The sequence below is a fragment of the Blastopirellula marina genome, assembly GCF_002967715.1.
GTDB classification, from domain to species: Bacteria; Planctomycetota; Planctomycetia; order Pirellulales; family Pirellulaceae; genus Bremerella; species Bremerella marina_B.
The window spans coordinates 230,686-346,028 of sequence record NZ_PUIA01000017.1 but is presented as its reverse complement, the minus strand read 5'-3'; the positions used below and the strand labels follow the sequence as shown (position 1 = coordinate 346,028).

Genomic DNA, 115,343 nt, shown 5'->3' with positions numbered 1-115,343 from the left:
ATCCCTCTCTTGGGCCCAGCGGCAGGGCGTTCCCCGGCATGCGCTTGGACGAAAAACGCTCTCGGCGTATATGATGAAAGAAAGACGTCTTTCTTTCTAGATTCGCTGGGGTATTTGTGCCGCCGATTCGTACTTGGGTAATTCGATCGCTTCTGTTCTCGACGTGCGCATTGGGGACCCACCTAGTCGTGCGCGCGGAGAAGCCAAAGGTCGACTTCGCTCGCGACGTACAGCCAATCCTGGCACAGCACTGCTTCGCTTGCCACGGCCCCGACGCGGCGACACGGAAGGCCGACTTGCGGCTCGACCAACGCGATAGCGCCTTGGAGCAGATCTCGCCAGGGCATTCCGGCGATAGCGAACTGTATCGCCGCCTGGTGGCCAGCGATCCGGATGTCCGCATGCCCCCGCCCAGCGAGCAGCATCAGCCGAGCCTGGAAGAGATTGCAACGCTTAAGCGTTGGATCGAAGCTGGTGCCCCTTGGCAAGAGCTGTGGAGCCTGCAGCCGATCATTCGTCCGGAGCTGCCGGCGGTAGAGAACAAAGATTGGCCAACCAATGCGATCGATTACTTCACGCTGGCCAAGATGGAAGCCAACAACCTTGAGCCAGCGAAGCCTGCTTCTCGTTATGCCTGGCTGCGGCGTGTTACCTTCGATCTGACCGGTTTGCCTCCCACGCTCGAGGAAATTCAGAACTTCGATTCTGACACGTCCCCTCAGGCCGATCAGAAGGTTATCGATCGTCTGTTGGCTTCACCTGCTTACGGCGAGAACTTTGCCCGACGCTGGCTCGATTTAGCTCGGTACGCTGACACGCATGGTTACAACGTCGACAGTCATCGCGACATGTGGCGTTACCGCGAATGGGTGATTGAGTCGCTGAACAAGAACATGCCTTTCGATCAATTCACGATTGAGCAGCTTGCTGGTGATCTTCTGCCTGTTCCGACAATCGATGAACTGACTGCCACTGGATTTCACCGGAACTTGCCGGTGAACGACGAGAATGGAGCATTCGCCGAAGAGTACCGTCATGCGTATGTCGTCGATCGTGTGAACACGACCGGCACTGTCTGGCTGGGGATGACGCTCGGTTGTGCTCAATGCCATGATCACAAGTACGATCCCGTCTCGCAGCTTGACTTCTACCGTCTGGCAGCTTTTTTCGACAACATCGACGAGAAAGGTCTCGACGGGCAAAACGGAAACGCCGGGCCTGTCATCAAGAGTCCCACACGCAAACAGCAACAGCAGCTCCAGCAACTAGAAACCAAGCTGGAAAATCTTCGCCAGTCATACGCCGATTATCTGACGACTGATGATCCCTTGATGGCTGCCTGGGAAGCGAAAGCCCAGGAGGAAGGGCGGGCCGAAGTTGTTTCGCAGGAGAAACTAATCGCAAAAGTCGATTTCGATACGTCATCTTCCTTTCCCGCTGTGATTGGCCTGGTAGGTGATGGTACTTATGTGACCGGCAAGCAAGGGCAAGCTTTACTGGCTGGGGGCAACGTTCGCTTGAATCTGCTTCGCGATGCCAAAGGGGCACTTTCGGTGGCCGCCTGGCTGTATCCGACCGTAACTCGCCCGCAAACCCTCTATCAGTTGAACTACGAAAACCACGACCAACTGCGGTTGGTGCAGGCCGACGATAAGTTCATGCTTTCCCTGAATAAGGACGATGGTACGGCGGTCGCTTGGGAAACGGAGGCCGACGCATGGGAAACCAACACATGGCAGCATCTGGCGTTTGCGATCGATCCAGCATCGCCAGAGAACTCGCGCGTCTGGGTGAACGGCATACGCCTTGCTTGGCGAGCGGCTACACCCGCCGCGATGGATGACCAGGAGGATGATACGACAGAGGAATGGATCTTGGCCGTTCGAGGTCTATTGGATGAAGTACGGATCGATGCACGGATTTGGATCGATACCGAGGCAAGGATTCTAGCCGAAGACGACCCGATTTCCGCGCTGCTTGCCAAGCCTCTCAAAGAGCGAACGGAAGAGCAATCGCTGCGACTGAAAAAGTTCTATCTACGTGAAACGAATGAAGACTTTGTGCGTCTGGAACTGCAGATGGAGGACCTGCGGCGACAGATGGAATTGCTGCAGCGAGAGTTTCCTGAAACGATGGTGATGCGCGAACGAGAAGAACCACGTACCACGCACGTGCGTATTCGCGGACAGTGGGATCAACTGGGTGAGGTCGTGCAGCCTGGCCTGCCAGGTCAGCTATACGATGGCGTCGCCGAAGGGGGGGGTGATCGTTTGCAATTGGCGCGTTGGCTCGTTTCGCCTGGCAATCCGTTAACAGCACGCGTCGTTGTGAATCGCACTTGGCAGCATTACTTTGGGACGGGGCTCGTCAAAACGACCGATGACTTCGGAACGCGTGGTGAACTGCCGTCCCATCCAGGGCTGCTCGACTTTCTCGCCTGCGAATTGATCGACAGTGGATGGGATATGAAGCACCTGCATCGTTTGATTGTCTCCAGCAATACGTATAGGCAGACGAGCTCAGTAGCCAGGCAGTGTTACGAAGCCGATCCCGAGAATCGCCTACTCGCACGTGGTCCTCGGCTGCGTCTCTCCGGTGAAGAGATCCGAGATCAGGCGCTCGCAGCCAGTGGTCTTCTGGTGCGGGAAATTGGTGGCGTGAGCGTCAAGCCATATCAGCCACCAGGCTTGTGGGAAGAGCTTTCTAAGGGAAGCGAGTTCACGGCGCAGCGGTTCGTACAGGGCCACGGTGATCGGCTTTATCGTCGGAGTTTGTACACCTATTGGAAGCGATCGAGTCCGCCACCCAACATGACGGCCTTCGATGCCACGAACCGCGAAGTCTGTGTCGCCCAGCGAAGCCGCACCAATACGCCGATGCAAGCGCTGGTGATGTTGAATGATGTGACCTTCGTGGAGGCGGCCAAGGTTCTGGCAGTGGATTTGAATGAGCGGCACAAAGACCATAGCGATCGTGCAATCGCCGAGGCGTTTCTAAGGATTCTCTCTCGTCTTATTCGTGAGGACGAGCTTGCAATGCTCCAGATCCTGTATCGGCAAGAGTTTTGGAGGTTCACAGAGGATCCTGAGGCCGCCAGGCAATTGCTCGGCGAAGGTGAAACGGTCGTCGATGCAAGTCCCCAGCTGGCAGCGATGACAGTCGTGTGTCATACGATCCTCAATCTTGATGAAGCGGTAATGACTCCTTAGATGCGTGACGATTATCGACAACTCGCGGACCGTCAAACACGGCGATCGTTCCTGGGATCGGCCGGCATCTCGCTTGGCGCGCTGGCGATGCACGCGCTGACCACCAAGGACACTCATGGAGCCGAGCTGTCACTGCCCCATTTTTCTCCGAAGGTGAAACGCGTTATTTATCTCTGCCAGTCGGGGGCCCCTTCGCAGCATGATCTATTCGACTACAAGCCGGAGCTCGAGCGGCTAGCTGGCCAGGAATTGCCGGCGTTGATCCGCATGGGGCAACGTCTTACGACGATGACTTCCGAACAGGATTCGTTGCCGCTGACTCCGAGTAAGTTCGCGTTTTCGCAGCATGGCGAGAGCCAGATGTGGTTCAGCGAACTTGTGCCGTATCAGGCCAAGATTGCGGATCATATGTGCCGAATACGCTCGATGCATACTGATGCAATCAATCACGATCCTGGGATGACTTTGCTAGTTAGCGGGCACACCCTGCCAGGCAGGCCGAGCCTGGGAAGCTGGCTCAGCTATGGGCTAGGAAGCGAAAACGAGGAGCTGCCGGCGTTTGTGGTGCTCGTTTCTCAGGGAAGTGCCACGCTGAATAATCAGCCAATCTTCGATCGATTGTGGTCGAGCGGTTTTCTGCCGTCGCGTTACCAAGGCGTTCGCTTTCGCAGCAGCGGGGACCCTGTTCTGTATTTGAATAACCCGGCTGGCATCTCGATGGCTGATCGCCGCCGCGTGCTGCAGACCTTGGCGGCAATGAACGAGCGTCAGGCTGCCGAGGTAGGTGACCCAGAAATCGAGAATCGTACCGCGCAGTACGAGATGGCGTACCGCATGCAGATGTCGATACCCACGCTGACAGATTTTTCAAATGAGCCAGAGTCGGTGTTTACGGCCTATGGAGAAGATGCCAGGAAGCCTGGCACTTATGCCGCTAATTGCCTTTTGGCACGCCGGATGGCCGAACGGGGCGTTCGTTTCATTCAGCTGTTTCATCGCGGCTGGGATCAGCATCGCAGCATCAATACAGAACTTCCGCGACAGTGCCGCGACACCGATCAGGCTTCGGCGGCACTGGTTAACGATCTGGCTCGGCTTGGACTACTGGAAGATACGCTAGTGGTCTGGGGAGGGGAGTTTGGTCGAACGGCTTACGCTCAAGGATCGATCTTGGCCAATGATTACGGACGCGATCATCACAGCCGCTGCTTTACGATGTGGCTGGCCGGGGCAGGGGTGAAGTCTGGTTTCGAGTTAGGGGCGACTGATGAGCTGGGCTACAACGTCACCGAGGATCCCGTTCATGTACACGACTTGAACGCGACCCTTTTACATTTGCTAGGTATCGACCACAAAAAATTCACATATCGCTTCCAAAGCCGCGATTACCGACTGACCGATGTGCATGGTAATGTTGTCGAAAAGATGCTTGTCTAAAGGCCAGTCGGTATCTCTTGCCGTGAAATGCATGAGCCCACCACGTCGTTGGTGCTCTGACGGTTAGGTCGCCCAAACCATCCACCAAGGCCGTTTGACGGCCTGCGGTTTGGGCTTGAAAGGTTTATGTTTGGTGCACGCATTGATCGCGCGTTCCAGGTAGCAGCCTTCCAAGTGAGCATCGGTCATCGTGGCGTCAGTAAAGTCGGCTTCATCCACTTTGGCCCCGGTCAGGTTGGCACCGGTGAGATTGGCACCACGTAGATCGGCACGCGTCAGGTTCGCCCCTGGCATATCGCAGCGCAGATCGCACATGCTGATATCGGCTTCCACCAGTCGGGCACCGGTGAGATCGCAATTGTGAAGCTTCGCGTAGCGGAGATTGGCTTTGGTAAGGTTGACCTCTTTGAGCGAAGACTCGTTGAGTATCGCATCGGTCATCGTCACGCCAACCATGTTGGCACCATCGAAGCAGGCATGCTTCACACTGGCCCCCATAAAACTGGCTCCTTCAAGATCTGAATTCTTGAAGCAAACTTCGTCCAGGTTGTCGCTATCAAAAACGCAATTACGAAGAACAAGCGAAGAAAGGTCGGCCCCGGCGAGGTTCTTGCCGACGAGCTTGGCACCTGCCAACGCGTCTGCATCAACCTCGTACAGGACTTCGCCCGTATCGCGGTGTTTAATCTGAATCATGGCGTCACTCCCAGGTTAACTGGCCAAGGATTGGGGGTGTGACATCGCCGGGGAACTCCCCCAAGGCGATGCAATGGACGCCTCGACAATTTGTTCCGTTAGATGAAGAGCAGTCGAACGTTTCTTTCGTCGAGAGCTATTCTGGTTGAACCAAGGTTGGCAGTAAGAGTTTTGCGTGAAGTCGGAAAATCTTTTCGCTTCACGGATATCCACTCTACCTGATTGGTACTTCGGTACAAAGCACAATTTATGAGAGAACGCCGATATTTGGCTGTTCGTGCCTAGTAGACTTAATGTTTGTGTATATCAAGATGGGTGCCGTAGCACCTAATGGAGTGGTGTTTTCCAGCTCTTTGGCAGGCATTCTGCTCAAAGCAGCTCCACGCAAATGGTATCAGCGAGTAATAGTCCTTCACGCGTTAACCGTAAGCGCTCATAACTATGATTTAGTAGGCCTAGTTCCATAAACTGGTCAATCTTGGTCCCGCACAACTCCCAGGGAGTCATCCCGGTATCCTTCTTAAAGGTGGGAATGTGAACGCCAGCGAGCATTCGTAGTCCAAACACTAGAAGCTCTGTGGCTTTCATCTGCGATGTGAGCTCTTCATGTTCTGCCACGGGAGAGGTGCCTTGTTGCATCCTGCGGATGTAGGCGGTGGTGCTGCGATGGTTGGTCTCGCGAATCATACCCACATGACGCGATGCCCCGGGCCCTGCAGCAAAATACCGTTTGCCCAGCCAGTACTGCATATTGTGACGGCTTTCATATCCCCGTCGAGCGAAGTTGGAAACTTCGTAGTGCTCGAAGCCTGCTGCGGTGAGATAATCGATCGCGGCCAGGTACATCTCGCGCTGTAGTTCCTCGTCGACTTCGTGCAGTTGATCGTGATGAAGTCGATTCCAGAAGGTTGTTCCTTTTTCGAACGTCAGGCCATAAGTCGAGATGTGCGTGGTTCCGAGTGCGATGGCCGATCTAAGATCCTCTTCCCACTGGGTCAGCGTTTCACCAGGAGCGGCGAAGATCAGATCGAAGCTGAGATTGGGAATGCGAGGCAGCAGTAACTCAGCGGCGGCTTCGACCTGTCGTCGGTCATGATCCCGCTCGAGCAGTTTCAGCTTATCGCTTCGAAACGACTGGACGCCCAGGCTCACGCGATTGACCCCGCCAGATTGAAGCACATCGACTTTTTCAGGGACGATGTCGATCGGGTTGGCTTCCACACTGAGCTCGGCACCTGCCGCTAAGGGGAACCACTTGGTCGTCAGTGTAAGTAGCCGCTCGAGCTCTTGCGGCGAAAGATGCGTCGGGGTGCCACCACCCAGAAAAAGCGTGTCGACCTCGTACGGCTGGCGGAGTTGCTCCAGTTCCGTCTCGAGTGCTTCCAAGTAGGCCCCAGTCAGATCGTCACGGCCGGCGATGACCGTGAAGTTGCAGTAACCGCAGCGGTGCGTACAGAAAGGGACATGGACGTACGCACTGCGCGGAGACTCGTTCGTACCGGAAGGGGCGCTCATAGCCACAAGTTCAGCCGACCGTCGAGCATGTTTGGCAACTTCGCTTTGACGTGCTCTTGGATCTGGCGATTGTTGTATCGCGTACTGAAGTGCGAGGCGATGATCATCTTGTTCTGAAAACGATCTTGCCGCGCCACAACGTCATCCAAGTGAATGTGACCCATCTTGTGAATCTTCTCCTTGCGATGCTCTGGCGAGACAAATGTCATCTCCATGATCAAGATGTCGGCTTCGTAAAACTGCGGGTTGTTGTCCATGGCCTCGGCCCGACTGTCTCCCAAATAAGCCAGCATGGGATGACGATGCTCTTCGGTGACCTCGGTGCCGCCAAGGCGGAGATCGCGAATCTGATCCCCTGGAAGCTCTTGGTATTCTGCTTTCAGTTTGCGACGTCGCTGCGAAACGACATATCCAACCGAAGGGACGGTATGCTTGGTTTCGTAGGCGTTGACGATCAACTCGCGCGAGAGTTCAATTTCAGCCCCAGGCAGCACGGGATGGATTGTGCAGGGCATCTTGCCGCGATCCAACCGGCTAAATGCTTTGAGTACCTGCAGGGCAGGGCCAACCGCGACCTCTGGCATGTAGATCACCGGCGGGGGCATCTTCATTAGCCGTCGACGCGACACATAGACCGGCAACGCAGCAATGTGATCGAGATGGGCATGAGAAACAAACCAGGTCGCCGTGCCCATGAAGTCCCACGGCTGCAAGCCCAGATCGAAGCCGAGCTTCATTTCGGGGATGCGCCAATAAGTTTGTACGGCCGCGCGGGAATAGCCCTCGATCGTCAGTCCGTTGAATTCAATTTTTCGCAGCGGTGCGTTGTCGAGCATGATCGTGAAAGTCTGAGTTGCGTATCTCTGGGGATTCCATCGTGGCCCTCGATCAGGCAGATGGGGTGTGATCAGGAGCCGAAGCGTCGTTTACGCCGATCGCTCCCATTCGAGTTGCCATGGATCGAGGAAGGGAAGGACGTTCCATCGCAAAGTCAGGTTCACTCCGTCGATGCTTTTCCCGATTCGTATTCGTCGACATCTTCGAAATGAACTTCGGCCGTGAATCCTTCGCCGGCGGTAATCCAGATCTCGCTTTCTCCCTCGTCCTGATGTGCCAGCGTATTATAGTGCCGGATCAGCTCTAGTAGGGCGAGGAAGATGCCAATGATGCGTGTCTTGGCGGCATCTGGAGGAAAAAGAGTATGAAAGCGCACCTTTCCCTCTTGAACAATCCGCGCATGCACGGCTTTCATGTGCACACGGATCGGGGTGTCGTCGTAAACGATATTGGTCGGTTGTTGGGCTTTGCTATCTTTCAGCAGGCGGTTAAGCGCACTGACCAGGTCCCACAGTTCGACCTCGTTGATCGGCTGATCGGCCATATCGACCTTCCGCGGGGGAAGGTCATCAGCAATGCGGGTAAAACGCCGCTGCCAGTTGCGTCCTTGATCTTCCAGCAAGCTGGCTGCGTCTTTGAATCGCTTGTATTCCAATAGGCGTTCGACGAGTTGCTCGCGTGGATCGTCGATGGTTTCTTCGTCCGTGTCTTCTACTTGCGGTAGGACCAGCTTCGATTTGATCTCGATAAGCGTGCTGGCCATCTCCAGGAAGTCGGCCACGCTGTTGACGTCCATCGCCTTGAGAATATCGAGATAGGCCAGGTACTGCTGGGTTACCTGGGCGATAGGGATGTCGACGATATCGAGCTCGTGCTTACGAACCAGGTACAGCAAAAGATCGAGCGGCCCACGATAGATGGGGATTTCAACTCGAAAGTTCATGGTTGCGTACCTGTAGATTTACGACATCTGGTCCCCTCTGCACCGTCAGCGGGGGAGAGGATTAGGGTGAGGGGGCGACCCATGTACCCGCTTCAGCCCCTTACCCTAGCCCTCTCCCCAAAGGGGCGAGGGGACAAGCGCTGAGGGGACTGTTCCATTATTCCTCTTCGTCGTCTCCACCGGAAGGGAAATGGGTCGTCCAGCTGTCGATTTGATCGTGAACTTCTTCCAGCGAAAGTTTCCTGAGCGGAATCGCTTCGCCAGGTTGCCAGGCTTCGTTTTCGGTCGAGAAGCTAGCTTCGAGTTCGACTTTGGTCACTTCTTCGTCCAAGGCCTTGAGCCAGGCCGGGATATCGAGCCCCACGCCGCTGGGCTCTTCAACTAAAGCTTCTGCCTCGTCGACCAGCAGTTTGAAGGCCGTGTTGGCGTCTTCGCTTCCCATGTCGGTCATTGCCTGTTCGACCAGCGAGCAGATACGATCGACGGCCAATGGCCTGACGAAGCGTTCCTTGATGCGGTCGGCAACCGTGGGCATTTGCATGGCGTACTCGCGCTGCAGCTCACGCAGTTTCTTCACGTACTTGTCGGCTTCGTCCTCGATGCGGTCGGCCAAGGCCTTGCGCCACATCTGGGCGGCTTCGGCGTGGCCAGTGCGGACCAGGACTTCGTGCGTCATGACAATCGGTTTGAGGTTCCACGAGACCCGATCGTACGCGGTCCGTAGGCGCAGGAAGTCGAGGAACATGTATAAGTACTCGCCGCGGTCACTCTGCGTGGTCGTGCTGTTGTAGTCGCGGTACTCGGCAAAGTTCTCTAGCACGGCTTCCAGTACCATGCTGAAACAGGCAATCGCTTCGGTGCGATTGATATTCGTGCCCATGGCCTGAATGAACAAAGGCCAGTTGTCTTCAGGCCACTGCTGGCGAACCTTTTCGATCCAGGTTTCCACGCCGCCATGCAAAATGCTGCGGATGTTGCCGCGATTGAAGAAGTGTTGTGTGAACAGGTCGGCCCCGTACCGCTGAATGAAAGCTTGCACAAGTTTCCATTGGCCAGGGTCGGAAAACTTCTCGACCGCCGACAACCGCAGTGTGCGGCTATGATTAAGCCACACAATCAACAGGTTTTGCGTGACATGTTCCAGGCATTCGACCAGAGCGTTGTCGAGTTCCGAGGTACCTTCCTTGGCGACTTCCCAGCTTTCCGACGAAGCCACGACCGCATCGATGATCGCCAGGAAGCCGGTTTCAAACAACGCGTCGAACTCGGTAATGGCTCCGGGCCCGATCGGGTTGTCGTTTTCCATCTTTCGCGCCGTGTCGAGCATCTGACGCGAGAAGTCGTATTGTCCAATTCGTGGTAGCCAGTGCAGCAGCTCTCGGATGGTCGATTGGCGGACGCGTGTCGAGACAATCCGTAGTGGGCCACCTCTCTTCGAGATCGGCACATAGAGCAGCGGCTTATCTTTCAACGTATTGAGCATCGGTGGAAAGTGCTGCTGGACTGCTTCGGCATCGCCTGCCAGGATTGCAGCCAACAGATCGACGGCCAGTGTTTGCTCGGCACCAATCTCCTTTTCAAGATTATCAAGCGACTGCTTGTGCTCTGGGGCAACGGCCGCCACAACCGACGAGAGGATTCGAGCTGCCGAAGCAGTGCTCACCGTCGTCATAATAATCCGCTCGAGCATAAACTCTTTGACGGCCCGCTGACGATCGTATTCGACCATCTCTTGGTGGTCACCGCTGATATCGCTTAGCTGGTGTTGATTCACGACTAGCAGCAGTTCCAGCAATTCACGATAGTTGGTGATCGCCTGCTCACGCCACTGAAGCAGTTTCTCGATGACGACCGGCTCGCCATTGGTGCGCAGGGCTTGGAATGCGGCCATCTGCCACTGCTGGGCGATACAGCTCAGAAAGGAGATGTGCATGTTGACGCGGCGTGATTCGGCTTGCAGGTCTTCGCTCGACTCGGTCGAACTCGATCCTCCTTCGAAGATCGCGCCTTCGTTGCCATCGTCGGTACTGTCGGTGAAGGTGACGTCTTCGTAGGCAGCCTGAAAGATGTCGTCCTCTTCGCTTGGCTCTTCCCCTTGGAACAACGCGTCGAGTTCCTCGTCGAACTGGCCTTTCTTGGCTTGTTTCGAGAACCAGCCGGGGACTCGGTTGTAGATGCCGGCGTTCGCTTCTTGGAAGTCCATGAACCGCTGCAGCATCTGCCACGTTTCGGCCTGATTCTCAGGTGTATCGGACAATGACTCGCGATGTTTCTGGAGGGTCAGAATCCACTGTGTCGCAATGCTGAAGTACGACGTATCGAGATGATGCAGGGGGATCTCATCGGCCTGCTCCAACCAGTTCATCAAAAGTGCCATCGTCGTGACGAAGTCGTTTCGTTCGAGCAGCGCTTGAACCACCAGGCCGTACGCCTTGGGGGAATCGAACATTTCGACGTGCGGCGACCAGAACGCGATGTCGCCAGCTTCCGCCCCGGCCTTGTGCCACAGACGCAGGGCGTCGGCCACACGTCGTGCGGCTGCGAACGCCTCGTCGCCACTGGGGCTGTCGACGCTGGAAAGCTCGTGCGTGGCGAATTGATGCCACCACATGCTGAACTCTTCGAATGCCCAGGCCGTTTTCGAGCGAACGGCTTCGTCATCGCGAACGGCCGCTTCGCTGAGTGCCTGGGACATGAGGTCGAAGATCTGTTCGATCATCCGGGCCAAGTCGTCGACGCGATGATCGCGGACACTGTTTTCATACGCGGGGAACAAACTGAACTGGCCATCGAAGCCCAGGATGTTCCAGGGGTCGACGATCGCTCCGCATTCGATCGCCCGGTGCAGACGATCGACAATCCGGTGAATGTACTCGATCGTTTCGTTCAGCTCGCCGCGACGCATGGCTTGATGGGCCAGCGTGATGAAGCACTCGATCCGGCACTGCATCCGAGCGGATGCAGTAGGGACGATATCGACCTGCTTGCCTGCCGCGTCGGGATAACCCATCCGCGAGAAGATCAGTGCCAGACGAACGTGCGCGAGCTGCTTTGCTCGGCGATTGCTCAGGTAAGCATTCAAGTGCTGGCGAGCGGCCCCGAATGGTTGACGCCGCTGGATCGATTCTTCGTTGAGCCTCTGAGTCATTGACTCGGGGCAGTTGTCGAGCAGTTGGTTGTAGAAACGGTCACGGTAGTTCGCGATGACGGGAACCAGCTTCGATAGAGTGGTTTCCGAAGAGTATGCACCAGGTCCGCTACCGCTGATACCGGCCCCCATGAGGATGACACCTGCCAGAACGGCTGCCGCTTCGTAAACGAGCTCGTCGTGGCTCAGGTTTTCCGGAGGGTTGCGATCAACACGATCCGTCAATGCTTCCAACGTGACTTGCTGCACGACAAAGCGATTGTAATGTCCGCTCATGTCGATGCTGTCGGGGTCCCACTGACCAAACTGATAGTTTGGCCGCTTGTTAACGGGATGCTCGAAGTCGTAGGCTCGTGGGTCGATTGCCAGTTCGACGAGCTTGGCGGGGTCGAATCCCGCATCTTGCAAGATATCGGGAGCCGTATTGGCGAGCAGTTCCAGTGTCTTCTCGACGATCTCTTGATGTCGACTCTGGCATGCGCCGGCCCCTTTCAGCCAAATCGGGATGGGACGGCAATACTCGTGAGCGTACGGTTCAGTCTTGCGGGTCTCGAGCGCCGGGACGGGACGATGTCCGATGTAGTCGTTTAGTTGATCCAGGCAGTTCTTGAGAACGCGGGGCTCGTTTTCCCACTCGGAGGATTGTGTCAGAACAACCTGGGCTACTCGCACCACGAAGTAAGGAGAGAACAGACTCTCGCCGCTCTGGTGAAACAGCAGATCGTGGTGGAACTCCAGGTATCCTGGCAGGACGACGTCAAAGATATAATGGAGAGCCGTCTCGGCCTGCGAGCTTTGGTTAAGCGCCGCGGAACTGGTCTTCAGCCGAGTGAGTCCCTCTTTCAGGGTTTGCCCAATCCTCGACCATTGCCAGATAGGGACGTCTGGCTCAGATTTCGCATCGTGGCGAAACAGATGGTCCATCGCTGTGGCGAAGCGTGCATCGAAGTCTCCGGAAGAGAAATTGAGGTAGCCGAGTATTTTCTCGAGCAAAACATTCTCTTCAGTTCGATCGCCCATGAACCGTCCACTATGATTGAATGCGAGCCCCTAACAGGAGGGGGCTGGTTTGTTACTCGTGCGATAAGCGTTGCTTTCCCCTCACGAGAGTGGCTGATTCTCCCGCAGAAGTTCATGGTAGAGCCCAGTGACGATGGGGTCTAGGCGATGCGGAACCTCTAGAAACGAGGAAAAACAAGGTTTTGGCGAAATCCTGGGGGAAAACGTGACGCTTCCGGGGATCTGAATTAAGATGAAAAAACTCGGCAAGGTATTTCCTAATCGAGTGTTATGCTTGAAGAGGACGCATTGTCGGCGTTCTCCTCGACCTAAAAATCTAAAATCCATCCTCGCTGCTATTTCCGGTAGTGAAGGATCTTATCTGGCAGTAGTTTCCACAAAGAAAGTCGGACCAACTCAGGCCGGCCCAAGGAAGCAAGACGATTATGCACATTCAGAAATGCGTTACGCGGCTGATCCTATTTGCCATGCTCGTGATGGCTGCGAGTCCTGCGATGGCTCAACTTGGTCCGCGAAACTTCTCTCCTTTGGAGCTAGAGCGACTGGGACTCGAGAAGATGTGGACCGGCCAATTGCCGATCGATCCGCATCGTTCGGAGATCGAAACTTTCCGCCAGGTGGTCAGCCTGAAGAACCCACTGGTCGTTTTCGAGGTGACTCACAACGGGCGGACTGCAACGTTTGCCTCGAATGAATTGAGCATCCTCGGTCAACCTCTGGGTGAAGAAGGTGCCAAAGCCAAGGCCGATCAGTATGTCGCGCGCCTCGATCAAAGCAAAGAAAAGCCAGTCGTCGATCGCCTGGAGATTCCGGAAGTAACGTTCCTGGCTCAAAGCGACGCCGGCATGCTGATGGCTATCAACGGACGCACCGGTCGTACGGAATGGTCGAAGGTCTATGGGCATCGTGGGTATCCTCAGCCGATGGCGGATGCCAACGACGAGTTTGTCTTTACCATCAATGACTTCGCCCTTAGTTGCCTGCTTCGCAGCAACGGCGAGTTGGTCTGGACCCGAAAGCTGGAAGGAGTTCCGATTGCTGGGCCGGTCGTCGGTAACGAATTTGCATACGTACCGCTGCTTGATGGTACGGTCGTAGCCTATGACTTCAAAGGTGGTCCACGTTTGACACCTCGCTACAAGTCTTTGGGTAGAATTCATAAGCCAATGATCGCTTCCAGGAATTCGGTTGCCTGGGCTACCGATCGCGACTATTTCTACGTGGGTTACGCTGATCGCCCAGTGGTTCGCTATCGCATCGAATCGAGCGGCCAGATCCTCGCACCTCCGAGCGCGGAAGGTCCGCTGCGTTTGTTCTTCACCACCGAGACCGGCTACGTTTACTGCATCTATGCTCCCGATGGTAGCGTGCAGTGGCGGTTCTCGTGTGGGCAGCCAATCGATACATCGGCAATTGCCATCGGCGATTCCGTGTTCGTGGCTCTGCAACGAGGTGGTCTCTACAAGCTGGGAATCGAAGACGGTGGCGTGAAGTGGTTCGTTCCACGTGTCGAAAAATTCCTGGCGGCAAACGACCAATACGTTTATGCCCTGGATCATGCCAACAACATGATCATGTTGGATATCAACTCAGGTGCTCAGATCGGAACGCTCGACTTATCCGGCTACGATTTCTTCTACACCAATGGTGAGACCGATCGGATTATTATCGGATCGAAGACAGGTCGTCTCGTTGTCCTGCGATCGGCTGCCCATCCTTATCCGATGGTGCACGTCAACGTGAAAGCACCGGTCAGTGGACAAGAGGCCGCCCCAGGCGACACGAAGGAAGAAGGGGACACCGGGACCGACAAACCGGTTGTCGATCCATTCGCAGCCCCAGGTGGTGGCGCTCCGGCTGCCGATCCATTCGCCGCTCCGGGTGGCGGTACACCTGCCGCCGATCCATTTGGTGGTAGCGGTGGTGGAAACGCCAATCCATTTGGTCCACCTAGTGGCGGCGGAAACAATGATCCGTTTGGAAGCGGCAGTTCCGATCCGTTCGGCGGTGGTAACTCGGGAAGTGGTTCCAACGACCCGTTTGGCGGTGGTGGTGCCAGCTCCGATCCGTTCGGCAGTTCAGGCAGCGGAGCCGGCATGAACGATCCGTTTGGTAACTAAGCAATTCGTTCACGTGAATCAGTAGCATAGAAAGACTCGCGCACCGTTTCGGTGGCGAGTCTTTTTTATTGCCAAGTAGGGAAGCGTATCGCCCCTTAGGCACTGAAAGCTGGCGGGCATTTTTCAAAATGGGGGCAGAAATAGGCACGATCTAGTGCATTTCTCGCTTCTTCCCCGCTAAACTAGCATTTGTCCAGCCGCACGTTCGTTCCTCGGAAGGGTTGCACTGATCGCACACTTTCCTCCAACCTGGCGAACGCACCCCACATTCGCAAACTTCTCATCAGCCGCGCGCGGCTGTCGACACGCACCCGATTACCTCATGAATGCAGGAGACCACACTCTCATGATTAAGCATCTGGCATGGCTCTTGGTCGGCTTTATGGTGACCGCCGCCGCGAATATCGCATCGGCGGACGAAGCCGGTTTCAAGCCTATTTTTGATGGCAAGACGCTCAACGGTTGGAGCGGCATCGATACATTCTGGAGCGTCGAAGAAGGCGCAATCACCGGGACGACGACTCCGGAAAACCCTACCAAGGGAAACACGTTCATTATTTGGGATCAGGGTAAAGTCGATGACTTCGAACTGAAACTGAAGTACCGTATCGTCGGTGGTAACTCCGGTATTCAGTATCGTTCGACCGACCTGGGTAACCACGTCGTCAAAGGGTATCAGGCTGACATCGATAGCGGCACGACCTACAGCGGCATCAACTACGAAGAACGGGGGCGCGGTATTCTTGCCCAGCGCGGTGAAAAGACCGTCGTTCATGACGGCAACAAAGATCCTAAGAAGGAACGATTCGCTGAATCGGCTGACCTGCAAGACAAGATCAAGCAGGAAGACTGGAACGACTACCACATCATCGCCAAAGGAAATCACCTGATCCACAAGATCAACGGCGAAGTCTTCAGCGAAGTGATCGACGAAGGCGAAAAGGATTCGCGCACCAGCGGTATTCTGGCCCTGCAACTGCACGCCGGTCCTCCAATGAAGGTCCAGTTCAAAGACATCATGCTCAAGCGTCTTCCGTTGCAGGAAGGCAAGAAGAAGGTCGTCTTCGTTCCTGGAACTCCCAGTCATGCCTGGGGCGATCACGAACACGTCGCTGGTTGCCGACTGCTGATGCTGGCACTGACCGAGAACATGCCACAGTTTGAGGCTTCGATCTACAAAGGTGGCTGGCCCGACGACCCGACCGCATTCGACAACGCCGACGCGGTGGTTGTCTATTGCGATGGCGGCGAACGCCACCTGTTGAATCCTCACCTGGCAGAGTTCCAGAAGCTTATGGATCAAGGTGTTGGCCTGGCCTGCATCCACTACGGCGTGGAAACTCCGAAGGGGGAGCCAGGCGACAAGTTTGTCGACTGGATCGGCGGCTACTTTGAAACCTGGTGGAGCGTTAACCCGCACTGGACCGCTTCGTTCGCGAAGCTGCCCGATCACCCCATTGCCAACGGTGTCGAGCCATTCGAGATCAACGACGAGTGGTACTACAACATGCGATTTCGAAACGACATGAAAGGGGTCACCCCAATTCTGACCGCCATTCCACCTGAAAGCACGCTCAGCCGACCCGATGGTCCGCACAGCGGCAATCAGCATGTTCGCGCGATGAAAGGTCAGCCGCAGCATGTTGCCTGGGCTTCCGAACGTGAAAATGGTGGCCGTGGTTTTGGTTTCACGGGTGGTCACTTCCACTGGAATTGGGCCGATCCTAACTTCCGCAAAGTGGCGCTTAACGCCATCGTGTGGATCAGTCACGAAGAGGTTCCTAAGAACGGTGTCGAGTCGCACTCGTTGTCGCGTGACGACATGGAAGGGCTCATTCCCGGTCCGAAACCACAACCGAAGAAGCAGGAAGCCAAGAAGCCAACGGCGAAAAAGGTTTCTAAGAACAACGTGAAACCCCTGTTTCAAAGCCCCGTCGTCACCACCGCGACCCCGGGGCATCAGGTCGACATTAAGGTCGACCTGAAAGGGGCCAAGAAGCTGTTTCTCGTCGTTAGCGACGGCGGGAACGGCTATAGTTGCGACTGGGCCGATTGGATCGAACCGAAGCTGGTTGGTCCCAGTGGCGAAAAGAAGCTGACCGATCTTAACTGGAAACGCGCGACTTCCGACTGGCGCGAAGTCAATAAGAACCGCAACGTCGACGGCACACCGTTGATGGTGAACGGCAAGCTCCAAGAGAACGGCATCGGCACGCACGCCAATTCGGTGATCGAATACGATCTGCCCGAAGGCTACACATCTTTCGTCGCCAAGGGGGCGCTCGACAACGGCGGGACCAATCAGAATGGCGGGTCGCATACGTCGGTTCAGTTTGCCGTCTACACCGAAAACCCGGGCAACATTTCCGAACAAGCTGCCAGCGCAGGACGCGATCCTGAAAGTGCTGTTGCGAATCTCGATGTCTATCCAGGATTGGAAGCGACACTAGCAGCCTCTGAGCCAGACCTGAAGAGCTTGACGAACATCGATATCGATCACCGCGGACGCATCTGGGTCTGCGACGTGATGAACTACCGCGGCAACAACGGTAGCCGCCCTGAAGGAGATCGGATTCTCATTCTGGAAGATGAAGATGGGGACGGAGTGGCCGAGAAGTCCAAGGTGTATTACCAAGGCCGCGACATCGATTCGGCGATGGGGATTTGCGTGTTGGGGAACAAGGTCATTGTTTCCGTGGCACCTAATGTCTTCGTCTTTACCGATGAAAATGGCGACGATAAGCCCGAGAAGAAAGAACTTCTCTTTACCAACACCGGCCAGCCTCAGCACGACCACTCCGCCCACAGCTTTCTCTTTGGACCTGACGGCAAGCTTTACTGGAACGTCGGTAACACCGGCAAACATGTCTACGACGCCAATGGCAAGATCGTCGTCGATCTGGCCGGCAACGAAGTGGTTGATAATGGCAAGCCTTATTTCGGCGGGATGCCGTTTCGCTGCAATATGGACGGAAGTGAATTCGAAGTCCTCGGGCACAACTTCCGCAACAACTATGAAGTCACCGTCGACTCGCTGGGCAACCTGTGGCAAAGCGACAACGACGACGACGGCAACCGCGGCGTACGTATCAACTATGTGATGGAGTACGGTAACTTTGGTTATCGCGACGAAATGACCGGTGCCGGCTGGCGCGATCCTCGTACCAACATGGAAACCGAGGTTCCGCTGCAGCACTGGCACTTGAACGACCCAGGCGTCGTGCCGAACCTTCTGCAAACGGGTGCCGGTTCACCTACCGGGATTTGTGTTTACGAAGGCAATCTACTGCCCAAGGTCTTTCACAACCAGGTAATCCACTGCGATGCCGGTCCAAGTGTCGTTCGTGCTTACCCGGTGAAGAAGGACGGAGCAGGCTTCTCGGCCGAATCGGTTGATATCTTGCAAGGTGCCCGCGACAACTGGTTCCGCCCCGCCGACGTCTGTGTGGCCCCGGATGGATCGATCTTCGTCAGCGACTGGTACGATCCAGGCGTCGGTGGTCATGGGCAGCGCGACCTCGATCGTGGTCGCTTGTTCCGCGTTGCTCCGGAAGGTTCCAAGTACATCGTGCCGAAGTTCGACTTCACCACGGTGGAAGGTTGTATCAAGGCCCTCAACAATCCATGTCTTTCGGTCCGTTACATGGCTTGGACCAACTTGCACCAGCGAGGTGCTCAGGCCGAAGCCGCTTTGAAAGCCGCTTTTGACTCGGCGAAAGATACGCGGGAAAAAGCTCGCCTGCTATGGCTGCTGGGCAAGATCGAAGGGAAGGGGAGCCAGTACGTCGACGTAGCGTTGGCTTCCGACCACCCCGACCTGCGGATTGTGGGTTTACGCCTGGCACACCAGTTGAAGATTCCAGCGACCGATGTCGTCGCGAAGGTCCTGAATGACAAGAATCCTCAGGTGCTTCGCAGTGCCGCCATCGAACTCCGCTTCGACGGCAGCGACAAGGCTTCGCAGCAATGGGCCGAACTGGCCAAACAGTACGATGGCAAAGACCGTTGGTATCTCGAAGCTCTCGGCATTGGTGCTGATCTGCACTGGGATAGCCGCTTGGCCGCGTACCTGACGGCCATCGGCGGCAACATTGATACCGACGCCGAGAAAGATGTCGTCTGGCGAAGCCGTGCGACGCAAACACCGAAGATGCTGGCTTCGATCATCGAAGATGAAAAGAACTCGGCTGAAAAGCTGCCTCGTTACTTCCGAGCTCTCGACTTCCAGCCGAACAAGGAAGGCGTCGATAGCGCCGTCGCTGCGTTGGCTTTCGCTGGCACGCGACACGATGCTGCCGAAACAATGATCATCTCGGAGTCGGTCAAGCGTTTGAAGAACTACGACGCCAGCAACCCCGAGTCGGCTGCCGCCATGGAGAAGGCACTGGCCAAGCTGGCTGGTACGTCGATGTTTGTCGAATTGGTCGATCGCTTTCAGCTCAAGCAGCACTACGGCCAGCTCCGTGAGATGGCTATCGCTCAGCCTGAATCGGCTGTTGGTGTCGCTGCCGCCGATGTACTTCTGCGACGCGGCCAGAACGACTTGCTCGCCGATATTTTGACTTCTGGTACGCCAGAACAAAAGCTTGCACTCACGACGGCGATTTCCAATAGCAGCAGTGGTCAAGCGAATGCCTGGCTTCGCAAGACTCTGGACGACTCAAAGGCCGATCTGCAAGTTCGCCGCGCTGCGGTGAAGGGGTTGGCCAATAACGAGAAGTCCGCCAAGCAACTGCTGGAACTGGCCAAGAGCGGCAAGCTCGATCCCGAACTGATGCAGGCCGCGGCCGCTCCGCTGAAGATCGCCGTGTGGAATGATGTTCGCAGTCAAGCCGCCGAGATCTTCCCGCAGCCGCCATCCAAGGACAACAAGCCTTTGCCTCCGATGGATCAGCTGGTCAAGATGAAAGGGTCGGTCGATAACGGCAAGAAGGTCTTTACCACCGAAGGAACTTGCAATAAGTGCCATGTCGTTAACAAAGAAGGAAAGGAAGTCGGACCTGACCTGAGCGAAATCGGCTCGAAGCTGAGCCGCGAAGCGATGTTCGAGGCCATTCTTTATCCAAGTGCCGGTATCAGCCACAACTACGAAAACTGGGCGGTGCTGACCGATAGCGGGACGGCGATCGCCGGTTTGAAGACCAGTGAGACGGCCGATTCGATCACGATCACCAATGCCGAAGGGCTTGCCCGTACCATCCCCAAGGATGAAGTGGAAGAGATCCGCAAGCTTCCTATCTCTGTCATGCCGAACGATTTGCAGAAGCTGATGACGGTTCAGGAACTGGTGGATGTGGTCGATTACATCTCGACCCTGAAGAAGAAATAACGTCCCACGCACACAAGTGCGGGTCGATTGATTCCTTAAAGGCCGCGTGAACATCGCCGTTCACGCGGCCTTTTTGTTGGGTTTCTATCGATTCTGCGGAATTTTCTACATTCAGCACCTTCGCCCCAGGGTGACTTACGACCTAGAATAGAGGGTTTGCGTAGAATATGCGGCTCTCGCTGCATCCTCTCTCGACCTGCGATCATCCTTCAACCCAAGCCAGCCATGATTCGTTTCTGCTTTGCCGTTGTTTTGTTGGTCTCTTGCTGTGCCCCTGCATTGGCTCAAGACGCGTTTTTCCCGACAGCCGACTTGCTGCCCAAGAAGGAAATCGGCGCGACCCGCTATCTGAAACAGCACCGCAAGTTTGATGGCCGCGATGTGATTGTCGCCGTCTTCGATACCGGCTGCGATCCGGCCGCGCCAGGCCTGCAGGTCACTTCCGATGGCAAGCCTAAGATCATTGACATGATCGATGCCACCGGCAGTGGAGACGTCCGTACGACGACCATCCGCAAAGTGGAAGAAGGGCAGATCGAAGGACTCACGGGGCGCAAGCTGACCATTCCCGAGAAATGGGAAAACCCCAGTGGTGATTTTCGCGTCGGCATGAAGCCGGCCTATGAGCTCTTTCCAAAAAGTCTTATTCCGCGTTTGAGGTCTGAAAACCGTAAGCCGTGGGACGAAGCCGTTCGCGCAAAGATCGAACAGCTAACTCGCGAGCTGGAAGTATTCAACAAGGCCAATCCCAAGCCCAAGGGAGAGAAGCTGAAGCAGAAGAAGGAACTCGAAGCTCGGATCAAAGAATTGACCAAGCTGGGCGAGAACTGGAACGACCCAGGTCCCATCTACGACTGCGTGGTCTTCAACGATGGCAAGCAGTGGCAGGCCGCGATCGACACCGACGAAGACGGCGACCTGAGCGACGAGAAGCTGATGACCAACTACAAGGTCAAGCGTCAGTACTCAACCTTTGGCGAAGTCGACTTGGTAACGTTTGCCGTAAATATCTACCAGGACGGCGACGTGCTAAGCATCGTTTGCGATGCTGGCACGCACGGTACGCACGTCGGCGGGATCATCGCCGCCAACTATCCCGAATCGCCGGAACTCAACGGCGTGGCCCCAGGGGCACAGATTGTTTCCGTGAAGATCGGCGACACGCGTCTCGGGTCGAACTCGACTGGTATTGGTGAAGACCGAGGCCTGATTGCTGTGCTGGAAAACAAGTGCGACCTGATCAACATGAGCTACGGTGGTCCTTCGCCAGAATGGAGCACTGGGCGAACGGCTCGTTTGTTCTCCGAAATCGTGAATCGCTACGGCGTGATCTTCGTGGCCAGCGCCGGCAATAGCGGCCCTGCGTTAAGCACCGTCGGCGGCCCAGGCGGAACGACCTCAGCCATTCTCGGTGTCGGGGCGTATGTCTCGCCGGAACTGATGTCCACGGCATTTTCGGTACGTGAAGAGTTGGCGGAGAAACCTTTCACGTGGAGCTCACGCGGGCCAACGATGGATGGAGATCTGGGTGTCGATATCACAGCCCCCGGTGCGGCGGTTTCGCCTGTTTCTCGCTGGTCCCTCTCACCAGGCAGCCTGATGAACGGGACGTCGATGTCCTCTCCCAACGCGTGTGGCGGTGTCGCGCTGATCCTCAGTGGATTGAAGCAAGAGAAGATCGCCTACACTCCGGAATCGGTCAAACTGGCCATCAAAAACACCGCTCGCAAGCTAGAAACTGGTTCCGTCTGGGCCAACGGACACGGTCTGATCCAGGTCGATGCAGCCTTCGACTGGCTGGAAAATCACGGCAATGATGTCGAACCAGAAGTTCGCTATGAAGTTACTTTGCCAGGCATGCGTACCAGACGGGGTGTCTACCTCCGCGAAGCAGAGGAAGTCAAACGCGTCCAGGAGGTAACCGTCGAGGTCGATCCGCAGTTCAACGAAGACGCGAAGTTCGGCCCCCGCGCGGACTATCGCGCCGAGTTCTTCCTCAAGTGCGACGCCGATTGGGTGAAGATCCCTGAGCACTTTTACGTGAACCATGGTGGTCGCACTTTCAAGATGGAAGTCGATCCCCGAAACCTGAAACCGGGTGCGCACTTTGCATCGGTCGAAGGTTACTTTGCCGATCGGCCTGAAATGGGACCGCGTTTCCGCGTGCCAATTACCGTGTTGGTTCCTTCGCCAAAGAAGACGCCGACCCAGTTTCAAACGACATTGCACCTTCAGCCAGGTCAAATCGACCGCACGTTTATCGAAGTCCCTATGGGAGCAACTTGGGTGAACGTTCGTATGAAGCCCACCAAGGCAGACGATACCAAGCTGTACGTGTTTCATGCATTGCAGCGTCTGGAAGACCGGGCTTTCCCGACGATCGAAAAGCAAAGCTTCCTGCGGGTCGAGCCGGATGAGGTCACCGAAATAAGTTTCGCCGTGGCTGAAGGGAAAACCTTGGAAATGACCCTGGCCCAGTACTGGTCGACGCTAGGTCAAACCGAAGTTCAGCTGGATGCGACCTTCTATGGCATCATCCCTAGCCCAGCCGAATTGACCTGGGATGGTACGAACCCGATTCATCGGATCGATGTTCAGTCGAGCCTGTCGCCGGTGCAGATCAAGCCCAGCGCCAAGTTCGAGAAGCTGCGCAAGACGCTGCTTCCAGTAAAGAGTGAAGTCGTAGCCCTCGATCCCGAGCGAGATGAGTTTCCTCGCAAGCGTTTGAACTACGGCATCACACTGACCTACGAATTCACGCTAAGCGAAAAGTCGACCGTTACGCCAGAGCCGATCATTTGGGCCAACGGCTATGATCGCTATTCCGGCGGTGTGTATGTGATTTACGATGCCAACAAACGGGTCATAAAGACCGGATCGGGCGGACGCGATGCGACACTCGATAAGGGGAAGTACACCCTGACGTTCTTCTTCCGCCAAGAGGATCGCAAAAAAGTCCTGGAACTGGAAAGCATGCCGATCTGGCTCGATTACAAGATCAGCGGGCCAGGGATTCGCACGTTCGATACGCATGCCGATGCCGTGGAACAGTCCGGTAGTTTCAGTTCGACATGGTTACGTCCCGGACAACTGCTTCCGGTGTTCCTGACGACCAATCCGAAAGACTTGCCCAAGCAGGCCTCGCCAGGAGATTTGCTGCTTGGGGAAATTCAGTTTGGCGATCCCGACGCCAAGTTGGGTGGCGATGCCCGACGACCTGGCGGTTTTCCACTTCAGTACGTGGTTGCCGCGCAGCCGACACCCAAGCTGGAAACACCTGACCAGCCAAAGGAGGATGAGCCAACCCTGGAAGACAAGCTCTTCAATACCAAGCTGGCATACCTGAAAACGCTGAAAGATAAGAAGCAGAAGAAGGAATTCGATAAGCTGTTCAGCCAACTGAACAAGGAAAAGAAAAAACATGTCCCCCTGCTGCAGGCCAAGTTGATCTTGCTGGACGAGAACGATCGCAAGGATCATCTGCCGGAAGTGGTGGAGTCAGCCGACGAACTGCTCAAGGCGATCCCGGTTAGCAAGGTCCGAAGCTACTTCGCCCAGCGCCGCGATCCCGAGACCGACAAAGAAAAGCAGCAGATGAAGGAGATGACCGAGCTAAAGGAAACGATCATCGATGCGCTTTACCGCAAGGCCCGGGCCATTGCCTATATGGATTTGCCGATGGATGATCCAGAACATCCCGAGAACAAAGACATCCGCAAAGAACCGAAAGACGACAAAGAGCGAGCCGAGTTGTTCGAGAAAGCGTATGGTGATCTTGAGAGCTGGGTCGATACCACCGATAAGAAGTACGCTCTTCTTCACTTGCGGCGATTACGTCGCCTCGATCGTCAGGCCGAAGCACTGCAACTGCTCAACAAGCTGATCGCCGACGATCCGACGAACCTGTTGCTGTACAAGAAACGCAGCGACATCTACGCTGAATTAGGCTGGGACTTCGCCGAGAAGTACGAGGAAAAGTGGCGAAAACTCCGCAAACGAGAGGCGTACCTCCCAAACTGAGAGTCGAGATCAACGAGGGGGTTAAGGGGAATTATTCGCTATTAAAACGAATTCTCCCCGCTGTGGGGTGATCGAATCTTGCCGTTTTGCCCGAATTGAGAAATAATGCACTTGGGTTGAGATAAGACTCCCTGCCTGCCTACATAGCCTCCTTCTGGTGATCTATGAAATCGGTTTTCTGCGCCTACATGGCTTTAATCTCCTTGGCATTGCTGACAACCACAGCGGTGGCCGACGAGAACGATATTGATTTTGGTCGCGATATTCGACCAATCCTCTCTGGCAAGTGTTTTCATTGCCACGGCCCCGATCCTGAATCGCGCGAGGCCGGGCTGCGCCTCGATCTGGAAGCGGATGCCAAGGTCGAACTTGATAGTGGCCTGATAGCGATCGTCCCTGGCAAGGCAGACGAAAGCGAATTGCTGGCTCGGATCATCACCGACGACGAGTCGATTCGCATGCCTCCTCCCGAGATCGGCAAGCAATTGTCAGATCGGGAAGTGAAGCTCATTCGCAAGTGGATCGAGCAGGGGGCCCCCTATGCGCCACACTGGTCTTTTACCGCTCCCAAGAAGCACACGCCACCTAAAGTCGAAAAAGCAGACTGGGTAAAGAACGACATCGACGCGTTCATTCTCAAACGACTCGAAGAAGAAGGGCTCACGCCCAACGACGAAGCGGATAAGTACGCCCTGGCACGCCGCGTTTCCTTTGCCCTGACAGGTCTCCCCTTGTCGATCGAAGAAACCGAAGCGTTCGTCAACGACAACTCCCCCGAAGCTTACGAAAAGCTGGTCGATCGGTTGCTGGCCGATCCTGCCTACGGTGAACGCTGGGCCCGCGTCTGGTTGGACATTGCCCGATACGCAGATTCAATGGGTTATGAAAAAGATAGCCCTCGCACGATCTGGCCCTATCGCGACTGGGTGATCAAAGCCATCAACGAGAACAAGCCGTTCGATCAATTCAGTATCGAGCAACTTGCCGGTGACCTGCTAACTGATCCAACCCAAGAGCAGATTATTGCCACAGCGTTTCATCGCAACACGATGACCAACACCGAAGGGGGGACCAACGACGAAGAGTTCCGCAACGCGGCTGTGGTCGATCGCGTGAACACGACGATGCAGGCCTGGATGGGGCTGACGATGGAGTGTGCCCAGTGCCACACGCACAAGTACGACCCCATCACCCAGAAGGAATACTTCGAGTTCTTCGCGATCTTCAATCAAACCGAAGACGCCGACCGCGGCGACGAGGCTCCGTTGCATTCGTGGTTTACTGAAGAGCAGAAAGCAGAGAAAGCCAGTATCGAGTCGCAACTGGAAGAAGCAAAAGCGAAGCTGAAGACGATTCTGGAAAACTCGACCGACATCGCTTTGTCTGACAATGTGCCGAACGTGGGACGCTATGTACGCGTCGAGAATGTCTCGGACAGTGGCTTTCTGCACATCGCCGAGGTGCAGGTCTTTTCTGGCGAAAACAACGTTGCCATCAAGGGCAAGGCATCCCAAAGCAGCGTCGACTACAACGGTCCGCCGAATCTGGCCATCGATGGCAATACCAACGGCGACTTTGCCGGAGCGATGAGCACGACCCACACCAAGCAAGAGAAGAATCCTTGGTGGGAAGTTGATCTGGGGGCCAATACCACGATCGATAAGGTCGTGATTTGGAACCGCACCGACGGTGACCTGTTCAATCGAATGACGTCTTGCCGCGTGATCATTCTCGACGAGAATCGTCAGCCGGTGTGGGCTGGGCGAGTCGATTCCCCCTTCAATCCGAGTGCCGAGTTCATTCCGCCGAAATCGGTCGACGGCATGGACGAGCGGGCCCGGACCGAACTGGCTGCTTACCTGAAAGGGAATTCTCCGGAATTAGAGAAACAAAAGAAGCGGATCGCTAGTCTGGAGAAGAAACGGGACGGCATCAAGCCGATTACCACGCCCGTGATGAAGCAGCTACCCAACGACAAGTATCGCAAGTCGCACATTCAGATTCGCGGCAACTATCAATCGCACGGCGATGAAGTGACTGCCAGCGTGCTCGACAGTTTCCATGCTTTCCCAGAAACAGCCCAGACCGATCGTCTCTCGATGGCCCAGTGGCTGGTTAGCAAAGAGAACCCGCTGGCTGCCCGCGTGGTCGTTAACCGTCATTGGGAGCAGTTGTTTGGGATTGGCATTGTCGAAACAAGCGAAGACTTCGGTTCGCAGGGAGAGTTGCCAACCCATCCGATGCTGCTGGATACGCTAGCCGTCGAACTGATGGAACACGACTGGGATACAAAGTGGTTGGTCAAGCAAATCGTAATGAGCCAGGCCTTCCGTCAGTCGGCCAAGGCAACACCAGAGAAGCTAGAACGTGATGCCCGGAACCAGTTGGTATCGCGTGGACCGCGCGTGCGATTGTCGGCTGAAATGGTTCGCGACCAGGCGCTCGCGGCGAGTGGCCTGCTCAGCGAAAAGATGTACGGTCCAGCCGTTCGTCCGCCACGACCCAACCTCGGACTGAAAGCGGCGTTCGGCGGAGATACCGACTGGACGACAAGTTCCGGCGAGGATCGCTACCGCCGCGGCCTCTACACCATGTGGCGACGAACGACCCCTTATCCTTCGATGGCGACGTTCGACGCCCCAAGCCGTGAAGTTTGTACCATTCGCCGCATCACGACCAACACGCCGCTCCAGGCGTTGGTGACGCTGAACGATCCCGTGTACATCGAAGCCGCTCAGGCCCTCGGACGCAAAGTTTGGGAGCAGAAAGATCTTTCCTTGGAAGAGAAGGTCGTCGACGCTTTCCGCCGTGTCTTGAAACGGCCTCCGAGCGACCAGGAGAAGACGCGATTGGTTCAGTTGTACGAGCTGGCCAAGTCTCAGTACGCGGCGATGCCTGAGGAAGCGACCAAGCTGGCAACCGATCCGCTGGGCCCACTGCCTGAAGGTGCTACTGCCGATGAGCTTGCTGCCTGGACCATCATGGGCAACGTGCTTTTGAACCTGGACGAAACGCTGAACCGATAACGCCCCGAAGGCCGTCCTTCGAGATAATAAATCGAACGAGAGAAAACGATGAATCCATTCCATCGACCTTTGCAGAACATTACGCGTCGATACTTCCTCTCGCAGTGTCAGGCTGGCCTGGGTGGTCTCGCGCTCAGTTCGCTCTTGGGTGGCGTGGCCAGTGGTGCCAAGCGGTCGGGAAGCAATCCGATGGCTCCGGTGCAGCCTCACTTTCCGGCCAAGGCAAAGTCGGTGATCTATTTGCACATGACCGGCTCGCCACCGAATCTCGATTTGTTCGACTACAAGCCCGAACTGATCAAGCACAACGATCAAGACTGCCCCGCCGAGTTCTTCGAAGGCAAAGAATTCGCGTTCACCAAAGGCACGCCCAAGCTAATGGGGACGCCGCATAAGTTCCGCAAGGTCGGCCAGTCCGGCCTCTGGATGTCGGACGCGCTGACGCACCTGGAAGAAGTTGCCGACGATCTGTGCTTCATCCACTCCATGAACACCGATCAGTTCAACCATGCTCCGGCCGAGCTATTGCTGTTCACCGGCTCGCCACGGCTGGGGCGTCCTTCCATGGGATCATGGGTGACCTATGGTTTAGGCTCCGAGAACGCGAACCTGCCTGGCTTTGTAGTGCTTGTTTCCAGTGGCGTGAATCCGGCTGGCGGTAACAGCGACTGGGGCAGCGGTTTCCTGCCGTCGGTCTACCAAGGCGTACAGTGCCGTTCGAAAGGGGATCCGGTTCTCTATCTGAATAATCCTGCCGGCATGGGCAAGGATATGCGGCGGGTGACCCTCGACGCGATGAACGATCTGAACGCGATGGAGCTCGAGCGGATGGGGAGTCCCGAAACGGAGACGCGCATCAGCCAGTACGAGTTGGCCTTCCGCATGCAGATGGCCGCGCCCGAGGCAATGGACCTGAGCAAGGAAACGCAGACGACCCTAGATGCCTACGGAGCCAAGCCGGGCGAATCGAGCCTGGCCAACAACTGCCTGCTCGCGCGACGCCTGGTGGAACGTGGCGTTCGTTTCGTGCAACTGTTCGACTGGGGATGGGATTTCCACGGCACCAGTGCGGCGACTGGTTTGCAAGGTGGTTTACGAGACAAGTGTGCTACGATGGATCAGCCGGTCACCACGCTTATCAAAGACCTGAAACAACGCGGGCTACTCGAAGACACGCTGGTGATCTGGGGTGGTGAATTCGGTCGTACACCATTCCGTGAAGGACGCACGGCCGGTAGCAACGTTCTGGGACGCGATCATTACCCCGATGTCTTCACTCTGTGGATGGCAGGTGGTGGGGTTAAGCCTGGGTTCTCGTACGGTTCCAGTGATGATCTGGGCTTCAAGGTGGCCGAAGACAAAGTGCACATCCACGATCTTCAGGCAACCATCATGCACTGCTTGGGCATGAACCATGAACGCCTAACCTATCACTTCCAAGGTCGCGACTTCCGTTTGACGGACGTTCACGGCCACGTTGTTCACGATATCCTGGCGTAGTCGCGGCTACTCTTCGTCGGTCCCTTCGGCGACCAACCCCTTGATATTCCTGGCGTATATCCACGACGTTTTGTCCGTACGGATATGCGTCTCGCCAGTTATCAGGCCGTCGCGAGCGAGCGTTTTGAGTTCCGCCAGACGAAAAGGGCCTGACTCCTGAAACTTGGGCGGGAACTTCACATAGAACTCGGTCAGGTCGGGCTTGGCATCTTTGGGAGGTTCTGGAGCGCGCAGCGGTGTCTTCCGCTTTTCGCGGCCAGGATATTTGTTCTTCTTCTTCTTGCTCTCTAGTAGTGGTTTAAGAGTTGGGAAGATTTCGCCGAGCTTCTGAAAGATCTGTTCCGCCTTCATGGGGGTGACCTGAGGGATAGGTGGGCACTTCCGATAGCGTTCCAAATTGACATACGCCTGGCGATCCGCTTGGTTCTGCAAATTAGATCGACTTCATTTGATATTCATCTGCTCTTAACCTGCTAGCGAAGATAGCACCTCTAGGAGGAACAAGTAGAGTTGATATTGCTTCGTTTGGGGGAAAAGGGAATCATCTGGTTTCGCGCCTTCCACCGCTCCAAATTCGGCGTAAGAAGCACCATTGGCCTGAGCAACACCCCCAGTTCAGTATCCATATGATCACGGTCGTCCCGTTGGGGTGGCTTCGAGCAAGCGAGCGACACCTGTGAAATAGGGTGACGATCGCGAATATATGAAACAGGGAAGTTCACGAAGGCTATGACCCGTCTGAAGTATGATCCATGGATTTTGTCGCTTCATCTCATTGACGCCAACGGTCCACGGCGCGTCATGATGACGCCGGATCGCTTGTCCGAAATTCTCTCGGAAGGCCGCCAGATTGATTCGATCCACTCGGTACATGCCCGAGGTATCGGTGCCGATCCTGGCGAGCTTTCCCAACTGGTCGACCATGGTCGTATGATCGCATTGACCGGATTCCCTCAGCGCGTCCTCTTCACCAGTGGCGAGGGGATGATGCGGCAAGAGGTGGAAGAAGTCTTCCGCGCGTTCACAACCATCGAGTTTGCCCTGCCCAAGGATCTGCGTAACCAACTGCTGCCGTTTCAATCGACCGACGAAGAGCTTCTGTCGGACCTGCTGGAAGTGTGGCTGAGAACCATCGAATACTACGCACGCGTGAAAAGCGCCTGGCAGTTGTCGTCGGAACTGGTCGTACGGATTCCTCAAGGCAATCTGTCGATCGACTTGGTGGGCCGTTTGGATCAACTGAGTTGGCGGGGGGCCTTCCGCGTGCAGCGCAGCGGTGGGGCTAGTGCGTTCTCGCTGGAACAACAACAGGCCGACTACGGCATGAAGTTGTGTGAAGAACCGTATCGCGTAATGACATTCGGCGCGTGCGGTCAAATGACCGGCTGCAGCGGCCAGCATCGGCAACGGGTTTATTTCGGTAGCCTGGAAGAAGACACCCTTCGCGGACTATGGGAAGGGGCGTCGATGGAAGCATGGAGAAAAAACCGCACCGAAAGCGAGTGCCAAGGCTGTCCCGGTTTGGGCAGCACCTTGCGACGGCCTTCGTTGATTTCGATCTATGATTCGGTCGGGGAACAACGCTTCCACGAATACCCCCAGCAGCAGTTGCGGAAGATTGCCGACGAATCGGAAGGCCGATCGACTTCTCGTAGTGCATCGCGCACGATCTTCTGCTCGCCGCGCAAAGCTTCCTAGCGCATAAAAGAGGCAGCCTGATATTTCAGGCTGCCTGAGGATAGCTTCTGTCGCCTGGCGTAGATGCCAAGTCAGATCGATTTACTTCGCCGGGGTGGGGCTCTTGTCTTTGTCGGGGTTGGGCGTGCTGAGGTCGATCTCGACTTTGCCAGTTCCTTCGAAGCCAGCTTTCGGGGTGCCGTCTTCGTTCAGGCCATCAACGGTCCACAGAACTCCACGAGCGACCAGGCTCAGCCAGTCGTCGTTGTTCATCGTTTCATTGAAGTGCCCCAGGGTGGTCGAGAAAGTCTTGGTCCCTTCGTACTCGTTGCACCAGATCACGGAGTGATCCTTCTTGGTGTCGACGCCGTAGGCCTTGGCCAGCGGCGTGGCCGAATCCCATGTCTTCTCGATCTTGTAAAGCTCGCCCCGTTCGACCTTCCAGTTTTGCGGAAAGCCCTTCATGATCGGGTGATCTTCTACCAGGGTGATCACGTCCAGCGGGTGCTTGCCTTCGTGGCTGGTGCTTCGCATGCCGATCAGCTTGCGCCATTCGTCGGTCTTGGCATTGCGGTAGCTGTGCATCGAGCAGTGAATGAAGATCGCCGGAATCTTGTTCTCGGTGTGAGCTTTGACGATACCTTCGACGAAGGCCACGTCTTCGACAGCGCCATAACATTCGTTGTGTACGACCAGGTCGTACGGCTTGATCCAGTCATGGTTCAGGTAAACGGGAACCTTGATCATTCGATCTTCACCGGCCAGGGCCACGTCCCAGTCGATGCTCACACGCTGGCTGAGCCCTTGCGTGATGATCTTGATCTGGTTCGGGTAGTCGTGACAGCAACCGCCGGTGATCAGCAGCGCCTTCAGCTTGGCCTTTTCTTCCGCTTGGGAAGTGGCGGAGATTGCCAAGACGAATAGCATCACCAGCAAGGGGCGAACAAAGCGAAACGTCATGAGGGGAATTCCTTGATAAGTAACAAGATTGGCTGGAAAGAGGACCACGGAAGACGCGAATAAGGCACCAATCCCTTCAGACGATGCCCATTCGCGCAGTTGTGGTCGCTTCTTAAAGTTCACTTCTATTTGGCGTTACTGGGGGCCGTGGGGCCATCGAGGTCGCCCAGGGCGAACTGGATGCCGTCGAGATAGAACTTCAGCATCTGGGGGTTCCAGTAGATCTCTTCGCGATGTCCCAGCGAACTGTAGAACACGCGACCGTCACCCCATTTGCGAACCCACGAAACGGCGAAGTCACCGTCCTTGCGATGGATGCCTCCCTTGTCCATGTTCGTGTTGTCGACATCCAGCGAAAGCAGCACGTGCAGCGCATCGCGGGAGTAGGGATCGCGGAACTGGTAGATCTCGTCGACGATCGAGAAGTTCTCGCCACCGAAAGCGGCCATCAGTGGGTGCTCAGGATCATCGACCTTGATGCCTACCTTTTCGTGCCAGGGGTGGCCGTGGAAGTAGCCGCCGATCAGCTTGCCGAAATCTTCCCAGTGGTAATTCGCATCGCTGGCCGCATGAAAGCCGACCAGGCCTTTGCCGCTGGAGACGAAGTTCAGCAGGCTTTCACGGAACATTTTCTCCGCGTCTTCCTTGTTCATCTCTTTGCCGGCCGCAGCCAGCTTGGCGATGTCCTCGTCGCGAGGTTTGATCCACGAACCGGTCGTATTGACCATCACGACGGCGTCGTAGTCTTTCAGCGTTTCCGGAGCGAGCAGCGTCAGGTCGTTGGTAATATGAGCGTCGAAAGCACCGGTCTTTTCACCTAGCATCTTCACGGCCATCGCACCCACAGGGATCGAGCTATGGCGGAAACCATCGTAGCGAGTAAAGACCAGCACGTTGTGTTTCTGCTTCGGGTCGACGCGCGGCTTCTCGGGCAAAGCTTCTTCGATCTTGGCCAGTTGATCTGGCGTGACCAGTTCGCGAATGAACACATTGCGGAAGTAAAGCGTGTTACCGTGATTCTGTAGTTCGATCTGACCGGTGCGGTAGATCGGCTTGTCGCGTTCCCAGTAGTTTTCCAGCACGACATCGTCGGTCACTAGCTTACCGTTCAGCTTGACGGTAACGCGGTCGCCGATCATGCGGATAAAGAACGTGTTCCACTCGCCGGCCGGGTTGTCGGCGGTAACTAGCGGTTGGCTGGGGTTCTTCTGGTTGTTGAACAACCCGCCGGAACCGACACCCTTTTCGTTGGCAGGGTCCCAGATCTGAACTTGTGGGCTACCGCGCAGGTAGATGCCGCTGTCACCTTTTTCTTTGATTTTGAAGTCGACGTACATTTCGAAGTCGGCATAGTCTTTATCCGTGCAGAGACTTTGCCCTTTGCCGTCGAAAACCAGAGAGCCATCTTCGACCTGCCAATGCTCGCGCATCGACTGGTCGGCTTGGGCTTGGGCCGCCGACATCTCTTCCTGCGACATCTCGGACCGCTTCTTCGGATTGGCAACCAGGCCTTTCCAGCCTGACAGGTCCTTGCCGTTGAACAGTTGCTTGAAGCCATTAGGGGGTTGATTCAAAGCAGGCTCTTCGGCGAACACAAACGAGGCCATGCTCAGCAGCAGGCCAACGCAACACACCAGACGCAACATAGACAAGTTTCTCCTCAGAATGTTTTCAGGCGGGAACGAGGCATGGAAACTGCCCCCAATGGGTAGGCTGCCGAGGCATATCACTCGGGCAGGGTGGGCTGAAAGACCGCCAACCATCATAATCGGTGGCATAGGCCAAGGGAATCAAATGTGAAGCTTCCTGCGCTGAAACGGGATTATCCCATGGAAATAAGCCCTTTTTGCCCATCATGAAACGTTTTCTCCAGCATCTGTACGCCAAATCGATCTACTGGCCCTCGTACGTCTACAACTGGACGATGATCCGGCGGCTCAAGTGGTGGCGGTGGTACGACGAAATCGACCAGCACGTTTTCGTCGGGGCGGTCCCCTCGCGCAAAATGGCCGTAGATCTGGCCGAGAGCGGTATCAAAGGGGTGATCAACACCTGTCACGAATATGAAGGTCCGCTCGACATCTATAAGGAACATGGCGTCGAACAGCTTTACCTGCCCACGGTCGACTTCACGCCACCCAGTGTCGAAGACATCGAGGAAGGGGTTCGCTTTATCGAGCGGTTCGTGGCCGAAGAGAAGGATGTTTACGTTCACTGCAAAGCCGGGAGAGCTCGCAGCGCGACGATCGTCCTGTGCTGGTTGATGAAAGCCAAAGGGATGAATCCCGAGCAGGCCCAGGTTTACCTTCTGGAAAAGCGACGCCAGGTACTAGCGACCCTCTATCGGCGTCCAGTCGTGCAAGAGTATTACCGGCAACTTCAGGAAACGTCGAAAGCGTAGCGGTCGCTTAAATGGCCCCGCCAGCGCGGTTGGCTTCTTCCATTGCTTCGAGCAGCCCACGAACGAGAAATTCGCCGCAGTAGATCGTCACCAGAATCGGCAAGATCACGGTGAAGAAAAGCGTGGCCAGCGAGATCACTACCTTCGACCAGGCCGGGTACTTGGGACTCAGCCACAGCAGTGGCAAGCCCAGCGGGCCAATCGATAGGATGACGATCCAGATGATCGTATGGCTGCGCACGGCTGCCCGAATGCTCGGGGGTAGGCCGGCATCAATGGTCCGCTCAACTGGCAGAGAAGCCTCAGGGGCAACCGCGGGAAGCTGAGGCTTGTCGAGAACTTCGATCTCGTTGTTCATGACCATATAGGGGGTAAAACGCGTGCGCAATCACTGCCCAAAGTGTAGGTCACCTGCCAGAAAACGCAAATTGCAATCGTGGGATGATTAACCAGGACTTAATACGGACACGTTTTCACCGCCGGGCCTGTTGCCTATGACTTCACCTCGATAGGCAAGGCATCGATCTTGGCGGCCAGGATAAAGTCGTTTTCGCTCAGTCCGCCGATCGCATGCGTCCAGATCTCGATCGAAACGTTCCGGTACCCGGCGATGTGCAGATCGGGGTGATGTCCGTCTTCTTCGGCCACCTCGGCCACCTTATTGAAGAAGGTCATGCCGGCCATAAAGTTCTTTACCGTCCAGTCTTTGCGGATGCGTTGACCTTCGTGCGTCAGGTACCAGCCGTCGAGCTTCGCCAACTGATCATTGGCTTCGTCCAAGGTACATGGATCGACGCCCCCTTCGCAGGGCTTGCATTTTTTCTGCGTCAGTTGATCTGGCGTTTGGATATCCATTGTGGGAAGTCCCTTCATGAAAAAAGTCCTGACGCTCGTACGAGGCCAGGGCGTGGTTATCTTCGGATGGCCTCTGCGTTCATTCTTCCGAATCACCGGAGGCGAATCAAACAAAAAGGGGGAGCCTACGAGACGGGATCCATGTCCGGAGCAGGCTCCATCATCTCTGGCTTGTCGTCTTTCTTCTTTTGGTCGTCCGACTTTTCTTTGTCGGCGTCTTTCAGTTGTTCGGCCACTTTGGAAGCGGGACCGGCAATGGTGTCGGTCTTGCCACCTTCCTTGGTGTTCTGGATTTCACGCCAGGCTTCGTTGGCATCGTAGGCATCCAACTCCATCTTTAGGTGATCGCGAATCTCGGCGGCGGCTTCGTCACCACCGGCGACTTCGACGGCCTTCTTCGACCATTTGCGAGCTTCTTCGAACTCCCCCTTTTCGGCATGGGCCGCAGCCAAGGTCGAAAGGATGTGAGCTTGCGAGTAGTCGGTCGCTTCGCAGGCCTTCACCGCGTACTGGAGTGCCTTCTCGCCATCGCGAACGTTGTCTTTAGTGGAGGTCGCCAGAACCCAAGCCAGGTTATTCAGGATGCCTCCTTCTTCATCGTCTTGGATCTTGAGCGCTGCCAGGTAGGTTTCAACCGCTTCGGCATGCTTGCCGTAGGAAAGCAGGGCGTCGCCTTTACCACGCAGAGCGATGATGTTGTCGGGCTCGATCTTGAGAACCTGGTCGTATACTTCGACCGCCTTGCGAGGTCGCTTGTCGGCCTGGTAAAGGGTTGCCAGTTGCAGGGCGATCGTGGCGTTGTCGCTGTTGCGGATCTGGAGGGCTTCCAGGTCACGAATCGCTTCGGCGAACTTCCCTTCCTGAGCGTACAGCGTGGCCCGCATTAACAGAGCCTGCATGTTTCCGGTATCGGCGGCCAAGGCACGTTCGACATCTTGCAGGGCCGACTTGTAGTCTTGGCGTTCCACATACAAGCTTGCCCGCATCAGCAGGGCAGGGACCGAACGCGGGGCGAGAACGAGCACCTGATCCAAGTCTTCGATCGCGGCGTTCAGGTTACCGGCCATCGTCTTGAACTGGGCTCGCAGCAGGTAGCCAATCGGCGAGTTGGGATTCGCTTGAATGATCTGATCGACCGCTTTGATCGCTTCGTCAAACTCGCCCAGTCGGGCAAACGCTCGGGCGTAAGCTTGCAACGAAGTCAGATCGCCGGGGGCCAGTTGTTCGGTTACGACCTTCAGGTCGGCCAGTGCCTCCTGGAACTTTTCTTGTTCCAGGTACATCAGTCCGCGAAGGCGGTAAGCGTCGGCATTGTTTGGGTGTGCTTCAATGGCTTTGGTCAGCACATCAATCTGAGCGTCGGGGCCTTCGGCGAATACTAACGAGACGACCAATGCCTTCGAGAGGGGCTCGCCGGTCCCTTTCAATAGTTCGATTGCCTTGTTGATGCTCTTCTTGGCCTCATCACGATCTCCGTCGGGCAGCAGCAGAAGTCGAGCTTTCAGAAAGTGGAGCATGCCAACCGAGTCGTCATACTTCAGGCCCTTGTTGACCTCGGCGACTGCCTTGCCGCGCAGGTCTTTCCAGTCCTTGCGCTGTTGGGCTTCTTCGAAGATCCCTTTGCCCATCGCTTCCGCTCGCTGGTAGCGAACCGAAGTGAGCAATTGTTTTGCGAAGACCTGGTCTTCCTCGTGCAGCCCTTTGTCCAAGGCCGATTCGCAGAGCTCGGCGACCTGGGCCAGGTCATCCATTCCTTCCGCATCGAGTTTCAAATCGACCGCTTTATCGAGATCGGCTTGGCCGGCGTAATCCTCAGCCGACAGCGGGAGGGTCAGGAAGCCACAAAGCAATGTGGCAACCACGAAGAGGGAGAATCGCCCAACCATGATGTTTTATCTAACTCCGTGAGAACATTTTGTAAGCGGATTCGCGTAGAATGTTATTCTAAGCAATTAGGCAGACCTTGCCACGACGAGAATTCGGGGAATTTATTTCGATCTGGTAATTTGCGAAGATGCGATTACCGGGACGACTGGCCAACGGAGACGCATGATGCTCGCAGGATATCGCCGAAGTGTGTCGCTTTCGATTGCGCTAGGAGCGTTGCTGCTTGGTTGTCGGCAAGAGCCGGTCGCCGAGATTCACGCCCCCCAAGGCGAAGCCGCCCAGGCTGCTGATCCTGTGTCTTTACCACCTGAGAGTTGGCCCTGGTGGCGTGGGGAAGATCGCGATGGCATCGCCCATCAACCGGTCGCCGACTTCCAGTGGACGAGCCAGCCGAACGTTGTTTGGAGTGCTAAAATCCAGGGTTTGGGGCATTCTTCCCCCATCATCGTCGGTGACAAAGTCTTTATCACAACGGCCGATGCCAAGCAGGAAACCAAGTCGCTGGTTTGCTACGAGACCGTCATGGGGAAGCCGAACTGGACCACCACGGTCCATCAAGGCGGCTTCATGCGGACGCATCAAAAGAATTCCCAGGCATCGGCCACGCCAGCCACCGATGGCAGCTACATTTTCACCGCTTTCGTGGTGAAAGATTCGTTATACGTCACGGCGATTGATCTCAAGGGACAAATCGTCTGGCAGAAAGAGGCCGGACCATTTCAAAGTCAGCATGGTTATGGGAGTTCGCCGATCATTTACGACTCGTACGTGATCGTTTTGGCCGACTCCGATGGCCCTGGCTTCCTGGCCGCCCTGCGTCGAGACACGGGAGATATCGTCTGGCGCGTAGGTCGTTCGAACGAACCAAGTTACGGCACCCCCATACTCGCCGAGTTGGCCGGCAAGCAGCAGATTCTCGTGGGCGGAACTGGGAAGACATCGGCCTACGATCCCGAGAACGGCAGCCTCCTGTGGGCGGTTAATGGTCCTGCGAAGACAACGGCCAATACCCCAGCCGTGGCCGGAGACCTCGTGATTTCCACCGGAGGCTATCCCCAGAATGGCTCGTTGGCCGTCCGAGTCGATCCAAGCGGGGATGGAAGCCAGGTCGAGATCGTATGGGAGGCCAGGGAGCGCATCTACGTTCCATCCCCTCTGGTGCACGATGGAAAGGTCTTCGCCGTCAACGATGATGGAATCGGCCTCTGCTACGACGCCCAGACGGGCGAGCGACTCGCCAGAAAGCGAATTGGCGGTAACTTCAGTGCTTCATTGACTTTATACGGAGATCACATGCTGGTTCCCGACGAGGAAGGGATGATGCACGTCTTTGATGCAACTCCTGAATTCAACTCCGTTGCCCAGTTTCATCTCGAAGGGAGCGGATTCGCCAGCCCGGTCTTTGCCGGCGGAAAGCTGTTTTGGCGAACCTCGACCCATCTCTATTGCCTGGCTCCCTCTTCTTAATTCAAGAGCCAGACAAAAATCCAGTTCGAATGGGTGGCGTCTTCGCAAATCGGGGCTAGCTCCCTCTTTTTCCAACATTCTGATGATGACTCGTGACATCAATTTGCCGTAAGGTGTTTATTTTCAATGGCTTAAGGCAAGGGGTATCAAGGTGTTTTAATAGCTCAATTTGATTATAATTCTTTTGACAATAGGGGTCGGGATCGTTATATTGATCACTCAATGGATAAGGCTGCTTCTATCCAAAGCAGTCCATTTCCTGCCATTACCTACCCGAATTTGCCTACCTTTTTGACGATGGCCGAGTTTAGCGGCGATCGTTTGAAGATTCACGACGCGTTTAACTCCCTTGCGCTTCACACATCAGGGGTTCGACGCGGATCCTTCCGTTTCACTTGAATTCGTTGAAACCTTTCCTCGGTTCAAGTCATACCCAAGAAGCTGAACACACAAAACTGTTGGAGATGGTCATGAAGAAGTGCAAGGGGAACCCGCTGAGTCGACGTAATTTTCTGACCGTCGGTGCTGCGGCCGGTCTGGGGCTGAGCATGTCCGACATGTTCCGCCTGCAAGAAGCCCAGGCAGAAATCAAGAATTACGATTTCATTGAAGCCAAGGCGAAGAGTGTCATTCATATCTACCTGCCGGGTGGTGCCGCTCAGCAAGAGCTGTGGGATCCGAAGCCATTTTCGCCCATCGAATATCGTGGCGAAATGAAGACCGTGAAGACCAACACCGGCGAATACTTCAGCGAAGCTCTGCCCAAGACCGCTCAAATCGCCGACAAGCTTTGCATCATCCGTTCGATGAGCCATGGTGAAGCCGCTCACGAACGTGGCACGCACAACATGTTCACCGGTTACCGTCCGAGCCCCGCTTTGAAGTTCCCCAGCTTCGGTGCGGTGATCAGCCACGAGTACGGTCCGCGTAAGAATCTGCCTCCTTACGTTTGCGTACCTAACGTACCCAACGAATACGCAGGCACTGGCTACCTCAGCTCTTCCTTTGCCCCGTTCTCGCTCGGTTCCGATCCAGCCAGCGGTGGTTTTAAGGTTCGCGACCTCAGCCTGCCAGGCGGCGTGGATGACGCTCGGTTCTATCGCCGTCGCTCGGCCCTGGATGCCGTCAACAACTACTTCGCTCAGAAGAATGAGTCGGATCAGGTTGCGGCCATGGATACCTTCTACGAACGAGCTTACAGCTTGGTTTCGTCCCCGGAAGCTCGGGAAGCATTCAACATCGATGCCGAAGATGCCAAGATTCGCGACGAATACGGTCGTAATACGGCTGGTCAGCGTATGCTGATGGCCCGACGTCTGGTTCAGTCCGGCGTTCGTATGGTCACCCTGACCTACGGCGGCTGGGACATGCACCAACGCATCACCGACAGCATCAAGCGTCAGGTTCCTGAATTCGATCAGGCATTCACGGCGTTGATCAACGATCTGGATCGCCAAGGCATCCTGGATGACACGTTGGTCATGGTGTCCTCGGAATTCGGTCGTACGCCGAAGATTAACAAAGACGCCGGTCGCGATCACTGGCCGAAAGTCTTCAGTGTGGCATTGGCCGGTGGTGGCCTGAAGAAGGGCTACATCCACGGGGCCTCCAACGCCACCTCGAGCGAACCAGAACTCGACCCAGTCGGTCCAGAAGATCTTGCCACCACCATGTACCACCAGCTGGGCATCGTGGCTGACAAGGAATTGATGGCACCTGGCGATCGTCCGATTGAAATCGTTGACGGTGGTAAGGTCATCAAAGACCTGCTGGCCTAACTTATAGAAACTGGCGTCGCCAAGGCAGAAAATCCTTCGTCTTTGCGAGTGCTGGGTTAGAATAAATCAATCGGCCTGGGCATGTTTGCCCAGGCCGAACCTATCATCCCCGCCTTAAAGCGTGAGTTTGGTTACCCGCCAGCTACCGACTCTCGTTTCCTCCCCCACTGATTTGAACCTTTCATCTGGACGCGGTACTGTCATGAAACGCCTCCACGTTCTTCTATTGGCTACGGTCATCACGACGTTGATCTCAGCTAACCTCCTGGCTGCCAAGCCAGCTTTCTCGCGGATTGTTCCCCCGGGCTTCCAGCGTGGTCAAGAGATCACGGTGACGCTGCAAGGGGATCGCTTGAAAGATGCCCAGGAGATTCTCTTCTTCGAGCCTGGCGTCACGATGAAATCGATCGAGCCAGAAGACGACAAGAAGGTGAAAGTGACACTGAACGTCACGCCTGATTGCCGTCTTGGCCAGCACGGCATGCGACTGCGAACGGCTACCGGGCTGAGCGACGTGGTGTTGTTCTATGTTGGGGCCCTACCGGAAATCGAAGAGAAAGAACCCAACAACGATTTCAAAGAACCACAAGCCGTCGAGATGGGAACTACCGTCAACGGCATCATTCAGAATGAAGACGTCGATTACTTCGTGATCGAAGCCAAGAAGGGGCAGCGCATCACGGCCGAACTGACCGGTCTACGATTGGGTCTGACCTTCTTCGATCCGTACGTTGCCATCCTCAATGAACAACGTTTCGAGCTTGCCAAGAGTGACGACGAACCGCTGCTGTTCCAGGACTGCCTTTGCTCGCTGCTGGCTCCGGAAGATGGCAAGTACATCATCCAGGTTCGCGAAAGCAGCTACGGTGGCAATGGTAATTGCGCTTACCGCCTGAGCGTTGGCAACTTCCCGCGTCCCAAGGGTATCTTCCCCACCGGTGGCAAGCCTGGCGAAGAAATCGAAGTAACCTGGCTCGGCGATCCTTCCGGCACGCAGACCGCCAAGATTCGCTTGCCTGAGAAAGAAGGGGAGTTCCTGTACTACCCCGAAGATCAGTACGGTATCGCTCCTTCGCCCAACCGCTTGTTCGTTTCGAGTCTGCCAGCTGCGGTCGAAAAGGAACCCAACAACGACCTCAAGGCAGCCACCCCCATGCAGGGGCCAGGCGTCGCCAGCGGTGTCATCGAAGAAAAAGGGGACTACGACCACTTCGCCTTCCCGGCCAAGAAGGGGCAAGAGTTCGACGTCCGCGTCTATGCCCGGAAAGACCTGCGTTCCTACTTGGATCCTGTTGTCGATGTTTACCAGCAATCCAACAACAAGCGTCTGGGGGGTAACGACGACGACGGCGGCAATATCGATAGCTACGTCCGCGTGAAAGCGGAAGAAGACACCGACCTGGTCGTCCGTGTCCGTGATCACCTGGGCTCTGGCAGCCCACTGAACATTTACCGCGTGGAAGTCACGCAGCGATCGCCAAGCCTGGTTGTCGAGATTCCGGAAGTCGAACAGTACAAGGCCCGCACCATGAGTGTTCCGCAAGACAACTATATGGCTGTCTTGTTGACTGCTCGCCGCGAGAACTTCGGTGGTGAACTGAAATTCGACTTCAACGACCTGCCGGAAGGGATCGAAGTGATCACCTTCCCCATGGCCGAGAACACGAACAAGCTGCCCGTCCTGCTGCGTGCCAAGCCCGATGCTCAGCTCAACGGTAAGTTGGTGGACGTTATCGCCAAGCCAACCAACCAAGACCTCAAAGTCGAAGGGCACGTGCGTCAGCGAACCATGCTCGTCCGCGGTCAGAACAACCGCGACGTATGGGGTCATGATACCGACCGCATGTCAGTCGCCGTCGTCGAGAAAGTTCCTTACAAGCTCGAGATCGTGCAGCCTAAGGTCCCGGTCGTCCGTGACGGCTCCATGAAGCTGAAAGTGAAAGCGACGCGTGCCGAAGGGTTTGAAGACGAAATTCGCCTGCGTTTGCTGGACGATCCACCGGGGATCGGTGCCTCGCGTTCGATCAAGATCGAAAAAGGACAAACCGAAGCCGAGATTCCCGTCACGGCCAACGGTGGTGCGGCAATCGGTATTCACAAGATCTGCGTTTTGGGTACCTCCGGACTCTCGGAAGTCTCCTCCCCGTTCGCCGACTTGGAAGTGGCGGATCGCGTGGTCGACTTCGCCTTCAATCAGGCTGCCTGCGAGCAAGGCCAAGAGACCCAGATCATTGTGGGTTTGAGTGCCAAGCGAGAATTCCCAGGTGAAGCAACCGTCGAATTGCTCGGCATGCCAGCCGGCGTGACCACGGAACCGGTCAAGGTCAACAAAGACGCCGAGAAGGCGGTCTTCAATGTGAAAGTGGCCCAGGATGCCAAAGACGGCAAGCACAAGTCGATCGTGGCCCGGATCACGGTTACCGAAAACGAAGAACCAATCGTGCAGACCAACGGGAACATCGAACTGCGAGTCGATAAGCCGCTGCCACCTAAGGTGACTCCTGCCAAGCCAAAGGACGAAGCCAAGAAGGAAGAAGCTCCCAAGCCGAAACCTGAACGTCCACTGAGTCGCTTGGAACAACTGCGACTTCAAAAGGAAATGGGCGAGTAAGCGTCCGTTTCCGATTTCCCCTACACAAGATTTCAAAATACCCTCCCCAGGATAAACGGCGAAAGCCGAAGGAGAGCCAACCGTGACTCGTAACGCAGTCGCTTATTGGATGCTCAGCGGTCTCATGTTTTGTCTGGCAGTTTCCACTGCCCAGGCCGATACCGCCATTCGCGAAATCAACGTCTATCCCAGTTCCATCGAATTGCTGACCAGCCGCGACTCGCAGCACTATGTTGTCGTCGCCACGCGCGATGACGACGTCACGCTCGATGTCACCGCCCAGGCAACCGCCACGTTGGCCTCGGAAGGCAGCGTCAAGCGGGACGGCAACGTCATCCTGCCGGTCGCCGATGGCGAAACGACTTTAAAGATCGAATACGCCGGTCATAAAGTCGAGATCCCGGTCAAGGTCGCCAAGGCCACCGAAGAACGCCCTGTCAGCTTCCACCTCGATGTAATGCCGGTCTTCATGCGAGCTGGCTGTAACACCGGTAGCTGCCATGGTGCCGCTCGCGGTAAGGATGGTTTCCGTTTGTCGCTGTTCGGTTTTGATCCGGTCGGTGACTATTTCCGTACCACACGCGAACAGGCAACTCGCCGTGTTAATCTCGCCGATCCACCGGCCAGCTTGCTGCTGGAAAAGGCGATCGGTAGCGTGCCGCACACCGGTGGTAAGCTCTTCGAGAAAGACTCGGACTACTACGCTACGATGCTGCGTTGGTTGGAAACGGGTGCGAAGCCCGACGAAGGGGAAGTGCCCCGATGCGACCGCATCGAGATCTACCCACCCAAGGCGGTCCTCGAAGGGGAAGGGGCCCAGCAGTCGTTCATCGTTAAAGCGTTCTACGCGGACGGTACTACCCGCGACGTGACCGACTTGGCTGTCTTTATGTCCAACAACGACAACTCTGCTCCGATTGACCAGCACGGCTTGTGCACGGCATCGAAACGTGGCGAAGCGTTCGTCATGGCTCGCTTCGACACCCATACTGTCGGTAGCCAGGTGGTCGTCTTGCCGAAAGATCTGAAGTACGAAAAGCCTCAGGTGGTCGGCAACTACATCGACGAACTCGTCGGTTCCAAGCTGCATAAGCTGCGTATCACGCCAAGCCAGGTTTGTTCGGACGAAGAGTTCCTCCGTCGTGCCACGGTCGACATCACCGGCCTGTTGCCCACGGAAGAAGAATACAATGTGTTCATGTCCGACACCTCGGCAGACAAGCGTGCCAAGCTGGTCGATCGTTTGCTGGAACGCAAAGAGTTCTCCGAAATCTGGGCCATGCGTTGGGCCGAGTTGTTGATGATCAAGAGCACCAACCGCGTGAGCGACAAGTCGGCGTTCCTGTACTACAGCTGGTTGACCGAACAGATCTCGAACGACGTTCCGCTGGATCAGATGGTTCGCGACCTGTTGTCCGCATCGGGCGGTACGTTCAGCAACCCGCCGACCAACTACTACGAAATCGAAACCGATACCCTGAAGACGGCCGAAAATGTGGCTCAGGTTTTCATGGGCCTCCGAACGCAGTGTGCCCAGTGCCACAATCATCCGTTCGATCGCTGGACGATGGACGACTACTACGGCTTTGCCGCGTTCTTCGCTCAGATCGGTCGCAAGAACACCGAAGACTACCGCGAACGGATCGTCTACAATCGCGGTGGTGGTGACGTTCGTCACCTGGTCGGTAATAAGGTCATGGAACCGAAGTTCCTCGGCGGCGTCGAGCCTGACATGAAGGGACGCGACCGTCGTGAAGTGCTCGCCGAGTGGCTGACCGCTCCCGACAACCCGTACTTCGCCAGCAGCGTGGCCAACCGCGTTTGGGCCAGCTTCTTCGGCGTTGGCATCGTCGATCCTGTTGACGACGTCCGCGTGAGCAACCCGGCTTCAAACCCCGAACTGTACCAGACGTTGGGTAACAAGCTGGTCGAGTACAACTACGACTTCAAGAAGCTCGTCCGCGACATCTGTGCCTCGCAGGCCTATCAGCGTACGACGGTACCCAACGACAGCAACAAGACCGATACCAAGAACTTTGCCTATGCCCAGGTGCGTCGTATCCCGGCGGAACAGCTTCTGGACTGCATCAGTCAGGCCACCAGCCACGACGAAAAGTTCCAGGGTCTGCCCCTTGGTTCGCGTGCCGTGCAGATTGCCGATGGTAAGACGTCGAACTACTTCCTGACGACCTTCGGACGTAGCGAACGTGCAACGGTTTGTTCGTGCGAAGCATCCACCTCGCCGACCTTGTCGCAGGCCTTGCACATGCTCAATGGCTCGGCCACGCAAGACAAGATCGGTCGCGGTAAGCTGGTCGAAACTTGGGTCAAGGAAGAGCTGACCAACGATCAGATCATCGACAAGATCTACATCCGCAGCCTGGCCCGAAAGCCGACCGCGGAAGAACGAGAGAAACTCACGGCGGTTCTTAAAGAAGAAGAGAATCGGCAACGCGGGCTCGAAGACGTCTTCTGGGCGGTCCTCAACTCGCGCGAGTTTATGTTTAACCACTAAATCGTGAGCTAGACTTTTTAGGCGTGCCGCGTCCTGATTGCCGGCACGCTTTGCCCGCCTTCGTTTGCCCGCCTTTTTTCGCACAGAGTATTGAGCGATGCGTTACACCCTCCCACTTCTGGTTTTGTTCGGATTGACCACGCTGGCCGCGGCCCAAGATGCTCAGCCAGCCGGTGACAAGGTCGAGAAGATCACCTACGAAGATCACGTGCGCCCGATCCTGCGCGAGCACTGCTTTACCTGTCATAACCAGGGAGATGCCAAGGGTGGCCTCAATCTCGAAAGCTACGGTGCCACGCTCGAAGGTGGTGCTAGTGGTGAAGTCGTTATTGCCCAGGATGTCGGTAGCTCGCGTCTGTTCGCGCTGATCAACGGTGACGAAACGCCAGAGATGCCGCCAGGGCAAGATCCGATCGCACAGGAAAAGCGAGACATCATTTCCAAGTGGATCGAACTGGGGGCACTGGAAAACAGCGGGTCGAAAGCCAAAGCCAAAAAGAAAAGTGGCCTCGCGATGGAAGGCCCCGTGACCACCGGCAAGCCGGAAGGTCCGGCCGCCATGCCGGAAGGTCTGTGGAAAGCCCCGGTCATGGATCTCCACAGTAGTGGTGCCATCACCGCCATGGCTCACAGCCCTTGGGCTCCTGTGGTAGCTATCGCTGGTCAGAAACAGATCGCTCTGTACAACACCGACACGCTGAAACTGCTCGGCGTCATTCCTTATCCCCAAGGCATTCCGTACATTCTCCGCTTCAGCCGAAATGGTGAAGTGCTGATGGCTGGCGGTGGCCGTGGTGGCTACGCTGGCAGCGTGACGCTTTTCAATGTGCGTACCGGCAAGCCGTTGATCACTGTCGGCGACGAATACGACGCGGTCCTGGCCGCCGACGTCTCGCCAGATCTCTCTCAAGTTGCCCTCGGTGGTCCCCAGCGACTGGTTCGTATTTACTCGACGGCCGACGGTTCGCTGCTGCACGAAGTTAAGAAGCACACCGACTGGGTCACCTCGATTGCCTATAGCCCGGACGGGGTCTTGCTGGCAACGGCCGATCGCTCGAACGGCTTGTTCGTTTGGGAAGCGGACACGGCTCGCGAATACATGAACTTGCAAGGGCACAAGGAAGGGATCAATGCCGTTTCCTGGCAGCCTGACTCGAACGTGTTAGCATCGGCTTCCGCTGACAACGAAGTGAAGCTGTGGGCAATGGTCGATGGTAAGAACATCAAGTCGTTTGGTGCCCATGGCGGCGGTGCCGAGTGGGTCAGCTACACTCACGACGGACGCATGGTCACCGCCGGTCGCGACAAAGTGGCCAAGGTCTGGGCCGGCGACGGAAAAGAACTCGCCAAGACGCCTGGCTTCGCCGACCTGGCGCTGCGTGCCTGTTTCAATCACGACAGCACCAAGATCGTCGTTGGCGACTGGTCGGGCGAGATTCGTGTCTACCGCGTGGAAGGGATGCAGGAACTCGGCAAGCTGAAAGCCGTTACTCCCACTTACGACGAGATGATTGCCTCGCTCCAGGCCGACATCGGCACCTTCGACAAGACCGCCGCCGACACCAGCGCCGCCGCGACTGCCGCGAAGCAGGCCTTCGACAATCATCTGGCCGCGATGGAAAACAGCAAGAAAGCCGCTGGTGATGCCAAGGCTGCAATGGACGCAGCTGCCGCCAAGGTCGAAGCGTTGAAGAAAGCGATCGCCGAATCGGAAGCCAAGCAGAAGCAGCAAGAGCAAGAAGCTGCCGCGAAGGATGCCGATGCCAAGAAGTGGGCCGGTGAGATTGCCAAGGCCGAGCAGGCCCTCAATCAGGCCAATGCCAAGTTGGCCGATTACGGCAAGCAGACCCAAGCGAAGAGCTCGGTCGTCACGGCCGCCAAGAACGCCCAAGGCGAACACCAAAAGCAGCTGGACGATCTGAAGAAGCAACTCGCCTCGCAGCAGCAGGCCATCGACGCAGCCAAGAAGAAGGTTGCCGACCTCGATGCCAAGATCGCCGAAGCGACCAAGCAAAAGGAAACGACTCCGGACGATCAGAAGGAATCGAAGCAAAAAGAAATCGATTCGCTGGCAGGTGAAAAGACCGCTGCTCAGGCCGAAGTTGATAAGTTGGCTGCTGAAGCCAAGAAGTCGACCGACGCAATCGCCGGCAAGGAAGGCGAACTGAAAAAGGACGCCGAACAAATCGCTGCCGCGGAAGCGGAAGTGAAGAAGCTGCAGGACGAAACCAACAAGGCCAACGGCGAGAAAGCCAATGCTGAGAAGGCCATTGCCGCTGCCAAGCAGAACAAGCAGACCGCCGATACCCAGTTGGCATCCGCCAGAGCCGCGATCGACGCAGCCAAGAAGGCGAAGGACGAAGCCAACAAGGAAACCGGTACGCAGCAGAACCTGATCAAGCAGTATGACGCCGAGATGAAGAAGCAGGTCGAACAGTTGAAGAAGCTGGAAGAAGGCAAGCCGAACGTCGAGAAGGCTATGAACGATCAAGCCGCCGCTGCCAAGGCCGCCGCTGATAAAGCCGCTGCCGCCAAGGTCGAACTGGAAGCGATCAAGAAGGAAAAGGATGACTTCGCAGCGTATCCTGCCAAGCTCCAGGCCGAACAGCAGGCCATGATGACCGGCATCAAGACCCAGGAACAACAGGTCGCTGAAGCCGCCGCCAAGCAGGCCGAAATGGAAAAGCAGATGGAAGAGAAGCTGGCCCAGATCGCCAAGCTGCAAGCCGAACTCGATAAGGTGATGGAAGAGAAGTCGGCCGTCTACGCTCAGCTTCGCGAGACCAAGCAAAAGGTCGAAACCAGCACCGATGAAATGGCCAACGCCCAGGCCAAGCTGGAAGAGCTGAAGCGTCAATCGGAACTGCTTCAGAGCCTTTACCAGTAGTTGCCACTTAGCCCCGAATGGAGCGGCAGATCATAGCCCAGGGCACAAGCCCTGGGAAAGTCGATCAAGAAACAAGAAACAAGTGAGCCCCAACGGGGCGACATATTTTCTCAATGTTGAGATCGTGTCGCCCCGTTGGGGCTCGCCTTTTTTGGGCTCATTCATCCCAGGGCTTTCGCCCTGGGTATTTCTTTTCTCCCCTTGGGGGACTGAATCGCTTAGCCGTCCAGGCCACCGAACAGTGGTGTCGACAGGTAGCGTTCGCCCAGGCTGCACAGGATGACGGCGATTCGCTTTCCCTTCATTTCAGGCCGAGCGGCAACCTGCTTGGCGGCCCAGATGGCGGCACCACTGCTGATGCCGGCGACCAGGCCTTCTTCCTTGGCCAGCAGTCGGCCGTACTCGAAGGCGTCTTCGTCGTCGACTTGAACCACTTCATCAACAATCGAGGTGTCCAGGTTCTTTGGAATGAAGCCAGCACCAATCCCTTGGATGCGGTGCTTGCCCGGCTGACCGCCGCTAATCACGGGGCTGTTCTTGGGTTCGACGGCGATCGAAATGAAGTCTGGGTTCTTGCTCTTGATGAACCGCGAAATACCGGTGATCGTTCCGCCGGTGCCGACGCCAGAGATCAACACGTCGACGTTGCCTTCCATGTCGGCCCAGATTTCGGGGCCGGTGGTCGCTTCGTGAATCGCTGGGTTGGCCGGGTTATCGAACTGGCCAGGCATCCAGCCGTTGGGGTCTTTCTCGGCCATTTCGGCGGCCGTGTTGATGGCACCCTTCATGCCATCGGCAGCTGGTGTCAGAACCAGGTTCGCACCCATCGCACGCAGCAGGGCACGACGTTCCAACGACATCGATTCCGGCATGGTCAGCGTCAGCTTGTAACCCTTGGCGGCACAAACAAAGGCCAGGGCGATGCCTGTGTTGCCGGAAGTTGGCTCGATGATGTGGGTGTCTTTGGTCACAACGCCGCGCTTCTCGCCGTCGGCGATCATGGCGTAGCCGATGCGGTCTTTGACGCTGTTAAGCGGGTTGAACCATTCACACTTGGCGTAAACCTCGGCCCCACCCTGGGGGATCAACCGATTGATATGTATCATCGGGGTATCGCCGATGGCGTTGCATGCGTCGTTAAACGTCTTATTTCGGGGCATGATTGGTATTCCTTCGTGATGTCCGTTAAAGCGCGAGGCTTGGGTTAATTTTTCGCCCAAGTATCAATAAACGCCCAAGTGTGTCAATAAGATTCTCTCACAGCCTGTGCCGCTGTGCCAGAACACCCCTGTAGGAGGCTAAAACCCGATGGATATCGTCAATCTAAACGACGCCGAGCCCTTCACCACGAAAGACGGCTCCGAAATCCGCGAACTGCTGGCCCATCGCAATTCAGCGATTCAAGCCCAAAGCCTGGCCGAGGCCCGCTTGCCACCGGGGGCCAGCACCACCGCCCACTACCACCCCAAAACGGAAGAAATCTACTACATCACCCACGGCCAAGGCCGCATGCAAATCGGCGAAGAGCTGCGCGATGTGAGCGTCGGGGATGCCATCGCCATCCCGCCAGGCCTGGTTCATCAGATCACCAACACGGGCGAAGATACGCTGCGGCTTTTGTGCTGTTGTGCTCCGGGGTACGAGCATGAGGATACGGTGCTGTTGGATTTGTAGATCACCCTCTTTTCATCGGATTCAAATACCAAGAGCCAGTCAAAAGTAATTCGGCTCGTTGGCAGAAAGAAGGGAATCATGATCTACGGATATGACGACGAAGTTCCACTCAACGACTACGGTCTTAAGCGTTTAAAGAGCTTGAGCATTGCGGCGTCGCCTGACACTCTTAGGGCACTTGCCGGCTTTCTTTATGAAGCCGCAGCCGAGATGGAGAGCTCAGATCGACTTCATAGCAATTGGCATCGCCATCCAACAGCAGATTTCGCAGAACGAATCGAATGTGAGATTGCAGTTCTAGCGAACGAAACTTAGTCGCAGCCAAATCGAAGGATTAGGCGAGCGAGTCTCGGTGACGTTTTGCGACGAGTTTGATGACGTTACTCGATGGTCTTCGCCATAGCTAAAAGGTGATCAATCGCGGCGCGTGAATTGGGGTCGATTTCCGTGTCGGCAGCGGCATCTTGAGCCTGCAGAAAACGTTCGAGTGAATCGAGTGCTTTTGGATTTCCTTCAAGCAGATTCTGGGCAATCGATTTCTCTTGCTTGAGTGACGGTCGACTTGGATGACTGGGGGCCGGGCCATTGGCATATTCTGCGAATTCTTGTAGTAATTCAGCCGAGTCGTCTGAATGGTATTTGCAGAGTCCAATCATCGCTTCACCGGCCGAATTCCAATATTGCCCAGCGATGGTGCTTCCGATGATCTGTTTTAATGCGTGAGACGCATGTTGGCCCTGGTTGGTGTCACGCATCCAGCGATGGGCCGATACCACAATGTCTTCCATAACGGATTGACTTTCGAGGCGTCCGAAATCACTTGGTTCTAACGAAGCATCATAGTCCGCCTCGGTTTTAAAGAGCTCTTCCAACAGTTGGGGTGAAGGGTCGCGAATCCAGCCGGCCAGGGAAGCGGCCAGCTTGCGGTGCATGTAACTCCCGGACTGAGAAGCTTCTCGTACGATGATCGCAGCGGCATGGGAGTGTTCGCCAAGCGGCTTAAGCACGACCGATTCGCACCCTTGTTTCGCAAGCGTATAGGCACACCAGTCCGCGATACGAAACCAAGCATTGAAGAGATCATACGTTGGCATGAGATACCTTCGGGGTGAATCGTAACGGAAAAGAAGATCGCTTCACCAAGGAAGTGTAGTATCATCTGGGGGAAGTACCGTGAATTGCGGCTCTTGCGCAGAGGTTGTGTTTGGTGGGAAGCAGCATCTTCTTCGCCGTGCTTCTGCCATGGGGCACCAGCACAGGGCAAGTTTCCGTCGCCCCATTTGCTACTTACCAATCAGCCGGCAGCTACTCTCCTCAGTACAAACCTCACAAATCGGTGCCCCTTCTTCACAATGGGCCAGGCACGTTTCGATTCGCTCTTGCATCACCTTCGCCATCAGAGGGTGCAGTCCTAGCGGGGCGGTTACGAGGTGCGAAATGCCAGGGTGGCTGGCGGCAGCTTCTTTCGCCAGGCGGGGGATGTCTTCGTGCCAGTGCCTGCCGGGGGAAAGGAAATAGGGGTGGACCACAATCTGGGTGGCTCCCTGGTCGGCGCATTTTTGAAAGGCCTCGGCAATACTCGGCGCGGCCAGTTCCATGTGGGCCGGCTCAACGATTTGGTACCCCGCCGTCTGGCGGAACATCTTGACCACTTCCAGTAACAGGTCGTTGCTTTCGGCCCGGCGGGAGCCGTGGTCGACGATGATGATGCCCAGGTTTTCTCGGTTGGATGTGGACTGCCGCATCAAAATGCTTCTCGGGAACGAAGTTTCGTGGTGCCTAATTGTTGCTTTGGGGGCTAACGATTAAGTTAGGACGATGAATCTTACGCAAGTCATTACGATTCTAAGCATAACGGCAGCCGTTTTCACCGTGATGGGCATTGGGGGAACGGCTCGTTATCTGAAATGGCTCACGCGCGAAGTCGACGCTGGTTTGTTGAAGTTGGGCATTCGCGTCCTGATGCCATGCTTCATCTTTGTGAAGGTGGTTGGTAATCCGGCCTTCGACCATGCCGCCAACGTCTACTTGCCGCCGGTCTGGGGTTTTGTCTCGGTGGCGATCGGCTGTCTGGTGGCGTACTCGTGGGCTCGCGGAAGCGGAGCACGACTTGGCTTCGATCATTCCGACAAGGTCCATACGTTTGCCATCTGTATCGGCATTTTCAATTATGGGTTCATTCCGATCCCGCTGATTCAGGAAATCTTTGGCGAGCGGGCCCTGGGTGTCCTCTTTTTGCATAACGTCGGTGTCGAGCTGGGCATCTGGACGATCGGCGTGAGCCTGGCCAGTGGCGGACTGACCAAAGGTTGGTGGAAGAACGTTTTGAATCCCCCCAGCCTGACGATCATCTTGTCGCTGTTCATTAACGAGATGGGCTGGGCCAGCCTGGTGCCAGAGTTTGTGACACAAATCACAAGCATTCTGGCCAGTGCGGCCATTCCGATGATGATGCTACTGATCGGAGCGACGTTCTACGATCAGATTTTTCATGCCGATGTGAAAGACGACAAATCGAGCCCCTGGCCGACGTATGTTTCGGCCGTCCTGCTGCGGCTATTGCTACTGCCCATCTTATTTTTGTTAGCGGCACTTTGGTTGCCAATATCGTTGGAACTGAAGCAAGTTGCGGCAATTCAAGCCGCGATGCCGGCGGCCGTATTCCCAATTGTGCTGACCAAGCACTACGGAGGCGATCCCCGCACGGCACTTCGGGTGGTGATGGCGTCGACCGTGGTGGGATTTGTTACAATTCCTATATGGATCTCGACCGGCATTGCCTGGCTTGGTCTCGAGACCACCGTGCTTCAGCAATCTTCTCAGGAGGTAATCGTGGCACCTCAACTTGAGCCACTCACGCAAGCGATTCACGTGGCTGGTATTTCGGTCCGGACCACCAATCGCAAGGAAATGAACGCCGATACCGCGCGACTTCCGAAGCTGTATGAAAAATACGAGACCGACAACATCGACGCGCTGATCCCTAATCCGGTCGAGCCGAAGAAGCGCATCGCCGTTTATGCCGATTATGAATCGGACCAGTCCGGCCAGTTCACGATGCTGCTGGGCAGAGAGGTTTCGCCCGAAGCCGAGATTCCCGATCAACTCGACAAGGTGCGAATCCACAAAGGAAGTTACCTGCACTTCATCGGCGAGGGAGAGATGCCGCAGACGGTGCTGAAGACGTGGAAAGAGATCTGGCACTTCTTCGAAGAAGATACCGCCTACACACGCAGCTTCGAGGCTGACTTCGAGATCTACGACGAAGCCAGCCCTAATCGGGTCGATATCTTTATTGCGGTGGAGTGATGCCGAAGTCTTCGATCGTCAGCAGGGTACGTAGCTCGTAGCCTGCATCGGCGAAGGCCTGCTTGCCACCTTCCATGCGATCGACGATCGCAATCACGCCCAGCACTTTCAGCCCGGCTGCTTCGACCTTTTCGATGGCCTTCAGCGAACTGCCACCGGTGGTGACGACGTCTTCCACAATGACGCACGTGTTACCGGCAACGACAGGGCCTTCCACGTCTTGCCCGGTACCGTGGGCTTTGGCTTCTTTGCGAACGATAAAGCCCGCCAGCGTCTTGCCCTGGACGGCAGCCACGGTGATGACCGAAGCGGAAATCGGATCGGCCCCGATGGCCATCCCGCCAACCGAATCCGGCAGGCTATCGCCAAGCATTTCCAAGATGCCCAAGCCAACTTGCAGGGCACCTTCGCTGGAAAGGGTTACCTTGCGGCAATCGAGATAGTACGAAGCCTTCTTGCCCGAGGCGAGCGTGAAGTCGCCAAATTTCAGGCCTTTGTCGCGAACAATTTCAATCAGCTTCTCTTTGCTGTATTGCATCGGTCTTTCCTCGATCCCAGGGTCGTATGCCAATCGAAACCCATCGTACCCCATCCCGGCAACAGAGGTCAGGGGGGAGCGAGATGATGTAAGAATAGGCAGGCATTTGCAAACCTCCGAAGCTCCTTCAGGGCTTAGGAACCGTCCCCGGCATCGCTTTCGTCCAAGGGTAAGATCTCGGTCTCAGGCAATGCCGCGCGTAGTTGCGCAAGTCCCTCTGGCGTGACGGCCGTCTCTTGCAGGTACAACTCTTTGAGCGACTTCATCTGCGACAGGGCTTCGACACTGTCGTCGGTGACTTGGGTGCCCAGCAGAAAGAGGACCTCCAGGTTGGTCAGTGCCGGCAGCTTCTGGACGGCCTCGTCGCCGATGTCGGTCTTGGCCAGGCTCAATATCTTAAGCGTCGTCAGCTTTACCACCGGATCGATTGCCGCGTCGGTGAACCGGGCATGAAACAAGGTCGGCTCAGTATCAGTGCGAACCGAGCCCCCCAGGTACAACTGCTCAAGGCTCGGCAGGTCGGTCAAGTGCGTCAGAGCTTCGTCACTGATCTGCGTTTCTCGCAGGTCGAGCACGATCAGGTCTGGCAGACCTGTAAGCAACGCCAAGTCTTTGTTGGTGACCAGCAGCGGGTTGGGCGTGGTGATGACCTGAATGCGGTTTTCGTTGTCGCGGCCGATCTCGAAACCAACGCGGCGATACTTGCTGACGGTTGGGTCCTGGTTGTTGTCGTGAACCGGCGTAGGTGTAGGTTTCGCTGCCCAGTTGAAGATCAGCCCGCCGATCAAAAGCAGTACGCCGGCCACGATGATCGACATCAGCGCGATGCCGATTTCCATGCCAAAGCTTTCGCGCTGGGGGCGTTGCGGCTGACCGGGGAAGTCTGGGTGCGACATGCGAAGATGGGGCTTTCACGAGAAGTTCAGGAAGCCTCCAAGATAACATCAACCAGGACCCCATTGCCACGGTTAGATCGACGAGTGCTGTGCTATCAGTGCTGCTTCACGGAATTCGAAGATTTCGCGAACTGCCGATCGGGGCTCGCCGTATCAGTATTTGTCCCCAGGCGAGGTTCATGACAGAGAGCAACTTCGGTCCTGGCGACCATGGGGCGATAGCACACGGAGGAAACGCAGTGACCAAAAGACGACACGCCCAACGCAGTGGCAAACGAAGCTCGGCACAAGCAGGAATGCACCTGATGCGAGCGATTGTCCTGGAAGGGATGGGTATCTTGCTGTTGGCAGGCTTGATCGGCTATCCGATCCTGACGCAGACCCAATGGCGAGTTTCGTGTCAGGACTGCGAGCCGTCCGCTATCGACCAAGGCCTACATGTACTACTGGCCAAAGTGGGTCTGCTCAACGAGCCAGACTAAACCAAACAACAACGACTTCGGTGTCATGCCCACGTTGGCGAGGGCATCACTTACTACCCCGGGATGAAATGCCCACGCCCACGTGCTCACGACACCCGCAACTTGAACGACAGGAGGTCTATGAAGAAGGGAAGCTTTAGACAAACAGTTCAATCTTAGCAACAACTACGGCGTGCCCTCTTAGGAGGGCACGTTTGTTTCGAATCTCGACTTCCACTTCTCCACCGCGCGGCGATGCCTGATATGCCTGCAGTTTCTGTTTGTTGAGCTTCTTGCTCCAATACTCTCCCAGCACGCAGTGCGCCGATCCAGTGACCGGGTCTTCTGCTATGCCAGCGGCCGGGGCGAAGAATCGCGAGATGAAGTCGTACTCTGGCTGGTCGCTACGCGCCGTGACCATCACCCCGCGTGACGTCCTCGGTGCCAGCAGTGCATGATTGGGATTCATCTGCCGCACGTCGTCCGCCGTGGGAACTTCGATGAGCCAATCCCACGCATTCTTGCCACAAAAAGTGAAATCGTGGATCCCCAGGCTTTCCAGCAGGCCGTCGGTCGGCGGTGTCTCTTCGGCGGGCGCGATTGGAAAATCGAGTTCGATCATCTCGCCATAGGGTGCCGCGGTAAGCGTTCCGCTGCGGGTTTCGAAACGAAGTGTCTGGTCTTCGGGAAAACCTTTGTGCTGCCATAGCGTGTGGGCCGTGGCCAGGGTTGCGTGCCCACACAGATCGACTTCCACCGCCGGTGTGAACCACCTTAGCCGCAGCGTCTCTCCTTCTGGATAAACAAATGCCGTTTCGGCCAGGTTCATTTCCGCGGCCACGTGCTGCATCCACTGGGCATCGACAGGCTTATCCAGCCAGCAGACCGCTGCCGGATTCCCCGCAAAGGGCTTGGATGTGAACGCATCGACTTGATACAGGGTTCGCGGCATGGGATGTGTTTCAAAGATGGGGAAAGTGGTTCAGTCCGTCAGGCGGACACCGCAGCTGGGGCAAAAGGTTCGCCTCCCTCGGCGAAATAGCGATAGGTTGTACAATAGAATAGGTGCTTCTCACTTGCCACTGGAAAGAAAGTCATCGGCGTGTTGCATCCGCGAATTATCGTCACCATGGGAGACCCCGGCGGGGTAGGGCCTGAGGTCTGCCTGCAGCTATTGTTGGATCACAACCAGTACGCCGGTACCGTGCCGATCATCTTTGGCGACGCCGCCATCCTCCGCCAGGTTGCCCACGTCTGCGGCTACCCTGAACCGAAGAACGTGGTGCCGTTCCACGAGGCGATGGACCTGCACTCGTTGAAAGAAGCGACCGTCGTCGACTTCGGCACGATCGACCCCAGCACGTTCCAGCACGGCAAAGTCACCGCCGAAGGGGGCGAGGCTTCGTACCAGTACTTCATTTCGGCGATCGACTTCGTCCTGGCTGGCAAGGCCGACGGCATCACGACCGGGCCGATTAACAAAGAAGCTTTGCACGCCGCCAAGCATTTTTATCCTGGCCATACAGAAATTCTGATCGAACGCTGCGGCCGCGACACTGGCTGCATGATGCTGACCAGCGAAGAGCTGACCTGCAGCTTCGTCACCACGCACGTTGGCTACCGCGATGTGCCGCAGCTACTCACGATCGAGCGAATCGACGAAGTGATCGATCTGACGGTCGAAGCGATGCGGAAGATTCGCAAGCGTGAACCGCGCCTGCTCGTGTGCGGGCTCAATCCGCATGCCGGCGAACATGGCCTGTTCGGCGATCGCGAAGAAGAACGCATCATCGTCCCAGCCGTTGAAGCAGCACGCGCCCGCGGCATTCACATCGACGGTCCCGTCCCGCCTGATACGGCCTTCCTGGCCGAACGTCGCCCGCTGTACGACTGCGTTATCTGCATGTACCACGACCAAGGGCACATCCCGCTGAAGGCATTGGCGTTTGACGTCGCCGTGAACACCACGCTGGGCCTGCCCCTTGTGCGGACGTCCGTCGATCACGGCACCGCGTTCGACATCGCCTGGCAGGGGAAGGCCAAGGTCTCGAGCATGATCCACGCGGTGCAGTTGGCTCGCGATTTGGTTTCGCATTAAGAAGGCGATTCAAATCGATGTTCGCCGTCCGAGCCACCAAGTATGATCCGACTAAACGAGATGCGCGTGGCATCTTCCATATTAACGAGTGGACCTCGATAAGCGATATTGGCAAGACGTTCGACGGTAAAGAACTAACCCCTGAAGATTACCTTCAGATGGAAGACGCCTACATCGCGGCAATCTTTCAATTGCTTGAGGCGACCGGACTCTCGTGTCTTGCGATCGAACTCCTTGAAAACAAGATGGGGCCGGACGCGCGTCGAAGTCTTCAACAGCTAGATACGTGGCAACTGAGGAAGAAGCTAGGCGCGATTGCGATTGAAGGTGAATTAGACCTGGAAGGGATCGAATTGATCTCCCGGCTTTCGTTGCGAGAAGCACTTTGGTGCAAACTGAAAGGGGATCACGCAACGTATGTCCATTTTGGGTGGGACTATTACATGTATCTGGGGACCGAGCGCGAAGGGGCTTGTCTAGGTTCACCGCCATCTGGGATGCACTTCGAGACTCTTAAGAGTCCCTACGCCCAGACTTTCTACGAAGGCTGATCACGTTATAGCATTCCAAACATCGATCTATGGTGTCTCCTCCCCCCAAAAGTCCCAGGCGTAAACCTGGAAAACCTGGGCATTGGGGGAGATCTCATGCATGGAATAGGCCCAACTGCCCAGCTAAAATAAGTCGACGTTCCTGCCACCAGTCCTTCTGTGTTTCCCCCGTGAGAGAGCATCTCGACCATGAATCGTTTGCTTCGATTGTTTTGTGTGCTTCCGATGATCGTCCTGTTGGCTGTGCCTGCTATGGCGCAGAAGAAAGAGGTCGAGGGTCCGCCGATCCCGAACGATCCGGTCCTGCCGGTGGTGCCAAAGAAGACCTTCACCAACCTGCGAATTCGCCGCCCGGTTTCGATCACCCATGCTGGCGACGGCACCAACCGCGTCTTCTTCGCCGAACAGCAAGGCGTCATCCTCGCCGTGCCGAACGATCCTCAGGTGGAAGAAGCGGAAGTCTTCCTTGATATCGAAGACTCGGTTCGCTTCAACCCGAAACAAAACGAAGAAGGCCTGCTAGGGCTGGCGTTCCACCCGAACTTCAAAGAGAACGGCGAGTTCTTTCTGTACTACACCGTAAAGAAGGGGCTGGTCTCGCACGTCTCACGATTCAAGACGAAAGACGGCAAGGGGGATCCGGCCTCGGAAGAAGTGCTGCTGACTATCGAACAGCCGTTCTGGAACCACAACGGCGGTAGCATCGAGTTCGGTCCGGATGGTTACCTGTACATTGGCCTGGGTGACGGCGGCAGTGGTAACGATCCGAATGGCAACGGCCAGAACCTGGGTACCTGGCTAGGTTCGATCTTGCGAATTGATGTCGACAAAAAAGAGAACGGCAAGAACTACGGCATCCCGGCCGACAATCCGTTTGTCAGCACCAAAGGAGCCAAGCCAGAGATCTACGCCTATGGCCTGCGAAACGTTTGGCGTTTGACCTTCGACCGTGAAACCGGGGCCTGCTGGGTTGGCGACGTGGGGCAGGGCCTATGGGAAGAAATCGACATCATCACCAACGGCGGTAACTATGGCTGGAACGTGCGAGAAGGTTTGCATCCGTTCTCCGATGAGTTCGCCAAGCCAGGTGCCAAGTACATCGATCCGATCTTCGAGTACCACCACAACGTCGGCAAGTCGATCACCAGCGGCTTTGTTTACCGCGGCAAGAAGGTGCCCCAACTGGTCGGCAAGTTTTTGTACGCCGACTACGTGGCCGGCAAGGTCTGGGCGCTCGAGTACGACTACGAGACCAAAAAGGTCGGCAAGAACTATCGCATCGAAGAGCCCTCGAACCCACCGGTCGTTTGCTTTGGCGAAACGGAAGATGGCGAAGTGCTGATGTGTGCGATCTTCGGCGACTACGGCTCGATTTACGAGTTCACTGCTGCTGAGTAAACATATCATCTCCCCTGAGGAGAGAGGATTAGGGGGAAGGGCGAAATCAAGAAACCTTCACCTCCAGAACCAAGAATGGCCGATGGCTGACGAATCCCTTTCGGGGAAACGTATCCATCGGCCTTTTCTGTTGCATCTTGTCCAAGGGGGAATGCATGACGCAGTCGCCGCTGATCGTGGGGCTCTCGATCTTGATGTGCGTGATCTACGGCGTGATCCACGATCAGATCACCGCGAGGATCTGCGTCGAGTACTTCACCATCGGCCACAAGCCGGTCTTGGGCGGCACGGAAGATCCCACGCTCTTAGGGCTGGTCTGGGGCTTTCTGGCCACCTGGTGGGTCGGGGCGATGCTGGGCATCCCGTTGGCCTTTGTCAGTCAGACTGGCTCGCTGGTGAAGAAGTCGGCCAAAGACCTGGTCCGCCCGATGCTGGTTTTGATGGCCGGCACGGCGGCTTTAGCATTCGCCGCCGGCGTGACGAGCTACGTGTTGACTGCTAACGATGTGATTCACCTGGCCGGGGGCTTTCAGCATGTCATGCCAGCCGAGAAGCAGGATGCGTTTCTGATCGATCTGTGGATCCACAATGCCAGCTACGCCGGAGGCTTTCTAGGAGGCGTGATCCTGATGGTCTGGGTTGTGGTCGATCGTTACCGCCAGACGCATTGGCCGAAAGATGAAGCCGAACCACAGAAGTGATAGGCTCAGTAAGTCGACGTAATAGCTTCCAGTTTTACCGCGAAGGAAAAAAATGATGTCGTCAGATTTCTCGAATCCGTATGAACCTGGGGACTCTGAGGAAGTAACCCAAGACGATCGCAACATGGCCCTGTTGTGTCATATCCTGGGGCTGCTGACCAACGTGTTCGGTCCGCTGATTCTGTGGATCTTGATGAAGGACAAATCCGCGTTCGTCGATTTCCACGGCAAGCAGGCCATCAACTTTCAAATCACGCTCATTCTGGCCTACATGGCCTCCGGTGTGCTGATGTGCGTTTACGTCGGGATCCTGTTAGCGATGGCAACCTTCGCTATCCAAGTTATCTTCACGATCTTGCCAGCGATGAAGGCCTACGAAGGCCAGCGATATGTCATTCCCGTCGCGATTCCCTTTTTGCGCTAAGTGTCCCTACGCCAATTCGTGACCCAGCGGCTGATTGCGGTACCTCGCAAGCCCAGTGGGCGGGTCGCGTAATCAGGCCTTAAAGGCATTCGGATCGATATAAAGGTGCGAAAACCCCGGGATATAACGCACTGCGGCCCCCATGTGGTGGAGTAGTAAACCGGCCACTAGGGATTAGACTGGGCTTATCACTTCGCTGGTTCTCGGTTTGCCGCATCGATTCTCTCTTGTACCGAGCGAAAATATAGACAGCTAAGCAACTACCGCCGGAAAAACACATGTTCCCCGGCAGTAACAAGATTGGCGACTCTGGTTGGCCCGTTTCCCCCGACGTTTGCCCCTGCCGGCCTGAGTCGCCTTTTTTTCTCTCTCGTGATCGCTAGACCCTGCCCACCTGCTAGCGCTGCGGATGCCCACATCGCGTGAGGCCTCAAGGGAAAAATCCTGCCAATAAAGTTTTCACCAAATCTGCATCGATACGGCGAGGACTGAACCCCACCTGACCCTTATAGGAGCCTATTTTTGCCTAAGCAAAGTGGGCAAAAATAGGCCTTCGAAAAACCATTGCAAGAAAAACGATAATGGGGGAATATCAGTCACAGACCGTTGCGAATTAAAGCATAGAGACGATTTCAGTTCCATCGAGAACGAGGCCGAGCCGGCAGCCTGAACAACTGCGGCTCAGAAAACTACCTACCTGCAATACGACCCACCTACCTGCCGGAACAGAGAACAGAGGATTAGTAGCTATGGGCAAGATCTCTCCAGCACAGTTTGCCAAGTCGGCGATCACCGTGGTGATCATGGTCGGCATCCTGGGTGTCGCTTTCGGCGAGTCGCTCTACCGTAAAGCAAACTACGTTACCTTTCTGACGACCGAGTCCTTTCCGACGATGAACCTGCTGTACCGAGACAAGTTGGTCTCCGAGAACAGCTTTACCGACGAAGGGGGCATCAAGCACCGTTTGTTCGTCTTCGAGTCGGAAGACCACGGCGGGACGTCTACCTGCCGCGTTGTGGTGACCGACGAGGATTACCACGTGACCTCCACGTGGAATGCCGATCGAACCAACAAACTGCTCAACGTCGGCTTCATGGAGCACACCTCGCCCCCGGTTCTGGAGATCGTGCGACACGATTCCAACAAGAGTGCTCTGACTTGCGAGCACCTTTGCCTGCACATGGGTGTGCTGCAAGCGTACCAATATCGCCCGCGTGACAAGAGCATTATGACCCAATAGTCATGCTCCGCCCGATTGACCCTCGAAGTAACCCCAGTAAAATCTTGCGGTAACTGGGGTTACATTCTTTACGCTGATAGAGGGTGTTAAAGCTTGCCCCTGGGTTTTTCCCGCGCACCGAACTTCGGAAGGGGCCATGTCCGCCAAGCCAACCAATCGACCGTCTAAGTATCAAGTCTTTCTGCTCTGGTCGAACGACACTGTCAAAGAGTGTCGCGAGGTCCGCAAGTTCTTCAAAGAGTTCAACAAGAAGACCGCGAAGCCAGAGTTCGGTGTCACCTTCGAGATCATCGATCATTGTTTCGATACCGATGACAAAGGGCACCCCGGCGCGGTCCCGGCCGAAGAGCTGTTGGCCAAGGCCAAGGACACCCTCGCCCTGACCATCGGTTTGTGTACCGACGACGAGACTTCGCTCAATCCCTACACCGAAGAGAAGGCCCAGCAGCAGTTGGACCTGGTGCTGGAAAGTGCGAAGCAGAACAAGTTTCATCAGTCGATCTGGTTCGTCCTCACGCACCGCAACAACGGCAGCGACCAGCGCGAAGAAGTCTCGGGCGAGATCCACGACCTGCTACGTCTCCCCGCAGGATTGAAGCCGAACGACGTTTGCCTGTTTGGCGAGAACGACACCTTCGCCGACGTGCTGGCCGAGAACCTGACCAAGGTGCTTTCCAGCGAAGGGCGTCCGTGGATCGAAGATCAGAACGCGGCGGTCCATGCCATCGAAGCGGCCCGACGTCAGAAGATGGACAAGCTCGTCAGCCTCGGCATCGACCCGTGGGGCCAGCGATTCGACAACAAGCAGGCCATCTCCGAAGTCCGGGCACTTGAGTCGCAAATCACCGAAGAGAAGACGACCAGTGAAGGGGGCCGCGAGCAAGTCCTGTACAATGGTCCCAAGGTTCGCGTGGCAGGGCGTATCGTCCTGATGCGACCCACCGGCAAGCTGATCTTCATCAACCTGGTCGATCGCACCGGTACCATCCAGTTGTTCCTTGGTCAGGCCCAGGTCGGCGAGCGCAACTGGGACATCGCCCAGTGCCTCGATCTCGGGGACATCATCGGCGTCGACGGCGAGTTGAAGAAGACCAAGACCGGCGAGCTGACCGTCTTTGTCGAAGAGCTCCACTTCCTGACCAAAACCCTCGAAGCTCCACCGGAAAAGCACAAAGGTCTGACCGACCCTGAACTGCGTCAGCGGATGCGGTACCTCGACCTGGCCTACGGCGACGGCGTGCTCGATCGGTTTGTGCAGCGAACCCAGATCGTGCGTTCGATCCGTGATACGCTGGTGGGTGAAGGGTACTACGAAATCGAAGGCCCCACGCTGCACACCATTGCCGGTGGTGCCGCCGCGCGTCCGTTTGAAACCTTCCACAACGCGCTGGGCATGCCGCTGGTGATGCGAATCGCGCTCGAGCTGCATCTGAAGCGGCTATTGGTGGGCGGTATGGAACGGGTTTTCGAACTGGGACGCGTGTACCGCAACGAAGGGATCAGCCCGCGTCACAACCCCGAGTTCACCATGCTCGAGGTCTACCAGGCGTTCGGCAACTACGAAACGATGATGGAACTGACCGAGAACATCATCAAGAATGCCCTCGACGCGATTGGCTCGTCGTACAAGGTTCCCTTCGGCGACAAGGAAATCGACTTCACGCCACCGTTTGCTCGGAAGTGCTACAGCGACCTGCTAGCAGAGCACGCTGGCATCGATCCGGAAAGCGAAGGCGAAGTGATCGCTTGTGCCAAAAAGCTGCACCTGGAAACCGACGGCAAGCACCCCGATGTGCTGCGAAATGAGATCTTCGAAGAGACCGTCGAAGACAAGCTGATCGGCCCGGTCTTCGTGATCGACTACCCTGCTAGCATCTGCCCGCTGACCAAGCGAAAAGCAGATAATCCCGCGGTTGCCGAGCGTTTCGAGCTCTTTATCCAGGGCATGGAACTGGCCAACGCCTACACCGAGCTGAACGACCCCGACCTGCAGGAAAAGCTGTTCCGCACGCAGCTGGAAGGGATGGACGAAGAGGACTCGATGGCCCGCATGGACACCGATTTTGTCCGCGCTCTTCGCAACGGAATGCCGCCAGCCGGCGGACTTGGTATTGGCATCGACCGCCTTGTCATGTTACTAACTAACAGCGCGACGATTCGCGAAATCATTTTGTTCCCGCTGTTGCGGCACGAAGCGACCTAATTGCATGCCCGTTGAAGGTTCAATCGGGGTGCCATTGGCCTCTGGCCAGTGCTCCCTAGGTTGACGTTTTCTTCCCCCATCGCACTGGCCAGAGGCCAGTGGCACACGGGAGAGGTAACCCGATTAGAGTGCCGCGTTTGCCGAAGGATTGGCAATGTACAAGTTGATGCTCTGTCTGCGTTACCTGAAGACGCGTTGGATTGCCCTGGCGTCGATCATTAGCGTGACGCTGGGCGTGGCCACCATGGTCGTGGTCAACGCCGTCATGTCAGGCTTCTCGCACGAGATGCACGTTCGCCTGCACGGCATCCTTTCCGACGTCGTCATGGAAAGCCACAGTCTGGATGGTTTCTACCAGTGGGAAAAGCACATGGCCGCCGTCCGCGAAGTGGCCGGTGACGACATCGAGAACATGACGTGTACCGTGCATGTGCCGTCGATGATGAGCATTCGCGTTCGCGATCAATGGCTTCCGCGGCAGGTCACCCTTATCGGTATCGATGACGAAACATACAATAACGTCAGCGACTTCTCGAAGTACTTGAAGCACCCGGCCAACCGCCAGCAGGTCGACTTCAACCTGAAAGAAATGGGATACGAAGGCCCCGAGAACTCTCCCCTGGTCGATTCAGGCTGGGAGTATCGCCGCCAGAAGATCGCCTACCAGCAAGAGCTGGAAGCCGAGATGCGACGTTTCGAAACGATGCATCAAACCGGCCACATGCCGCGACGCACCAACCCCAACGAACTCGCTGCGATCGATAGCCCGCTCGAAGAGAACACCGACGAGCCGGCTCCGCTGGTAACTCCCAAGTTCGCCGACGACCCGGACGCACCACCACTGCCTGGGGCACCGCCAGCCGACCTGGCCGCGCGCATCGCCATGCAGGGGAGCAAGCAGGTCGATCCCAACAAGGGTGGCGACCCCTTCGCCCAGCGGCACGATCAACCCAAGAGCCAGACCTTCGATCCGATGAAGCATCAGGCCCCCGGCATCATTCTGGGGATGGCTGTCGCCAGTATTCGTCAGCGTGACGCCGAAGGGGAAGTGAAAGATTACTTCCTGGCCGTTCCCGGCGACGACGTTCGCGTGACGTTCCCCTCGGCCGAGAGCCCACCCAAAGCCGTCAGCGCGACCTTCACCGTCGTCGACTTCTACGAAAGCAAGATGAACGAATACGATGCCGGCTTCGCGTTCGTTCCGCTGAGCAAGCTTCAGTCGCTGCGTTACATGACGCACCCGGAACTGGGCACCGCCGTCTCCACAATTCAAATTCGCTTGAAGCCAGGCGTCGATCTGAACAAGTTCACCAACAACCTGCGGGCTGCCTTCCCAGCCGAAACGCATCCTTTCCGCATTCAAAGCTGGAAAGACATGCAGGGGCCGCTGTTGGCCGCCGTGCAAATGGAAAAGACGATCCTCAACATCCTGCTGTTTTTGATCATCGGTGTGGCTGGCTTCGGAATTCTGGCGACGTTCTACATGATCGTGGTCGAGAAGACCAAAGACATCGGCATCCTCAAATCGCTGGGTGCCAGCGGTAGCGGGATCATGAGCATCTTCGTCGGCTACGGGCTCTCGCTGGGCATCGTGGGTTCCGGCGTCGGCTGTATTCTCGGATTGCTATTCGTTTGGAACATCAACCACGTCGCCAAGCTGATCGAGATGATCACCGGGCAGGAAGTGTTTGATCCGACGATCTATTACTTTCAGGAAATCCCCACCATCGTCGAGCCTTCCGCGATCGCCATGGTCGTGTTTGGGGCGATGTTGATTGCCGTGCTGGCGAGTGTGCTGCCTGCGATTCGCGCCGCACGACTTCACCCGGTCGAGGCCCTCCGTTATGAGTAACACGATGAGCGATAGCTACACGTCCACCGCGACCGCCCCGGCCGTCACCCCTGCGTCCAAGAAGCCAGGCCCGCACGTCCACACCGATCGCTTCGATACACCCATCGAAGTCGACAAGCCGATTCTTCGCACGCTCGGCCTGCACAAGAGCTACCGCAAAGGACAGCACATCATTCCGGTGCTCCGCGGTGTCGACTTCGTGGCCAACGAAGGACGCATCACGTCGATCATCGGTCAAAGCGGTTCCGGTAAAAGCACCCTGCTGCACCTGATGGGCACGCTCGACGTGCCGGATCAGGGCGAAATCTACTTCGAAGATCAACGCACCGATAACCTGCCAATCCGCCAACGCGATCGCCTGCGTAACGGGCAGTTCGGGCTGATCTTCCAGTTCTATCACCTGCTGCCGGAACTGACGACGCTGGAAAACGTACTGACGCCGGCGATGATCTCGCATGGCTTCTTCAAGTACTGGAGCGTGCGGAAGCAGCTCAAAGAACGAGCCAGGCACTTGCTCGAAATGGTCGGCCTCGGACATCGTTTGAATCATAAGCCGCGCGAACTTTCCGGCGGCGAGATGCAGCGCACGGCGATTGCCCGGGCCCTGGTCTCCGACCCGAAGGTCCTGCTGGCCGACGAACCCACCGGCAACCTCGACCGCCAAACCGGTCAGGAAGTGCTGGCCATCCTGCGAAAGCTGAACGAAGAGCAAGGCCTGACCATCGTAATGGTCACCCACGATCAAAGTATCGCGGACGAAGCCGACTCGATCGTCCGCCTGGCCGAAGGCTGCGTCGAAACGGTTTAGCTGTTAAAGACAGTCTCGAACCGAATTCGATTCCTCTCGATCCTTAAAAAGAGGATCGTGACCGGCGGTTACTTGGCACTCGTCGTCCTCGCCCACTGTAATCGATCAGTGGTTTCCAGATTATCTTGCACTCAGGCATCTGCTGCTGTAGCTCTTCGACACCTTCCTGCGTTACCTGGGTATAACTCAGATCAAGCTCTTCCAGGTTTTCTAGCCAAACAAACCTACTGAGGGACTCGTCGTCGATTTCGCAACCTGTGACGTCGAGTCGCTTGAGAGAGTGGGGAAGATTATAGGTAGCGACTAACGGAGCCCATTGGATGACCAACTCCTCGACGCCGATTTCTTCTAAGAACGGATAAGGGTCTTCTAAATCTGGATCAGATTGAAGGACGAGCTTTTGAATCCTTAACGGTGACAACAGGCGATCCAACTCCGAGCTCGGAAGTTGCCGACCGATCACCAGTTCACGAAGTTCACCCAGGCGATGAATCTGCTCGAAGGCGAATTCCAATTCGTGGTCCGAAATGTCGGCGGTGATATGAACACGGTCGAGCCGTCGGAAGAAGACGTCGCTGTTGGTTTGTTTCATCCAGGTGGGGAGCGTATTAGTTTGAGCTAAGTCAATGCGTCCGACCGGTTCCTGAGGAATCGTCCAGCCGATAAAGACACTCTCTTCTGAAGGCAAACCGTAGGGAATCGACGAATCAACCGGCGGCAGCGTCAACTGCCTCCCCACATCGGCATGCACCATGCCAATGTATAACTGTCGCCCAATCAGGCCGAAGCCAATGCAGACAAGCGTCACCGCAACAAAGAACGTACGCATCGACCACCGCAACCAACGGCGACCCGCTTTCGGCTTCTTTTGCGTGTGGGTATCGGATGGCAAAGGTTCGCTGGACTGGTTCATTTTCAATTCTGCTTCACCGAGATACGTTGCTGCCGCTCATATTCCAGGCGACGTTCGCGGCGCTGGTTCTCGCGCCGCTGCTGTATTTGCTCAGGCGTCTCGAAAGGGTCCCAGTCAATCCAGCAGTCGGGCAGTTCTTCCTTCAGCTTCAGGTAGGCCTCTTTACTGACATGTGTGTCGCGAAGGATCAACACCTTCAGGCGTTTCAGCTTCGTCAGCTTGGCCACACCGTCGTCGGTGATCTGGGTCTCTTCCAGTTCCAACCTTTCGAGCGTCATCGGCAAGTCATCCACCGCGGCGTCCGAGAACTGCGTGTACGAAAGGTTCAACTCTTTCAGCCGCGTGTGCCGCAGCCACGGCATGGGGCCGGTGCCGAGGGATGCATGCGTAGCAATGAGTTGATCGAGGCGGATCGAACCAACCATGGCGGCTAACTTCTCTTCGGGAAAATCTTGGCCGCCAATATTAAGCGTGCAGAGATGATCGAGCCGGGGGATCTGCGCGACGGCGACCTCCATTTGTTTGGGCTGCATGTCCGTATGCAGATGAATGGTGTCGATACGCTGCCAGAAGTAATCGAAGCTGGTGACACGCATCCATGGAGGGACATGCCTGACCGTGGTTTGCATCGTCATGATCGAACCAGGCGTACCGAAGCTTAACTTCAGCTTTTCGGAAAGCTTCCACTGGACGCCCGTGGAACCAATGTTTCGTATCTTTTCGGCGTACGTCATTTCAATCGCCGTGCCCACTTCGTCGTGCACTTGCCCCAGATGCCAAATGTGCCCCAGCCAGGCGAGCACACCGCATAGAAGCGTGACGAAACCAATCATGACACGCATCGACCACCGCACCGGCAACCAGCGCCGGTGAGGCTTCTCGTTCGTTTGGGCTTCGGTCGTTGGTTCAGGAGAGCTCATGGTTGTTTCAGCGGTTCCCAGACGACCTCGCACCACGGCATCGCTCCGCGCAAGTTCTCGATGGCTTCCTCACTGGTCGGCGTTCGTTTGAGGTTTAAATACTCTAGCCGGTGAAGACGCTCGAATTCCGGCAAGCCTGCGTCGGTCACGTGCGTTCGTTCCAAAGACAACGAGGTTAGCGTGTTGGGCAAATCGCGTACGGCCGCATCGTCGAACCAGGTATGGGAAAGTTGCAGGATTTTAAGTTGCGACTGGCGAAGCGCCGGAATCGACCCGACGTCCAAGGGACAGTGCATCGCATATAGCTCGTCGACTTGCGTGTGGGAAAGGATCCTCTCCAAATCGCGATGACTGAGTTGCTGTGTCGTGTTCGCGGAACCGAAGTACAACGACTCGACGCGATCCAATCGGCAGATCTGATCGACGAGCTCGTCAAACTTGTCCGGCGGTAATAGGGCGTTCACTCGTACGCTTTTGATGCGTTGGAACATCAGGTTCATGCCCAACTGTTCCATCCAGGTAGGTGTCTGCTTCACTTGCCGGGTTATTTCGGTCGCGCCGCTGATCGTGGCGACGCCTCCCTTAAAGACCACAGGAATCTTCGTTCGTACGGATTGCTCGTACTGCCACTGCACATTGACGCCTGGTCTCCATGCCGCGTACTCCCCGATGGTCGCCAACTGACGCCCCACGTCGTCGTGCGTTTGCCCAATGCGAAAGCGATACGTCGACCAGGCGGACGCGATACAGACCAACGTGATCACGGCGATCGAAGTCCGTAGCGACCAGCGCACCCGCCAGGGGCGTTTGGAGTGCGTCGCTTCAGTGACGCTCGTTTCGTGGGTGGCTTCCGAAGCACTCATGGTTTTGTCAGTGGTGCCCAGCGGATCTCACACCACGGCATTTCGCTTTGAAGCTTTTCAATCGCTTCACGACTGGTTGGTGTTCTTCGCAGGATCAATGTGTTTAGATTTTTAAGTCTTGCGAATTTCGGTAATCCTTCGTCGGTAATCCTTGTCCTGGTTGCATCGAAGTAAGTGAGCGTTTCGGGAAGATCATCCAGGGCGACATCGGAAAGCTGCGTTCGATGAAAGCTCAGCCAGGTAAGTTTGCTATCACGCAGGAAAGGCATCGGCCGTCGTCCGATCGACGTCTCGGAGATACCCAGCGATTCGATTTCAAGCGTGTTTAGAATTCGCTCGACCTGGGCTTCCGAAACAGGAACACCGTCGGTGCTGAATCCTTTGAGTCTGCCGAGCGGCTCAATTTCCTCAAGCAGCGCATCTAGTTGTTTCGCGGAGTGACCGCGAAAGTAAATGTATTCAATTCGCTGGAATGCCGATTCGGCTCCCAGGCGTTTCATCCAGTCAGGTCCCCCTTTTTGCTTAACGAAAGCGGAAGCAAAATTAACTCCAGCTATTCCTGGCGAATGCTGAACGGGAACCTGTCGTTCCAGCTTCCACCGGACGACTGCCCCTTGGGTGGAAATCCTCTTGGCAATGCGGTCGTGCATCTGACCCATCCGCATCTGATAGCTGATCCAACCCATTCCGATCGCTATCATCGCGATCAAAACGAGGAAGGCACGTAAGGACCACCGCAACGCCCAAGAGCAGCGTATGGTTAATAAGGTGCTTTGAGTTGTCGCCGATTCCGACATAAGGGCCCCATCGAAAAGAGGTGCCAACATGGCACCTCTTTACCGTAAGCTATCCGCGATGGTGGCTGCAATCAAATTATCGGCGAACGGTTACCTTCGAGCCGATCGAAAGAATCCCGTAGATATCTTCCGAATCGCGCGAACTCATGCTGATCGAGCCGCCTGGGCCGCCACTGCCGTGCAAGACGATGCCGCCGTCCAGATGCACTGCGTGGCCACCGTACGGATTCGCCGGATCGGAGGCAGTCAGGATCTTTTGGGCCTGTTCGTCGTAGAACTGCGGGTTGGCTTCCTTCCGCAGCACTTCATGTACACCAGCCGGAATGACCGCGCCATTCTCGATAGTGATGGGGAACCGCCCGGCGTAGCAGCCATCGATTTCCAGCGTGAGTTCATTGTGCGTCATGTCGACCTTCGCATTGAAGGGACCACGTAGCACTTTCAGCTTCTGACCAGGCGTCAAACTGTTGGGGTCGGCAATGCCATTGATCCGCTGCAGCAGGATCTCAGGAACTTGAAACTGCTGAGCAATGCTGCCAAGCGTTTCGCCGCTGCCCACGGTGTAGGGTTCTTCGAGCGAGTGCTGCGTTGAGTAAACCACCGTACCGGCCAACTGGCTCAGCAGCAGGTTCAGCATTTCCTTTTGCGAAGGATTCAGCTCCGGTCGATTTCGCCACGGGGTCAGCCGCCGGGTCGCTTCGACCAGGTCGTTTTGGCGAAGGTAAACTTGGGCTTCGTCCCAATCGGCCTGAAATTGTTCGGCCGACTGCGAGGAGCCGCCGCTGCTGGTCATTGGATTCGACATGCCCCCCATGTTGCCTTGGCTGTAGACCGAGGCCAGTTCGGTGCGCGACGTATCAGGGGACGTTGGGATGGGAGCTTCGCTGGAAGCCATGGCGTTGGCCGGGTTGCCAGGTGCCGAGCTGCCCAGCGGTGGTAGTTCGCTCGCTCCAGCTAGTGCAGCCTCTTCGGCCGCCCGAGTTAGCTCTTCGCTTTCATGGGGAATCGAACGATCGAACGTGGGGACGTTGCCACTGGATTGGCCCAACTGCGGAGCGGTCAACCGTCCGCTGGCGAACCCTTTGTCGTCGAACTTGGGAGCGGTGCTTGAGGTGCCCATCGGCGAGGCAGGGGAGGTTGCCGACGAACCGCCAGGCATCGCCATTTGCGAGAAGTCTGGCAGCGAGAGGTCCATGCTTTCGCCGGCATCGGCCACTTCTGGCGGGACATCTTCCGGCTGATTCAAGACGGTGTAGACGCCGTAACCAATGGCCATCAGCACGATGACCATGCATGCGGTTTTAATCGTTTCCACCTTCGTCCTCCCTGACGATTTCGGCTCATCCCTGGCAGGTCCTTCTGCCGAAGATTGATAATGCCGAGGTGTGCTCTTAACTTTGCTTTACCCATCCCAGGAACATGATCGACAGCGATTACTACGACGAAGATTGGATCGACGACGAGCCTGAAGACGATCAGGACGAGACGATAATTTGCCCCGAATGCGGAGCCGAAATCTTCGACGACGTCGACGTCTGCCCGATCTGTCTGCACGCGATTATCCGCGACACGAGCCCCTGGTCGGGGAAGTCGGTCGCCTGGATCATCTTCGGCATCCTGGGCATCATCGCGACACTCGTCGCAACGGTCATGTTGTTCCCATAGCTTGTCTAGTTCAACAAGCGTTCGCAGATAGTAACCAAACAGCCAAATCGCACAAAGGCCGGTTTTCAGCAGCCTGCTAGCTGCCCTCAAAAGCAGGGCACACCTAAGTAGGGTGTCAGTAGCGCAGCGAGTTGGAAAGAGGGGATGAACCGCGGATTACGCAGAAAGTCGCGGATAAGAAGTGAATGAGAATCCGTGTGGCACTTCCACCCTCGGTGGCTAATCCTTCTTCGCCTGCTGAAGCCCACGATTGAACCGCTCCGCAAAATCAGTGGCTGTCGTTTGCCATCTTGCGTCGATGATCGCATCCGACGTACCGGGAATCACCCAGTAATCGGCAGAGCGAGATTGAATCACGATGCTTTCCGCGAGGCCTGGTAAAACGAGTGTATCTTCGTAGACGGCCATCCAGCGCAGGTCTCTCGAAGTTACCGCCTGGTCAACCAACGTTGTAACTTCGGTGGTGAGTAACGCTTCGGTGGCTTGATGGTACTTGCGTTCGCTGACGAGCGTTTCGATCTCTGCTCGAAAGCGTGTGATGTTGCGGGTCTCAAGAGTGATCCTTTCGTTGTCGACGCTTTCCTTACCGTTGCCGGACAAGCTCACGTACCTGAGAATAGCCGCCAGGATCCCGATGATCACGAGGATGATCACCGTACCTACCCAATACATCCAACGAGATTCACCTGATAGCATGCCCACTGCTTGGATTCACTCATCCTATCCGCGCCCATCCGCGCCCATCCGCGCCCATCCGCGCCCATCCGCGCAGGTCCGCGGTTCGTCCTTCTTTCTCTCGGTGATCTCTGTGGCTAAACATCTTCCCCACGCAGCCGTTTGCGGTAGACCTCTACCCGCTTCTGCAGTGTTGCCTCGAAGCCCCTTGGCACCGGGCGATAGTACTCACGGTCGATGCCCAGGTAGGTTTGGGCGGCGATGCCGTCGGGTGAGTCGTGGGAGTACTCGTATCCTTCGCCATTGCCCAACTCTTTCGCTCCGCCGTAGTGGGCGTCACGCAGGTGGACTGGGACTGGCTCGACGCGTCCTTCGCGGATGTCTTTTCGTGCTTCGCCGATCGCGACGGTGGCGGCGTTGCTTTTGGGGGCACAGGCCAGGTAGGCGACCGTTTGCGAAAGGGTGAGTTGGCACTCCGGCAGGCCGATCATTTCGCAGGCCTGCATCGCAGAAACGGCCATCGTCAGGGCGTGCGGGTCGGCGTTGCCGATGTCTTCGCTAGCCGAGATGATCAGCCGCCGCGTGATGAAGCGGATGTCTTCGCCTCCTTCGAGCATCTTGGCCAGCCAGTAGATGGCCGCGTCGACATCGCTGCCGCGGATGCTTTTGATCAACGCACTCGCCGTGTCGTAGTGCGTGTCGCCGTCGCGGTCGTACTGTACGGCTTTCTTTTGAATCGATTCTTCAGCCAACTGCCGGGTGAAGTGGATCGGCTGCTCGTCACTCGAAAGGACACCGATCTCCAAAGCGTTCAGCGCACGCCGGGCATCGCCGTCGCACACCTCGCCCAGAAACTGAGCCGCATCGTCGTCGAGCTTCACGGCGAACTTGCCGAGCCCGCGATACGTATCGGATAGCGCGCCTCGCAGCACATCATGGATCTCTGCGGGGGTCAGCGGTTCAAACTGAAAGATTTGACTCCGGCTGACCAGCGCGCTGTTGACCGCGAAGAACGGATTGCTGGTGGTCGCTCCCACGAGGATCACAATCCCGTTCTCGACATCCGGCAGCAGCGCATCTTGCTGCGACTTGTTGAAGCGGTGGATCTCGTCGACAAATAGCAGTGTCTTGCGTCCGCCGGTGGCGACTTCGCGCTGGGCTTCCTGCAGCACTTCGCGCAGCTCTTTCACGCCAGAGGTCACGGCGTTCAGCTGGCGGAAGCGACACTTTGTTTCGGATGCCAATAGCTGGGCCAAGGTCGTCTTGCCACACCCAGGCGGGCCATAAAAGAGGACCGAGGTCAAACGGTTCGACTTGATCAATCGCCACAGCAGTTTGCCTTCGGCGAGGAAGTGCTTTTGCCCGACGAATTCTTCCAGGTTGCGCGGACGCATCCGGGCAGCCAACGGCTTGGCGCGATCGAAGTTCTTGGCTTCGGCTTGTTCAAACAAAGACATCAATCAGGTCCGACGGGATCGTGAAGCAAGGACCCTTTATTGTACGAAAATCGCGACTTAGGAAATGTGCCAAGAAAAAGTTTGCAAACGGCCAAAACATAACCTAAGTTACAAGTGTTCGGCCGAATGGGCCCTTCTGGACGGTTGCTCCAATCGTCTGCGGCCGAGCAAGGACACCGCACGGAGCGTTAAGCACTTTGCCGCGGTGTGAGCCCGACGTACGTTGAAGCTTAACAAACGTACGCCGGGTTTTTTTATTTCTTGAGCGATCTTCCGGAAGCTCGGCGTGTGCATCTGTTGGTCCAGGGTTAGGAGTAAAGCTCCCAATGATTTGGGGTTTTGTCGATTACGAAAATCTTGGCAGCCTGAAAGGCATTGCGTTCAAGCAATACCAAAAGCTATTCATCTTTTGTGGTCCCAAGAATCCCAATATCAACCTGGGAGATGCAACCGTCGGTGAGTTCCTGAAGATTGAAGTCATCAAGCTGAAATCCACAGGCTCGAACAACCTTGATTTTCATATCGCGTACTACCTGGGAAAGTTTTCCGAGACCGCTGCGGCGGATATCCAGTTTCATGTGATCTCGCGCGATCATGGCTTTGACGGGCTCGTCAGCCATATTAAAAAGACAGGACGTGCGTGCCAGAGGACCGCACCGGCTAATGGTGAAAAGAAGACCGGTTTCAGCGCATGTGCGGATCTCGCAGTCGAGCGACTTCGTCATACGGATGGAAGGACAAGGCCACGCAAGGAAAAGCCGCTTATCAACTGGATCGCGTCACAGTGTCACAGTAAGGATAGCCTTGTTGATGGCAAGACGATCTTGGCAGAATTGGTGAGCGCGGGGCTGATTCAAAATGAGAACTCCGTCATTAAATATAAACTGAAACCCTAACCCCTGCGTGGAGCTTACGCCTCCTGGTACAGGTCGTACGAATAGCTGGGCGTGAAAGGAATCGTCGTTGCATGCGTAAGCAGGGAACTATCACTCGCTGGGAAGATGACCGCGGCTTCGGTTTCATCTCGCGCGATCACGGCACGGATGATCTCTTCGTTCACATCTCGGCATTTCCCAGAAGCTCGCGGCGGCCGGAAGTTGGGGATACGGTTTTCTACGAGATCGGGAAGAACAAAGAAGGCAAGCCTCAAGCTGTAAACGCGAGTTTTACCGACGAGCCGGAATCCCCCAGGCCGATCGCCGGCAAGCGTTCGCATGGCGCGTGGCCGGTGCTGTTTGCTTTGCTGTTCGTGGGTTTCCTGGTTGCTGCGGCACTATTCAATCGATTGCCTTGGCTGGTAGTGGGGGCCTACGGCGTGCTGAGCCTGGTAACGTTCATAGTCTATGGCTGGGATAAAGCGAAGGCCAAGATGGGCAAATGGCGCACGCCAGAATCGACCTTGCATCTGATGGGGCTGGTCGGTGGTTGGCCTGGTGCCTTGGCAGCCCAACGCCTTTTGCGGCATAAATCGAGCAAGCAGGAATTCTTATTGGTATTCTGGGGGACGGTCGCTCTGAACGTTCTTGCCGTAGGCTACCTGGTTTGGAGTGGTAACGCCGTGGTCGTCAATCAATGGATCGATCAGGTTTAGCCGAATGTAAGCTGATACGGGCACTTTGCACGCAGTACTTCTATCTTGGCAGTCGTGAAAAGATTGCTGTGCACTTCTGATTGTGCTAGTTTGACGCCACCACAGCTACTGCATCCTTGTTGTGTGCCAAGCTTGTTCCAGTTCGAGGTCGCGTTCGCAACTATCTACTTTCATCCCAAATCAAATCGCTGACTGCATGCCGGTGATGTCCGTCTTCGTAGGTAACTCAACAAAGAAGGCCTTTTGATTTCATGCTCCGAATCGCTGACCTTCATATACCAATCGAAAGTGCTACGCTTGATCTCTTGCTGCTTGGCGACGAAATGATCTGGGGTTTTACTGTCATCGCTGGAAGGTTTCATCAAGGTGACATTGACTGGCCAGGCGTTCGCGTTGATTCGGCTGGACTCTTTACGACCGGAAGTGGAACTCTTAATCACTGGACCGACCTAACCGAGACGTCCGTAACTTGGGGTGAACTCGAAGACAACGATGTGGTACCTCACGCAATGATTTATGTCTTTGAACATGAATTAGTGCAAAACGGTTCCGCGATGGTTGGCGTGGGGGGCTCGGCCATCCACTTGGAGCTTTTGGGTAAATGCAACATCTACTTCAATGAGAGATATGACACCGATCTTGATCTCTCGTTAAAAACAGAGCTGAAATTGAGTCCGATCATGTGTGGCAGGGACGATGAGAGAGAGTGCTGGGAGAGTCTCGCTCAACATCTGGATCCAAATCTGTTTAACTACGCGCAAGACGAGTATGGAGTGTCCATGCTTGTTCCAAAAGACGAAAGAAGATAAACGACTGCCTGCAGGCAGGAATTGCATCAAGCAAACACTTATATCCCCAATTAACATCGCTGGCAGCACGCCGGTGATATTCGTACCCAGGTCACCCATATCATGACGACAACCCCCGAATCCATCGAGCAGACGATCCAGGCTTGCTATCCGGCGGTAACCGCCGCATTCAATCCGCCGGCTACCGAAGCGGAGATCGCCGCTGCCGAGCGTCAGTTGGGTGTCGAGTTCCCGGCCGAGTTCAAGCAGTTCTACCTGGCCGCCAATGGGCAACAACTCGACGAGCTTGGCTGCGGCGTGGGAGTGCCTGCGGTTCCACGGATGCCGCTGGGGGGCGGCTCAAGTGAAACGTGTACGTGGGGCGAGTTCCTGACGTTGGATGGCGTTGTGCAGGCCACGCTCGCCCATCGCGAGCTCGCCGAGTTCGACTTTCCGGATGATGACAACGTCGAACTGGTCGGCCCGGTGACCGTTCATCGCAATCACCTTATCTTCTGCGATCCTGGTACCGGCGATAGCCTTGGGCTCGATCTTGCGCCCCCTTCGATCGGTCAGAAGTACCAGGTCGTCGCCATCAACCACGACCCGTCTGGCTTTGCCTGCCTGGCTTCTTCGTTCACTGAGTTTGTGGCCCAGGTCGTCCGCGCGATCTCGTCCGATGACTTTGTCTACACGGAAGAGGAAGGATGCTTTCTGCCGGCGGACGAAGCATGACGTAGCGATCAGTCACTCTTGTTTTTCCGAAGGTAATAGGCAGTGGAATATCTTCAATATCTTCTCTTGATACCGTTGATCTGGCTGCTGATTTGCGCGAGTGGAATGTTGCCGGTGGTCCTGCTGCGGTTCTCCGACTTCTCGCCGGTAAAGCAGCCGATTCCGATCTTCGAGAAAGCCATTTCCGTGATCGATCCGACGTGGATTCAGGCCAACGAATTTCACGGAAAGTGCGCCATCGAGCCACTGGGTATTCCAATGGCGATCTTTACCAACGCGGATGACACGATTGCGTTGGCTGTTTACTTCGCAGCCGATCAGCGAATTATCGACATGGTCAGCAAGTTCCCCGGGGGAATTTCTATCACAACTTCGACCACGATTGACGGCCCGCTTCTGCCCTCACCGCAGGGGATCATGTACCAGGCATTTCCTGGTTTGGATGCCGAATATCTCCTGCGATTGCATCACGAAGCCACCGAGTTCTTGCAGCAGACTCTGAAGACCGAACTCCTTCGGCACGATGACGTCGCCAGCGATATGAAGAAGTTCACGTCCGACCAACTCAGCTACCTGCTGTTCCGGCCCTGGAAGATCTTGACGCTGCCGTACCGGTACGCCATCACTCGCCATACCCGCAAAGAACTGACGCTTGTGCAACAGGCACATAAGGGGATTATCAACATCGAAAAGCTCGTACGCCAGTCGCAGGGAATGGGGTAGTCGTCGTTGGTGACATCACTAGTCGATCGAGATGTCGCGCATGATAGGAAACTTGACCGCGCCACTTGGCCGCGTTAGCGTGACGGCCTATGGGTAATTCGAAAATCCTCGTTTAAAAATCTGCATCACTACGGAGTCCCCTTCATGAGCCAATATTCGTTCACGCTTGCGTTCGCGTTTGTCGGATTGATGGTCCACGTCGTAGCAGCGGATGAAGTCAAGATCGAGCCTGGCAAAGAGAACGTTGTCGCCAGCCGCATTGAAGGGGATTGGCAAGTGCATGCCCCTTTGACCGAGCGGCTTACTGGAGGGCAAGGACTACTGCTGAAAAGATTGTCATTCAAATCCGATCCAGCCGTAGCGACAAAAATCCCAGGCAAATACGCCGAGTATTTCCAGCAGCAGAACATGAAGGTCTATCTGGCTGGTCGTGTTGATCTCGATGGCAAAAAATGCCCTTTCGTGGTGACCAACATTCATGGCAATCCGCACGTCATCTTCTGGCTCGAACGCGACGGCGACCCATTCGGCAACGGCGAGTCCTTCAATGTCATGCTCACCGTTGCCGAAGACCGGCAGAACGATTTGCTATTTGTTGGGGGCGATTTCAACAATCAGCCATTTAGCGCGTTTGAACGCGTGAAGGCCGAGTCACCGAGATAACACCGAACAAAATGGTAAACGGCTCGATGGGCCAGCTTGAGATCTTAAGGTGATGCAATGCCAGGCAGTGCCATTTATCGCGATGCCTACTCCCGCACGTGTTTGCTTTTTATCTTCCACTTCCTGCCGTCGCTGTCGACGAAGGTGCCCTCCACATCGATTCACAACCTGTGCAATTGGCCATTCGTTGGGCAGCCGAAAGGCAGTACATTAATCTCTCATCAACAAGTTGTCTGTCGCCCATAATCACGGAGCACGGCGATGCCTGATTGGGTTCAAATCGTAAATCACCAGCACGAGATGGGACATGCCGAAGACGAGTATGAACTCGCGACGAAGCCCGGCGTTGGTGCCGACCAGTTGGATCAATTGGCCGATCGCCTGGGGATCTCTTTGCCGGAAGAGTTCCGCGACTTTTACCTGACGTTCAATGGCTTTGGTGTCGCTCCCGAGGACGATCCTAGTGACGTGTCCTGGTTGTTTCAGCCACTGGAAGATCTACCCGGTTTTATCGACTCGATGCGAAGTTCGTTCGCCGAAACGCACGCGGATGTCGCCGCGAGGTTCTTTCCGTTTATCGATTGGGCCAATGGCGACAGCATGGGATATCTGACCGATTCGGCAGGCATCGTCTTGCCTGGACTGTTCTGCTTTGAACACGAAAGTTACGCCTACAACGCCAATCAAGAGGCGGACGAATTCATTTCGGCCTTCCCCGTAACCATCGAGGAATTTCTGAGCGGCGAATAGTTTTGTACTTCCTCAGGCGTTCAACCTACACCGTTCAACTCCGCTTCCCCTTCGTCCCATAGCCGAGCGGACATTTGTTCTACTTCGGTCGATAACTTCACGCCTAAAATGGCCAGGTAAATTAAGGGGCTGATCACGCCTGCCATGATCACGGTGATTCCGACCATACTGGACATCAGTTTGTCGACGCCCAGTCCATCGAGCGTGATCATTCCGAGTGCGCCGACGCTGCAAATCACCACTGCCCACATAGGGGCCCACATGCGACGTTTCATAACGCGCTGAAGCTTTTCTTTGTCAGCGACATCGGCGTTCGGGAGATACTTATCCCGCAAGGGAATCGCCGACTGGAAACAGTAAGCGGGCCAGTCCTGCTGCTGGGAAGCAGGGACTCGATTGCGGAAGAAGCGAATGATCGCCAGTTGATCCTCATTCGAATAGTTTTTCAGGCCCAGCTTGATGATTGCCCCGGAAACGTGAATTTTCAGCACGTGAATCGTCACGAAACTGTCTGGCCGATGTACGGGCCAGACAAGCGTATGCACGTCGGCCACATCGAACTGATAATCTTGCGTTACCGAGCGAAGGGAAATCACGTCTTCTTGAATGCTCAATCGTTCGATGTTGTACGAGACCCAACCGTAGATCGAAACGATTAACACCCCTCCGAAAAGCATGACCCCTAGTATCAACACGGGCCACATGAAGATCGTCCCCCACAGGTGAGCAGCTTCACGGCTCTGGAGGACCCCGAGATAGATACCGGTCACGATCAAGAAGAACAGCGAACACCCGACGCCCTGGTAAAGAAACGAAGTCTTCAACCGGAACGTCGTGGTGCCATCGTGCTCGTCCACGGATCGGTTTCCGTTAGTAATACTGGATGGCACTTTTAACTTCCCCGTATTGCCAAGCTGCCTGGGGCGCGCCATGTCGGTGGATCTGTGATCAGGACAACCGTTGCCTATCTACTACGATAGTGATTCTATTACCTTGAGAGGGTGTTGCTTAGAAGAAGCTGAGGTAAACCGGAGCGGGAGCCTGACGGACTTTGGAATATTGCAAGGGTACGCCAGTGTCAATCCTAAGGATGCTAAACTGGCAGGCTATATTCTATATCGATTGAATTGAAACTGTAATTTCGGATTTCTATTCTTCATCAGCCACAGCGGACTCTTGAAAGGCTTTTGCGGGAGGCAGTCGGTTTTTAATCGATTCGACAAGGGAGCTTGAACTGCGATAACTTCCGACTCCCTTGAGAAGCAAGTAGAGCCCAGATATTAACGTGATGAGTCCTGCACAAAGAAAAGAAAGAAATGTTATTCCAGTGAGAGAGACGGTTAGTAAGGTGATTAGGATGGTTCCGAATATTGAGAGTAGTGCAACAGCAAAATTCAAATCGAGAGGGAATTCGCCTCCTCGAGCAAGCTGATCTAGTTCATCTTCTGAGATTGTGTATGCACGCAATTCCCCTAGGGGAGCTACTCGGTAGACGGGGGGTGGCTGATCTTCAGACATAATGCTTCATTTAGATAACTTGTACAGAAGCTTTTACGTGCCCCGCAGCGCCACCTAGATCGATTGCAATATGCCAATTGCCGTCGCTTGGAATTCTGATGCGATAAGGACTTTTTGTCACGTAACCTCCATGATACCGATATTGAGAGCCAGACTTGTACAGTGCGAAGTTATTTGCGTCCAGCAGTTGGACATTCGCAGCACTGCTGAGTGTTACCTCAACCGTTTTTCCCTGTGTGCAGTGCCCCAATGGGTAGTGGAGAAACTGTTGTGATTGTGTGGCCATAGATCGGCTTCCTATAAAGTCGGACTACGGTATTATTGCCCCTCTGCCGAGGGAGTCAAGCCTTTGCCCAAAGCAGGGGAATCAAATTTCTAAAATACTCTATTCCTAATAGTAAAAGAAATAGAACTGAAGTTCCGTTAGTAAGCCAACGCGTCGAGCATTCCGTTCCACAGCAGTAGCCGGGCTTCCAGGCTACGCACGGCGGCGTCTTCGGCGGCTTGCCATTTGTCGTCGTCGTCGCCGCACAGATGCGAGAGCAACCGGTGGGCCATCGGGCCGTGCGAGTCGCCGTCGAGTTCGATGTGGCGGTCGAGGTAATAGACAAACTTCGAGGCCGAGCCGGATAGCTCTTGATTGACCTGGGCGACGATCTTCTGGAAGACGCCTGGCAGCAGGTCTTCGCGACCATAGGTGAAGCCAGAGGCGATCGCGCACAGGTTGTCGCTGGCGATCAGGTCGAACGTGTTGGTTACGAACTGCACGATCGGGCGGGGGAGGTCCGCTTCGTATAGGGCGGCCGTCACGTCGCGGCCACTTTCCAGCCGCTGCAGGAAGCGATCGATCAAGTAGCCGTCGGCACCGATCTGCTGCATCGAGCTTTGGTACAACTCGAAGTGGCTGCTGAAGCCCCCTTCGCCATCTTCGTCGCTCTCTTCGCCCAGCACGATCTCATTCACCAGGCGGCGGCCCAGGTTGTTTTCGGTTGGTAGCCAAGGAACGGTCGTGCAGGTCAGCTTCAACTGCAGGGCCTTCAGCAGCGACATGAAATCCCACACCGCGAAGACGTGGTACTGCATGAAGACTTTCAACGCATCCGCATTGGCTATCCGCTGGTAGACGGCGTGATCCAGCAGCTCTTGCCGCTGAGGAGCAAGTACCTGTTCGATCCGGTCGAGGCGCTCCTGCGCCGAAGGAGGCATGACAATCATGGGCATTCGTTTTTGTTGGGCAGTGGGGCTGGATTGTCCCTATCGTAAGGAACCTCACACTGTGAGGCTAACAAAACCGCAAGGGATCGGAAATGGAAATTCGGCAAAGCGCAGGCACAACCTGGGGGATATCGCGAATTTTCTGGGAAGTTCCCCTTACGGTGGAGGTCTTCACGGAAAAAGGGTGAATAACCGCCGCACAATGTCGGTACGCTTAATGGTAATCAGTTCGGCTGTTGAATGTCTTAAGGGAACAGAAAAATGGATAACGCAAATCAGACGACCGAGTCCAATATCGAAGGAACCGAAAATGCTGGCCAAAGTTCACCGCAGGTGGCATCTTCTGGTCGAATGGGACGCTGGGCGAAGAATACCGTGTACGGGTTCGCCGGCCTGGTTCTTTTGTCGCTGGTGATTACGGTCGTCTCGCCAGAGGTCGCCGTGGCCGTTTCGCAGTACCTACCACAGGAGTACCAGAGCACCCTCTTCGCCACATCCGATTCGGGCGGAACCTGTTCGGCTGGGATACCGGTCGGGGGCTTCAACGGAAGCTGCTGTTCGCACACATCGGGTTGCAGCGCTGGCACCTCTTGCGGTGCGATGGACGAGGTAGATCAGACGCTCGCTGTCGAGATTCCGTCGCTGTCGCTCGACACGATGCTGGCCGGCCTTAGAGACTACGAAACCGACCTGTAAACGCGGGTTTTCGCCTGCCACCAGGCTCTTTCGATAGGCGAAAAGGTTCCATGTCGGATTGAGATTGATTAATATCGAGAACGGGTCGAATCGGCTTCGATTCGGCCTGCTCCCATATATTGCTCGCCCCAATCCTGCTGAGAACTATCGTTATGCTTCGTTCGACGATCTCGTGCTCCCTTTTGCTGGGACTTTCTTTCTTTGCCACCGCGGCCGAGGCCCATGAACCGTCCGGCGATCCTTCGGTTGTGCTGAACACCCCAGGCCTGGTTGCGTTCTGGACGTTCGACGAAGACCCTGGCCGGCTGCGCGAGTCCCTGGCCCCAGGCAACTATCCGCTGAAGGAAGTGAACGGTCCGATTGCCCGGGCAGACGTCGGTCCGTACTCGGGGCACAGTATCGATCTCAACGGCAAGCAGTACCTGCAACTCGATTACGAGAAGACTGGCAAGCTGAACATCAGCGGGCCCAACGCTCAGGTGAGCATGTTCGCCGTGGTGCGGATTATCGATCTTCGCCAAAGCCGCACCATCGCCGGCATGTGGAGTGAAGGGAAAGGTCGCGACGACGACACCGGCACGCGTCAGTACTCGCTGCTGATGAACATGCCGACTTACGGCGGCCCCAATCAGTTGGTCCCGCATATCAGCGCCGAAGGTGGCGTTACACGTCGCGCGGATGGTTCGGCTTTCCCTTGGTGTGCCGACTACGCGGCGACCAAACGCACGGTGCCGGAGGAAGAGTGGTGCACGCTGGCGTTCACTTACGACGGCAAGTATATCACCGCCTACATCAACGGAACCTACGAGAAGCGCGAGCTCGATCCGAAGAAGGACAAGCGGGACGATCGCTACTTCACCCAGGAAGGCCCCGACGGCAAAGACCGCGGGATGAATCCTTACTATCACGGCCGCGGCATCTTCCAGTACGACCCCGAGAAGCACGCCAAGACGAAGCCCGATGGCGGGTCTGATTTCACCGTGGGGGCCCGCTATGCCGTCGGTTCGTTCCTGAAGGAATCGACCAAAGGAAAGTTCGGAGGGCTGGCGGTCTTCGATCGGGCACTGACCGACGAAGAGATCCTCGCGCTGCACAAGTCGGCCAATATCGAGGCCTTGAATGCGGCCGAGAAGAAGTAATCGCCGCTGTCGTCTTTCCCTTGGCACCCTTGAGTTGTTTCCTATGAAACGTCGTACGTTCTTACAAACTTCGGTCGCTGCCGCGCTGGCTTCGCAGGTCTACGCGGCTCCTGCCCGCAGGCCGAGGATTATCCTTCGTTCTTCGTGGCAGGTGGTGAACATCGGTGACATCGCCCACACGCCGGGCGTGATGGCACTGCTGGAAAAGTACCTTCCAGAAGCGGACGTCACGCTGTGGGCCTCCGGCGACTTCTCGGAAGAAGTTCACGCGATGGAAGCCAAGCGATTTCCGAACATGCGTGTCGTAAAGGGTTCGATTGGCGAGACCGGCAAGGTTTCCAATGCCGACCTGAAGGATGCCGTCGACTCGTGCGATTTCCTGCTGCATGGCTCGGGACCGTCGTTCGTGGCCCGCAAGGACGTGGGGCGATTCGTCGAGCACACCGGCAAGCCATTCGGTATCTATGGCATCACCTACGGTGGAGCCGATCAGGCCACAATCGACCTGATGAGCTCGGCCAGGTTCGTCTACTTCCGCGATTCCGTTTCGCTGAAGAAGGCGAAGCAGGATGGCATGAAAAGCGCGATCATGGAGTTCGGTCCTGATGGTGCGTTTGCCTGCGATCTGCGTGACGATGAAAAAGCGGAAGCATACCTCAAGCAGGTTGGTTTGAAGCACGGAGAGTTTCTCTGCTGCATCACGCGGCTTCGCAGCACGCCGTACTGGGAAGTGAAACCGGGGAGCAAGTTCGATCCGGCTAAAAACGCCCGCAACGAAGCGATGCGGGACCAAGATCACCAGCCAGTCCGCGAGGCGATTACCAGGCTGGTGACCGAGACCGACAAAAAAGTGCTGCTCTGTCCGGAAGACATGACCCAGATGAAGGTCACCAAGCTGAACCTCTATGACCAGCTTTCCGACGAGGTGAAGCAGAAGGTCGTGTGGCGCGACAAGTTCTGGCTCACCGATCAGGCCCTTAGCACGTACGTGCGTTCGGCGGGGTTCTTCGGGCTCGAAATGCACTCGCCGATCATGTGCATCGGAAACGGTGTTCCGGCGATTGTCGGGCGTTTTGCCGAGCAGACCTCGAAAGGCTATATGTGGCAGGACATTGGCCTGGGGGATTGGCTGTTTGACTTCGATCAGCCAGAGCAGGTCGCCAATTATGCGTCGACCGTGGTAGACTTAGTACAGCGGCCAGAGCACGCCCAGCAGATGGTCGCCCAGGCCCAGGCCGTTGTGACCCAGCGGCAGCGCGAGACGATGGAGGTCGTTCGCCAATCGGTCGGTCTGTAATTTCCATTGAATTCGATTTCCTTTTTATCGAGACGATCCGTTTCATTATGACCCGTACGCTTGCCACCTTGTTGTTAGCCATTGTCGGCCTCGGTTGGTTCTTCCCGGAACTAGCCGAAGCGAAAAAGCCAAACATTATTTACATTCTCGCCGACGATCTGGGGATTGGCGATCTTGGCTGCTACGGCCAGGTGAAGTTCGAGACCCCCAACATCGATCGCCTGGCGGCCGAAGGGATGAAGTTCACCGATCACTACAGCGGCAGCACCGTATGTGCTCCGACGCGTAGCGTGCTGATGACCGGCCTGCACACCGGGCACACGCCAGTCCGCGGCAATGCCGAAGTGAAGCCAATCGGTCAGCAGCCGATGCCGGCCGATACGGTCACGCTGCCGGAACTGCTGAAAGCGGCCGGCTACACGACCGGTGCTTTCGGCAAGTGGGGCCTGGGTTATCCCGGCTCGGAAGGGGATCCGATCAACCAGGGCTTCGACGTCTTCTACGGTTACAACTGCCAGCGGAATGCTCACACGTACTACCCAACCTGGATGTACGACAACGAGAAGAAGATCGAGCTCGACGGCAAGACTTACTCGCACGATCTGATTATGGATCATGCGTTGCAGTTCATTCGCGATAACAAGGACAAGCCGTTCTTCTGCTACCTGCCGATCACCATCCCGCACGCCGCGATGCACGTGCCGGAAGAGTACGTCGCTCCTTTCCGCGAGAAGTTCGCTGAGTTTGAAAACAAGGTTGGCAAGTACGCCGGACCTCCCGTGAAAAACCCGATCGCTGCGTTCGCTGGCATGTGCACCAAGATGGACGAAGATGTCGGCCGCGTGATGCACCTGGTCAAGGAACTGGGACTCGACGACGACACGATCATCATGTTCACCAGCGACAACGGAGCGCACCAGGAAGGTGGCCACGATCCCGAGTTCTTCAACAGCAACGGTCCTTATCGCGGTCATAAGCGCGACCTGACCGACGGCGGCATCCGCGCCCCGTTTTTGGTTCGCTGGCCAGGCCACGTGAAGCCAGGCACCGAAAGCAACCTCATTAGTGCCCATTGGGATGTGCTGCCAACACTGTGCCAACTGGCCGGTGTCGAAGTGCCAGCCGGCCTCGACGGCATCAGCATGGTGCCGGAGCTGACCGGGAAAGGGGAGCAGCCCAAGCACGATTACCTGTACTGGGAGTTCTTCGAACACGGCGGCCGACGCGCGGTTCGTATGGGTAAGTGGAAGGCCGTGCAAAACAACATGTCCAATAACCCCGCCGCCCCGATCGCCCTGTACAACATCGAACAGGACGTCGAAGAAAACGTCGACCTTTCAGCCCAGCACCCGCTGGTAGTCGCCAAGGTTCGCGAGATCTTTAAGCAGGCACACACCGAGAACGATCGCTTCAAGTTCAAGTTTGAGACGAAGTAGTTTTCACGGTGGACAAGCAAGGATGAGCCAGGGAGCACGCCGAACTCAATGAAGCAATTCGGCGTGTTGGATCTTCTTCTACTGACGTTCTCGATCGGCTATATTTGCGGCCTGATCGCTTTAGGCCAGAACACAACCATGGGTGCTGACCTGATGCGATGGATTGTTAAGCCTTTTTCGCCCTTGGCGGAGCTTTGGGTTTACGCTCCTTTGATGACCGCAGTTACGACCGGCATCCTGGGCTACATCCTCAACGAGTCTCCCAAACTCGCGCCTCGTCTTTTTCTGCGGATGTACCTGGTGGCCATTCTGACGGGCATGGGCATGACGGCCTGTCTGCGTGGCATCGAGATCGATCCCGTGCCAATCGTTGGCATGCTCCTGGCTGGATCGCTTTTGTTTCTGCCACTGTGGATCCTACACCAGCGGATCGTCGGGAACAAAATCACATCCGCACACTTGTCGGTCGTGCTGGCTGCTGCATTCACAGGCGTCGGTCCGTTCGTGTATTTGATGCCTGATTTATACATGCGAAGCTGACGCGTCGGGGAGTTACTATCGCAACTTGTCGGCAAACTGCTTGCGGAACTTATCGACCTTCGGGCGTACGACCATCGCGCAGTAAGGGTTGCTGGGATTGTTGGCCAGGTAATCCTGATGATAGTTCTCGGCCGGGTAATAGTTGTTGATCTCGGTGACTTCCGTAACGATCGGGGCCGGGAATGCGCCACTTTCATTCAGCCTGGCGATGAAGGCCTCGGCCAACTGCTTTTGCTCTTCGCTGTGGTAGAAGATCGCGCTGCGATACTGCGGGCCGACGTCGTTCCCTTGGCGATCTTTCGTGGTGGGATCGTGCGTTTGAAAGAAGATCTCAAGCAGGTCTTCATAGCTGACCTCTTCCGCATCGTACGTGATTTGAATCACCTCGGCATGACCGGTTGTTTTGGTGCAAACCTGTTCGTAGGTCGGATTGGCAACGTGCCCTCCGGCGTAGCCTGACTCGACATGCTGAACGCCGCGCAGTTCCAGAAAGACCGCCTCGGTGCACCAGAAGCACCCGCCGCCAAAAGTCGCCGTTTGAAGATCTGCCATAGTTTGCTGTCCTGGGAATCAAGAGACGCCCCTGGGTCAGGGAAGAGGTCACCCCTGGCTGATGCGTCTTGGTGAGAGTCAAAAGATCGGTCTGCGTTGTATTATAAACGCGCGCAGCAAATCCTGTCCCCTCGCCCCGGCGGGGAGAGAGTTCGGGTGTGTTTCGCCAGCAGACATTCCAATGGAAAACGTCGGACGCGAACAGCGCAGCCAGTCGCACCCGGCACAACGCTAACCCGCGGCCTTTGAGATGAAGATTGTCCATTATGGCAACGCCATGTTCGCGCGCAATCTTCTTCTCGCCAGCCCCAAGGGGGTGGCCGAGTGTGCGCGCACCGGTTCGGCCGCCCTTTCAGGGCTTAAGATGTTTTTGATTCGATCGCTTTCCAGGGGCTGCCGCCCCTGGCTATTAGCGGTCGCTCCGTTGGAGCTGACATGTCACGGCGGGCCGCGTTCGTTGGCATGAGGCGTTTCGTGTTTAAACTCGACGGTCGGCTCGTCGATCGGCTTGGCAGATGACGCGTGAACCAACTCGCCAGATGAAACGTTGCTCATCGCTTCGAACGACACACCAGACGATTCCCCGGGTGCCACGTCCAAGTCTGCTTGGGCGTGCGGAGCGCCGGTTGGTAGCTCGTGCGCACTAAGTGATGGGGCGCTCACATTCGCTTCACTTAGCAAACGTGTTGCCGTTAGCGCTGGTTGTCGTGGTTGCGATTTGAAGGGCTGGAGTTCCGGGTTCAACTCGAACAACTCTTGTTCCAGCCGATCCAGCTCGGCCTGCTTCGCGCAGATTTCTCCCTGCAATTGCCGGTCCAGCTTCTGCAATCGGTAATAGGTCCACGCGTAGAGCCGCGCCAACTCGTACGTCCAGGCCTCTTCGGGCGGGCGTTTCATGCGCCGCAGTTGCCATTCCCGTTCGCGCGTGTTGTCGTCGCGTTCGCGCGGTGCTCGGTACGCAGGCGGTTTCCGCGGTTTCTTGGCCTGGGGGACTACCCAGGGAGGTCGCATGTCGGGGAACTGGTGGGCGGCGACCTCGGGGTCGATCGGTTCGACGAGCGGGTCTGCCCGGTACGTTAGCCGGTTGGGGTCTGGCACGTAGACGAACGGTTCCGGCGGCGGTTCTTCCTCTTGCGGAGGTTTGTGATCGCCCCGTTCCTCGGCCTCTTGCCGGGCAATCATTTCTTCCAACGCCGCGCACGTTCGCCGCGGGTCCCCTTTGGGAGATACGCGGACCTGCGTTGCCTGTTGAAAGATGGTCATCTCTTCGATCGGGCGATCGGGAATGACCATCAGGACTTCGCCGCAGCAGGGGCAGATGATGCGGTTCCCATCGCGCACGGCAACCTGCGGAGTCTGGCTGTGATGGCCGGCTCCGTGTTGTTCAGGTTGTTGGTCGGGATGGGACATGTTTCTTGTGGGTTGAGTTAAAACGGTGTTCGCACGCCCAAGCAGACTTGGGCGTGGTATTCGGGGGATCTGTCTCCAGGTCCTGGATTCGAGGGGGAATCGCAGGGGTTTCCCTAAGATATGTGAACATGTGTATACATGTCAAATGTTTGGGGGAGATTTTTTGGAAGAAAGTTTTTGTGTGCTCTTATCCGCGTGATCCGCGGGCTGCTTTGAATTTTTCAACTGCGAGGCAAACACTTCGTACGTTGCTTTGATCTTCTCAGGCAACTGGTCGTCGGTGGTCGTCATTTCATCGATCAAGGTCAGGACGCGGGCCTTCAGCGCGAGGTCGTTTCCGTGGCGGGCCTGTTCGACGATGGCGTTGTATTCTTGCCGGGCCGCTTTGGCGTCGCGCCGTAGCTTTCGGCATTTGGGGCACTGGTTGGGGACAGAATCAATCCAGAAGTGCCACTGTTCGAACCAGGTCTTCTGCTCGGCGGCGGTCCAGGTGAAGTTCTCACGGCACATGCCGCACTGGTAGATCGCGTCGAGATACCAATGCCGTGGGCAGACCGAGAAATTCTGTTTCGCCGGATTGCCTCGAATTGCACTCGCATAGTCCAACTGATAGGCACCACCGAAGAGGTGACGGGGCATTAATTTCGGGTCGGTGTCTCCGAAGATATCCATGCAGGGGCCTCGGCCGGCTATGCCGTTGGTTGAGTTGCGTGTGCCTGGCTTTCGACTGGAAGAGACATGGGACTGGTACCTGGTTCGCCCCCTCACCCTAGCTCTCTGCCCGGCGGGGCGAGGGGACCGGATGTTGCCGCGGGTCGTTTGTTATTAGCTCTCGTGGCCGTTGAGTAGTGGCTTGAGGTATTGGCCGGTGTAGCTGGTTTCTATTTCGGCGACTTGTTCCGGGGTGCCGGTGGCGATGATGTGACCGCCGCCGGAGCCTCCTTCGGGGCCGAGGTCGATGAGCCAGTCGGCGCTTTTGATCACGTCCAGGTTGTGTTCGATCACCAGGACCGTGTTCCCCTTGTCGACCAGGCGGCTCAGTACCGAGAGCAGCCGGCGGATGTCTTCGAAGTGCAGCCCAGTCGTTGGTTCGTCCAGTACGTACAGCGTGCTGCCGGTTTCCGTTCTGGCGAGTTCGGTAGCGAGCTTGATGCGTTGGGCCTCACCGCCGGAAAGGGTGGTGCTCGGTTGGCCGAGCGAGAGGTAGCCCAGTCCCACGTCGCACAGGCTTGCCAGTACGCGGTGGATGGTGGGGACGGCTTCGAAGAAGTCCGACGCCTCTTCGATCGGCAGGTTCAGCACGTCGGCGATTGAGAGGTCTTTGTATTTCACTCGTAGCGTTTGGCGGTTGAAGCGTTTGCCATGACACTGGGGACATTCGACGAACAGGTCTGGCAGGAAGTTCATTTCGATCTTCCTCAGGCCTTGCCCCTGGCATTCTTCGCAGCGGCCCCCCTTCACGTTGAAGCTGAAGCGGGACGCTTTGTAGCCATACTGTTTGGCTTGCCGCGTGTCGGCGAACACCTTGCGAATTTCGTCGAACACGCCGGTGTAGGTGGCCGGGTTGCTGCGCGGCGTGCGGCCGATGGGGGACTGATCGATCGGGATGACCTTGTCGATCTGGCTGGTGCCGCGAAGACTGGTGAACGCGCCTGGTCGCTGCGAAGGTTGCCCCAGGCGGCGCAGCAGGGCCGGCGTGATCGTTTCGTTGACGAGCGAACTCTTGCCGCTGCCGCTGACGCCGGTCACGCAGACGAAAGCGCCCAGCGGAATCTGCACGGCGACGTCCTTCAGGTTGTTGGTCGTGGCTCCTTCGATGGAGATCATCCGCGACTTGGCCACCTTGCGGCGCGATTGGGGCACATCGATCTTCGTGCGGCCGCTGAGGTACTGCCCGGTGATCGAGCTTTCGACATGCGAGACGACTTCAGGCGTTCCTTCGGCAATGATCTGCCCGCCGCGGCTGCCGGCACCAGGGCCGACGTCGACCAGGCGATCGGCGACACGCATGATCGCTTCGTCGTGTTCGACCACGATGACGGTGTTGCCATGGTCACGCAGTTCAACCAGGGCTTCGATCAGGCGGTGGTTGTCGCGCGAGTGGAGACCGATCGAGGGTTCGTCCAGGATGTAGCAGATACCGACCAGCCCGCTACCGATGCCGGTGGCCAGACGCACGCGCTGCAGTTCGCCACCGCTGAGCGTATCGGCGGCGCGGTCGAGGGTGAGGTAGTCGGCCCCCACCTTTTCCAGGAAGGCCAGCCGCTTGGAGATCTCGCGGACGATCGGAGTGGCGATCAGACTTTCGTGTTCGTCGAACTCGAGGTCGTCGAAGAAGGTGCGGGCATCGTTGATGCTCAGACGCACGATCTGGTGAATGTTGTGGTCGGCCACGCGAACGGCGAGGGCTTCGGGGCGAAGACGAGCCCCGTGACACGCAGGGCAGGGAAGCTTGCCGCGGAACTTGCCAAGCTGTTCGATCCGCTTTTTGCGGGTGGTGGTGACGTATTCTTTTTCGAGGGCGATCAGCACGCCTTGCCAGGTGCTCCCTTCACCGGAAAGAAGCCTGGTACGATCTTCCTGGCTCCAGTCGCTGAGTTTGGTGGTGCGGTCAAGCTTATGCTTGCCGAGCCATGTATCGAGCCCTTTGCTGACCTTGGAAATTGCGGAAGCGGTCAGGCCGCGCCATGGTGCGATCGCTCCTTCGTCGATCGACATGTCGCGTTCCGGTACGACCAGGTCGGGGTCGAACTCTTCGCAAATGCCCAGGCCTTCGCACTTGGGGCAAGTGCCGTAAGGGCTATTGAAGCTGAACGTGCGGGGTTCGATGTCGATAAAGCTGATGTTGCACTCGGTACAGGCCAGCTCGGTGTTGAAGATCTGATCGATCCATGTTCCCTTGGGATGCTTGTCATCGACCTTGTCGGTATCCAGATGGCAGGAAAGGAGCCGACCTTCGCTCAGCTTCAGTGCCATGGCGACCGAGTCGCTCATACGAGCGCGAAGCCCTTCGCGAATGATGATGCGGTCGACGACCGCTTCGATGGTGTGGTTCTTTTTCGGGTTGAGCTCGGGGACTTCGTCGATCTGGTAGACCTCGTCGTCGACGCGAACTCGCAGCAGGCCTTCGCGGCGGATGCGATCGAGGACTTCTTTGTGGGCCCCTTTACGCCCCTGAACCATCGGGGCCATGATCATCAGCTTGGTTTCTTCCGGCAGAGCCAGCAGGCGATCTTGAATCTGTTCGGCCGTTTGCTGCGTGATCGGTCGATCGCACTTCCAGCAGTGAGGCAGCCCCAGCCGCGCCATCAGCAGACGCAAGTAGTCGTAGATTTCAGTGATCGTGGCGACCGTGCTACGGGGGTTCTGGCTACCGGTTCGCTGGTCGATACAGATGGTTGGCTGCAAACCGACGATCAGGTCGACGTCGGGGCGTTCCATCTGGTCGAGGAACTGGCGGGCATAGACCGACAAGCTTTCGACATACTGACGCTGTCCTTCGGCGTACAGCGTATCGAGAGCCAGCGAGCTTTTGCCGCTGCCGCTGGGCCCGGTGATGACGATCAACTGATCTCGAGGGAGATCGATGTCGACGTTTTTCAGGTTATGAACACGTGCCCCGCGGACGCAGATCGAGGACGTATCCTGCGTCGGATCGATGGCAGACAGCTTGTCTCGATGGAAATCCACGATGGCAGACAATCATGCTGGGCGGATAAGGACGAGATTCTCGCCTTGCCCCTGCCATGGGGCAATCTCGACCTTAAAGGTATAAATGATGAGTAACAATTCAGTTCAGGCTAACAGGGCCCACCCCAAGTGGCAACTAGTGGGGATGACTGAGTGTTCAGTTTTCGGTGTTCCGTTTTCAGCAAGACGTTGGTCAAGCGGAACGGCCCATCGACCTAACTCCTGTCCCCTTGGCCCTTTGGGAAGAGGGTTAGGGTGAAGAGAGCCCTGGGAAAGGACGTGTCAGGCATGACACAAGGGCCCTGTTTTTCCAACGAGATAAAAGAAACAATCACGGCGACTTCCTGCAATTTTCGCCTCCTGAAAACTGAACACTTCAAACTGAAAACTACGACCGAAACGTATGCACCAATTCATGAATTACGACCAGCGCGAGGACCGGCTTCTGGCTCCTTATGCGCTGCGGAGCAAACAATCGCGCGGCCGCGAGCACGACGAGTCGGATCAACCGTATCGTTCTCCGTTTCAGCGCGATCGCGATCGAATCATCCATAGCAGTGCGTTTCGCCGGATGGCCGATAAAACTCAAGTGTTCATGAATGTCAGCGACTACCACCGCACACGGCTGACGCACACTATTGAAGTGGTCAACGTGGCCCGCACCATCGGCCGCAGCCTGGGGCTGAATGAAGAGTTGATCGAGGCTTTGGGGTATTTGCACGATCTGGGGCATCCTCCGCTGGGGCATACCGGCGAGGAAGTTTTGCAGGAATGTATGGCCGATTGCGGAGGGTTCTCGCACAACGCGTTTGGCCTGGTGCTGGTGAGGTATCTTGAAACGCGCAGCCCCTATTACGACGGGCTGAATCTCACGCACGAGGTGCTTGAAGGGCAGATCACGCGGGTCGACAAGCGGCAGATGACCTTCCTACGGCCGCTGCTGGAAGCCCAGACGGTCGAGGCTTGCGACAGTATTACGTACGACACCCACGATGCCGACGATGCGCTCAAACTGGGGTTGGTGCGGTTCGACGAGTTGATGCAAGTACCGCTGTTCGCGCAAAGTGCAGAAAAAGCGTATCAGCGGTATGGAGAATTGAGCGGACGTCGGCTGCGGAAGATGGTCATTCACCAGTTGATCGACATCCAGGTGACCGACGTCATGCAGACCGCCATGGAGCGGATTGCCAAGTGGAACCCAGGCTCGCCGGAGGAAGCCGAGATGTGCGAGCCGATCGTGACGGTAAGCGACGACCTGCGTGCCCGCAAAACCCAACTAGAACAGTTCCTTTTCGATCGGGTTTACCGCCACCCCGAGATCGTGGCGTTCCGTAAGCGGGGTCAGGACCAACTGCGGCAGATGTACGAGGGGTATTTACGCCGTCCTGAGCTGGTACGCGGGAAATGTGCCGACTGGTTCGAGGTTTGGGGGCTGCCCCGCACCGTTGGGTACTACATTGCCACCATGACCGATTCTTATTGCCAACGGGAGTTTGACGCCCATTTTCGCTAGTCGATGGGGATGCTTTCGCCGCAAATGCGGGGTAGAATACGTCACTTGGAATTGAGATTAGGTTTGTCTTTTAAGGGGAGCACGACCTGCCTTACCGAGGGTTGCCGTCGCGAACTTCTCGTTTTTGGTCGTCTCCTGCAGGCTCTCCATGGCGCTGATCGTACTTAGAATTGTTTTTATCCTGGTGGCTGCCGGTGTCGGTATTACCGTCATTCGGGTCGATACCTTCCGTAGCGCACTTCAGGAAAATCCTTGGCCTGCGTTCGTGGGTGTCATGATGCTGGCCTTGTCGGTCATTGGCATCGATATTTTCGTCAAGAACAAGCGATACGACACCATCTCCGGGGTTTACTTCGGGCTGCTGGTGGGGCTCTCGCTGACCTATATCCTGGGCCTGATCACGCAGGTCTGGTTTCCGGCCGATAACCCCGGGGCAGTTACCGCGCACCGGGCCCTGCAATTGGTGGTCGGGATGGTGCTGTGCTATAGCTGTATCAGTCTGGTGCTGCAGACGAAGGACGACTTCCGCTTCATCATTCCTTATGTTGAATTCGCCAAGGAAGTGAAGGGTCCCAAGCCGTACGTCCTGGATACCAGTATCGTGATCGACGGACGCATCGCCGACGTCGTCGAGACCGGCTTCTTCGACAATGTGCTGATCATGCCCAGATTCGTCCTGGCGGAACTCCAGGGCATTGCCGACAGCAGCGACAAGCTGAAACGCAGTCGCGGCCGTCGTGGTTTGGACATCCTTAATCGTCTGCGCAATAACGATCAGGTCGACCTGAAGATCCACGACCGCGAGACGCCGGACATGGAAGGACAACCGGTCGACATGAAGCTGGTCCTGCTGGCCAAGTTGCTGGAAGGAAAGATCGTCACCGGCGACTACAACCTGAACAAGGTTGCCAAGCTGCACAACGTGGAAGTGATCAACCTGAACGAGATCGCCAACGCCTTGAAGCCAGTCTTCTTGCCGGGTGAACATCTCTCGGTGCGGATTGTCAAAAAGGGTGAAGAAGACAGCCAAGGCGTCGGTTACCTGGACGACGGCACGATGATTGTGGTTGAAGGTGGTCGCGATCACATCAACAGCCAGGTCCGCATTCTGGTGACCAGTGTGCTGCAAACCAGTGCCGGACGCATGATTTTCGGACGCTATGAAGCGAACGAAGGAGGCACTTCCGGTGGCGGTCAGAAGACGCACGCCACGGCCTAATAGCAACAAGTTGGTAACTCCACCGTCGTAGGATGGCTACGGCTTCTTAGTCGATGGCCATCTTCAAACGCCAAAGGTGGCTATCTGCCGAAAACGTCGGTAGCCAGCCTGCAAATATCCATTTACTCAAGTCCCCATATACTCGCGTGACTGAATCTGACAAGCCGGAAGCAACTTCCGAAAACGACAACAACGCCAGCTTTGAACTCGCCAAGGCAGCCGCCCAGGTGATCGAAGACAACAACGGCCGCGACATCTGCATTCTCGATATGCGGCACCTGACGCCGATCTTCGATTTCTTCGTCATCGGTACCGGTGGTAGCCGTCGGCAGTTGCACGCGATGAGCGAAGAGATCGACGACAAGCTCGAAAAAGATCTCGGCGATCGCCGCATGGGCCGCGAAGGGTACGATGAAAGCCGCTGGATTCTGTTGGACTACGGCACGGTCGTGTGCCACCTGTTCGACGAAGAAACCCGCGAGTACTTCCAGCTGGAACAGCTATGGGCCGATGCCAAAAAGATCGACCTGACCGGCATCCTGCGAAACCCAGGCGAATAACTCACCTGGCCCGCTCATCTCATTCCTGTCCCCTCTCACTTCCCAAGGGGGAGGGTTGAAGAAGCGGGTACCCAGTTCACCCCTCAACCTCTCTCCTGAGGGGCGAGGGGACAAGACTGAGAACACTTTGACACATTCAAGCTGCAAGCGACTTTCATGAATATTCTTGCTCTGCTTCGTGCCCGATTTAAGCCAGTGCTGCAGCCGCTTGCCGACGACGCGGGCCCGCTGCTGGAAATGATTCGCCCTGCTGGCGATCCCAAGTTCGGCGACTACCAGGCCAACTTCGCGATGGGCCTGGCCAAGAAGCTCGGCAAGAGCCCGCGCGATCTGGCTACCGAAGTGGTTGCGGCGGTGAACGTGGAAGATATCTGCGAAACTCCAGAAGTCGCCGGACCTGGCTTCATCAACCTGAAGCTCCGCGAAGAGTGGATCCAGCAGCAGCTGCAAAACGCGAAGACTGACTCGCGGATTGGTATCGAAAAGGTTGAAGCCCCGCGGACGTACGTGGTCGACTACTCTTCGCCGAACGTGGCCAAGCCGATGCACGTCGGGCACATCCGCAGCACCGTGATTGGTGACGCGCTGTGCCGCACGCTGAAGTTCGTCGGGCACAGTGTGATCAGCGACAACCATCTGGGCGACTGGGGAACCCAGTTCGGGATGATCATCTACGGCTACAAGCACTTCGCCGACAAAGACGCCTACAAAGCGGCCCCGGTGCCGGAGCTGTCGCGGATCTACCGCGAGGTGCGAGGGCTGATGGATTACTTCGACGCGAAGAAGGAGCTACCGCAGCTGATCGAGAAGCTCGCCGAGCGAACGGCCGAGTACGAAGCCGCCAAGAACGCACCAGAGCCTGCCGACAAAGCCGAAGCGAAGAAGCAGAAGAAGGAAGTGGGCCGTTTTCAGTCGCAGATTGGCGACCTGAATGAAGCAATTGAGTCGACCAAGGCCAAGATCGCTAAGACCGAAGATTCGCCCGAGCTGAAGAAGCTTGCCGAAGCGCATGCCGAGATCAGCACAGCCGTCCTGCAGGAAACGGTCAAGCTGCATGAAGGGGATGCCGAAAACATCGCTCTGTGGAAAGAGTTCCTGCCGTTCTGCGAAGACGAAATCAAGCGGGTTTACGAGCGGCTGAACGTGACGTTCGATCACCAGCTGGGCGAGAGCTTCTATCACGATCGCCTAGCCGCCGTGGTCGAAGACTTCGAGCGGCGGGGCTTGGCTAAAGAGTCGCAAGGGGCAACGTGCGTGTTCCTCGACGGATTCAAGGCTCCGATGATCATCCGCAAGCGAGATGGGGCGTTCCTCTACTCGACAACCGACCTGGCGACCATTGCGTACCGCATGGAGCACTGGAAGCCTGATGCGATTCTGTACGTGGTCGACTTCCGCCAAGGGGAGCACTTCGACAAGCTGTTTGCCGCCACGCGGCTGTGGGGTTACACCGATATCGAACTGAAGCACGTCAGCTTCGGTACCGTGATGGGAGACGACGGCAAGCCGTTCAAGACGCGGTCTGGCGATACGGTGGGCCTGGAAGGTCTGCTGGATGAAGCGGTCAGCCGCGCTTACAAGGTGGTCAGCGAGGGGGACGAACGGCAGCCTGATGGACCGAAGCTGGACGAGGCTCAGCGCAAACAGATTTCGGAAACGGTGGGCATCGCCGCACTGAAGTATGGCGACCTGTCGCAGAATCGCGAGACCGACTACACGTTCAGTTACGACAAGATGCTGGCCCTGAATGGGAACACGGCCACTTATATGCAGTACGCCTATGCCCGCGTGCAGAACATCTTCCGCAAGGGAGAAGTCGATATCGAGGCCCTGCGAAGCAGTGGTGCGACTATCACCGTTGAGCACCCGGCCGAGCGTCAGCTGGCGATGGCCATCCTGCGGTTTTCCGAGGCGCTGGACGACGTGCTATTGGATTATCGCCCGAATTACCTGACCAACTATCTATTTGATCAGTTGGCTAAGTCGTACAGCAGCTTCTACGATCAGTGCGAAGTTCTGAGCGCTGGCACCGAAGAGCAGAAGAATAGTCGACTCTTGCTTTGCGATTTGACCGCCCGGGTGATACAACAAGGCCTGGATTTGTTGGGTATCCAAACGGTCGACAAGATGTAGACCTCTATCCCGTACCCTCGCCCCATTGGGGAGAAGGTCAGGGTGAGGGGACAAGCGAGGAAGATCATGCCACGGAAGGTTTCGAAGGCGGCTCGGCCGAGTTTCGAGTTGAACTCCGTTTATCACGGACATGCCCGTGATGTTCTGCAGACCTTCCCCGATGAAGTGATCGACTGCGTGGTGAGCAGCCCGCCGTACTTCCAGCAGCGTAATTACGACGGCGACGATCAGATCGGCCAAGAGATCTCGCCGGAAGAGTACGTGCAGAGCCTGGTCGAGGTCTTCCGCGAAGTTCGCCGCACGCTCAAGGAGACAGGCGCGTTGTGGCTGGTCCTAGGAGACAAATACCTCGACGGCGAACTGTTGGGTTTGCCCTGGCAAGTGGCCCTCGCGCTGCGGGCCGATGGCTGGAAGCTCCGCAGCGATGTCATTTGGCATAAGCCCAACGCGATGCCCAGTAGCGTGAAGACGCGGCCGACGACCGATCACGAGTATGTCTTTCTGCTGGTCAAGAACAACCAGTATTTCTACGACGCCGACGCGATCCGCGAGCCGCACGTCACCTTCAGTGAAAACAGCAAGATGAAGGGGGGCCGCAATCACTTTCATCGCCGCGGCAGCACGCCGGAGGCAGGCAAGAATGGTGGCAACAACAATCTGCACGATGCCCGCTGGGATCAGGCGTTTCATCCGAAGGGACGCAACAAGCGGACCGTCTGGTCGATTCCTCTTTCCAAGTTCCGCGATGCCCACTTCGCCGTCTTCCCCGAGACGCTGGTCGAGACATGCATCAACGCAACCTGCCCGGAAGATGGCACGGTGCTCGACCCCTTCTTTGGCAGCGGCACGACGGGCGTTGTCGCCAAGCGCCTAGGCCGCAGCTACGTGGGGATCGACCAATCAGAAAAGTATGTCGAGATGGCCAAGGGACGCCTGGCCGATACGAAGAATGGGCAGCTCAGTTTGCCTGGCCTTGGGAAGTAACTCGCCGTCGCGACTGCGCACGAAATGCCAGCCAGATCGAGGCGACGACGATGCCTGCCACCACGCAGCCCAAAAGCGGCAAGCTGTTGCTGACCTTTACTGCCGTGAAGGTTTCCATGTACAGGTACCATTTCAGTGGCGGGTTGGCTAAGGCGAACGGCATCAGCAGCAGGCCCACGAAGTAGCCCATGCCGATCGAGAGCACGACCGACTGCCGCGGCTTCAGTAGACAAATTCCAATGACGGCGGCCAGGGTGCCGGGGATGTATTCCAGGTACGGCAGCGATGCCAAGACGACCTCGGTGCGGTAGATGCCGAACAGAACCAGCAGCGTCACGATCAATGCCAAGACCCATGCCGCGTCCTGCCACGAGGAGTGCGAGATTTCGTCAGACGTATCCGGCATGACGCGATCCTTGAAAGAAAAGGGGACAACCGCCGCTACGGCGATTCTCCCCTGAATCTTCCAAACTGGCAACGTTTTTGCTTGTTTCCGGCGGCGATATCAGTGCTTGCCGATACGTGCCACCGGGCTGATTGACGAGCACATCGCTGCTACTCGATGCTATCGGGCGAAGTTTCCTCCATTGCCAGACGCTCTGCGGCTTCTTTTCCGAAGAACCAGAACATGCCGGGTCTTACAAGGAATTCGCAGAATGTACTGGTCACCAGGCCGCCCAGGATGACCGTGGCCACCGGGAACAGCATCTCCTTCCCAGGCTGGCTTCCACCAATCACCAGCGGCACCAGGCCGATACCGGTGGTCAGCGCGGTCATCAGCACCGGAGCCAGCCGTTCCAGGCTGCCGTTGATGATCATCTGCTGGGTGAAGCCTTCTTCGCGGTACTGCTCCAGGTAAGTGGAAACCAACAGCAAACCATTGCGGGCCGCAATACCACCCAGCGAGATGAACCCGACCAGGGCTGCGATCGAAAGGGTTTGCCCGGTGATCAGCAAAGCGAGCACCCCCCCGACAAACGCTGCCGGCAAGCTGAACAAGATCTGCAGCACGATGCTGGTCGACGGATAGGCCGAGTACAGCACGACAAACGTGACCAGCAGGGCCACGATCGAAAGACCGAAGATCCGCGTGCTGGCACTTTGCTGAGCCTCGAACTGGCCACCCATCGTGAAGAAGTACCCTTCGGGGAACTCGACATCGCTGCGGATGCGCTCGTCGATCTCGGCCACGGCGGTGCCCAGGTCTTTGCCCAGCGTGTTCACGCGGACAACGATCCGGCGTCGGCCATCTTCGCGCTGGATGGTGTTCGGCCCGCCAGCTTCGTAAACGTTGGCCAGCACCGAAAGAGGAACGCGCTGGCCATTTTCCAGTTCCAAGGGAAACCGACTCAGGCTATCGAGATCGGTTCGGTAGCGATCTTCCAGGCGAACCAGCACATCAAAGCTGCGCTGTCCCTGGTACAGTTGCGTGACGACTCGACCGTTGAGGGCTGTTTCGATCGTCTCGTTCACGAACGAAGCAGGCACACCGTAGTAGGCCAGCGCGTCTCGTTTCAGCTCGACCCGAAACTGCGGGATCATCGCTTGCTGCTCGACGACCGGCGGGGCGATGCCTTCGATGTCGGAGATCGCATTCTTGACGTTGTTCGCCGTGCGGCGAAGCTGCGTCAGGTCGTCGCCGTAGATCTTGATGGCGATCTGAGCCGTCACGCCGGAGAGCATGTGGCTGATCAAGTGGGCGATCGGCTGCTCGATTTCGATCTCGACGCCAGGGACATCTTCGGTCGCTTCGTGCAGGATCGCGATCATTTCGTCGCGTCCGTTGTGAACCTCGGGATTGAGCGAAATGACCGTCTCGGTCACGTTGACCCCCATCGCGTGTTCGTCCTGCTCGGCGCGACCCGTTTTGGTCGTGTACCACAGCAGGGGACCATCGGGGTTGGCTTCGCTTTTGGTCAGCTTGCCGAGCTCGTTATCAACCAGCTTGGCGATCTTGCGGCTCGTTGCCAGCGAGGTGCCAGGAGGCGCGAACAAGTTGACCTGCACGGCACCTTCGTCGAACGGAGGCAAAAAGTCGGTGCCCAGCCGCGTGACCAGGAAGCCGCTGCCGACCACGGCGATCAGCACGCCAGAGAGGATCACCGCGATTCCATTTTGCGTGAGACCAGCGCGGACGACCGGCTGGATGATCCACTTCAAAAATCGTAGGAAGAAGCCATCTCCTTGGTGCGTGGCCTTGGCGTTGGGAAGCAGGTAATACGAAAGAACAGGCGTCACCGTCAGCGACACGAGAGTCGAGGCGAGAATTGAAATGATGTACGCCACACCCAGCGGCGTGAACAGTCGGCCTTCCATGCCGCTCAACGCGAACAGAGGAGCGAAGACGACAATCACCAGCACGGTACTGATGATGATCGCGTTACGCACTTCCACGCTCGCGTCGAAAATGACCTTCAGCACCGGCCGAGGGTTTTCGAGCTTCGCGTTCGCTTTGAGCCTGCGGAAGATGTTTTCGACGTCGACAATCGCGTCGTCGACCAGTTCCCCCATGGCGACCGCAATGCCACCGAGAGTCATCACGTTGATCGACATTCCCAGGAAATAGAAGATCAGCGACGTGACGAGAATCGACAGGGGAATTGCCGTCACGGTGATGAACGTGGTGCGGAAGTTGAACAGGAAGATGAACAGGATAATGACCACCAGAATGGCACCATCGCGCAGAGCCTCGATCACGTTGGTAACGCTATGATCGATGAATTCGCGCTGCTGGTAGGTCGTTTCGATCTGCACATCTTTGGGCATCGCCAGTTTCAAGTCGGCGATGGCCTGGTTGATCTGCTCGGTGATCATCCGCGTGTCGACGTTGGGCTGCTTTTGAATGGTCAGCACCACGGCGTCGCGGCCGTTAACACTGGAATCGCCTCGCTTGATTTGCGCGCCTTCCTGGATTTCGGCAACGTGCCGCATTAGCACCGGTCGATGGCGATCGGTTGTGAGAGGAACGTCTTCGATGTCATCGATCGTTTTCAGAAGGCCCAGCCCGCGCACCAATAGCTCTTGCGAGTTCTGATCGACGTAGCCGCCGGTCACGTTCAAGTTGCTTTCGCTGAGCGCTTTCTCGATGTCGGCCAGTTGCAGGTCGTACTGGTGCATCTTGTGCAAGTCGACCAGCACCTGGTACTGCTTGCGTCCGCCTCCCATGGGGATCACCTGGGCGACGCCGGGAATGGTGAGCAGCCGTTGGCGAACGGTCCAGTCGGCCATGGTGCGGATTTCCAGCGGCGAGGTCGAACCGTCGTCGCTCCACATGCCGACGATCATGATCTGCCCCAGCAGCGAAGACATAGGGGCCATCTGCACGTCGGTATCTGGCGGCAGGTTATCCTGCTCGAGCGCCAGGCGTTCCTGGACAATCTGGCGAGCCGTATAAATATCGGTTCCCCAGTCGAACTCGACGTAGATGACCGAGAACCCAATGTCGGACGAGCTACGCACCGCTTGCACGCCGGAGGCACCGATCAGGCTGCGCTCCAGCACGTAGGTGATACGCTGTTCAACTTCTTCCGGCGATAGCCCGTGCGATTCGGCAATCACCACCACGCGCGGCCGGGTCAGGTTCGGCAACACGTCGATTGGTAGTCGTACGGTAATGACGCTCCCCACAACCATCACGGCCAGGGCCGCCATGACGACGACCAGCCGATTGCGGAGGGCGAACAGAATGATGTTATTTAACATGATTTCGCTCCTCTGCGGTTAGTGGTTATGTCCGTGGTGATCGTGTCCGCCGCCGCCAGAGCCGGCTTGGGAGAGCATTTCCAAGTACAGTTGATAGGCGTGGGTCACGACGATCGTATCTCCCAGGCGAATGTCCCCATCGCGGCTGATGACGGCGGTGTTCGTATCGCGATGGATGACCTTGACTGGGACCTTTTGGAATTCTTTCATGCCCGGCTCGACGTGGCCGAATACCTGCTGAAAGACGAACGTTTCGATCCCTTCTTCCACCAGGGCTTCGCGCGGCAGAACAAATTGGTCTTCGTATTTATCCATCGGCAACATCAGGTGCACACGCTGCCCCGGTTTAAATCGCCATTGCCGCGTGACTGATTGATCCAATAGCAGCGAGTCGGCCGCGACTTCGTTTTTCAGCCGCAGATAGAAGAAGAACGTGCCGGTCGTTTCGTCGGCGTGGTTGTCGATGTAAGCGATCTCGGCCGAGCGGGTCGCGTAGTTGCGATGGGCTTCGTCCTGATGTGAGTGTCCGAACTGGACTTCGACAGGGACGTGATTCGCTTCCAGTTCGTACAACCGTGGCACGTCCTGCTCGAATGCTTCACCGCGAATGTACAGGTAACGATGGTCTGCCAGGCGGGCCAAAGACGTACCGCGCTGAATCGTCATGCCAGGATGAATATCGAGTGATTCGACAACGAACGAGACCGGGTCTTGTTCCGAGGAATCGGAGTCGCGCGGGACTTCGCTCAAAAGGACATCGATCTGCTTGATCAGCTCTCGCTTTTCGATCACGGTCGAGACCTGGCTTGTGGTCAAACCGCGGGCGATCAATTCCTGGATGCGAGCGTCTTGGCGGCTTTGTAGCTTCTGTTCCTGGTACTGGAATTCGAGTTGTGCCTTGCCGGCGATCGCCCCTGATTGAGCCAACGGCGTGAGCCGGTTGATCTCGGCTCGAGTGACATCGATCTGCCCGAGCACATCCAGCAGGTCGATCTGAGCCGATAGGACGGGCTCGTCGACGATATCGAGCGTGAAGAGCGGATCTGATAGGTGCACAAGCTGTCCGGCGTCGACGTTGACGCTACGAATGTTTCCACCGACCGGGGCCGCCACGGTAAAGCTACTGCGGCCTGGGATCTCGACGACTTCGCCCGGTATGGTGAGGGGCGAGATGTACGTTTCGCCGCGCATCGTCTTTACGGCAATCTTCAGATTGGCGAATGCCGTGTCGGTCAACTCGACGACTTCTCCGGAACCATGGTCGTGTCCATGTTCGTCTTCGTGATCGTCGTGAGCCGCTTCGGTCGGTGGGGCTGGGGCAGGAGCGTGTTGCATCCCCGAGTAATATCCGATCAAGCCGATCGCGATCGCAATACTCAAGAAGATCGCAATCCGAAGCAAAATCGTGCGAGGCATGATGAGCCTTTCTTGCTAGTTGTAGTAATGTCCGGCAGATGAATGAGGTGCCACTGGTCATGCCAGCGATAGGTAAAGCACCCTAGACCAGGAAAGCCTGGGAAAGTGCCCGAAGAACGGGGCAACTGGGCTGCCGGAAGCTAGCAGCGAAAGAGCTGAGAATGAGCGCGCAGCGTCGTCGTAGGAGGGCCTGAACCGTGCAGCGCCAGTGTGGTATCGCGCGAGACCACCATGGCGAACGTACTGCTGGAAAGGTCAAGTGCCGGCAACCAGGCAGTAACCTGCGTGGTGTCGCTATCGACTGTCCGAAACGAGACCAGAAGGGGCGTATCCCCTTCTTGATCGCACTCGTGATGTTCGGTCGGATCGTGTTCGTGCGCGCAGCTGGGCATCTCGTGGTCGTGCTGGACCATGTGATGTAGCGCGGCGTACCACTGGTTTTCCTCCAGGCATCCCCCCGGGCAAACGCCGTAAGAGTACCCCATGCAGAGGATGGCCAGGGCCACCGTCATTGCGCGAAATCGAATTAGAAACTTATGGAACATACGTCTGCAATGATAGTCCGAGGGGCATGCGCCGACAATTGCAGTTATCGGCCTATTGTCGCGGGGGTTGCCGCTATTTTGGCGGAGCCGCCGCCGGAATCTTCAATTTCGTAGGGTCGATCACCACGTGTTTGATCGTTTCTCGACGATACGTGTAGACAATATGCACTTTACCGTCAGAGGTTTGAATGACGGCTGGGTAAGAGTATTCGCCCGGTTGTCGCTCGAGCGTCAAGACAGGATGCCAGGCATGGCCATCCTTCGAGATGGCCACGTTCAGCATGTTACGGCCGGCCGGAAAGTCCGATTCGCGAATCGTGTGATTGTAGACCAATAGCTGCGTTCCATCGGTAAGACTGACGGCGTCGGTGCCCGAATTAGGATTGGGCAGTTCGGTACCGCTGAGGGCACTCCAGGTCTTGCCGCCATCTTCCGACCAGGCCGAAGCCACCAGGTTCTCGCGCGTACGGCAAAGGATCTGCATCTTCCCGTCGCCGTAGGTCAGAATGCTGGGCTGGATCGCATTGAACAGCTTGGCATCGTTGATCGGACCGATCACTTCCCAGGTTTTACCCAAGTCTTTGGTGGCCTCGAAGTGAACCCGCCACCCTTTGTGCTCGGTGCTGGATGGGCAGACGATCGTGCCATCTTCCAGTTGAATTGGTTTGTTCTTCACCGGGCCGAGAAGGTTGCCGATTGCTTCGTTGGAGCCCAGGCGAGTTGGTTCGCTCCAGGTGACACCGTTGTCGGTAGAAGTGGTCAGCATGCCCCACCACATACTGGGACTGGGGCCGACTTTATAGAAGAGCATCAGCGGCCCGTCTTTCGGTTGAAACAGCACCGGGTTCCAGGTTGGGTGACGGAGTTCTTCGTTTTGGTAGCCGTTGGCGACTTCGATTGGGGTGGACCAGCCGTTGCCTGTGTTGCGAGAGATCCAGATACCGACGTCCGGGTTCTTTTCGTGGGTTCCACCAAACCAGGCCGCAATCAGCCCTTCCGACGTTTCGACGATGGTCGACGCGTGGGAATTCTTGGTCGGTCGGTCTTCCGGGGTAAAAATGAACTCGGAAGCAACGAACGCAGGCGTATCTTGTCCGGCAACTTTAGGCAGTTTTGGGGCTTGGGAATCGGCAGCTTGACCGCGGGCAGGACATACAAGGAGCCCGACCAGCAGGCCAAACAACCCACCATAGATAACGATTGATTTCATGGCAGTGTTCGGCAGTCGTCGTTTGTGGATAGCTTTGCGAGCAATTGGGGAGGGGTCGCATCAACCAGGATGCTGTCCTCAATGTTCCGACATTCGGCCATCTGTGTCAAAGCGAATCATGCGGGCAAATTTTGCGCGGATTCTGGCCTTTCTAAGTCTACGCCATATTTATTAGCGCATGAAAAAACCCTCGGATACATACGCATCCGAGGGTTTTGATGGTTTTTTAGGTCAGAAACAGGCGAATTACATGGTGCCCAGCTTCTTGACCAGGTCGGTGGTACGAGCCGAGTAGCCGGCTTCGTTGTCGTACCACGAAACAACCTTGACCAGCTTGTCAGCGATCACGGCGGTGAAAGGAGCCGCGAAGATCGAGCTGTGCGGATCGCCGATGATGTCGGACGAAACGATTGGATCTTCGGTGTAACACAAGATACCCTTCATCGGGCCTTCAGCGGCAGCCTTGATGGCGGCGTTGATTTCTTCGACGCTGGCCGACTTGCTCAGGTTGGCAGTCAGGTCGACGACGCTACCGGTTGGAACCGGAACACGCATGGCGATACCAGTCAGCTTGCCCTTGAGTTCTGGAATGGCCAGAGCAACGGCTTTAGCGGCACCCGTCGAGGTTGGGATGATGTTCTGAGCCGCGGCACGAGCACGGTAAGGATCGGCGTGTGGCAAGTCCAGCACGTTCTGATCGTTCGTGTAAGCGTGGATCGTGGTCATCAAACCGCTTTCGATACCGAACGAATCGTTCAGGACCTTAGCAACCGGAGCCAGGCAGTTGGTGGTGCAGCTGGCGTTGGAAACGGTGGTCATGTCGGCGGTAAGCTTGTCGTCGTTCACACCGAGAACGCAGGTCAGATCCGGAGCGTCCTTGGCGGGAGCGGACAGAACGACCTTGCGAGCACCAGCGTCCAGGTGCGAGTCGTAGCCAGGCTTTTCGCCATTCTTACGGCCGGTGAAAACGCCGGTCGATTCGATAACAACGTCAACACCCAGGTCGCCCCATGGTAGGTTGGCTGGGTTACGTTCTTCGAGAACCTTAATCTTCTTGCCGTTGACCGTCAGGCCTTCGCTGTCGAATTCGACGGTGCCAGGGAAGCGACGGTGCGTGCTGTCGTACTTCAGCAGCGTCGCGAGCATTTCGTTGTCGGTCAGGTCGTTAATCGCAACAACCTCGAACTCCTCAGGACGAGCGATCATGTTGCGAAAGGTAAGTCGACCGATACGTCCAAAACCGTTAATTGCAACCTTTACTGCCACGGTACGTAATCTCCTGAGGGGGTAAATCGTTGGGCGGCGAGCGGTTCGCCGTCATGTGTGTTGGTATCTCTGTTCCCTAATAGGAACGCTGCCGATTGGGGTGTGTATTCGGCGTTATAGCACGCATCCTGAGCGTGCCCAAGCGGGCCAGACATCCGTGCCCAGAGTTTTCCCACGAAGCGCCAAACAAAATTCACGGAAACGTGAGTGCTTCCCAGGTGAAGGCGATTATACGGCCCCTTAATTCGATGCACAAGCGGCATAAGGGGTTGCCATTGCGGACTGCTCGCGCGGTTGTCTAAGGGGTGGAATGGACCGGTAAGATGGTCCTTATGGGCACGAAGATGCCTCAGTTGTCGTCCAACAGCGGAAGTGGCTGATAAGAAGATTGGAAGAAGAATGATCCAGGCAGCAGGTCTCGCCCGAATGCGAGACCTGCTTGACTGCCCGTGCGACTATCGGATCCATGCCGCGTTCTGGTCGCGGGAAAGATCGGCGTGCGAGAGATCGCCGGACGGTTTTTCAGATAGGTTTCGTGCCGAGAGAGACTTGTTTTGCCGGGAATCTGCGATTTTATGGACACCGTAAAGCACGGCAAACACAGCAGCCCAGGCCACGGGATAAAGCAGCACGCCCACACCCAGGACCATGGCTCCCAAAATGGACCAGAGAGCTCCGACCGACAGTAAAAGGATTCCTAATTTCATAACACTTCATCTCCCTGGCTAATTTGTGGCCATTCCACTCCTCAGAATGCCCGTCCGACTAACCTGCGGAAAAGACACCTTCGTTATCAGGCTTCTATGGTAAGTATAACTGCAAAGGCATCTCGGTGGCTACAGAAATATTCTCTGCAAATCGGGGTCCAAACGGCTAAGGTGTTAGTAGAAACAGACATCTTGTCGAAAATTGTTGGTTAGCTGGCTGGGTTTTCCGGGCTGAGGTCGGTTATTCTAGGCGGACACTTAGACCCACCAGGGAGGAACTCCGATGACCGACACTGCGGAAGCGTCGAAGCCAGACAACAGCATGCGTGGCCTGATACTTATTCTGGTAGGTATCGTTTTGGGCGTTCTATTGGGGCTTTTCTATGGAGAGTCGATGTGGATGGCCTCGGAAGGGCCTGAGAAGGAGCTGACCCGGCTCGAGAAGACGATCGAGCAGAAACAGTCGGATGCTGCCAAGTACCGCGAGCAGGCCAAAGAGACGGACGATCCCCAGATCGCCCAGCGGTTGACCAAAGAAGCCGATCGTCTGGAAGGACAGCTACCGACGATCCAGGCCCGCATTGATGACACGAAGAAAACCGTGGAGGCTGTCGAGGCCGACAAAAAAGCCGGCAAGCTAGGCTTTGCTCAGTCTGTCTATATCTTCTGCGAGTTCTGCGGTGACCTGTTCCTGCAGGTGTTGAAGCTGCTGGTCATTCCGTTGGTCATCACCAGCATGATCAGCGGGATCACCTCGCTGGGTGATATTCGGAAGATGGGACGCGTGGGGCTCTCGACCATCTTCTACTATTTCAGCACCGGGGCGATCGCCGTGTTCATCGGGATCGTGCTGGTCATCATCATTCAGCCAGGCAATTCGGCCGATGATACGTTCGCCTTTCGCACCGAGACGGTCGAAGCGAAAGAAGGGCAGACCACCATGGAGGTCTTCCTCGATGTCTTCCGCGGCCGCGAAGGGGACCCCGGCAGCGGCATGTTTCCCTCGAACTTGTTTCTGGCCGCAACCAACACCAACGTGCTGGCGCTGATCGTCTTTGCCATCGTCTTCGGAGGCGCGCTCACCACGCTGGGCGAAGAAGGGACCCTCGTCATTCGCTTCTTCAATGTCTGTAACGAAGCGGTGATGAAGATGGTGCACATGGTGATGATGTTTGCGCCAATCGGCATCTTTGGGCTCGTTAGTTCGAACATCGCCAAGAATGGAGGTGGGGCTGGCTTCCTGGAACAGCTTCAGGCAATCGGCTGGTACGTAGCAACGGTCGTCATTGGGCTGTTGATCCATTCGCTTGTTCTGGCCACGCTGCTGGGCGTACTCGGCAAGCGAAACCCTATGACTTACACGTTCAACCTGCTGCGAGCTTTGCTAACTTCCGTCAGCACGGCCAGCAGCGCGGCGACGCTGCCGGTCACGATGGAATGTGTGGAAGAAAACAACAAGGTCTCGAACCGCGCCGCCTCGTTCGTTTTGCCGCTGGGTGCCACCATTAACATGGACGGTACGGCGCTGTATGAAGCGGTGGCGGTGATTTTCATTGCGCAGACGCTAGGGATCGATCTTTCAACGGCTGATCTCGTGATCGTATTCCTCACCGCGTCTCTGGCTGCCGTGGGTGCCGCTGGCATTCCGGAAGCGGGCCTGGTGACGATGGTCATCGTGCTGCAAGCGGTTGGCCTGCCGATGACAGGCATCGGTACGATCCTGGCGATTGACTGGTTCCTCGACCGGCTACGAACGACCGTCAATGTCTACGGCGACGCGTGCGGTGCCGGAATCATCGATACGATGGTTGTGCAGAAGCAAGCGGCGGCGGAGCCTGCACCGGAAGCGGCCTAAAGCTTGGATGGATCATCGCGGAAGCCGAGCACGCGGCGGATTTCCGCGGGGCTGGTGATGCCGCTGGATAGCATCGCTTCCGCTTGCGACCAGCGCGTGAGCATGCCAGCTTCAACGGCCCAGGCCTCGATTGAAGCGGAAGTGGCCGTCTCGAGCGACAGCTGCGAGAGACGATGCTGGTGCGGGACGAGCCACTCGGCCAGCAGCGTGCGTCCGAGATAGCCGATGCCGCGGCACTTCTCGCAGCCGCCGGGCTGTTTCATTCCTGCGATGGCAAAGCCGAAGCGTTGGTCCTCTTCGCATGGTATCGCGCACTCGCAGAGCGTTCGCACCAGGCGTTGATGCAGCACCCCCAGCAGGCCGCTTTGAATCATATAAGTCGGAATCCCCATGTCGATCAGCCGGCGGATCGCTTCGGCCGCACTGCCGCTGTGGAACGTGCTGAGCACCAGCTGCCCCGTGAGACTGGCCTGCATGGCCGTTTCGACCGTGACCGGGTCGCGAATCTCGCCCACGAGGATCACCTCGGGGTCTTGCCGCATCAGGCTGCGCAGGCCGGTTGCGAAGTCGAAGCCGGCACTCGGGCGAATATGGCTTTGTGAGATGCCAGGGATTTCCGACTCGATCGGATCTTCCAGTGTGACGATACTGCGTCCGCCCTGCTGCTCAGTCGCGATATGACGCAGGCACGCATAGGCTGTCGTCGACTTGCCGCTGCCGGCGGGGCCAGCGACGAGGATCATGCCGGAGGACTCTTTCAGCAACGCTGCGAGGTCGTCGGCAATGCTCTTGGGCAGGCCAAGGTCGCTGATGTGATGCAGTTCGTCTTGCTGCCAGAGGATACGAATGACCACCCGTTCGCCGTGCAGGGCAGGGAAGGTACTGACGCGGACTTCCTGCCCGAACGTCAGATCGCTGACGCGTCCTTCTTGGGGGATATCGGTGCGGTAGGTCAGAAGGCCGGCGAGGATCTTCAGCCTGGCCGCGGCGTCGGTCTTTTCGCCGCGAGGAATGTCGCCGAGCGTTTGCAGCACCCCATCGATGCGAATCTTGATATGGTATCCGCTAGTTGTCGGTTGCAGGTGGACATCGCTGGCCCGTAGTGCCAACGCCCCTTGGAGCAGCCCGGCAACGATCCCTTCGGCGTAGGCATCTGCCTTGGGGTCTTGCTGGAGTAGCTGCTGGTGAAGTTCGGTCAGTTGCATCGTTTTATCTGGCGCTGAGGAACGAGAGGCTCTATCCTATCGTCGTCTGCCACACGAGCACAAACAACCCGACCGCGAAACACCACCACGCAAACCAGTGCAGTCGCCCTCGTTGGACGATTTGCAGCAAGGCGATCAGCGAGCCCCATCCCACGGCAAACGAAACCAACGCTCCCAATAGAAGCAGCCAGGCTGGCAGGCCGTTGTCGGCATCGGAGGACGCGGAAAGGGACTTGGCCAGTTCCAAAACGATTGCCCCCAGGATCGCCGGTACTGCCATCAAAAATGAGAACGTCGCGGCACCTTCGCGGGAAAGTCCCAACGCCTGGCCGCTGCAGATGGTCGAGCCGCTACGGGAAATGCCGGGCAAAATGGCGAAGGCCTGAGCACAGCCAATCCACCAGGCCTGGCTCAACAAGGTCGCTTCGTACGTTTGTTCACGCTGAGGAAGTCGCTGCGAAAGAAGCAGAATCGCGCCGGTTATCAGAAGACAGATACCGGCTACCAGGGGCGATTCGAGCAGGTCATCGGCATGGGTGATTTTCAACCCGATCGCGGCAATCACGGCCGGCATGGTGGCCACGGCCAATAGAAATAAGATCCGCCAGTCTTTGGTCAACGCTTCGAATAGTTGCTTGCGGTAGACCACCAGAATCGAGCCGAGCGTGCCGGCGTGCAGCACGATGTTGAGTTCGACCAGGTCGAAGTTTTCGGCATCGGCCCCCAGCAGCGTCGCCAGAACCACCAGATGGCCTGACGAACTGATCGGCAGGAACTCGGCGATGCCCTGCACGATGGCCAGCAAAATGATTTGCCAAACAGGTAAATCCACGGAAACACGACCCTCACGCGGCGGAAGAAAGTTTCTCTATTCTCCGCCGCACCTAAGGGGTAAGGGGTGAAGGGTATGAGAAATGTGACTTCGCGATGCGCTTTCAAGCGGTAAGATCCGCAGAACCGTTACAGGCAGCGTCCGGTTAGTTCGCGGCTTTCTTTGTGGGCGCGGGAACGGGAGCGATAAGATTAGACGGACGAACTTCAACGTAGCGAACGACGGTTCCCAAACGCCCAGAACCGTGGGCATCGATCAGCAAACGATACCGGCCAGGCTGCTGTGGCAACTGCACCGGAATGTTCACCTGCCCAGCCAAATTGGTCGTCAAGCGTGGCTGCCAGAGAATCGGTTCCGGTAAAAGCTGTTCTGCTTTGTTCAGGCCATCGTTAGAGCGAGCCATCAGGCGTTCCGCTGACTTGGCATTGCTGGCCTCAGGTTGAGGCTCGTTTGCGCTGGCACTCGCCGGGGCTGCCGGAAGAGGCATCGCGTCGGGCTCTGTTTGAATCGAACGCGCCCCGCCGCCGAAGTCACCCCGGCCCATACCGCCAGCGGGATTCGACATGGTACCAATGCCGGGGGCGCTGATGCTGCCTCCCATTCCGCCGGCACCGGGCATCGGTTGAGCGAAACGCGCCGGGCCGGAACGCAGTTCGACATGAACCTTCTGCGGCGATGGTTGGCTGCCGCGTTGCATTTCGACGGCTGGGAGCAACTGACCAGAGCTCTCGGCCATGCCGCCGGGCAGCGAGGTATCCGCCGCGCTTTCTTCTGCCATCGGGGTAGCAACATTTTCGGCCATCCAACTGGTTGCTGGCTTTTCTGCGAGCTCCTTCGGAGCGTTAACAGCACGCGATGAATCCATATTCTTGGGTTCGTTCAGTGCGACCATCTCTGGCCTGCCGGCAGTTGGGGCGGTCATTTCTGGAAGTGAGAGATTGAACGAGAAGATCCCCCACAGGACGGCACCCAGGGCGACCAGGATGCCTGGCCCCCAGACGCGGATCTTGGGCAGACCTTGCACGACGGCCAGGCCGATCAAGCAGACCACCAGGATCCCGCCGGCCACGGTCAGCATCCAACTGGATGTCTGGCGAATACCTTCCAACTGCGATTCCCAGTCGGCATGGATGGCGGCAAGTGCCTGTTGGTACTGCGACTGGATCACCTTCTTGTTCGATCGCCGCATGACCGGCAACTTGTCTGGCGAGACGGACGATAACGCCTCGGCTTCCTTGGAGGCCTGAGCGATCATTTCCGGGGTTTCGGGATCTGTCGCGGGTGGATCTTCCTTCCAGGTCGAAAGAGCCAAGACCTGATCGAGCCAGCCGCTGTCTTTCTCAAGATCTCGGATGTTCTCGGGTAGGGGGGCAGCCCCGGCGGGAACTTGTACGCGGCGATTGAAGAACCATTCTCCTTCGAGGCCAATCGGCTGCTGCGATTGGGGCAGCAAGTCGGACATGCGTTCCATTTGCACGCCTAACGTAGCCTGAGCAGGGCTGGCGTATTCGTCCTTCACGCTGACGTGCAAGTTCAGGCTTTGCCCCGGATCGGCCTGGTCAGGCAGTCCGTCGACGTCGATATCGTACCGCTGCACAGGAATACGGTAGATGATTCGTTCGGCGATTAACTGTGGCTGTGCGCCTGCGTTTTCTTCGTCCGGCGAGGGGACGCTGAAGAGCTGTACCCGCTGGGCCCCGCTGGCTTCGGCTGGCAGATCGAGTTGCACCGGCTGGGTGATCGGGGCGTTGACGCCCACTTCCCACAGGTTGTGCCCAATGGTGTTGTAGCCGTCGTTGGCCACCAACGCGAGCGTGCTGTTGGGCTGGGCAACGCGGACTTCGACTTCCAGCGGCTGGTTCGACAAGGCGACGCCGTTGTTGACCTGCAAGGCAGCCGGCAAGGTCTGAGCCTGGGCGATTTGTTCTTCGCGCGGAGCCTGGTTCTCTTCGACTACTTCCACGGTGTAGTCCTGCATCGGCTGCGGGACGAACTCGAAGTAGCCGTAATCTTGATCGGGCTTATCCGTTTCAGCGACTTGTCTGGCCTCGGCACCACGAACCTGTAGCTGGGCGCGTCGTTTAGTGTCTTGGTCTCGCGTGGCCAGGTAACGGACACGATTCGACACGCCAGCGACCAGCTTGCCCCCTTCCGGCATCGCGGCAATCTGCGAAGGAGCAATGTCACTGTAGGCGTCCACAGCATCGTTCGCAAAACCTCGGCCATAATTGCTTGCGCTGATCCGAACGAGATCTTCACTGTCACTCGACTGGGCATCGATCACCGGCAGTGCACGTTGCTGGAAGAAGTTTTGCAGCTGCGGACTTTGTACGCCCAATTCGACATTGTCAAAGTCTTTGGATGCCGGGACTTGCAGTTGCCCTTGAGCAACCCCTTGGAGCGTCGACGTTTCAGCACTGGCGATACGATTGAGGCCGCTTTGGTTGGGCAGGCTGTAAACGAAGTCGACATTGGCAGGCTGATCGCGATTGGTTTGCGGATCGAGCACCACCGCGCGGAAGTTGACCGTTTCGCCTGGGGCGGCGATCTCGCGGTCGGTTTGTAGTACGGCGATTGGTTTAGGAGGGGCGGCTTTGACGTCGACATCGAGCTGGCTCTTCGCTTGCTCGTGCCGAGCAACCACTTCGAGCTTCGCCGCGTACGAAACCTCATCGGCCGGAATCTGGCAAGTAACCTGGCCGTTGATGGCCTTGGTCAGACCGTAGTAGACGGTTGCCCCTTCCGGGTTTTTGAACGTGTATTCGACTTCAGCATCAACCGGCTGGGCGTCGGCATTCTCGATCGAAACGAAGAAGTCGTTACGAACTTCGGCCGCCATCAACGAAGGACCGGTTACTGAAACGCTGAGGAAGTTACTGGCCAGGTTTTCTTTCTGTTTGGCCAGAGCGAGCGTTTGGTCTTGCTGGTCGATGCTCAGCATGGGGTAGCCGAGCGCGGCAATGAGTAAACAGGCTGCCAGCGCCGCAACGACCTGCAGCGTGCGCGAGGCCCAGGTTGCCGCTGGCGTTCGCGGCGATGGGCGATCGTCTTCGGCTTCGCGTTTCCACTGGTCGTAGTTGGGAGGCTGCTTGCTGGCCTTGGCGACTTCTCCCAGCAGTTCGGTCTGCTCTTTGAGCTCGGCGTATTCGCGCGCCAGCTGCCCGTCGGAACTGATACGATCGACCAGCTCTGCGGACTCTTCGTCCGAGAGTAGGCCATATATCAGTTCCAGCATCTGCTGCTGGAGTAATTCGCGATCGTCCATTGCTCTGTGAGGTTCTGCTGGGTGCGACTTGCCATCAAGGCTACTCGCACAATCGTTAACTTACAAAGGATTCTTTCGGGGTGACTCTTGCGGGACCAGGTGCTCTCGCAGGTGCGCGAGGGCCATTCGCATCCGTGTTTTGACCGTTCCGAGGGGAATGGAAAGGGCTTCGGCGATTGCTTCGTACGTAAGGTCTCCGTTCTGACGAAGTAGGAAGACCTCCCGTTCTTCGTCACGGAGCTCTGATACGGCAATCCGTAAACGTTCCATTTGCTCGGACCTGTGGGCATGATGCTCGGGGGTCGCCTCTTTACTGGGGACGACTTGCTGTTCGTCCCCCAGTGCCTGGCGCTTGCGTCTCCAAGCGGTCATCCGCATGTCGCGACCCGTATTCACGGCAATGCGGAAAATCCATGCCCTTACGTTTTCTATTTCGGGTAATTGCTCACGGTTTCGCCAACACTTGATAAAGGTCTCTTGGAGGGCATCATGGGCGTCGTCCATGTTGCCCAAAAGGTGGTACAGCGTGCCCAATAGTTCCCCGTGAAGACCCGAAAAATGGGTCTCCAACGTATCCCCACGGTTTTCCGTAGGGGGGGTACTGCTTGCGCGACGCGAATGCTCCACAATGGGCCCTTACGCATAGGTAGACGAGACGACCAGCCAAAACGATTCAGACTGGGCACCGATTTTTTAACAGAATGGTTGCGATTTAACACCAGATTGGCCGGTTTTATGGGTTAATGTCGGTCTGGTTCTCCCGGAATTCTAGTCTGGTGGCTTGCTGGGGGCCCCCCTCGCTCAAAATAATAAACATATATGTGGCCAGAAACTGACAAAACGCAACAACTCCTGCAAGGTGCCCGAGACGGGGATACTTCCGCGAGAGATGCGTTGCTCCAGCGG

89 protein-coding genes (1 of these 89 running past the window's edge) are annotated in these 115,343 nt (G+C 56.6%); 47 read left to right on the top strand and 42 right to left on the bottom strand.

Features of this window, described 5'->3' with window-relative positions; all coding sequences use genetic code 11:
* Positions 1–188 precede the first annotated feature (188 nt).
* Positions 189–3,209, top strand: a complete 3,021-nt coding sequence (locus C5Y96_RS07345) for a DUF1553 domain-containing protein (protein ID WP_158261127.1) — start codon at positions 189–191, stop codon at positions 3,207–3,209.
* A complete protein-coding gene (locus tag C5Y96_RS07340; RefSeq protein ID WP_105351480.1) occupies positions 3,210–4,646 on the top strand; it encodes a DUF1501 domain-containing protein in 1,437 nt (478 codons plus the stop codon).
* Positions 4,647–4,709: 63 nt separating this feature from the next.
* Here the strand turns inward: C5Y96_RS07340 and C5Y96_RS07335 are convergent, their stop codons facing one another.
* From C5Y96_RS07335 to C5Y96_RS07315, 5 genes are all read right to left on the bottom strand, one after another.
* The gene (locus C5Y96_RS07335; RefSeq protein WP_105351479.1) at positions 4,710–5,342 is read right to left on the bottom strand and encodes a pentapeptide repeat-containing protein; all 633 of its coding nucleotides are present in this window, start codon (positions 5,340–5,342) and stop codon (positions 4,710–4,712) included.
* A gap of 369 nt (positions 5,343–5,711) precedes the next feature.
* Complete coding sequence (gene hemW / locus C5Y96_RS07330; RefSeq protein ID WP_105351478.1) at positions 5,712–6,857, bottom strand: radical SAM family heme chaperone HemW; 1,146 nt, start codon at positions 6,855–6,857, stop codon at positions 5,712–5,714.
* Entirely contained in the window at positions 6,854–7,693 is an 840-nt protein-coding gene (locus tag C5Y96_RS07325) for an MBL fold metallo-hydrolase (protein ID WP_105351476.1), read from the bottom strand. The genes hemW and C5Y96_RS07325 overlap by 4 nt, the downstream gene beginning before the upstream one ends.
* Positions 7,694–7,854: 161 nt before the next feature.
* A complete protein-coding gene (locus tag C5Y96_RS07320; RefSeq protein WP_105351473.1) occupies positions 7,855–8,637 on the bottom strand; it encodes a segregation and condensation protein A in 783 nt (260 codons plus the stop codon).
* Positions 8,638–8,794: 157 nt separating this feature from the next.
* On the bottom strand, positions 8,795–12,805 hold the full coding sequence (locus C5Y96_RS07315) for a hypothetical protein (RefSeq protein WP_105351471.1): 4,011 nt from the start codon (positions 12,803–12,805) through the stop codon (positions 8,795–8,797).
* A 425-nt stretch (positions 12,806–13,230) separates the two neighbouring features.
* Here C5Y96_RS07315 and C5Y96_RS07310 point away from each other — a divergent pair, with 425 nt between their 5' ends.
* The 5 genes from C5Y96_RS07310 to C5Y96_RS07290 all read left to right on the top strand — a co-directional run bounded on the left by C5Y96_RS07310 (position 13,231) and on the right by C5Y96_RS07290 (position 28,800).
* Positions 13,231–14,925 carry a PQQ-binding-like beta-propeller repeat protein gene (locus C5Y96_RS07310; RefSeq protein WP_105351468.1) on the top strand — a complete coding sequence of 565 codons (1,695 nt, stop codon included), beginning with the start codon at positions 13,231–13,233 and terminating at the stop codon, positions 14,923–14,925.
* A gap of 346 nt (positions 14,926–15,271) precedes the next feature.
* Positions 15,272–20,254, top strand: coding sequence for a PVC-type heme-binding CxxCH protein (locus tag C5Y96_RS07305; protein WP_105351466.1), 4,983 nt, complete (start codon positions 15,272–15,274; stop codon positions 20,252–20,254).
* 225 nt (positions 20,255–20,479) lie between these two features.
* Complete coding sequence (locus C5Y96_RS07300; protein ID WP_105351465.1) at positions 20,480–24,274, top strand: S8 family serine peptidase; 3,795 nt, start codon at positions 20,480–20,482, stop codon at positions 24,272–24,274.
* Positions 24,275–24,438: 164 nt separating this feature from the next.
* A complete protein-coding gene (locus C5Y96_RS07295) occupies positions 24,439–27,300 on the top strand; it encodes a DUF1553 domain-containing protein (protein ID WP_105351462.1) in 2,862 nt (953 codons plus the stop codon).
* Between the two features lie 48 nt (positions 27,301–27,348).
* Positions 27,349–28,800 (top strand): DUF1501 domain-containing protein, encoded by a 1,452-nt coding sequence (locus C5Y96_RS07290; RefSeq protein WP_105351460.1) that lies wholly within the window; start codon positions 27,349–27,351, stop codon positions 28,798–28,800.
* A 6-nt stretch (positions 28,801–28,806) separates the two neighbouring features.
* Here C5Y96_RS07290 and C5Y96_RS07285 read toward each other — a convergent pair whose 3' ends face one another.
* The gene (locus tag C5Y96_RS07285; RefSeq protein WP_105351458.1) at positions 28,807–29,151 is read right to left on the bottom strand and encodes a DUF4339 domain-containing protein; all 345 of its coding nucleotides are present in this window, start codon (positions 29,149–29,151) and stop codon (positions 28,807–28,809) included.
* A gap of 378 nt (positions 29,152–29,529) precedes the next feature.
* Between C5Y96_RS07285 and C5Y96_RS07280 the strand changes: the two genes are divergently transcribed.
* Entirely contained in the window at positions 29,530–30,498 is a 969-nt protein-coding gene (locus C5Y96_RS07280) for an SPASM domain-containing protein (RefSeq protein ID WP_105351456.1), read from the top strand.
* An 81-nt stretch (positions 30,499–30,579) separates the two neighbouring features.
* Here the strand turns inward: C5Y96_RS07280 and C5Y96_RS07275 are convergent, their stop codons facing one another.
* The gene (locus C5Y96_RS07275; RefSeq protein ID WP_105351454.1) at positions 30,580–31,437 is read right to left on the bottom strand and encodes a ThuA domain-containing protein; all 858 of its coding nucleotides are present in this window, start codon (positions 31,435–31,437) and stop codon (positions 30,580–30,582) included.
* A gap of 125 nt (positions 31,438–31,562) precedes the next feature.
* Complete coding sequence (locus tag C5Y96_RS27280; RefSeq protein ID WP_158261126.1) at positions 31,563–33,083, bottom strand: ThuA domain-containing protein; 1,521 nt, start codon at positions 33,081–33,083, stop codon at positions 31,563–31,565.
* A 209-nt stretch (positions 33,084–33,292) separates the two neighbouring features.
* On the opposite strand from C5Y96_RS27280, the gene C5Y96_RS07265 reads away from it, so the two are divergent.
* Positions 33,293–33,838, top strand: a complete 546-nt coding sequence (locus C5Y96_RS07265) for a dual specificity protein phosphatase family protein (RefSeq protein WP_233198855.1) — start codon at positions 33,293–33,295, stop codon at positions 33,836–33,838.
* A 7-nt stretch (positions 33,839–33,845) separates the two neighbouring features.
* Here C5Y96_RS07265 and C5Y96_RS07260 read toward each other — a convergent pair whose 3' ends face one another.
* The 3 genes from C5Y96_RS07260 to C5Y96_RS07250 all read right to left on the bottom strand — a co-directional run bounded on the left by C5Y96_RS07260 (position 33,846) and on the right by C5Y96_RS07250 (position 36,579).
* Entirely contained in the window at positions 33,846–34,196 is a 351-nt protein-coding gene (locus C5Y96_RS07260; protein ID WP_146115555.1) for a hypothetical protein, read from the bottom strand.
* A gap of 134 nt (positions 34,197–34,330) precedes the next feature.
* Positions 34,331–34,711 carry a 4a-hydroxytetrahydrobiopterin dehydratase gene (locus C5Y96_RS07255; RefSeq protein WP_233198852.1) on the bottom strand — a complete coding sequence of 127 codons (381 nt, stop codon included), beginning with the start codon at positions 34,709–34,711 and terminating at the stop codon, positions 34,331–34,333.
* Positions 34,712–34,818: 107 nt separating this feature from the next.
* Positions 34,819–36,579 carry a tetratricopeptide repeat protein gene (locus C5Y96_RS07250; RefSeq protein ID WP_105351447.1) on the bottom strand — a complete coding sequence of 587 codons (1,761 nt, stop codon included), beginning with the start codon at positions 36,577–36,579 and terminating at the stop codon, positions 34,819–34,821.
* Positions 36,580–36,742: 163 nt separating this feature from the next.
* Here C5Y96_RS07250 and C5Y96_RS07245 point away from each other — a divergent pair, with 163 nt between their 5' ends.
* The 5 genes from C5Y96_RS07245 (at position 36,743) to C5Y96_RS07225 (ending at position 47,838) form a co-directional block, all read left to right on the top strand.
* Positions 36,743–38,047 (top strand): PQQ-binding-like beta-propeller repeat protein, encoded by a 1,305-nt coding sequence (locus C5Y96_RS07245; RefSeq protein WP_105351445.1) that lies wholly within the window; start codon positions 36,743–36,745, stop codon positions 38,045–38,047.
* A 470-nt stretch (positions 38,048–38,517) separates the two neighbouring features.
* On the top strand, positions 38,518–39,825 hold the full coding sequence (locus tag C5Y96_RS07240; RefSeq protein ID WP_105351442.1) for a DUF1501 domain-containing protein: 1,308 nt from the start codon (positions 38,518–38,520) through the stop codon (positions 39,823–39,825).
* A gap of 202 nt (positions 39,826–40,027) precedes the next feature.
* Entirely contained in the window at positions 40,028–42,436 is a 2,409-nt protein-coding gene (locus tag C5Y96_RS07235; RefSeq protein WP_105351440.1) for a PPC domain-containing protein, read from the top strand.
* 124 nt (positions 42,437–42,560) lie between these two features.
* Positions 42,561–44,951 carry a DUF1549 and DUF1553 domain-containing protein gene (locus C5Y96_RS07230; protein WP_233198877.1) on the top strand — a complete coding sequence of 797 codons (2,391 nt, stop codon included), beginning with the start codon at positions 42,561–42,563 and terminating at the stop codon, positions 44,949–44,951.
* A gap of 97 nt (positions 44,952–45,048) precedes the next feature.
* Positions 45,049–47,838 (top strand): c-type cytochrome domain-containing protein, encoded by a 2,790-nt coding sequence (locus C5Y96_RS07225; protein ID WP_105351438.1) that lies wholly within the window; start codon positions 45,049–45,051, stop codon positions 47,836–47,838.
* Positions 47,839–48,056: 218 nt separating this feature from the next.
* On the opposite strand, the gene cysK is transcribed toward C5Y96_RS07225, so the two are convergent.
* Complete coding sequence (cysK, locus tag C5Y96_RS07220) at positions 48,057–48,998, bottom strand: cysteine synthase A (RefSeq protein WP_105351435.1); 942 nt, start codon at positions 48,996–48,998, stop codon at positions 48,057–48,059.
* Between the two features lie 148 nt (positions 48,999–49,146).
* On the opposite strand from cysK, the gene C5Y96_RS07215 reads away from it, so the two are divergent.
* Together C5Y96_RS07215 and C5Y96_RS07210 are read left to right on the top strand one after the other, a co-directional pair.
* Positions 49,147–49,512 carry a cupin domain-containing protein gene (locus tag C5Y96_RS07215; RefSeq protein WP_105351433.1) on the top strand — a complete coding sequence of 122 codons (366 nt, stop codon included), beginning with the start codon at positions 49,147–49,149 and terminating at the stop codon, positions 49,510–49,512.
* 78 nt (positions 49,513–49,590) lie between these two features.
* Positions 49,591–49,827 (top strand): hypothetical protein, encoded by a 237-nt coding sequence (locus C5Y96_RS07210; protein WP_105351431.1) that lies wholly within the window; start codon positions 49,591–49,593, stop codon positions 49,825–49,827.
* Positions 49,828–49,892: 65 nt separating this feature from the next.
* On the opposite strand, the gene C5Y96_RS07205 is transcribed toward C5Y96_RS07210, so the two are convergent.
* Together C5Y96_RS07205 and C5Y96_RS07200 are read right to left on the bottom strand one after the other, a co-directional pair.
* Positions 49,893–50,606 (bottom strand): hypothetical protein, encoded by a 714-nt coding sequence (locus C5Y96_RS07205; RefSeq protein WP_105351428.1) that lies wholly within the window; start codon positions 50,604–50,606, stop codon positions 49,893–49,895.
* A gap of 189 nt (positions 50,607–50,795) precedes the next feature.
* Positions 50,796–51,257 (bottom strand): CbiX/SirB N-terminal domain-containing protein, encoded by a 462-nt coding sequence (locus C5Y96_RS07200; protein ID WP_105351426.1) that lies wholly within the window; start codon positions 51,255–51,257, stop codon positions 50,796–50,798.
* A 73-nt stretch (positions 51,258–51,330) separates the two neighbouring features.
* Between C5Y96_RS07200 and C5Y96_RS07195 the strand changes: the two genes are divergently transcribed.
* The gene (locus C5Y96_RS07195) at positions 51,331–52,821 is read left to right on the top strand and encodes an AEC family transporter (RefSeq protein WP_105351423.1); all 1,491 of its coding nucleotides are present in this window, start codon (positions 51,331–51,333) and stop codon (positions 52,819–52,821) included.
* Here C5Y96_RS07195 and pyrE read toward each other — a convergent pair.
* Entirely contained in the window at positions 52,805–53,359 is a 555-nt protein-coding gene (gene pyrE, locus C5Y96_RS07190; RefSeq protein WP_105351421.1) for an orotate phosphoribosyltransferase, read from the bottom strand. The genes C5Y96_RS07195 and pyrE overlap by 17 nt on opposite strands.
* 134 nt (positions 53,360–53,493) lie before the next feature.
* Positions 53,494–54,255: a hypothetical protein gene (locus tag C5Y96_RS07185; RefSeq protein WP_105351419.1), complete on the bottom strand. Its 762-nt coding sequence runs from the start codon at positions 54,253–54,255 to the stop codon at positions 53,494–53,496.
* Positions 54,256–54,494: 239 nt separating this feature from the next.
* Here C5Y96_RS07185 and C5Y96_RS07180 point away from each other — a divergent pair, with 239 nt between their 5' ends.
* Positions 54,495–54,737: a hypothetical protein gene (locus tag C5Y96_RS07180; RefSeq protein ID WP_146115554.1), complete on the top strand. Its 243-nt coding sequence runs from the start codon at positions 54,495–54,497 to the stop codon at positions 54,735–54,737.
* Positions 54,738–54,873: 136 nt separating this feature from the next.
* Here C5Y96_RS07180 and C5Y96_RS07175 read toward each other — a convergent pair whose 3' ends face one another.
* Positions 54,874–55,668 carry a PhzF family phenazine biosynthesis protein gene (locus C5Y96_RS07175; protein ID WP_105351415.1) on the bottom strand — a complete coding sequence of 265 codons (795 nt, stop codon included), beginning with the start codon at positions 55,666–55,668 and terminating at the stop codon, positions 54,874–54,876.
* A 150-nt stretch (positions 55,669–55,818) separates the two neighbouring features.
* Here C5Y96_RS07175 and pdxA point away from each other — a divergent pair, with 150 nt between their 5' ends.
* The 9 genes from pdxA to C5Y96_RS07130 all read left to right on the top strand — a co-directional run bounded on the left by pdxA (position 55,819) and on the right by C5Y96_RS07130 (position 65,992).
* Entirely contained in the window at positions 55,819–56,814 is a 996-nt protein-coding gene (pdxA, locus tag C5Y96_RS07170; protein WP_233198850.1) for a 4-hydroxythreonine-4-phosphate dehydrogenase PdxA, read from the top strand.
* Positions 56,815–56,831: 17 nt separating this feature from the next.
* Positions 56,832–57,365, top strand: a complete 534-nt coding sequence (locus tag C5Y96_RS07165) for a hypothetical protein (RefSeq protein WP_105351411.1) — start codon at positions 56,832–56,834, stop codon at positions 57,363–57,365.
* Between the two features lie 189 nt (positions 57,366–57,554).
* Positions 57,555–58,763: a PQQ-dependent sugar dehydrogenase gene (locus tag C5Y96_RS07160; RefSeq protein ID WP_105351409.1), complete on the top strand. Its 1,209-nt coding sequence runs from the start codon at positions 57,555–57,557 to the stop codon at positions 58,761–58,763.
* Between the two features lie 155 nt (positions 58,764–58,918).
* Positions 58,919–59,464, top strand: a complete 546-nt coding sequence (locus C5Y96_RS07155) for a hypothetical protein (protein WP_105351407.1) — start codon at positions 58,919–58,921, stop codon at positions 59,462–59,464.
* 52 nt (positions 59,465–59,516) lie between these two features.
* Positions 59,517–59,888: a DUF4870 domain-containing protein gene (locus tag C5Y96_RS07150; protein WP_105351404.1), complete on the top strand. Its 372-nt coding sequence runs from the start codon at positions 59,517–59,519 to the stop codon at positions 59,886–59,888.
* A 749-nt stretch (positions 59,889–60,637) separates the two neighbouring features.
* Positions 60,638–61,129: a hypothetical protein gene (locus C5Y96_RS07145; RefSeq protein ID WP_105351402.1), complete on the top strand. Its 492-nt coding sequence runs from the start codon at positions 60,638–60,640 to the stop codon at positions 61,127–61,129.
* Between the two features lie 694 nt (positions 61,130–61,823).
* The gene (gene lysS / locus C5Y96_RS07140; RefSeq protein WP_233198876.1) at positions 61,824–63,332 is read left to right on the top strand and encodes a lysine--tRNA ligase; all 1,509 of its coding nucleotides are present in this window, start codon (positions 61,824–61,826) and stop codon (positions 63,330–63,332) included.
* A gap of 154 nt (positions 63,333–63,486) precedes the next feature.
* Positions 63,487–65,184: an ABC transporter permease gene (locus C5Y96_RS07135; protein WP_105351397.1), complete on the top strand. Its 1,698-nt coding sequence runs from the start codon at positions 63,487–63,489 to the stop codon at positions 65,182–65,184.
* A 4-nt stretch (positions 65,185–65,188) separates the two neighbouring features.
* Positions 65,189–65,992 (top strand): ABC transporter ATP-binding protein, encoded by an 804-nt coding sequence (locus tag C5Y96_RS07130; protein ID WP_105351834.1) that lies wholly within the window; start codon positions 65,189–65,191, stop codon positions 65,990–65,992.
* A 43-nt stretch (positions 65,993–66,035) separates the two neighbouring features.
* Here C5Y96_RS07130 and C5Y96_RS07125 read toward each other — a convergent pair whose 3' ends face one another.
* The 5 genes from C5Y96_RS07125 to C5Y96_RS07105 all read right to left on the bottom strand — a co-directional run bounded on the left by C5Y96_RS07125 (position 66,036) and on the right by C5Y96_RS07105 (position 70,800).
* Positions 66,036–66,905, bottom strand: coding sequence for a hypothetical protein (locus tag C5Y96_RS07125; RefSeq protein ID WP_105351394.1), 870 nt, complete (start codon positions 66,903–66,905; stop codon positions 66,036–66,038).
* Positions 66,906–66,907: 2 nt separating this feature from the next.
* Positions 66,908–67,825 (bottom strand): hypothetical protein, encoded by a 918-nt coding sequence (locus C5Y96_RS07120; RefSeq protein ID WP_105351392.1) that lies wholly within the window; start codon positions 67,823–67,825, stop codon positions 66,908–66,910.
* A complete protein-coding gene (locus tag C5Y96_RS07115) occupies positions 67,822–68,688 on the bottom strand; it encodes a hypothetical protein (RefSeq protein ID WP_105351389.1) in 867 nt (288 codons plus the stop codon). Before C5Y96_RS07115 ends, C5Y96_RS07120 begins: the two co-directional genes overlap by 4 nt.
* Positions 68,685–69,374: a hypothetical protein gene (locus tag C5Y96_RS07110; RefSeq protein WP_105351387.1), complete on the bottom strand. Its 690-nt coding sequence runs from the start codon at positions 69,372–69,374 to the stop codon at positions 68,685–68,687. The genes C5Y96_RS07115 and C5Y96_RS07110 overlap by 4 nt, the downstream gene beginning before the upstream one ends.
* Before the next feature lie 187 nt (positions 69,375–69,561).
* The gene (locus tag C5Y96_RS07105) at positions 69,562–70,800 is read right to left on the bottom strand and encodes a LysM peptidoglycan-binding domain-containing protein (RefSeq protein ID WP_105351385.1); all 1,239 of its coding nucleotides are present in this window, start codon (positions 70,798–70,800) and stop codon (positions 69,562–69,564) included.
* Positions 70,801–70,904: 104 nt separating this feature from the next.
* On the opposite strand from C5Y96_RS07105, the gene C5Y96_RS07100 reads away from it, so the two are divergent.
* The gene (locus C5Y96_RS07100; protein ID WP_105351382.1) at positions 70,905–71,150 is read left to right on the top strand and encodes a hypothetical protein; all 246 of its coding nucleotides are present in this window, start codon (positions 70,905–70,907) and stop codon (positions 71,148–71,150) included.
* A gap of 219 nt (positions 71,151–71,369) precedes the next feature.
* Here C5Y96_RS07100 and C5Y96_RS07095 read toward each other — a convergent pair whose 3' ends face one another.
* Together C5Y96_RS07095 and C5Y96_RS07090 are read right to left on the bottom strand one after the other, a co-directional pair.
* Positions 71,370–71,846, bottom strand: a complete 477-nt coding sequence (locus C5Y96_RS07095; RefSeq protein WP_146115553.1) for a hypothetical protein — start codon at positions 71,844–71,846, stop codon at positions 71,370–71,372.
* A gap of 116 nt (positions 71,847–71,962) precedes the next feature.
* A complete protein-coding gene (locus tag C5Y96_RS07090) occupies positions 71,963–73,282 on the bottom strand; it encodes a replication-associated recombination protein A (protein WP_105351376.1) in 1,320 nt (439 codons plus the stop codon).
* Between the two features lie 326 nt (positions 73,283–73,608).
* On the opposite strand from C5Y96_RS07090, the gene C5Y96_RS07085 reads away from it, so the two are divergent.
* The 7 genes from C5Y96_RS07085 (at position 73,609) to C5Y96_RS07055 (ending at position 78,532) form a co-directional block, all read left to right on the top strand.
* Positions 73,609–74,178 carry a PIN domain-containing protein gene (locus C5Y96_RS07085; protein ID WP_105351374.1) on the top strand — a complete coding sequence of 190 codons (570 nt, stop codon included), beginning with the start codon at positions 73,609–73,611 and terminating at the stop codon, positions 74,176–74,178.
* Between the two features lie 71 nt (positions 74,179–74,249).
* Entirely contained in the window at positions 74,250–74,873 is a 624-nt protein-coding gene (locus C5Y96_RS07080; protein ID WP_105351372.1) for a DUF1294 domain-containing protein, read from the top strand.
* A 251-nt stretch (positions 74,874–75,124) separates the two neighbouring features.
* On the top strand, positions 75,125–75,682 hold the full coding sequence (locus C5Y96_RS07075) for a hypothetical protein (RefSeq protein WP_105351369.1): 558 nt from the start codon (positions 75,125–75,127) through the stop codon (positions 75,680–75,682).
* Between the two features lie 102 nt (positions 75,683–75,784).
* On the top strand, positions 75,785–76,396 hold the full coding sequence (locus tag C5Y96_RS07070; protein ID WP_105351366.1) for an SMI1/KNR4 family protein: 612 nt from the start codon (positions 75,785–75,787) through the stop codon (positions 76,394–76,396).
* Positions 76,397–76,438: 42 nt separating this feature from the next.
* Positions 76,439–77,119 carry a hypothetical protein gene (locus C5Y96_RS07065; protein WP_105351364.1) on the top strand — a complete coding sequence of 227 codons (681 nt, stop codon included), beginning with the start codon at positions 76,439–76,441 and terminating at the stop codon, positions 77,117–77,119.
* A 144-nt stretch (positions 77,120–77,263) separates the two neighbouring features.
* Entirely contained in the window at positions 77,264–77,782 is a 519-nt protein-coding gene (locus C5Y96_RS07060; RefSeq protein WP_105351361.1) for a hypothetical protein, read from the top strand.
* A 261-nt stretch (positions 77,783–78,043) separates the two neighbouring features.
* Positions 78,044–78,532 carry an SMI1/KNR4 family protein gene (locus C5Y96_RS07055; protein ID WP_105351359.1) on the top strand — a complete coding sequence of 163 codons (489 nt, stop codon included), beginning with the start codon at positions 78,044–78,046 and terminating at the stop codon, positions 78,530–78,532.
* A gap of 20 nt (positions 78,533–78,552) precedes the next feature.
* Here the strand turns inward: C5Y96_RS07055 and C5Y96_RS07050 are convergent, their stop codons facing one another.
* The 3 genes from C5Y96_RS07050 to C5Y96_RS07040 form a co-directional block, all read right to left on the bottom strand.
* Entirely contained in the window at positions 78,553–79,389 is an 837-nt protein-coding gene (locus tag C5Y96_RS07050) for a hypothetical protein (RefSeq protein WP_105351356.1), read from the bottom strand.
* 671 nt (positions 79,390–80,060) lie between these two features.
* Positions 80,061–80,336: a DUF1883 domain-containing protein gene (locus C5Y96_RS28120; RefSeq protein WP_105351354.1), complete on the bottom strand. Its 276-nt coding sequence runs from the start codon at positions 80,334–80,336 to the stop codon at positions 80,061–80,063.
* Positions 80,337–80,473: 137 nt separating this feature from the next.
* Positions 80,474–81,265 (bottom strand): DUF3050 domain-containing protein, encoded by a 792-nt coding sequence (locus tag C5Y96_RS07040; protein ID WP_233198848.1) that lies wholly within the window; start codon positions 81,263–81,265, stop codon positions 80,474–80,476.
* Positions 81,266–81,526: 261 nt separating this feature from the next.
* Between C5Y96_RS07040 and C5Y96_RS07035 the strand changes: the two genes are divergently transcribed.
* From C5Y96_RS07035 to C5Y96_RS07015, 5 genes are all read left to right on the top strand, one after another.
* Entirely contained in the window at positions 81,527–81,961 is a 435-nt protein-coding gene (locus tag C5Y96_RS07035) for a hypothetical protein (protein ID WP_105351352.1), read from the top strand.
* A 152-nt stretch (positions 81,962–82,113) separates the two neighbouring features.
* Positions 82,114–83,100, top strand: coding sequence for a hypothetical protein (locus tag C5Y96_RS07030; protein WP_105351350.1), 987 nt, complete (start codon positions 82,114–82,116; stop codon positions 83,098–83,100).
* A 43-nt stretch (positions 83,101–83,143) separates the two neighbouring features.
* Entirely contained in the window at positions 83,144–84,397 is a 1,254-nt protein-coding gene (locus C5Y96_RS07025; protein ID WP_105351348.1) for a polysaccharide pyruvyl transferase family protein, read from the top strand.
* Between the two features lie 47 nt (positions 84,398–84,444).
* Entirely contained in the window at positions 84,445–85,833 is a 1,389-nt protein-coding gene (locus C5Y96_RS07020) for an arylsulfatase (protein ID WP_105351346.1), read from the top strand.
* 63 nt (positions 85,834–85,896) lie between these two features.
* Entirely contained in the window at positions 85,897–86,373 is a 477-nt protein-coding gene (locus C5Y96_RS07015) for a hypothetical protein (protein ID WP_146115552.1), read from the top strand.
* Between the two features lie 15 nt (positions 86,374–86,388).
* Here the strand turns inward: C5Y96_RS07015 and msrA are convergent, their stop codons facing one another.
* From msrA to uvrA, 4 genes are all read right to left on the bottom strand, one after another.
* A complete protein-coding gene (gene msrA / locus C5Y96_RS07010) occupies positions 86,389–86,925 on the bottom strand; it encodes a peptide-methionine (S)-S-oxide reductase MsrA (RefSeq protein WP_105351342.1) in 537 nt (178 codons plus the stop codon).
* A 438-nt stretch (positions 86,926–87,363) separates the two neighbouring features.
* Entirely contained in the window at positions 87,364–88,335 is a 972-nt protein-coding gene (locus tag C5Y96_RS07005; protein WP_105351340.1) for a hypothetical protein, read from the bottom strand.
* 141 nt (positions 88,336–88,476) lie between these two features.
* Entirely contained in the window at positions 88,477–89,007 is a 531-nt protein-coding gene (locus tag C5Y96_RS07000; protein ID WP_105351338.1) for a zinc-ribbon domain containing protein, read from the bottom strand.
* A gap of 153 nt (positions 89,008–89,160) precedes the next feature.
* Positions 89,161–92,025: an excinuclease ABC subunit UvrA gene (uvrA, locus tag C5Y96_RS06995; protein ID WP_233198846.1), complete on the bottom strand. Its 2,865-nt coding sequence runs from the start codon at positions 92,023–92,025 to the stop codon at positions 89,161–89,163.
* A gap of 415 nt (positions 92,026–92,440) precedes the next feature.
* Between uvrA and dgt the strand changes: the two genes are divergently transcribed.
* The 5 genes from dgt to C5Y96_RS06970 all read left to right on the top strand — a co-directional run bounded on the left by dgt (position 92,441) and on the right by C5Y96_RS06970 (position 98,434).
* Positions 92,441–93,538, top strand: coding sequence for a dGTP triphosphohydrolase (gene dgt / locus C5Y96_RS06990; RefSeq protein WP_158261125.1), 1,098 nt, complete (start codon positions 92,441–92,443; stop codon positions 93,536–93,538).
* A gap of 148 nt (positions 93,539–93,686) precedes the next feature.
* Entirely contained in the window at positions 93,687–94,757 is a 1,071-nt protein-coding gene (locus C5Y96_RS06985) for a PIN/TRAM domain-containing protein (RefSeq protein ID WP_105351333.1), read from the top strand.
* 146 nt (positions 94,758–94,903) lie between these two features.
* Positions 94,904–95,317 (top strand): ribosome silencing factor, encoded by a 414-nt coding sequence (gene rsfS / locus C5Y96_RS06980; RefSeq protein ID WP_233198845.1) that lies wholly within the window; start codon positions 94,904–94,906, stop codon positions 95,315–95,317.
* A gap of 156 nt (positions 95,318–95,473) precedes the next feature.
* The gene (gene argS / locus C5Y96_RS06975) at positions 95,474–97,450 is read left to right on the top strand and encodes an arginine--tRNA ligase (RefSeq protein WP_105351329.1); all 1,977 of its coding nucleotides are present in this window, start codon (positions 95,474–95,476) and stop codon (positions 97,448–97,450) included.
* Positions 97,451–97,516: 66 nt separating this feature from the next.
* Entirely contained in the window at positions 97,517–98,434 is a 918-nt protein-coding gene (locus C5Y96_RS06970; RefSeq protein ID WP_105351327.1) for a DNA-methyltransferase, read from the top strand.
* Here C5Y96_RS06970 and C5Y96_RS06965 read toward each other — a convergent pair.
* The 7 genes from C5Y96_RS06965 to C5Y96_RS06935 form a co-directional block, all read right to left on the bottom strand.
* Positions 98,409–98,840, bottom strand: coding sequence for a hypothetical protein (locus C5Y96_RS06965; RefSeq protein ID WP_105351325.1), 432 nt, complete (start codon positions 98,838–98,840; stop codon positions 98,409–98,411). The two genes, C5Y96_RS06970 and C5Y96_RS06965, sit on opposite strands and share 26 nt — an antisense overlap.
* A 149-nt stretch (positions 98,841–98,989) precedes the next feature.
* Positions 98,990–102,136 (bottom strand): efflux RND transporter permease subunit, encoded by a 3,147-nt coding sequence (locus C5Y96_RS06960; protein WP_105351323.1) that lies wholly within the window; start codon positions 102,134–102,136, stop codon positions 98,990–98,992.
* 18 nt (positions 102,137–102,154) lie between these two features.
* Positions 102,155–103,552, bottom strand: coding sequence for an efflux RND transporter periplasmic adaptor subunit (locus C5Y96_RS06955; protein WP_105351321.1), 1,398 nt, complete (start codon positions 103,550–103,552; stop codon positions 102,155–102,157).
* A 140-nt stretch (positions 103,553–103,692) separates the two neighbouring features.
* The gene (locus C5Y96_RS06950) at positions 103,693–104,064 is read right to left on the bottom strand and encodes a hypothetical protein (protein WP_146115551.1); all 372 of its coding nucleotides are present in this window, start codon (positions 104,062–104,064) and stop codon (positions 103,693–103,695) included.
* 106 nt (positions 104,065–104,170) lie between these two features.
* Positions 104,171–105,307 carry a sialidase family protein gene (locus tag C5Y96_RS06945; RefSeq protein ID WP_105351317.1) on the bottom strand — a complete coding sequence of 379 codons (1,137 nt, stop codon included), beginning with the start codon at positions 105,305–105,307 and terminating at the stop codon, positions 104,171–104,173.
* Positions 105,308–105,553: 246 nt separating this feature from the next.
* Positions 105,554–106,573, bottom strand: coding sequence for a type I glyceraldehyde-3-phosphate dehydrogenase (gene gap / locus C5Y96_RS06940; RefSeq protein ID WP_105351315.1), 1,020 nt, complete (start codon positions 106,571–106,573; stop codon positions 105,554–105,556).
* 455 nt (positions 106,574–107,028) lie between these two features.
* The gene (locus C5Y96_RS06935; protein WP_105351313.1) at positions 107,029–107,280 is read right to left on the bottom strand and encodes a hypothetical protein; all 252 of its coding nucleotides are present in this window, start codon (positions 107,278–107,280) and stop codon (positions 107,029–107,031) included.
* Positions 107,281–107,563: 283 nt separating this feature from the next.
* On the opposite strand from C5Y96_RS06935, the gene C5Y96_RS06930 reads away from it, so the two are divergent.
* The gene (locus tag C5Y96_RS06930) at positions 107,564–109,135 is read left to right on the top strand and encodes a dicarboxylate/amino acid:cation symporter (protein WP_105351311.1); all 1,572 of its coding nucleotides are present in this window, start codon (positions 107,564–107,566) and stop codon (positions 109,133–109,135) included.
* On the opposite strand, the gene C5Y96_RS06925 is transcribed toward C5Y96_RS06930, so the two are convergent.
* The 4 genes from C5Y96_RS06925 to C5Y96_RS06910 all read right to left on the bottom strand — a co-directional run bounded on the left by C5Y96_RS06925 (position 109,132) and on the right by C5Y96_RS06910 (position 114,941).
* Positions 109,132–110,340 carry a GspE/PulE family protein gene (locus tag C5Y96_RS06925; protein WP_105351309.1) on the bottom strand — a complete coding sequence of 403 codons (1,209 nt, stop codon included), beginning with the start codon at positions 110,338–110,340 and terminating at the stop codon, positions 109,132–109,134. The genes C5Y96_RS06930 and C5Y96_RS06925 overlap by 4 nt on opposite strands.
* Positions 110,341–110,371: 31 nt before the next feature.
* Positions 110,372–111,172: an undecaprenyl-diphosphate phosphatase gene (locus tag C5Y96_RS06920; RefSeq protein WP_105351307.1), complete on the bottom strand. Its 801-nt coding sequence runs from the start codon at positions 111,170–111,172 to the stop codon at positions 110,372–110,374.
* Positions 111,173–111,317: 145 nt separating this feature from the next.
* Entirely contained in the window at positions 111,318–114,437 is a 3,120-nt protein-coding gene (locus C5Y96_RS06915) for a hypothetical protein (RefSeq protein WP_105351304.1), read from the bottom strand.
* A gap of 60 nt (positions 114,438–114,497) precedes the next feature.
* Positions 114,498–114,941 carry an RNA polymerase sigma factor gene (locus C5Y96_RS06910; protein WP_105351826.1) on the bottom strand — a complete coding sequence of 148 codons (444 nt, stop codon included), beginning with the start codon at positions 114,939–114,941 and terminating at the stop codon, positions 114,498–114,500.
* Between the two features lie 315 nt (positions 114,942–115,256).
* Between C5Y96_RS06910 and C5Y96_RS06905 the strand changes: the two genes are divergently transcribed.
* Positions 115,257–115,343 carry the beginning of a sigma-70 family RNA polymerase sigma factor gene (locus C5Y96_RS06905; RefSeq protein WP_105351302.1) on the top strand. 543 nt of this gene lie beyond the right edge of the window, so 87 of the gene's 630 nt are visible here — the first part of the coding sequence; its start codon is at positions 115,257–115,259; its stop codon lies off the right edge, out of view.

Excerpts from the sequence above, each read along its gene's own strand:
- C5Y96_RS07340 (WP_105351480.1), top strand. The coding sequence starts at position 3,210 with ATGCGTGACGATTATCGACAACTCGCGGACCGTCAAACACGGCGATCG.
- C5Y96_RS07335 (WP_105351479.1), bottom strand. The coding sequence starts at position 5,342 with ATGATTCAGATTAAACACCGCGATACGGGCGAAGTCCTGTACGAGGTT.
- hemW (WP_105351478.1), bottom strand. The coding sequence starts at position 6,857 with ATGAGCGCCCCTTCCGGTACGAACGAGTCTCCGCGCAGTGCGTACGTC.
- C5Y96_RS07325 (WP_105351476.1), bottom strand. The coding sequence starts at position 7,693 with ATGCTCGACAACGCACCGCTGCGAAAAATTGAATTCAACGGACTGACG.
- C5Y96_RS07320 (WP_105351473.1), bottom strand. The coding sequence starts at position 8,637 with ATGAACTTTCGAGTTGAAATCCCCATCTATCGTGGGCCGCTCGATCTT.
- C5Y96_RS07315 (WP_105351471.1), bottom strand. The coding sequence starts at position 12,805 with ATGGGCGATCGAACTGAAGAGAATGTTTTGCTCGAGAAAATACTCGGC.
- C5Y96_RS07310 (WP_105351468.1), top strand. The coding sequence starts at position 13,231 with ATGCACATTCAGAAATGCGTTACGCGGCTGATCCTATTTGCCATGCTC.
- C5Y96_RS07305 (WP_105351466.1), top strand. The coding sequence starts at position 15,272 with ATGATTAAGCATCTGGCATGGCTCTTGGTCGGCTTTATGGTGACCGCC.
- C5Y96_RS07300 (WP_105351465.1), top strand. The coding sequence starts at position 20,480 with ATGATTCGTTTCTGCTTTGCCGTTGTTTTGTTGGTCTCTTGCTGTGCC.
- C5Y96_RS07295 (WP_105351462.1), top strand. The coding sequence starts at position 24,439 with ATGAAATCGGTTTTCTGCGCCTACATGGCTTTAATCTCCTTGGCATTG.
- C5Y96_RS07290 (WP_105351460.1), top strand. The coding sequence starts at position 27,349 with ATGAATCCATTCCATCGACCTTTGCAGAACATTACGCGTCGATACTTC.
- C5Y96_RS07285 (WP_105351458.1), bottom strand. The coding sequence starts at position 29,151 with ATGAAGGCGGAACAGATCTTTCAGAAGCTCGGCGAAATCTTCCCAACT.
- C5Y96_RS07280 (WP_105351456.1), top strand. The coding sequence starts at position 29,530 with ATGACCCGTCTGAAGTATGATCCATGGATTTTGTCGCTTCATCTCATT.
- C5Y96_RS07275 (WP_105351454.1), bottom strand. The coding sequence starts at position 31,437 with ATGACGTTTCGCTTTGTTCGCCCCTTGCTGGTGATGCTATTCGTCTTG.
- C5Y96_RS27280 (WP_158261126.1), bottom strand. The coding sequence starts at position 33,083 with ATGTTGCGTCTGGTGTGTTGCGTTGGCCTGCTGCTGAGCATGGCCTCG.
- C5Y96_RS07265 (WP_233198855.1), top strand. The coding sequence starts at position 33,293 with ATGAAACGTTTTCTCCAGCATCTGTACGCCAAATCGATCTACTGGCCC.
- C5Y96_RS07260 (WP_146115555.1), bottom strand. The coding sequence starts at position 34,196 with ATGAACAACGAGATCGAAGTTCTCGACAAGCCTCAGCTTCCCGCGGTT.
- C5Y96_RS07255 (WP_233198852.1), bottom strand. The coding sequence starts at position 34,711 with ATGAAGGGACTTCCCACAATGGATATCCAAACGCCAGATCAACTGACG.
- C5Y96_RS07250 (WP_105351447.1), bottom strand. The coding sequence starts at position 36,579 with ATGGTTGGGCGATTCTCCCTCTTCGTGGTTGCCACATTGCTTTGTGGC.
- C5Y96_RS07245 (WP_105351445.1), top strand. The coding sequence starts at position 36,743 with ATGATGCTCGCAGGATATCGCCGAAGTGTGTCGCTTTCGATTGCGCTA.
- C5Y96_RS07240 (WP_105351442.1), top strand. The coding sequence starts at position 38,518 with ATGAAGAAGTGCAAGGGGAACCCGCTGAGTCGACGTAATTTTCTGACC.
- C5Y96_RS07235 (WP_105351440.1), top strand. The coding sequence starts at position 40,028 with ATGAAACGCCTCCACGTTCTTCTATTGGCTACGGTCATCACGACGTTG.
- C5Y96_RS07230 (WP_233198877.1), top strand. The coding sequence starts at position 42,561 with ATGTTTTGTCTGGCAGTTTCCACTGCCCAGGCCGATACCGCCATTCGC.
- C5Y96_RS07225 (WP_105351438.1), top strand. The coding sequence starts at position 45,049 with ATGCGTTACACCCTCCCACTTCTGGTTTTGTTCGGATTGACCACGCTG.
- cysK (WP_105351435.1), bottom strand. The coding sequence starts at position 48,998 with ATGCCCCGAAATAAGACGTTTAACGACGCATGCAACGCCATCGGCGAT.
- C5Y96_RS07215 (WP_105351433.1), top strand. The coding sequence starts at position 49,147 with ATGGATATCGTCAATCTAAACGACGCCGAGCCCTTCACCACGAAAGAC.
- C5Y96_RS07210 (WP_105351431.1), top strand. The coding sequence starts at position 49,591 with ATGATCTACGGATATGACGACGAAGTTCCACTCAACGACTACGGTCTT.
- C5Y96_RS07205 (WP_105351428.1), bottom strand. The coding sequence starts at position 50,606 with ATGCCAACGTATGATCTCTTCAATGCTTGGTTTCGTATCGCGGACTGG.
- C5Y96_RS07200 (WP_105351426.1), bottom strand. The coding sequence starts at position 51,257 with ATGCGGCAGTCCACATCCAACCGAGAAAACCTGGGCATCATCATCGTC.
- C5Y96_RS07195 (WP_105351423.1), top strand. The coding sequence starts at position 51,331 with ATGAATCTTACGCAAGTCATTACGATTCTAAGCATAACGGCAGCCGTT.
- pyrE (WP_105351421.1), bottom strand. The coding sequence starts at position 53,359 with ATGCAATACAGCAAAGAGAAGCTGATTGAAATTGTTCGCGACAAAGGC.
- C5Y96_RS07185 (WP_105351419.1), bottom strand. The coding sequence starts at position 54,255 with ATGTCGCACCCAGACTTCCCCGGTCAGCCGCAACGCCCCCAGCGCGAA.
- C5Y96_RS07175 (WP_105351415.1), bottom strand. The coding sequence starts at position 55,668 with ATGCCGCGAACCCTGTATCAAGTCGATGCGTTCACATCCAAGCCCTTT.
- C5Y96_RS07165 (WP_105351411.1), top strand. The coding sequence starts at position 56,832 with ATGTTCGCCGTCCGAGCCACCAAGTATGATCCGACTAAACGAGATGCG.
- C5Y96_RS07160 (WP_105351409.1), top strand. The coding sequence starts at position 57,555 with ATGAATCGTTTGCTTCGATTGTTTTGTGTGCTTCCGATGATCGTCCTG.
- C5Y96_RS07155 (WP_105351407.1), top strand. The coding sequence starts at position 58,919 with ATGACGCAGTCGCCGCTGATCGTGGGGCTCTCGATCTTGATGTGCGTG.
- C5Y96_RS07150 (WP_105351404.1), top strand. The coding sequence starts at position 59,517 with ATGATGTCGTCAGATTTCTCGAATCCGTATGAACCTGGGGACTCTGAG.
- C5Y96_RS07145 (WP_105351402.1), top strand. The coding sequence starts at position 60,638 with ATGGGCAAGATCTCTCCAGCACAGTTTGCCAAGTCGGCGATCACCGTG.
- C5Y96_RS07135 (WP_105351397.1), top strand. The coding sequence starts at position 63,487 with ATGTACAAGTTGATGCTCTGTCTGCGTTACCTGAAGACGCGTTGGATT.
- C5Y96_RS07130 (WP_105351834.1), top strand. The coding sequence starts at position 65,189 with ATGAGCGATAGCTACACGTCCACCGCGACCGCCCCGGCCGTCACCCCT.
- C5Y96_RS07125 (WP_105351394.1), bottom strand. The coding sequence starts at position 66,905 with ATGAACCAGTCCAGCGAACCTTTGCCATCCGATACCCACACGCAAAAG.
- C5Y96_RS07120 (WP_105351392.1), bottom strand. The coding sequence starts at position 67,825 with ATGAGCTCTCCTGAACCAACGACCGAAGCCCAAACGAACGAGAAGCCT.
- C5Y96_RS07115 (WP_105351389.1), bottom strand. The coding sequence starts at position 68,688 with ATGAGTGCTTCGGAAGCCACCCACGAAACGAGCGTCACTGAAGCGACG.
- C5Y96_RS07110 (WP_105351387.1), bottom strand. The coding sequence starts at position 69,374 with ATGGGTTGGATCAGCTATCAGATGCGGATGGGTCAGATGCACGACCGC.
- C5Y96_RS07100 (WP_105351382.1), top strand. The coding sequence starts at position 70,905 with ATGATCGACAGCGATTACTACGACGAAGATTGGATCGACGACGAGCCT.
- C5Y96_RS07095 (WP_146115553.1), bottom strand. The coding sequence starts at position 71,846 with ATGCTATCAGGTGAATCTCGTTGGATGTATTGGGTAGGTACGGTGATC.
- C5Y96_RS07090 (WP_105351376.1), bottom strand. The coding sequence starts at position 73,282 with ATGTCTTTGTTTGAACAAGCCGAAGCCAAGAACTTCGATCGCGCCAAG.
- C5Y96_RS07085 (WP_105351374.1), top strand. The coding sequence starts at position 73,609 with ATGATTTGGGGTTTTGTCGATTACGAAAATCTTGGCAGCCTGAAAGGC.
- C5Y96_RS07080 (WP_105351372.1), top strand. The coding sequence starts at position 74,250 with ATGCGTAAGCAGGGAACTATCACTCGCTGGGAAGATGACCGCGGCTTC.
- C5Y96_RS07075 (WP_105351369.1), top strand. The coding sequence starts at position 75,125 with ATGCTCCGAATCGCTGACCTTCATATACCAATCGAAAGTGCTACGCTT.
- C5Y96_RS07070 (WP_105351366.1), top strand. The coding sequence starts at position 75,785 with ATGACGACAACCCCCGAATCCATCGAGCAGACGATCCAGGCTTGCTAT.
- C5Y96_RS07060 (WP_105351361.1), top strand. The coding sequence starts at position 77,264 with ATGAGCCAATATTCGTTCACGCTTGCGTTCGCGTTTGTCGGATTGATG.
- C5Y96_RS07055 (WP_105351359.1), top strand. The coding sequence starts at position 78,044 with ATGCCTGATTGGGTTCAAATCGTAAATCACCAGCACGAGATGGGACAT.
- C5Y96_RS28120 (WP_105351354.1), bottom strand. The coding sequence starts at position 80,336 with ATGGCCACACAATCACAACAGTTTCTCCACTACCCATTGGGGCACTGC.
- C5Y96_RS07040 (WP_233198848.1), bottom strand. The coding sequence starts at position 81,265 with ATGATTGTCATGCCTCCTTCGGCGCAGGAGCGCCTCGACCGGATCGAA.
- C5Y96_RS07035 (WP_105351352.1), top strand. The coding sequence starts at position 81,527 with ATGGATAACGCAAATCAGACGACCGAGTCCAATATCGAAGGAACCGAA.
- C5Y96_RS07030 (WP_105351350.1), top strand. The coding sequence starts at position 82,114 with ATGCTTCGTTCGACGATCTCGTGCTCCCTTTTGCTGGGACTTTCTTTC.
- C5Y96_RS07025 (WP_105351348.1), top strand. The coding sequence starts at position 83,144 with ATGAAACGTCGTACGTTCTTACAAACTTCGGTCGCTGCCGCGCTGGCT.
- C5Y96_RS07020 (WP_105351346.1), top strand. The coding sequence starts at position 84,445 with ATGACCCGTACGCTTGCCACCTTGTTGTTAGCCATTGTCGGCCTCGGT.
- msrA (WP_105351342.1), bottom strand. The coding sequence starts at position 86,925 with ATGGCAGATCTTCAAACGGCGACTTTTGGCGGCGGGTGCTTCTGGTGC.
- C5Y96_RS07005 (WP_105351340.1), bottom strand. The coding sequence starts at position 88,335 with ATGTCCCATCCCGACCAACAACCTGAACAACACGGAGCCGGCCATCAC.
- C5Y96_RS07000 (WP_105351338.1), bottom strand. The coding sequence starts at position 89,007 with ATGGATATCTTCGGAGACACCGACCCGAAATTAATGCCCCGTCACCTC.
- dgt (WP_158261125.1), top strand. The coding sequence starts at position 92,441 with ATGAATTACGACCAGCGCGAGGACCGGCTTCTGGCTCCTTATGCGCTG.
- C5Y96_RS06985 (WP_105351333.1), top strand. The coding sequence starts at position 93,687 with ATGGCGCTGATCGTACTTAGAATTGTTTTTATCCTGGTGGCTGCCGGT.
- argS (WP_105351329.1), top strand. The coding sequence starts at position 95,474 with ATGAATATTCTTGCTCTGCTTCGTGCCCGATTTAAGCCAGTGCTGCAG.
- C5Y96_RS06970 (WP_105351327.1), top strand. The coding sequence starts at position 97,517 with ATGCCACGGAAGGTTTCGAAGGCGGCTCGGCCGAGTTTCGAGTTGAAC.
- C5Y96_RS06965 (WP_105351325.1), bottom strand. The coding sequence starts at position 98,840 with ATGCCGGATACGTCTGACGAAATCTCGCACTCCTCGTGGCAGGACGCG.
- C5Y96_RS06960 (WP_105351323.1), bottom strand. The coding sequence starts at position 102,136 with ATGTTAAATAACATCATTCTGTTCGCCCTCCGCAATCGGCTGGTCGTC.
- C5Y96_RS06955 (WP_105351321.1), bottom strand. The coding sequence starts at position 103,552 with ATGCCTCGCACGATTTTGCTTCGGATTGCGATCTTCTTGAGTATTGCG.
- C5Y96_RS06950 (WP_146115551.1), bottom strand. The coding sequence starts at position 104,064 with ATGACGGTGGCCCTGGCCATCCTCTGCATGGGGTACTCTTACGGCGTT.
- C5Y96_RS06945 (WP_105351317.1), bottom strand. The coding sequence starts at position 105,307 with ATGAAATCAATCGTTATCTATGGTGGGTTGTTTGGCCTGCTGGTCGGG.
- C5Y96_RS06935 (WP_105351313.1), bottom strand. The coding sequence starts at position 107,280 with ATGAAATTAGGAATCCTTTTACTGTCGGTCGGAGCTCTCTGGTCCATT.
- C5Y96_RS06930 (WP_105351311.1), top strand. The coding sequence starts at position 107,564 with ATGACCGACACTGCGGAAGCGTCGAAGCCAGACAACAGCATGCGTGGC.
- C5Y96_RS06925 (WP_105351309.1), bottom strand. The coding sequence starts at position 110,340 with ATGCAACTGACCGAACTTCACCAGCAGCTACTCCAGCAAGACCCCAAG.
- C5Y96_RS06915 (WP_105351304.1), bottom strand. The coding sequence starts at position 114,437 with ATGGACGATCGCGAATTACTCCAGCAGCAGATGCTGGAACTGATATAT.
- C5Y96_RS06910 (WP_105351826.1), bottom strand. The coding sequence starts at position 114,941 with ATGGACGACGCCCATGATGCCCTCCAAGAGACCTTTATCAAGTGTTGG.